Below are 113,586 nucleotides of genomic sequence, written 5' to 3'. Positions count from 1 at the left end.
ATGTCGTGACGTCATGCTCACGGTCGAGGTGCGGAGCTCGCCGTGTTCCCGAGCCGTAGCGTCGTCTCCCCGATGCAGGTGTCCTCGACGTAACGGAGGCCCGCGCCCTCGGCCGTCTCGCGAGCCTCGTCGGAGGTCAGCCCGAGCTGCAGCCACAGGGTGCTCGCACCGATATCGACCGACTGACGGGCGATGGCCGGCGCTTCGTGCGCGGGCCGGAACACGTCGACGATGTCGACCGGGACAGGTATGTCGGCCAGGGCCGGGTATGCCTTCCGCCCGAGGATCTGTGTGGCGGTCGGATGTACCGGGATCACGTCGTAGCCGGCGTCGAGCAATACTTTCGCCACCGCGACGGAGGGTTTCTCGGGATTGGTGGAGAGCCCGACGACGGCGACCGTCCGGGCCGTGTCGAGCAACGACTTGAGGTCCGTGTCGTCCATGGGCTTTCCTCCTGGTTTCGGATGTTCATCGAGGCGGCGGTACCTGATCGATCGCTGGTCAGGGAACCGACTTTCGATCTGTCAGCCAGTGACAACCATCGTGAGCTCCGTTCGCATCCCGCCTCCCACCGTGGATGAGGCTCACCGCGGAGCGGGAGATGCCTGCTTCGGTGTCCGGGCTTGGTTGCGGAACTTCGTGGGTGATGAGCCGACCACGCGACGGAACGCGGTGCTGAACGCACTCTCGGACTGGTAGCCCGTGGCTCGTGCGAGCTCGGAGATCGAGAGCGTGTCGCGGGCGAGGGCGTCGCGGGCGAGGGCCATGCGCCATTGGATCAGGTACTCCAGCGGCGGGACACCGACGTGGTCCTTGAAGGCCCGGGCGAACGCCGAGCGCGACATGTGGCTGATCTCGGCGAGCTCCTTGAGGCTCCAGGAGCGAGCCACGTCCGCGTGCACGGCCCGCAGGGCGGTACCGATGCCGTCCTCGTTCAGTGCGCCGAGCCAGCCGGTGGGCCGGTCTGTCTGGCCGGCGTGAGCGCGCAGCATGTGCACGAGCAGGACCTGCGCGAGGTGGTTCTGCACCAGCGGGCCGCCGGCGGCGTCGACCCCGACCTCGGTCGCCAGGAGTGCGATCAGCTGCCCGAGCTCCAGGCCACGAGGGTCAGCCGCCCGGACGATCACGAGCGGCGGGAGCAGGTCGGTCAGAAGGGCCGCGTTGCTGTCGTCGAACGCGATGTGCCCGACGCAGAGATAGAGGTCGTCCTCGGACTCCTGGCCGATCCGCACGAACCCGTCGTCGGCTCCCGTGAACACCCGCTCCGCGGGCCGCGGGCTGGCGTCGAGCGTGCTGGCCAGCACGTAGGGCGGGGGGTTGCCCAGCATGAAGGTGTCACCTTCATGCAGGAGCACCGGCTCGTGCCCTTCGAGGACCAACCAGCACGTGCCGCGCACGAGGCCGCCGATCCGCACGTGCAAGAACGTGTCGAAGCGCAACGCCCACTCGCCCACGGCCCGGAGGTTGGGCCCGACCACTGTGCGGGGCTTGAGCAGGCCGATCGCGTCCGCCACTGGATCGTTGAAACCGAGCAACGCTCTCCTGGACTATCAATAAGGAATTGTGGACTATCCGTTATGGAGGATACCTCGGCCCCTGTGCAGGATCGATGTCGTCGGATCGGCATCGAGAGAGCAACGGAGAGAGTCACATGGGACAGCTCGAGGGCAAGACGGCGGTCGTGACCGGCGGTAGCAGCGGGATCGGTCTGGCGGTCGCCGTGCGGCTGGCGCACGAGGGTGCATATGTGTTCGTCACAGGGCGACGTGAGGCCGAGCTGGAGAGCGCTGTCAAGACCATCGGGGTGGAGCAGGCCACGGGAGTGGCGGGTGACATCTCGAACCTGGAGGATCTGGACCGGCTCTATGACGTCGTCCGGGCGCGGGGCAAGGGGTTGGACGTGCTGGTGGCGAACGCGGCGATCGGTGCGTTCGTGACGCTGGAGCAGACCACCGAGGAGCACTTCGACCAGACCTTCGGGATCAACGTCCGGGGAACGCTGTTCACGGTGCAGAAGGCGCTGCCGCTGCTCAACGAGAGCGCATCGGTGGTCCTGACCGGGTCCACGGCCGCCGACCGTGGCATGGACGCGTTCGGCGCCTATTCCGCGTCGAAGGCGGCGGTGCGGTCGTTCGCGCGGACGTGGTCCACCGAGCTCAAGGGCCGGGGCATCCGCGTCAACGTGGTCTCGCCGGCGTGGATCGAGACCCCCGGAGGCACCGCCTCGTTCGGGGACGAGGAGACTGCCCGGGCCATGAAGGACCACGTCGCCGCGACGGTACCCAAGGGTCGCATGGGGCAGCCTGAGGAGGCTGCCGCAGCGGTGGCGTTCCTCGCCTCGGAACAGAGCAGCTATGTCGTCGGCTCGAACCTCTACGTCGACGGCGGCACCAACCAGATCTGAGCGAGGGCCCGGGTCGCGGTCGAAGAGGTGATGAGGTCGGGGCGTGGCGCCGCTCGCCTGGTGCGGCGACGGCGTGACACGCCCCCCTCAGGCCGACAACGCTTCCGCGTCAGGAGGTGACCTGCTGCAGCGGATCGGGCTCGCTCGGGTTCCGCCTCCGTTCCTTCACCAGGAGCACCACGGCTACGACAACGCCTGCGATCCCAAGGAACGGGGCAACAAGTCCGGCGTAGGGAAGGCTCGACGAGAACGTCGAGAAGTCCCACAGGCCGTGCAGGAGCATGGCCGGAACCAGCGACCCCGTCGAGCGGAATGCCAGGTAGTAGACGGATCCGAGCCCGAACTGGATGACGACCTGGAGGAACGCGAGCGCACCGATCCCGAAGAAGAAGTTGGGCAGGTGCAGCAGCGAGAACAATGTGGTGGAGAGGAGCCAGACTCCTACTTCGCCAAATCGACTGCGCAGCGCGACGAAGAGCTGGCCGCGCGCGACCACCTCTTCGTTGAACCCGACCAGGACGCTGCCGACGACGAGGAAGATCCACATCGTCATCGTCACCCGCGAGAACTCGCCGAACACCAGATTGAGGATTGCGACCGCGGCCATGATGGCCGGCACCACGGCGGCACCTCTCGGGAGCCGCCTCGTCTCCCGTAGCGATGGTCGCCACCATCCGAAGATCGAGATGACGATCAAAAGAACGACGAGACCACCGGCGAGAGGCGCCACGTACCAGCGCAGCAGCGTGTCCTCGCTCTCCCCGACACGCGCGTAGTCGATTCCGTTGACGATCCAGATGGCGTAGAAGACCGCCAGATAGGCGACAAATGCCGAGAGGCCCAGCCAGACCCGAGGGCGGACGCGCAAGGCCGTCGTGCCAGAGTTTGTGTGCATGATCGCAGTGAAAACCATGTTGTCTGCACACGGTCAAGCGAGAGGCCCGTACAGGGTTCGTGCGCTACACGCCGACGACGAAGGTCAGTGCGGCCCACATCGAAACTGTCGAGACAGTCGTCCAGAGGACGATCGCCACGCCCTGCCACAGCAGCACCCAGCCCCGTGGCGTTCCGCCGGCGACGAGCAGCGCGGACGTGAACTGGGTCGGAATCGCCAGCGGGCCGAGGATGCTCGCTCCGGGCACGCCGAATCGCACGAGCCACCTCTTGAACTTCCGCTGTCCCTTCGACTCGGGCTTGGCCGGGCCACGCGGACCCTTCCGATCCATCACCGCGGTACGTGCCCGGGAGCTGAGAAACACCACGAACAGCACGCAGATGAAGTTGTCCGATGCGGCAGCTATGGCCGTGATGACTGGATGAGCCCGCCAGAGACGCCGATCAGCGCCGCAACCTCCCCCTCGATGAACGGGACCGCGGCGGCGAGCATGATGACGAACGGTTGGAGGAGCTCAGGCACCTGAGACACAAGCTCCTGGAAGTTCCGTACAAGGTCCTCGATGGCGGTCATTGAAGCGTCCCTCTCTACGGTCGGCTCGGTTCGCCGACATCACCCGTAGTAGAGGCCGTGTTCCTGGAACAGGGTCAACCCCGCAGCTACCTCGTGCGTCGCCGCGGCCCGCGCTCCTTCGTGCCCACGACCGTAGTGCCGTAGTATCGACCATCTGGTCAGTTCGATCGATGACAGTCAGGTGGACTCCATGGCCGAGGTGCGGCAGACGCGCAACACGGAACGGACGCGTCGTGCGGTCCTGGACGCCGCGACTCAGCTGATTCTCGAAAGGGGCACGGCTGTCACGCTGGCCGAGGTCGCCTCGATCGCCGGTGTGTCCAAGAGCGGTCTGATCCACCACTTCGGCAACCGGGACCAGCTGGTGATCGCCGTCGTCGAGGACATGTTCGGACAGTTCCGAGCCGCGGTGTACGCCGGTCTCGACCTGTCGGAGAACTATCCCGGGAAGATGCTCCGCGCGTACGTGCGAGCGCTCTTCGCGGGCAGCGCCGAAGCCGTGGCCGCGCGGAACTTCACGGCCGCGTCGACCTGGAACGGCCTGCGTGCGATCCCCGGGGTCGCCGAGGTCGTCGACGAGCACAACGCATGGTGGAGCGAGCAGCTCGCCATGGACGGCCTCAGCCCCGAGCTGATCCAGATCGTTCGCCGGGCCGCTGAGGGTGTCGCCGCCGCAGCGCTGCAGGGGGAAGAGGACGAAGCGAGCATCGCGACGGCCCGTCGCCTCCTGCTCGACCTCGCCACCAACGGAACGTTCAGCGAGCCGCTCTGACCCCTCGGCAACCTCGCTGGCACGGCGTCGTGCCGGCCGGTCGGCACGGCGTCGTGCCGCCCGTGGGGGCACCGGGTCTCGGTGAGGCCGCGTACCGGCGCCGGTAGTACATCGACTGAGCGACTTCTTCTGCCGGCCGGCCGCCGGCCGCGTCCTGGTGGCCGTCCCCATGCCCACTCGTCGCCGTGGGCCGATGCGGCGTGCCCGCGAACGGCCCTGGTCAGAGCATCTGTGCGGCTATAACGACTGTCGGGGTTGCACTACCGACCAAATGGTCCGTACACTCAAGCTCCGGGTACAGATCTCTCTGATGGGAACCTCGTGAACAACTCATCCCCTCCTCAGGCCACAGCCAAGAGCTGGGCCGGTCTTGCCGTGCTGGTGCTGCCCTTGCTGCTGATCACGATCGACAGCACGGTTCTGATCCTTGGCCTGCCCGCCATCTCTGCCGAACTGCGCCCCACCGGCATCGAGCAGCTGTGGATGATCGACATCTACTCACTCGTCCTCGCCGGTCTGCTGGTGGCGATGAGCACCGTGGGTGACCGGTTCGGCCGACGGAGGAACCTGCTCATCGGAGCAGTCATCTTCGCGGCCGCCTCGATGGCCGGCGCCCTTGCCACGGCGCCATGGATGCTGATCGGCGCCCGTGCGCTGCTGGGCGTCGGCGGCGCGATCATGATGCCCTCGACGCTGTCGCTCGTGCGCAACATGTTCCTCGACCGGCAGCAGCGCCGGTACGCGATGGCCGTGTGGGCAGCGATGGCATCGGCCGGCGCGGCCGTAGGACCCATCCTCGGGGGCTGGGTCATCGAGACCTTCAGCTGGCAGGCCGCGTTCCTGCTGAACATCCCGGTCATGCTGCTCCTGCTCATCCTCGGCCCGATCCTCTTGCCCGAGAGCCGCAACCCAGCGCTGCGCAGGATCGATATCCCCAGCGTCGTCCTGTCCTTCGCCGGAATGGTCGGTGTGGTCTATGCCGTCAAGTCACTCACGGGCGGCAAGGACGTCGGACTCGCGATGGCAGCGCTTGTCATCGGCCTCACCGCCATCGTCCTGTTCGTGCGCAGGCAGCTGAGGCTCCCCACACCGCTGATGGACGTCCGGCTGTTCAAGGTGCGGTACTTCCGAGGCGCAGTCATCGCCGATCTCCTGTCGATCTTCGCCATGGTCGGTGCGCTGGTCGCTCTCGTCCAGCATCTCCAGCTCGTCCTGGGCCTCAACCCGCTCCAAGCGTCCGTCTGGCTGATCCCCCAGGCGATCTTCGCCACGATCGCAGCGTTCCTCGCGGCGGTGCTGGTCAAACGCATCCTGCCCGCCTACGTCATCACCGTCGGGCTCCTGATCGCAGCCGTCGGCTTCGGGCTGACCATCTTCCTGACGCCGACGTCCAGCCCTGTCCTGATCGCGACCGCGCTCGCGCTGGTCGCGCTCGGAGCGGGCATGGGACTGGCTCTGAGCAACGACATCATCATGAGCTCCGTCAGGCCCGAACGCGCCGGACAGGCCGCCGCCACGTCGGAGACGGCGTACGAGATCGGCACGACACTGGGTACGGCGGTGCTGGGCGGGGTCCTCGTCTCCTGGTACACCAGGGTCGTCGCCGCCGGAACCGACGCGCTCGCTCTGACGTCGGGTCATGCCGAGCGGGCGTCCTCGACGATGGCGGAGGCGCTGCTGGTGGCCACCGAGGTCGGCGGCAGCACGGGTGCAGCCGTGCTCGAGATCGCCAAGGCCGCCTTCACCGACGCGATCACGATCACCGGTGCCGCAGGCGCCGGGGTGATGGTACTTGCTGCGATCTGGGCTCTGGTCATGCTTCGGGGCGCCGCCGCGAACAAGGACCTCGCCGCGGAGCACGAGCACGAGCTCCGAACCGCGGTGCCATCCCGACGTCAGGCCGATCAGGGGTGACATAGCGGACATCCGACCTGATCGGATGTCCGCTCCCTTGACCCGGTGGCGACCACATAGCTTCTGCTGGCACAGACGGTCGACGCATGACTGTCCCGTTTCGAGGCGGAGTGGGGTCGTACGAGCGCTCCGTGAGCGCGGAGAGGACAAGATATGCCGTGGAGTACTCGCGAGCTAGCAGACCTGGCGGGAACAACGGTGAACACTGTTCGTCACTATCACCGTGTCGGGCTGCTCGACGAACCTGAGCGTCGCTCCAATGGATACAAGCTGTACGAGGTCGGGCACCTCGTGAGTCTCCTTCGGATTCGACGCCTCGCCGACCTGGGCGTGCCGCTCTCAGGGATCGGCGATGTCGGCGCAGGCGCCGAGCACGTACCGGACGCTCTCCGTGACCTCGACGCCGAGCTCCGGGCGAGCATCGAACGCTTGACGAAGGCCCGAGGGGAGATCGCCGCAATCCTCCGGGAAGAGTCTCCCGCGCACGCGCCGGCAGGGTTCGCTTCCGTGGCATCGCGGCTGTCCGAGGCGGACAGCTCGATGATCCACATCTACACGCAGCTGTACGACGAGGAAGCCCTCGCCGATGTGCAGAGGATGGCTGAGGCTGACTCCGACAATCTCAGCGCTGACATCGACCAGCTTCCCGCCGATGCGGACGAGGAGACACGGCGGGCGCTCGCCGAGCGGCTCGCGAGGACTCTCAGACAGAACTTCATCGACTATCCGTGGTTGACCGATCCTGCCGCACACCTCTCCAAGAACGTGCTCGTCACGGCCGAGACGTTCGCGGAGGCGGTGGCTGAGCTGTACAACCCGGCTCAGCTGGACGTCCTCAGTCGCGCCAACGCGCTCGCACGTGAACAGCTGCCCGGTGGGCAGGAAGAGGACCTGCCCGAGAACAACTGGAAGGGATCGAGCAATGACTGAGCAGCGACCCGCGCCTGCGACTGGCTCGAGCGGCCCTGGCACTCTCCGGCCCCGGATCTTGGCGGAGGACCTTCTCCTGCTTCTCTTCCAGCCAAGTTCTGGTCGGCAGGGGGGTGCCGGGAGCATCGCCGGCGAGGCCACGCTCTACTGGGTGCTCGCCGGCGCAGTGCTGGCAGACCTCGGCCTCGGCGGCCATGTTCGAACCGGCACCACGCGGATCGGCACGATGACCGTAAGGGCCGTCGCCGACAACCCTCCGTCCGACCCGCTGCTTCGTTCGAGCTGGGAGTACGTCGCCCGCAAGTCGCGAGGCGTGCAGACGGTCCTCGCCGCGACGGGACCCGCCTTGCGTGAACCGTTGCTGGACCGACTCGTCGAACGTGGAGACCTCCGCCGCCGCACACAGAAGGCACTCGGCCTGTTCGAGACCACAGTGCTCCAGGAGGGAGACCTCGGTCGCCGTGACGGCCTGCTTGCCGCGGTCCGCACCGTGCTCGTCGACGGTGCGGAGCCCACGGAACGCACCGCGGCGCTTGCAGCGCTCCTTTATGGCAGCGGGACTCTGCCTCAGTTCGACCGCGATATCCCATGGACGTCTCCGGTCATCGCTCGCGCCGAAGAACTCAAGAACGGCAACTGGGGAGCGGACGCTGCGGCACAGGCCGTGGCGCGCACCGTTACCGCAGCCATCGTGAACAACGTCATCGTCGCCGCCGCCGTCCTGCCGCGCGGATAGCCGCACCGTGCTGTGAACCGGTAAGTGCGGTATGGCGCACCCGGCTGCTCCGCATACCTGACCACGACGAAGCGCCCATCCGGAGATCGTGAGCCCTCCTCATCCCGCGCACGGGATGATGAAGAAGCAAGACAAGGAATACATCGTGGAAATGACTACGCAGGTGACCCCTCGCAGGCCCCGCTCCGGTCCCTCGCGACGCTCCGCCTGGTTCTGGGTGCCGCTCGTCCTCCTGGTCGCGCTCGTGCTGGTGCTCGGCTGGCTGAACAAGACACCGTGGTGGGGCTGGGGCCTGGTCGCGGTGCTCCTGGTCGCGCTGGCTGTCTCCGCCCCCTGGTGGCTGCGGCGTGGCGTCGCGCTCCGAGCAGGCGCGTGGCTGGTGGCAGGCGCCGTCGTGGCCGGAACGGTCGTGATCGCCCATCCGGGGCCGCAGCTGCGGGTCGCAGGAGGCGCGGAGCGGGAGGCGACGCAGCCGGTCGAGACGGTGGAAGGCCCGGTGACCGGCGTGCGCAACGATGCAGGCACGGTCGAGATCTTCGCAGGGGTGCCGTATGCCCAGCCTCCGGTCGGCGACCTGCGGTGGCACGCGCCGCGACCCCTCGAGCCGCGGTCCGGGGTGCTCGTCGCCGACCGCTTCTCGGCGGCGCCGGTGCAGGCCACGACGACCTTCGCCACCCGGGCGCTGTCCCAGACCCTCGACATCCCCCTGGAGGACACGTTCCTCAACCCCTACCCGGTCAGCGAAGACAGCCTCTACCTCAACATCTGGCGCGCCACGCGGCCCGCGTCCGCCGAGCTGCCCGTACTCGTCTACGTCCCGGGTGGCGGCTTCGCCACCGGATCGGGGGCCCTGTCCCTGTACGACGGCGAGGCGCTGGCTTCCACCGGAGAGGCGATCGTGATCACGATCAACTACCGGCTGGGTGTCATGGGGTTCCTCTCCCACCCGGAGCTGGCCGCCGAGTCGTCCTACGGCGCGTCGGGCAACTACGGGATCCTGGACCAGATAGCGGCTCTGGAGTGGGTCCGGCAGAACATCGCCGCTTTCGGTGGCGACCCGGACCGCGTCACGATCGCAGGTGAGTCCGCGGGCGGCGAGAGCGTGTGCATCCTGGGGGCGACACCCCTGGCCGAAGGGCTGGTCGACGGCATCATCGGCAGCAGCGGCGCCTGCATGGGCACAGAGGGGAACACCGAGGACGGCGACCAGAGCGACTCGCGTGCGGTCGCGGAGGACGCCGGCGAGCGTCTGGCCAAGGAGCTGGGCGTGGGCACCGTCGCGGAGATGCGGGAACTGCCCGTCGACCGGATCATCGAGGCCGCCGCGACCATCGGACCGCACTGGCGGCCTTCCGTCGACGGGTACGTCCTGGGCCGGAGCCCGGCGGACATCTACACGGCGGGCGACCAGCTCGACGTCCCGACGATGGTGGGCAGCAACGCTGACGAGGACTCCCTGATCAGGGCCTTCCCTCCGGAGCCGGTGACTCCCGCGGAGTACCGCGCGACGGCGCAGGAGGACCATGGCGAGGACCTGGCGGCGTTTCTCGACCTGTACCCCGGCGAGACCGAGGAGCAGGCACTCGACTCGATGCTGCAGGCCCAGACCGACCGTGCGTTCACTCGCGCTATGTACCGCTGGGCGCGGCTGCAGACGCAGAGCGGCCAGGCGCCCGCCTACCTGTACTTCTTCACGCACACCCCGCCGGGTGAGGGCCTGGAGGAGTACGGGGCGTACCACGGCGCGGAGCTCATGTACGCCTTCGACAACCTGGGCGCGGACGGCCCGGCGGACTACGGCGAGGCCGACCACCTGCTGCGTGACCACCTCAGCGGCTACTGGCTCAACTTCGTCCGGACCGGTGATCCCAACGGGGCGGGACTACCGGTGTGGTCCACCTTCGCCGACGCCCCGGAGCAGGTCATGCAGCTCGGCGTCCCCAGCGAGATGAGGGACCGTCCACTGCCTGATGCGATCGACTACTGGATGAGTCACGGGGGACCGATCTCGTGATCCCCGCGGGGTATCTCGTCCTCACGAGATGCGTCGGTCACGCGACCGTGTCGCCCGCCCGGGCATGCGCCAAGGACTGGATCATCCCGCCGGGTGCGGGTGACGCCTCTTTTCACCCTGGAACATTTGGGATATTGCCCAACGCTTCAGGCTCTTTGCAGGGTTGATTGTCGAACAGGCTTGCATTTGGTAACGGCAGGGTTACGGTCGCTGAGACCGCCGGATCGGCTGGCCGGGCCCGCGCCCAGCGCGGGAGGCACGTGAGACTCGTGTCGCCCCGGCCCCCGTGCCCGGAACTTGCCAGGACTGGACCCGCGTGACATCTCCCCACCCGGCTCAGGGTGCCCCCAGTGATCAGCCCACCAACCCTGAGGCCCACGACAGCGTCGGCAACAGCGATCTCGGCCCACCGCCCGCAGCGGTCGCCCCAGCGGCCGAACCCCCCTCACCTCCGCCGCCATCCGGTTCCACGACTCCCCGGCGTCACCGCAGGGCCGCCTTCCTTGCCGGGGCCGCTGTCGTCGCGGTGGTCGGTGCCGGCGGCATCACCGCATTTGCCTCTGCCCACAAGAGCGTCACGCTCGACGTGGACGGCAAGGTCACGACCGTCGAGACCCTCCAGGGCGACGTCGCCGATCTCCTGGTCGACGAGGGCGTCGAGGTCACCAACCGGGACGCCGTGACATCCGGCACCGACGGCGCCCTACGGGACGGCGGCATGGTCGTCGTCCGCTACGGCCATCAGGTCACCCTCCAGGCCGACGGCGAGCGTCGGACCGCCTGGGTCGCCGCGCTCGACGCCGACCAGGCGCTCGCCACGCTCTCCGAGCGTGCCGGCGACGTCGCCCTGGTCCCGTCCCGGTCCGGCGGCCGGGTGACGCTCCCGATGCGGCTCGACGCCGACAGCCCGGTGAACCTGGTGGTCGGTGGGAAGGCGCAGCAGGTGGCCTTCGGCGCCGCGGAGCTCGACGACCTGCTCGCCGAGAACGGCGTCACGGTCGACGCGGACGACAAGGTCACCGTCGAGCGCGGACTGCCGGCCGGCCCGGGCGCGCCGGCGATCAACCCGGGTGCGCCGACACTCACCGTCGTCGTCGAACAGGTCGAGACCTCGGTCGAACGGACCGTGACCCGGTTGCCGTTCGACAGGGTCACGGCTCAGGACCCGGACCGCTTCGAGGATCTCGACCCGTACCTGGCCACCGAGGGCGTGGCGGGCAAGCGCGTCACGGAGTGGGACGTCACCCGGGTCGATGGCAAGGTCGTGGACAGGGACAAGCTGTCCTCGACGGTCGAGCGCAAGCCGGTCGACGAGGTGACCGTGTACGGCACCAAGCCGCGCCCCGAGCCCGAGCCCGAACCGGAGCCGGAACCGGCAGCGGAACCAGCACCGGCACCGGAACCGGAGCCGGAACCGCGGGAGGCCGAGGAGCCCGCGCCGGAGCCGGATGCCCCAGCGGTCGCGACCAGCGGCGTCTGGGCCGCCCTCGCGGAATGCGAGTCGGGCGGTGACCCGACCACCAACACCGGCAACGGCTACTACGGGCTCTACCAGTTCTCCCTGCCCACCTGGGAGGCGATGGGCGGCTCCGGTCTTCCCTCTGATGCCTCTGCCGCCGAGCAGACGATGCGTGCCCAGGCACTCCAGCAGCAGTCCGGCTGGGGCCAGTGGCCCGCATGCGCCGCATCGCTCGGCCTGTACTGACCCGCCTCCGGTCGTCTCGGACGCTCAGGTCACCGGGGTGACCCGTGGGTTCAAGACGACCGGAGGCAGCCCGCGGGGCGGCAGAAGCGCGTGGTCGTGGCACAAGAACGGGCTTGACCTGGTCGAACGGCCACCACCCCAGAAGTCACACGGAGAAGTACTTCCCATCTGGGTAACGAGCCTCTGACTTGCAAGAACCCGTTCGTGACACCTTGGCGTGACGCGAATTGGACAAGTTTTCGCGAGTTCGTTGCCGGGTACAGCATGCCCGAAGCATCAGGGGGCATCCGGGCACGGGACGGTCTGTGCACCTGATGTGTATGAACCGCCCGCGCCGTTCCACCGCAGTCGCCGCTGCACACCAGCCTCCCGACGGCGGGCTACCTCACGCCCGGGCAGGCCGCGGAGCTGCTGGGGCTCTCGGTGCACACCTGGAGAAGTGGCGACGCTCCGGCTATGAGGGTGTCGGTCCTCCCTACCGTCTCCACGGAACCCAAGTATCTGTTGGGTCGATCTCCCACCCCGAAATCGGCTATTTGAACTGTGGCCGGCCCCGATCCAAGACTGTCTCGACCTCTCCGGTGCTGACCACGGCTGCGGAGCGGGGAACTTGACACAGCCAGGAACGGGAGGTCACATGCTGGAACAGGAGACCGAGGTGCTCGTCGTGGGCGCCGGTCAGGCCGGCGTGGCCATGAGCGAGCATCTGAGCCGGGACGGTGTTCCGCACGTCGTCGTGGAGCGTGATCGCGTCGCGGGACGCTGGCGGTCGGCGCGCTGGGACTCTCTCGTCGCGAACGGTCCGGCCTGGCACGATCGCTTCCCGGGAATGGCGTTCGACGACGTCGCCCCGGACGGATTCGCCACGAAGGATCAGGTCGCGGACTACTTCGTCACGTACGCGAAGATGATCGAGGCGCCGATCCGCTGCGGCGTCGAGGTGACGGCGGTGCGCAAGCAGAGCGGGAGAGCTGGATTCCTCGTCGAGACGTCCGCCGGAGACCTGACCGCACGCCATGTCGTCGCGGCCACCGGCCCCTTCCAGCGACCGATGATTCCGGACATCGTCCCGGACGGATGCGGCCTTCATCAGATCCACTCCAACGACTACCGCAACCCGGGCCAGCTGCCGCAGGGCGCCACCCTGGTGGTGGGCGCCGGCTCCTCCGGGGTGCAGATTGCCGAGGAGCTGCGCAGGTCCGGGCGAAAGGTCTACCTGTCAGTCGGCCCGCACGACCGTCCGCCGCGCAGCTACCGGGGTCGAGACTTCGTGTGGTGGCTGGGTGTCCTGAACAAGTGGGACGCGGCGACCCCACCGCAGGGCGCCGAGCACGTGACCATCGCGGTCAGCGGTGCCGGCGGCGGGAACACCGTCGACTTTCGCGCCCTCGCCGGGAGCGGCATCGGCCTGGTCGGGCGCACCGTCGCCTACGACGACGGAGTGCTGCGCTTCGAGGACGATCTGCGACAGAACATCGCCGGCGGCGATGCCGGCTACCTTCGGCTCCTCGACGAGGCCGATGCCTTCGCCGAGCGCAACGGACTGGACCTGCCGGAGGAGCCGGACGCCCGCCACTTGGGCCCCGACCCGGACTGCCTGAGCGACCCGGTCACGAGCCTCGACCTGGCGCAGGCCGGTCTGACGTCGATCGTCTGGGCCACGGGATTCTCGACCGACTACGGGTGGCTGCAGGTGGACGCGTTCGACGCCGATGGGCGGCCACGGCACCAGCGCGGGGTGTCGGCGGAGCCCGGCGTCTACTTCCTGGGCCTGCCTTGGCAGTCCCGCCGCGGCTCGAGCTTCATCTGGGGTGTCTGGCACGACGCCAGACACCTCGCGGACCACATCGCCATCCAGCGCGGGTACCAGGCCTACCGGCCCGGCTTCGACCCGCACCCGAACGAGAGCGCCGACGGCCACCGGAGGAACCACTGATGAACCACACCAGGATCCGTCCCTTCAACACACGAGAGACCTACCCCGATCAGAACATCGACAACGACCTGTGCCAGGCCGTTGTCGCCAACGGGGTCGTCTACCTGCGCGGGCAGATCGGACAGGACCTGGACACCCGCGAGTCGGTGGGCATCGGGGACGTCCAGGCGCAGACCGAGAAGGCCATGGGCAACATCGCCATGCTCATGCAAGAGGCCGGCGGCTCCATGCAGGACATCGTCAAAGTCGTGGTGTACCTCACCGACATCCGCTACCGCGAGACGGTCTACCGGACCATGGGAGCCTGGCTGAAGGGCGTGCACCCTGTGTCGACGGGCATCGTGGTCGACGCCCTCGCACGGCCCGAGTGGCTCGTCGAGATCGATGCCACCGCCGTGCTGACCGAGACGGGGAAGGCATGACGTTCAGCATCGTCGGGACCGACGGCAACGGCCGCCTTGGCATCGCGGTCTCCTCGTCGTCGCCGGCTGTCGGCGCGCGCTGCATCCACCTGCGCGACGGCGTCGGCGCGGTGAGCTCGCAGAACATCACCGACCCGAGGCTGGGGGACATCGTGCTGTCCCTGCTGGCGGACGGTGCGACGGCCGAGCAGGCCTTGCGGCAGACCCTCGCAGCGCGAGAGAACATGGAGTACCGACAGCTCGTCGTGCTCGACGCCCACGGCCGGTCGGCCGTGCACAGCGGTTCCCGGACGTTGGGCACGCACGGCGAGAGCGCCGGCCGGCACTGCGTCAGCGCGGGCAACATGCTGGCCGCCGACCGGGTGCCCGGAGCGGTCCGCGATGCCTTCGAGAGCAGCGACGGGGAGCTGGAGTCCCGCCTCGTCGTTGCTCTGCGGGCCGGCCTGGACGCCGGCGGTGAGGCCGGCCCCGTTCGCTCGGCCGCTGTCGCAGTGGTCTCCGGGCACGGCTGGCGAGACACCGATCTCCGCGTGGACTGGCACGACGACCCGGTCGGCGAGCTCGAGCGAGTCCTCGAGCTCTGGTTGCCGCAGCGGTGGGACTACGTCGTGCGCGGGCTGGACCCTGCCTCCTCGGTCGGATACGAGGTGCCGGGTGACGATCGCTGATGGTCTGGGTCGGTTCGACCGGGAGCGCGTGACCGCCGCCATCGCCGAGCATGCGGGAGAGCTCATCGAGCTCTCCGAGCGGATCCACGCCAGCCCCGAGCTCGGCTGGCAGGAGTATCGCGCCGCGCGGTGGACGGCGGACACGCTCGCTCGGCACGGGTTCGCGGTCACCGAGGCCTACCTCGGCCTGCCGACCGCGATCAGGGCCGTAGCAGGCACCGGGCGGCGACGGGTCGGCCTCATGGCCGAGTACGACGCTCTGCCGGGTCTTGGCCACGCATGCGGGCACAACATCATCACCGCCATCTCAGTGGGCGCGGCGATCGCCCTGGCACAGTTCGCCGAGGAGCGGGACCTGACGATCGAGTTGTACGGCACGCCGGCCGAGGAGGGCGGCGGGGGCAAGATCGAGCTGCTCGACCGAGGAGGCTTCGTCGGCCTTGACCTGGCGATGATGGCGCATCCGAGCCCGGTCGACTCGGCCGAGGCCCGGCCCTACGCGGTGTCGCACAGCCACATTGAGTTTCGTGGCAGGGCCGCGCACGCGGGCGCCTATCCCGAGCAGGGCGTCAACGCCAACGACGCCTTCGTGATCAGTCAGGTGGCGTTGGGCCTGCTGCGGCAGCAGCTGCCGGCCGGGACCAGGGTCCACGGAGTGCAGACGCGAGGAGGCGAGGCACCGAACGCGATCCCGGAGCGGACCGAGGGCCGCTGGTACGTGCGTACGGAGACCCTGGACGAGCTCGCGGCCCTTCAGGCGCGCGTCGAGCGGTGCTTCGAAGCCGGTGCGCTCGCCACGGGATGCGAGCTGACCATCACGCCGGAGTCGGCGCCGTACTCGCAGTTTCGTACCGAGCGCCGTGCACTGGAGCTCTACGTGAAGCACGCGGAGGCGCTCGGCCGACGATTCGACGCCCCCGCGGCGCACGCCACGATGAACCGGGCCTCGACAGACATGGGCAACGTGTCCCAGGTGGTCCCGGCCATCCACCCCTACATCGGGCTCGGCTGCTACCCGGTCGCCAACCACCAACCGGAGTTCGCGCAGCGGTGCGTCGGGGAAGTGGCGGACAAGGCGACCACGGACGGCGCTGTCGCACTCGCGCTGACGGCCCTGGAGTACTTCGCGGACCAGCGCGCCTGACCGGGCTCAGCCCTGGTCGGCCGCCTCGCCCCGAGACAGGACGGTGCGGCATGCCTCGACGAACTCGCTGCCCTTGCGCGACAGCTGTTCGCCCGCCCGGTAGGCCACGCCGACCTGGAGGTGCGACCGCACGCCGGTGATGGGCAGCCGGACGATCCGGTTGCCGTCGTTGGTCAGGTCGTGCACCGGTCGCTGGTTGAGGATCGTGTAACCATGTCCGCGACCGACCATGGCCCGGACGACCTCCAGGCTCTCGAACCGTTCATGGACCGTGGGCCGGAGGTGGGCGGTGTGGAACAGCGAGAGAAAGTAGCTCGTGCTCTTGGCCATGTTGAGCAGCACCAGCGGCTCGGTGGCGAGCTCCTCCAAGGAGACCGACTCTCGTCCGGCGAGATGGCTGTGCTCGGCCACGGCGGCGTAGAGCGGGGCCTCCGTCAGATGCTCGAAACCGATGCTGGGCCCGTAGTCGAAGCCGTAGGTGAGCACAGCCTCGAGGTCACGCTGGAGCAGCAGCTGCTCCACCTCTTCGCCCCGGACCTCCCTGATGCGCACCGTCATGTCGGGGAATGTCCCTGTCAGGTGCTCGTAGACCTCGGGCAGCCAGTACGGCGCAAGCGTCGTGAAGCAGCCGGCGACCAGTGGTCCCGAGACTCGTTCCGGGGTGAGCGAGTCGAGCGCCTCGTCCACGGCCCGCAGGATCTCCTGCGCGGTCGTGTAGAAGCTACGCCCCTGTTCCGTCAGCACGACCCCCCGGGAGCGCTGCCTGACGAACAGTCTGCAGCCGACGTTGTTCTCCAGGTTCGCGATGGACGTGGAGATTGCCGACTGGGCGACGAACAACTCTTCCGCGGTCTTGGTGATGGACCCCAGCTCGGCAACTCTCACGAAATACCTGACCTGGCTCAAGGTGAGGTTGGCCGATGTTCTTGACATTGATTTCTTCCGATCTTCTGATCGCTGTCGAATGCGACGGCCCCCGGCCCCGGGAGCTGGCCGCGACCGGCTCACCGGACCCGGTCGGGCCGGCCTCCCGGGCCCGACGGTGTATCACGCAACACGTCGATGACCTGGGCATATGTCCGTCTGGTTCGCTTTTGCTGATGTAGGTCATCGATAGATACTGCTAGCCAGGCGGCAGGTGGATCGGAACACTGTACCGACATCGGCCGGATCGATCGGCCGGTTCCAGATCCCTGGGGGTCTGTTCCTCAACCTGGTCGAGGAAACAGACCGGACATTCCCTGAGCGGTCGGACGAATGAGCGGTCGTGCGGGTCGTCACCGATATCTTCTCGGCGCGGAGAACGGGTGACCTGGGACAGGGAAGGAATATTCAACATGGAGAGAACTCTTCGTAGCGTGCCCGCGAGCGTGTGGGTGGTGGGGTCCTTGAACGTGGACAGCTCGATCTCGGTCGAGCAGCTCGTACGTCCGGGCGAGACCGTACGGGCGCTCGCCGTCGAGCGGCGGCCAGGCGGCAAGGGCATGAACCAGGCCGTGGCGGCCGCCTTCAAGGGCGCATCGGTCCGGCTGCTCGGTGCGGTCGGGACCGACGACGCGGGCGAACTCCTGCTCGGCGCCCTGGCGGGCACCACTGGCCTGGACGCGAGCCGCGTCCTGCGGGCTCCGGACGTCCGGACCAGCGAGGCGATGATCCAGGTCGACGGCGCGGGGGAGAACTCGATCGTCGTGCTGCCGGGCGCCAACGACGCGAACAGCCCGGCTTCCGTCCGGGACCGACTCGCCGGCATCACCCCCGACGACGTCCTCGTCTGTCAGCTGGAGATCCCGCACGAGTCGGTCGCCGCGGCGCTCTCGCTGGCCCACGAGCGAGGAGCGAGGACCATCCTGAACGCGGCCCCGGCGGCGCCCGTCGTCCACCTGCTCGGCGATCTCGACGTCCTGGTGGTCAACGAGGCGGAGGCCGCGATGCTGCTCGACGACGACGAGCCGCCCGTTGCCAGCAGGCTCCGGGAGCGGTTCGGCTGCGCTGTGGTCCTTACCCTTGGTCCGCGGGGCTGCCAGGTCGCCGACAGTTCGGCCGAAGCCGAGTTCGACGCGCCGGCCGTGCATGCTGTGGACACGACCGGAGCAGGGGATGCCTTCGTGGGGGCTCTGGCCGCGGCGCTCGCAGCTGGGCAGACGCTCGCCGAGGCCGGCGCGGCGGGCAACGCCCTGGCGTCGCACGTGTGCACCGTGCCCGGTGCACAGGGGTACACCACCGCTACCGCGACGGTGGCCTCCCCGGAGAAGTCGGAAAGGAACATGACGTGGAACGACTGATCATCGACTGCGACCCCGGAGTCGACGACGCTCTGGCCATCATGATGGCCCTGGCCAGTGACGAGGTGACGGTGGAGCGGGTCACGACCGTCGACGGGAACGTCGGCATCGACCGGACGACCCGTAACGCGGCCACCGTGCTCGACTTGTGCGGGCGCCGCGACATCCCGATCCACCGGGGCGCTGGTGCCCCCCTGACCCGGCTGGCCATGCCGGCGTCGAAAGCCCACGGCGGCGATGGTCTCGGTGACGTCGGCTACGCCGTCGCCGACCCGTGGGAGGACGAGCGGACAGCGGTCACGGCGCTCCTGGAGGAGACGGCCGCCGCGCCGGGCCAGATCACGGTCCTGGCACTCGGTCCGTTGACCAATGTCGCGCAGGCCGTCCGTGCCGACCCGGACTTCGCGTCTCGTGTCCGGCGGCTGGTGATGATGGGCGGCGCGGAGTTCACCGGCAACGTCACCCCGTCCGCGGAGTTCAACTTCCACCATGACCCCGAAGCGGCCCAGGTCGTCTTCGACGCAGGGTTCGCCGACGTGGTCATGGTCGGGCTCGACGTGACGAAGCACGTTTTCATGTCGCCGGCGATCAGGGAGCTCGTGCGCCAGATCGGAGGTCCGCGAGCACGGTTCATCCACGAGGTCACCCGCTCGTACGTGGACCACTACTGGCGCAGGTACCGCGAGGTCGGCGCCGAGCTGTGCGACCCGTTGGCCCTGGCCTACCTGGTGGACCCGCAGGTCCTTCAGCTCACGCCGGCGCGGGTCGAGATCGCCACGGAGGGCATCTGCGAGGGCCGGAGCGTCGTCTGGCGCACCAGCCGGTATCGGGAGCAGACCGCCAACGCCCAGGTGGCCACGGCGGTCGATCCGCGAAGGTTCTTCGAGTCGTTCCTGACTCGGGTGTTCCCCGAGGCCACCGCAGACATCGTGCGCATCCTCGACGAGCAGTATTCCCACGGGGAGGCAGCATGAGCATCGGATCCCACATGAAGAACGACTTCTCCCTCATGGCGATGCTGATCATCCCGATCGCGATCGCCGTGAACTTCGTGGGCGGCTCCGTCGCCCTGGCGCTGAAGCTGCCCCTTTATCTCGACTCCATCGGAACGTTCCTCGTGGCCATGCTCGCCGGCCCGGTCGTGGGAGCGCTCACCGGGTTCCTCAGCCTGGCGTTCGTCTCCGCCACGGACCCGACGTCCCTGCCCTGGGCGGTGCAGGCGGCACTCGTCGGCTCCGTCGTCGGCTGGCTGGCGCGGCGCGGGATGTTCGACCGGGTGTGGCGGATCGTGTGCTGCGTTGCGCTCGTGGTGGTGCTGTCCGTCGTGTGCGTGATCACCATCCGCATGGTCGTCTTCGGCGGCTTCACGACCAACGGGTCGTCTCTGATCGCCGCCGCGCTGGTGACCTCCGGAGTCGCCATGATCCCGGCCCAGTTCGTCTCGTCGTTCGTCTCGGAGCTGCCGGACAAGACCCTGTCGATCCTTCTGGCGGTATTCGTCATCCGGTCCATGTCCGACCGCTATCTGATCAAGTTCTCCAACGGGTTCCACTTCACCGCGGCTGCTCGTGCGGAGCGCAGGGGAAGGGTGCGGGAGGAACCGGATCTCGTGGGGGAGGCCGCGCAGGTCACGACCGTCACCGGGAGCGGCTCCTACGGGACCTACGACCGCTGGCGCGGCAGCCGCTCGACGGACGGCCGGTCCGCGCTGCCCGGTCCCGGCGTGGAACGAAGCCGGGACGTCTCGCACACCGTGGAGGAGGCGCGATGACGTCAACCACACCGCAGCCCGTCGATCCGGCCGTCCGCATCGACGCACCCCGGAACGTGGTCCTGGGACTGAACCCGATCACAGTCATGACCTTCCTGGTCGCAGCGTCGGCCGTGTCCTTCTTCTTCGAGTGGCGGTACGCCGTCGGCCTGGTGCTCGCCTGCCTCCTCATCGCCTCGCTGGCGGGGCGCGTCGCGCGCTTCCTGTCGATGTGGCTGAGGTCGGTGGTGGTGCTGTGCGTCGTGATCTTCGCCCTGCAGACCCTGCTCTACCCGGGCGAGACCGTCGTCCGGCAGCTCTGGGTCTTCAGCGTCACCGAGGAGGGGATCGCCCAGGGGACCCGGATCGCCACCATGGTCCTCGCCATCGGCAGCGCGATCATCCTGGGCTCCGTGGTCACGGACATCCGCCGGCTGACGCGCGCCCTGGAGCAACGGGGAACCTCGGCGGCCGCGAGCTATGTGATCCTGTCCACCGTCACGATGATCCCCCAGCTGCGCACCAAGATGACCACGATCATGGACGCCCAGCGCTCACGCGGGATCGAGACCGACGCGTCCCTGTGGATCAGGGCGAAGGCTTTCGTACCCACGATCGGCCCCCTCATCCTGAACTCGATCGTGGGCGTCGAGGAGCGTGCGCTCACCCTGGAGTCGCGCGGGTTCTCGGCCCCGGGAGCCAAGACGAGCCTGGTGTCGATCCCGGACACCTCCGTCGACAAGACCCTGCGCGTGCTCGTCTACCTCGGCCTGGCACTGGCCCTGATCGTGAGGATCTGGCTATGGATGCGGTAACCATCAAGAACTTGAGCTACCGGTACCCGGCCACGGGTGCCTACGCGCTGAAGGACGTGTCGCTGACCGCGGGGCCCGGGGAGCTCGTCTCGATCGTGGGAGCCAACGGCGCGGGCAAGACGACGCTCTGTGCCGCGATCCGCGGCTTCGTCCCGCATTTCTACCAGGGCGAGGTCACCGGCGAGGTGACCGTCGCGGGCAAGCGCGTGGCCGAGCACAGCATCGGCGAGCTGGCCGGTGACGTCGGGTTCGTCTTCCAGAACCCGTTCACGCAGATGAGCGGCGTCACGACGACGGTGTTCGACGAGATCGCCTACGGGCTGGGCAACATGGGCGTCTCCGCGACGGAGACGGTCGAGCGGGTCGAGCGGATCCTCGGGCTCTCCGGCCTGACGGAGATCCGGGACCGCGATCCGCTCAAGCTCTCGGGCGGTCAGCAGCAGCGCGTGGCCCTGGCCTCGGTCCTCGTCATGGACCAGCCGGTGCTGGTGCTCGACGAGCCCACCTCGCAGCTCGACCCCCGGACCACCGACGAGGTGTTCTCCCTGATCATGAAGACCCGCGCCGAGGGCCGCACGATCATCCTCGTCGAGCACAAGATGGAGCAGATCGCCGAGCTCTCGGACCGTGTCGTGCTGCTGGACCGCGGTGGGGTGGCGCTCGACGGGACCCCGTCGGAGGTGTTCGGTGATCCGCTGTGCGAGGAGCTCGGCACCCGGCTGCCGGAGAGTCTCTATCTGAAGCGCGCCCTGGCTACGAGCGGCCTCGATCTCCCGGAGACCCCGCTGACCACGGCCGAGATCATCACCTCCGTGACGGCCCAGATCGCTACAAGCTCGCCGCAGGAAGGAAACTGACATGGCCCTGGTCGAGGTCCACGATGTGTCGTACCAGTACCCGAACGGGTTCATCGCCGTCGACGGAGTGAGCTTCTCCGTGGAAGCGGGTGATTCGGTGGCCATCATCGGACAGAACGGTGCGGGCAAGACGACGACGGTCAAGATGATCAACGGCCTGACCAAGCCCACCAGGGGCGTCGTGAAGATCGGCGGGGCCGACACTGCGACGCGGACAGCGGCGCAGACCTCCAGCCGTGTGGGCTATGTGTTCCAGAACCCGGACGACCAGATCTTCAACGCGACTGTCGCGGAGGAGGTCGGCTATGCCCTCCGTCGCAGAAAGGTCGCACGTCAGGAACGCGACCTGCGTGTCGAACGGGCCTGTGAGATGACCGGCCTCGCGGGGGCGATGGAGGCCAACCCTTATGACCTCCCGCTGTCCACACGCAAGTTCGTGACCATCGCGGCCGTGATCGCGGCAGACCCGGACGTCGTGATCCTCGACGAGCCCACGGCGGGGCAGGACCTCAGAGGGCTGAACCTGCTCACGCAGATCGTCTGCCGGTTGCAAGACGCCGGGAAGGCGGTTCTCACCATCTCGCACGACATGGACTTCGTCGCACAGAACTTCGATCGGTTGATCGTCATGGCGAACAAGCGCGTCGTCCGGGACGCCCCGACCGACGAGATCTTCTATGACGACGGCGTCATGGCGGCCGCCAGCCTGAAGGCACCCGGGCTGGTCGACCTGGCGAAGGCTGTCGGCAGCCCGGAGGTCGGGCTGGACATCGACCGGCTGAACGCCGTCATCCGGGAGCGTTCGTCGGTCTGAGGCCGATGACCGCCCTGCACGGGCCCGGACCCGACCGGGTCCGGGCCCCGCGGCGTGCCCGTGGACTTTCACCAGGCGTCCAGCCGGTCGCTCCCGCGCGCTGGTCGTCAGGGGGCTCGAACCGGTCGGACGGCCACCACCCCAGAAGTCACGACGGCCACCACCCCGGAAGTCACACAGAGAAGTACTTCGCCTCCGGGTGATGAAAGACGAACGCGTCCGTCGACTGCTCCGGGTGCAGCTGCAGCTCGTCCGACAGCGTCACCCCCACCCGCTCCGGCCGCAGCAGCTCCACGACCTTGTGCCGGTCCTCCATGTCCGGGCACGCGGGATACCCGAGCGACATCCGCGCCCCGCGGTACTCCAGCTTGAACATCCCCTCGACGCCGGCGGGCTCCTCGGAGGCGAACCCGAGCTCGGAGCGCACCCGCGCGTGCCAGAACTCGGCCAGCGCCTCGGTGAGCTGCACCGACAGCCCGTGCAGCTCCATGTACTCGCGGTACTTGTTCGCCTCGAACAGTTTCGCTGTGTGCGCGGAAACGGTGTCCCCGACCGTCACCAGCTGCACGGGCAGCACGTCGAACCGCCCCGTCTCCTCGACCCACTCACGCGGGCGAACAAAGTCCGCAAGACACAGGTGCCGGTCCCGTCGCTGCCGCGGGAAGGTGAACCGCAGCCGCTCGGTCCCGACGGTGCCCCCGGACCCGCCGTCGGGCCCGTCGTGGTGTGCCACCACCAGGTCGTCGCCCTCCGACCACGCCGGGAAGTACCCGTAGACCACCGTCGGGTCCATGATCTGGTCGGTCAGGATGCGGTCCATCCACTCCGCGAGGCGCGGCCGGCCCTCGGTCTCGACCAGCTCCTCGTACGAAGCCCCGTCCTCTGACCGCCCGGGCTTGAGCCCCCACTGGCCCATGAAGGTGGCCCGCTCGTCCAGGAACGCGGCGTACTCGGAAAGCTGCACGCCCTTGACGATCCGCGTCCCCCAGAACGGCGGGTCGGGCACGGGGTTGTCGGCCGCGACATCAGAGCGCGCCGGGAGCGACTCCAGGGGAGTCTCGGTCACCTTCACCACCGAGTGCCGCCGCTTGCGCAGCGCCGGCAGGCCGACGTCGTCGGGGGAGGCCCCGCGCGCGACCCGCACCAGCGGCTCCATGAGGCGCAGCCCTTCGAACGCGTCCTTCGCGTACCGCACGACCCCGGGGAAGGCACCGGCCAGGTCGTCCTCCACGTAGGTCCGCGTCAGCGCGGCCCCGCCGAGCAGCACGGGCCACCGCTTGTCGTACCCGCGGGAGGCCAGCTCCTCCAGGTTCTCCTTCATCACGACCGTCGACTTCACGAGCAGGCCCGACATGCCGATGACGTCGGCGTCGTGCTCGAGCGCGGCGTCGATCATGGCGCTCACCGGCTGCTTGATGCCGATGTTCACCACCTTGTAGCCGTTGTTCGTCAGGATGATGTCCACGAGGTTCTTGCCGATGTCGTGCACGTCGCCGCGCACCGTCGCCAGCACGATCGTGCCCTTGGTCTGGTCGCCCTCGACCTTCTCCATGTGCGGCTCCAGCAGCGCGACGGCCGCCTTCATCACCTCGGCCGACTGCAGCACGAACGGCAGCTGCATCTCGCCCTTGCCGAACAGCTCGCCGACGACCTTCATGCCCTCCAGCAGGTGGTCGTTGACGATGTCCAGGGCCTTCATCCCGGCGCCCAGCGCCTCGTCGAGGTCCGGCTCCAGGCCCTTGCGGGCGCCGTCGATGATGCGGCGCGCCAGGCGCTCGCCCACGGGCAGCCCCGCCAGCTCGGCGGCCCGGGCATCCCGGATGGACGCCGCGTCCACGCCCTCGAACAGGTCCAGCAGCTTGGACAGCGGGTCGTAGGTCAGGTTGCCGTCGGCGTCCCACTCGCGCTTGTCCCACACCAGGTCGAGCGCCGTGGCCCGCTGCTCGTCCGGGATCGAGGCCAGCGGCAGGATCTTCGCCGCGTGCACGATCGCCGAGTCCAGCCCCGCCGCCGTCGCCTCGTGCAGGAACACCGAGTTCAGCACCGCACGCGCCGCCGGGTTGAGCCCGAACGACACGTTCGAGACGCCGAGGGTGGTGTGCACGCCGGGGTACCTGCGCGTGATCTCCCGGATCGCCTCGATGGTCTCGATGGCGTCGCGCCGCGTCTCCTCCTGGCCCGTGGCGATGGGGAAGGTCAGGGCGTCGACGATGATGTCGTCCACCCGCATGCCCCACTCGCCCACCAGGGTGTCGATCAGCCGCGAGGCGATGGCCACCTTGTGGTCCGCCGTGCGCGCCTGGCCCTCCTCGTCGATCGTGAGGGCGACGACGGCGGCGCCGTGCTCCATGACCGCCGGCATGATGCGCCCGAACCGCGACGTCGGCCCCTCGCCGTCCTCGAAGTTCACCGAGTTCACCACGCCGCGCCCGCCCAGCAGCTCCAGGCCCGCGCGGATCACCGCGGGCTCCGTGGAGTCGATCACGAGGGGGAGCGTGGAGGCGGACGCGAGCCGCGAGACCACCGCGCGCACGTCCTCGACGCCGTCGCGCCCCACGTAGTCGACGCACACGTCCAGCAGGTGCGCGCCGTCGCGGGTCTGCGCCCGGGCGATGTCCACGATGTCGTCCCAGCGGCCCCCCAGCAGCGCCTCGCGGAACGCCTTGGAACCGTTCGCGTTGGTGCGCTCGCCGATCGCCAGGAAGCTCGTCTCCTGGCGCAGGTCCGTCGCGGAGTACAGCGAGGCGACGGCGTTCTCACGCACCGGCTCACGCTGCCCGATCGGCGCGCCGCCCACCGCCTCGACCACGGCCCGCAGGTGCTCCGGCGTCGTGCCGCAGCAGCCGCCCACCAGGCCCAGCCCGAACTCGCGCGCGAACTGCGTGTGCGCCGCGGCCAGCTCCTGCGGGGTGAGCGGGTAGGAGGCGCCGTCCTTGCCCAGCACCGGCAGGCCCGCGTTCGGCATGCAGGTCACCGGGATCTCGGCGTGCTGCGACAGGTGCCGCAGGTGCTCGCTCATCTGCTCCGGGCCCGTGGCGCAGTTCATGCCGATCGCGTCGATGTTCATCGCCTGCAGCGCCACCAGCGCCGCGCCGATCTCCGAGCCCATCAGCATGGTCCCCGTGGTCTCCACGGTCACCTGCACGATGACGGCCACCCGCTGCCCGACGTCGGCCATCGCCTGCCGGCAGCCCGTCACCGCGGCCTTGGCCTGCAGCAGGTCCTGGCTCGTCTCGACCAGCAGCGCGTCCGCGCCACCCTCGATCAGGCCCGCCGCCTGCTGCGCGAACGTGTCGCGCAGGTGCGCGTACGTGGTGTGCCCCAGCGACGGCAGCTTGGTGCCCGGCCCCATCGAACCCAGCACCCAGCGCGGCTTGTCCGGCGTCGCGTACGCGTCGGCGCGCTCGCGGGCGATCCGGGCGCCCTCGCGGGCCAGCTCCTGGATCCGGTCGTCGATGCCGTAGTCCGACAGGTTCGACCAGTTGGCGCCGAACGTGTTCGACTCGATCGCGTCCACCCCGACCTCGAGGAACGCGTCGTGCACGCCCGCCACGATGTCGGGACGCGAGACCGTGAGGATCTCGTTGCACCCCTCCAGGTTCTGATAGTCCTCGAGGGTGGGGTTCGCCGCCTGGATCATGGTGCCCATGGCGCCGTCCGCCACGACCACGCGCGTGCGCATGGCCTCCAGCAGGGCGGCGGAGCGTTCGGCGAGTGCGGGAAGAGCGGTCACCCCGGCAGCGTACGTCGCGCCCGACGACAGCGCGGCGGGTGCCCGACGTGCGGGCAGCAGTGGGTGAGGTGGTGGCGCGGCTCGACCGCAAGGCGCCTGGATTCGTCGAGGCACACCCAAGCCTGGAGCTGCGCAACCTCAAGGACACCCGCAACGTCGTGGCGCACGGCGACGACGTCGTGGACTTCGAGATCATCTGGGAGATCCTCGCGGACAACGTCCCGGTGGTCGCGACCCGGGTGCGCGTGCTGCTCGGGTCGTGAGGGTCTAGGGCCGGGTACCGTCCGGGCATGACAACGCGCGACTACCTCGCTTCACTGTTCTCCCTGCAGGGCCGGACGGCTGTCGTGACCGGGGGCAGCTCCGGGATCGGACGAGCCATCGCCGAGGCGCTGGCACAGGCCGGCGCGCACACGGTCCTCGTCGCCCGCGGGGCAGGCCGGCTCGCCGAGGTCGCCGCCGGCCTGCGGGAACGAGGCTGCGCCGTCGACACCGTGGTCGCCGACCTCTCCACCCGCGACGGCATCCACGCCGCCGCCGACGGCATCGCCGCCGCGGGGCAGCCCGACATCGTGGTCAACAGCGCGGGCATCAACCTGCGGCCACACCTCGGGCAGGTGGACCAGGAGACCTGGGACGTCACCATGACCGTCAATCTCGAGGCGCCCTTCCTGCTCGGGCAGCGGTTCGCCCCCACCATGGCGGAGCGCGGCTTCGGCCGGCTCATCCACATCTCCTCCCAGCAGGCGCACCGCTCCTTCGTCGACAGCGGGGTCTACGGCGTCTCCAAGGGCGGCCTCGAGTCCCTCGCGCGCTCCCAGTCCGAGGCCTGGTCGCCACGCGGCGTCACCGCCAACACCCTCGTTCCCGGGTTCGTGCTCACGCCCCTGAACCAGCGCCTCCAGGACGACGCCGAGAAGGTCGAGGCGCTCGCGGCCCGCACCACGGTGGGCCGCAACGGCGTGCCCGAGGACTTCGCGGGCGCCGCCGTCTTCCTCGCGAGCGAGTCCTCCGCCTACGTCACAGGCCACTCGCTGTTCGTCGACGGCGGCTTCTCGGTCCACTGAGGTCCGGTGCCGGCCAGGGTTAGGCTCGCGCCGTGAACGTGGACTTCCCGGGGCTGGGCACTCTTGTCAACGTCGGGACGATCGTCGTCGGGTCGCTCCTCGGCATGGCCGTGGGCCACCGGCTGCCGCAGCGCACGCACGCGGTCGTGACCGACATCCTCGGCCTCGTCACCCTGCTCGTCGCGGCGCTGTCCGCGATGGCGGTCACCGACGCCGCCTTCGTCGCGGCGACAGGTAGCGGCGCCCCCGTGCTCATCGTGCTCGGGTCCCTGCTCATCGGCGGCATCGCCGGCTCGCTGCTGCGGATCGAGGCGCGCCTCGAAGGGCTGGCCGGCGTGATCCAGGGCTGGCTGGCCCGGCGCTCCGGCGGGACGCGCGCCGCTCGACGTTCCGTACTGATCGACGCGACGGAGACCGGCCAGGACCATGCGGCGCGCGAGCGGTTCATCGAGGGGTGGCTCACCGCGTCGCTGCTGTTCTGCGTCGGCCCGCTCGCCATCCTCGGGTCGCTGTCCGACGGGCTCGGCCGCGGCATCGACGAGCTCCTGCTGAAGTCGGTGCTCGACGGGTTCGCTGCGCTGGCCTTCGCGTCCTCGTTCGGCGTGGGGGTGCTGCTGTCCGCGGTGTCGGTCGGTGTGGTCCAGGGGCTGGTCACCCTGGCGGGCGTGCTGCTCGGGTCGGTCCTGCCGGACGCCCACATCGCCGCGCTGACGGCGACCGGCGGGCTGATGCTCGTGGGCATCGGCCTCCGGCTGCTGAACATCAAGCAGATCCCGGTCGGGGACCTGTTGCCGGCACTGGTCGTGTCGCCGCTGCTGACCCAACTGGTGATCGTGCTGCGCTGACCCCATCGGCTGAGCTCGACCGGAGGCTGACGCCGCTTGACGGGATGGTCAGCCGTTATGCCACTCAGGACGATTTCAACGGAAGGCTGGCCAAGTGATGGATGTTCGGGTAGACGGCGACCGGGTGGAGCTGGTGCTGACCGCCGATGAAGCACAGCGGGTCTGCGGCGCCATCGAGACGGGCTATATCGGTGTCTCGCGAGCCGAGTACTACATCCGGACAGGACTCTCCAAGCCCGCGATGGAAGAGATGGTGCACGCCGTGAGCGCGGCGGTGGACAAGGACGACGCGTCCCTGTCGGTCGCGGTGGAGCCCGGCGTCGAGTCCGTCGAGAATCCTCCTCGGCCAAGGCCTGCTCGCTGAAGCGGAAGCTGATCGGTGTCCAGCCTTGACCGATCGGTCTGCATCGCTGTCAGCACCGAGGGGTCCGACTTCTGGATCCTCGTGGCGCGCAGCGGGAACGCGGAGGACGCTCTGGACACCGAGATGTTCGGCCCGACCGTCGAGCACTGACGCCCGCCCGGGCGGACGTCAGCCCCGCACCGGCACCGCCAGCCGCACCTGCCGGCCGGGCTCGTCCTGCCCGTCGAGCTGGTGGGTCAGCAGGTCCATCGCGGTGCGGCCCAGCTCCTCGCCGTCGACGTCGATGGCGGGCGTGTGCTCCAGCCCGAGGGCCTCGATGACCGTCGGCTCGGTGCTCACCACCAGGTCGCGCGGCACCTCGACGCCCCGCGTGCCCAGGGCGAGCAGCAGGCCCAGGCCGATCGACGTCGCGTACGGGACGACGGCGGTCGCACCGGTCTCCAGCACGGAGGTCGTCACCTCGACGCCCGCGGCGAAGGTCGCCGGGCAGGGGCCGAGCACGGTGAGCTCCGCCCCTGCCCGGTGCGCGGCGTCCTGCACGGCGGCCGTGCGCTGCCGGTCCTGCCAGGATCCCTCCGGGCCGCCCACGTAGACGATCCGCTCGTGTCCCTGGGCGGCGAGCCAGGTGGTCAGGGTGCCGAAGGCGGCGGCGGTGTCGGCCACGACCGACGTCATGCCGTCGATCTCGCGGTCGACCAGGACGGCGGGCTTGGCCGCGCTCGTCCCCACGACCAGCGAGTCGCTGCCGCGCGGTGCGACGACGATGAACCCGTCGACCTGGCCGGCCAGCCGCGCGAACGCGCCGGGCGCGTCCAGGCCGTGCACGGCGACGGTCAGCTGGAGGCCCGCCTCCTCCGCGCGGGCCTGGGCGCCCGCGATGATCGGGGTGAAGAACGTGTTGTCCAGCGTCGGGACCACGATGGCGATGATGCCGCTGCGCCCCCGGGCCAGCTCCCGCGCCGCACGGTTGGGCACGAAGCCGAGCCGGGCGGCTGCCGCCAGGACGCGTCCCGCGGTCTCGGGGGCGACCAGACCGCGCCCGTTCAGGGCTCGTGACGCGGTCGCCTTGGAGACGCCGGCCACCGCCGCGACATCGGACAGTGTGGACAAACGTTCCTCCTTGGTCGGTGCGCCTACTTTAGACGTGCATGCAACCGTTTCCTCCCAGTTCCATGGACGGCGTAACAGAAAGTTAACGCGGGATTGCCAGTCGGAGCCCGGAGATGCCTTAGGGTCCCATGGAACCGGTTCCATTCACGAAAGACGGCTCGTGCGCGCACGCTCCACACTTCTCCTGCTCCTGCCAGGGCTGGCGTTCCTGCTCGTGGGCTTCCTGCTGCCCGCGGTGGCGATGCTGTTCGCGCCGCCCGGTGTGACGTTCCCCGAGGTGCTCGAGCGCATGGGGGCGATGCTCACCGACCCCTACGACCTGGACATCATCTGGCGCACCGTGCGCATCGGGCTGGTCGTCACCGCGCTGTGCGTGGTGCTCGGGTTCCCGATCGCCTCGCTGCTGGCCCGTTCGCAGTCCCGGTGGGCCGGTGTGCTGCTCGCGCTGGCGATCTTCCCGCTGCTGCTGAGCAACGTGGTGCGCACCTTCGGCTGGCTGGTGATCCTGGGGTCGAACGGCGTGATCGGGCAGATCCTGACCGGGCTCGGGATCGTGGACGACGCGCCCCAGCTCCTGTACACGGAGGTGGCGATCGTGCTCGGCCTGGTCCAGCTCTTCCTGCCGCTCGCCGTCATCACGTGCTACTCCGCCGTCGCGCAGGTCGACCCAGGGCTCGACGAGGCCGCGAGAGGCCTGGGCGCCAGCCGCACCCGCGCCTTCTGGACGGTCCTGGTCCCGCTGTCGCTGCCCGGCGTCGTCGTGGCGGCGACGCTCGTCTTCGCGGGCTCTGTCACCGCGTACACCACGCCGTACCTGCTCGGCGGGTCCAGCCAGCGCATGCTCTCCACCCAGCTCTTCTCCTACGCGAGCGTCACGGTCGACTGGGCGGCCGCCTCGGCCACGGCGATCGTCATGACGGTGCTCGTCTTCCTGGTCTCCGGGCTCTCGTCGCTGGCGGGCCGCAAGGGAGCCACCTCATGAGCCGGACCACCGACCACGCGGGCAAGCAGGGGCTCCGGCTGCGCCATCCCGTCGCCGGCACGCTCGCCGTCCTCGGTTACGTGGTGATGATCGTCCCGATCCTGTTCGTCGTGGCCACGGCGTTCACCGCGGGGTCAACGCTGCGCTTCCCGCCCGAGGGCTTCTCGCTGCGCTGGTTCGCCGAGGCCGCCGCGTACACCCCGTTCGTCGAGGCGCTGGTCTCCAGCCTCGAGCTCGCCGTCCTGGCCACCGCCCTGGCGCTGCTGCTCGGCGTGCCGGTCACGCTGGCGATCCACCGCGGGCGGATCCCGGGCAAGGAGCTGCTGGAGGGCCTCTTCCTGTCGCCGCTCGTGGTGCCGGAGCTGGTGGTGGGCCTCGCCCTCTACCAGCAGCTGATGATCGGCCTGGGGCTGGCCAACTTCACCACCCTGCTGCTCGGCCACACGGCCCTGCTGCTGCCCTACGCCGTGCGCGTCACGGGAGCCTCGCTGGCGCTGGCCGACCCGGCGCTGGAGGAGGCGGCCCGCGGTCTGGGCGCGTCGCCGCTCAAGGCGTTCGTCACCGTCACCCTGCCGATGCTGCGGCCGGGCCTCATCTCGGCGGGCCTGCTCGGCTTCGTCACCTCGTTCAACAACGTGCCGCTGTCGCTCCTGCTGCAGACGCGCGACTTCCGGACGCTGCCCGTCACGATGCTCGACTACGTCCAGCAGAGCTACGACCCGATGGTGGCCGCCGCCTCCACGATCGTGCTCGCCGGGACGGTCGTCGTCGCCGTCGTCGCGGAGCGCACGGTCGGCTTCGCCAAGATCTTCGGAGGAATCAACCGATGACCACCCCCGCCGCCGAGCTCATCGGCGTCTCGCAGCGGTTCGGCAGCTTCACCGCCGTCGACGCCATCGACCTGCGGATTCCCCGTGGCCGCCTGACCACGCTGCTGGGCCCCAGCGGCTGCGGCAAGACCACCACGCTGCGCATGCTCGCCGGGTACAGCGCGCCGACGTCGGGCCGGATCCTGATCGAGGGCGACGACGCGACCCGCACGCCGCCCGAGAAGCGTGACCTGGGCATGGTCTTCCAGTCCTACGCGCTGTTCCCGCACCTGACGGTCGCGGACAACGTGGCGTACGGCCCGAAGATGCGGCGGGTGCCCGCACCCGAACGGCGCCGCCGGGCGAACGACGCGCTCGAGCTCGTCGGGCTCGCGCACCTGGGCGACCGCAAGCCCAAGCAGCTCTCGGGCGGCCAGCAGCAGCGGGTCGCGCTCGCCCGCGCGATCGCCATCCGGCCGCGTCTGCTGCTGCTCGACGAGCCGCTGTCCAACCTGGACGCGCGGCTGCGCGTGCAGATGCGCGCCGAGATCCGCCGCATCCAGTCGGAGACCGGGCTGACCGTCGTGCTCGTCACGCACGACCAGGACGAGGCACTGGAGATGTCCGACGAGATGGTGGTGATGCGCGCGGGGAAGATCGTGCAGAGCGGCGCGCCGCGCGACGTCTTCCCCGCGCCCGCCGACCGGTTCGTCGCGGAGTTCCTCGGCTACGAGAACTTCCTGACCCTCGCGGACGGGCGCCAGGCCGCCGTCCGTCCGGAGCACCTGCGCGTCGCGCCCGAGGGCACGGCGGCGGACGGCGCGGTCGCGCTCGACGCCGTCGTGCGCGACGTCGCCTACCGCGGCGTCGACCTGCTCGTGACGCTCGACGCCACCGACCCCACCGGCGCCGCCGTGCGCCTGCTCGCCGACCACCGGGCCGACGCCGCCACCGGGCCGGTGCCCGCGGCGGGCGACCGCGTCCGGCTGCTGGCGCCCGAGACGCGCCTGGCCCTGCTCGACCCGACCCCGACCCCGGCATCCGCATCCACCGAAGGAATCTCATGATCCGCATCCTGACGGCGCGCCGCACCGCGGCGATCGCCTCCGGCCTCGCGGCCACCTCGCTGCTGGCCACCGGCTGTTCCGCCACCGACGACGCGGCGGCGGAGGACACGATCGTCGTCTCCGCGTTCCCGTTCGGCGTCGAGGAGTTCGAGGAGGCCGTCGTCGACCCGTTCACCGAGAAGACCGGCATCGAGGTCGAGCTGGAGACCGGTTCGAACTCCGACCGCCTCTCGCAGCTCCAGGTCGCCGGCGACGACTCCGGCATCGACGTCATGCTGATCTCGGACTACTACGCGGCGCTCGGCCAGGAGGACGACCTGTTCCAGCAGGTCGACGCCGCCCAGGTGCCGTCGCTGGAGCAGGTCGCCGACTTCGCGCTCGAGGACGCCTACCAGGGCCCGGCGTACAGCTACCAGCTCAACGGGACGCTCTACTCGACCGAGGCGCTGAGCGCGAAGGAGGCGGCGAGCTGGGACCTGTACGGCGACCCCGCGCACGCCGGTGAGCTCGCACTGCCGGACATCTCGGTGACCGCGGGCCAGCTCATGGTCTCGGGCGTGGGCGCGGAGTACGGCGACGGGCCCTACGACATCGACACGGCGCTGACGACCCTCGGGGACTGGGCGCCGGGGATCCTGCAGTTCTACGCGTCGTCCACCGAGGTGACCAACCTGCTGACGCAGGGCGAGATCGTCGCGGCCGACTCCCTGAGCGGGTTCGCCACCGACCTGGTCGCCTCGGGCGAGCCGTTCGCGTGGACGCCGCCGGCCACCGGCCGCTACATGGCCACGAACCGCGCGATGATCCCTGCGGGCGCCCCGAACGTCGACGGCGCGCACCAGTTCATCGACTACCTGCTCTCGGCCGAGGGCCAGACCAAGTCCGCCGAGCTGGTGGGCGACCTGCCCGTGAACACCGAGGCGACCGTGCCCGACTCGATCGAAGCCGTCGTCGGCGACATCGCGGCCGACCCCGTGGCCGAGGGCTACGAGACGCTCGACCCCGCGGAGCTCGTGCCCACGCGGGCCGAATGGGTGGACCGGTTCGCTCGTGAGGTGACGGCCGGCTGACCGGGCGCCCCATGAACACTCTCCCCACCTCTCTGCCCACCGACGTGCCCACCGACCCGATCACCCTCGTCGACCGCATGCCCAAGGTCGACCTGCACTGCCACCTCATCGGCAGCGTCCGGGCGAGCACCTTCGCGGAGCTCGCACGCCGTGAGAAGCTCGCGCTGCCCGCGGCGCCCGAGCGCATCTACGCCGACGTCAACTCGCTGCCGCCCGACCCGGACCTGTACCGCGACACCCGCATCCCGGTACCGCAGGGGCGCAGCGCCGACGAGCCGGAGGTCTCCTACTCGCTCTTCCAGGTCTCCGGCTGGGTGGGCCAGGTGCTGCGCTCCGCCGACGACCTGACCCGCATCACCTACGAGGCCTTCGAGGCGGCGCACCGCACCAGCGCGACGCGCCACCTCGAGCTGTTCTTCGACGCGGTGCCCGAGCACCTGGCCGCGCTCGGCTACCTGGGCTCCGTCGAGGCGTACGCGGAGGGCATCCGGATGGCCGAGCGGGACTTCGGCATGACCGGCCGGCTGATCGCCGGCATCGACCGCAGCGGCTCGGCGCAGGACGCGCTGGACCGGGTGCGCACCGTCGTGGACCACCCGCACGAGTACGTCGCGGGGATCGGCCTGGACAACCTCGAGACCGCCGGTCCGCCCGAGCGCTTCGAGGCCGCCTACCGGCTCGCGGGGGAGGCGGGCCTTGGCCGCACGGCGCACTCCTCCGAGCACGCCCCCGTGGCGGTCAACACCGTGACCTGCCTGGACGTGCTCGGCTGCGACCGCATCGACCACGGCTACTTCGTGCTGCAGGACGACGACGTCGTGGCCCGCGTGCGCGACCAGCAGGTGCCGTTCACCGTCATCTCCACGACGTCGCGGCGCTCGTGGCGGCCGTGGCGGCGGGCTTCCATCGCGGCGATGCTCGACGCGGGGCTCAACGTGATCCCGGCGTCCGACGACCCGGGCATGTTCCCCACGTCGCTGGGCGCCGAGTACCGCATCCTCGCCGACGACCTCGCGGTGCCGGCCGACCGCCTGCGAGAGATGGCGCTGGCCGGCGTCGAGGCGTGCTGGCTGCCGCCGGCGGAGAAGGACGCGCTGCGGGCGCGCTTCGTCGCGGAGCTGGACGAGCTGGGGGCGGAGCTGGAGACGGCGCCGGAGCGCTGAGCCTCGGTCCGGACCTGGTCATCACCCGCAAAATCCCGTGCCGACGCCGCAGGGGTCGCCTAGCGTGGCCGACATGTCCACGCCAGCGCCCCTGCGTTCCGTCCCGTCCGACCCGGACCCCGCGCCGGCCCCCGTCGCGGAGCGCGCCGCGGCGCCCGCGACCCCCCGGGTGCCGACCACGGGCGACCTGACCTGGCGTCCCTGGACGCGCGCGGACGTCCCCGCGCTGGCGGCGCTCCTGCGCACCGTCCAGGAGGCCGACGGCCGCGACTGGTTCACCCCGGCCGACGAGGTCGCCGAGACCTTCGACGCCCCGGTGTTCGACGCCGCCGCCGACACCCTGGTGGGCACCGACGCCGACGGCGTGATGCGCGCGTACGGGCAGGTCGAGCGGTTCCCGAGCGAAGGAGTCACCCGCCTGCGCGTCTCCGTGACCGGCGGGGTGCACCCCACGCACCGCGGCCGGGGGATCGGCACGGAGCTGCTGGCCTGGGCGACGGGACGGGCCCGCCAGGCCCTCGCCGCACTGGGCACGGACCCGCGGCTCGACACGCTGCCGGCGCGCATCACCGCGCACATCGAGGACGGCGCCCCCGCAGAACGGCGCGACCTGCTGCGCGCCGGCGGGTTCGAGCCCCTCCGGTACTACGCGAACCTGCTGCGGGACCTGAGCGCGCCGGCGCCCGCCGTCGGGCTGGAGGCGCCGCTGCGCCTCGTGCCGTGGTCGGAAGCGCTGGACGACGCCACGCGCCTGGCCCGCAACGACGCGTTCCGCGACCACTGGGGCAGCCAGCCGCGCACACCGCAGTCGTGGCGCGCGTACCGCAGCTCGTTCGCCCCCGAGTGGTCCTTCGTGGTCGTGGACGAGTCGGTGCGGTACGAGGGCTCGGAGCAGGAGCAGCCGGGCGACACGACCGTGCCGCCGGGTACGCCCTACGTCGTCGGGCTGCACATGGCCTCGCGGTACGAGCACGACTGGGAGTCGCAGGGGTACACGGCGGGGTACACCGACCTGCTGGGCGTGCGCCGCGACTACCGGGGCCGCCGCGTCGCGGTAGCGCTGCTGACGCACGCGATGCGCGTCTTCGCCGACGCGGGCATGCAGAAGGCGGAGCTCGACGTCGACACGGACAACCCGACGGGCGCGACCGGACTGTACGCACGGCTCGGCTACACCAAGAGCGACGGCTCGACCCTTTTCACCATCGAGCTCTGACCGCACCGACGAGCTCTGAAGCCGGAGAGACCATGACCGTGGACACCACATCCCTCGCCCCCATCGCCGAACGCGCGGCCGCGCCCGCGACCCTCACCCTGCCGACGGCGGGCGGGCTCACCTGGCGCGCCGCCACCCGCGAGGACGCACCGGTCTGGCTGGCGCTGCGCAACCACATCGCGCGGGCCGACGCCGAGCCGTACGCGGAGACCCTGGAGGAGATCGAGGAGATCTTCGAGGGGGCGTGGCGCGACATGGCCGCGGACTCCCTGCTCGGGTTCGACGCCGACGGCGCGCTCGTCGCCTGGGCCCAGGTCGAGTGCCCGCCCGGAGACGTGACGCAGGTCCGGGCCTTCTGCTGGGGCGGCGTGCATCCCGACCGGCGCGGCGAAGGCATCGGCCGCGAGCTGCTGGCCTGGGAGGACGGCCGCGCACGGCAGCTCCTCGCGGCGTCCGGCAAGGACGTCCCCGCACGGATCGGCGTGTTCGCCGAGGACGACGGCCCCGCCTCCAAGCACCGGCTGTACGAGCGGGCGGGGTTCCAGGTGCGCCGGTACTACTCCGACCTGGCGCGACCCCTCAGCGGGCCCGACGCAGGACCCGTGCCGGACGTCCCGCTGCCGGGAGGGCTGCAGCTCGTGCCGTGGTCGGCGGACCTCGACGAGGCGACCCGCCTCGCGCACAACGACGCCTTCCGCGACCACTGGGGTAGCCAGCCGCAGACCCGCGAGCAGTGGACGCAGCGCGCCTGCTTCGCACCGGAGTGGTCCTTCGTCGTGGTGGACCCGGAGCCCGACGTCGCCGCGCTCCTCGCCTCGCCCCACACCGACGCCGACACGGCGGCCGTCCTGCGTGCCGGCGAGCCGCTCGTGGTCGGCTACGAGATCGCGGCCCGGTACACCGAGGACTTCGCGGTGCGCGGGTACACGTTCGGCTACACCGACATCCTCGGCGCGCGCCGTGCCTACCGGGGCCGCAAGGCTGCCCTCGCGGCGCTCGCCGCCGGTCTGCGGGCGTTCGCGGCAGACGGCATGCAGTACGCGGCGCTCGACGTCGACACGGCGAACCCGAGCGGCGCGCACGGCCTCTACGCGAGCCTCGGCTACGTCAAGACCTCCGGCTCCCGGATGTACTCGATCGAGCTCTGAGCGGGGCGCCGCTCAGTGCGCGGCCAGGCGCTGCCGCCGGGCCTCGTAGAGCACGACGGTCGCGGCGTTGGCCGCGTTGAGCGAGCTCGCGGAACCGGTCATCGGGATGCTCAGCGTCACGTCGGCGGCGTCGCGCCAGGCCCTGGTCAGGCCGGTGGTCTCGCTGCCCACCAGGAGCAGGACCGGCTGGGTGAGGTCGAAGGCCGAGACGTCCGCGTCGCCGTCCTCGTCCGTCGCCACGACCACGACGGGGACGCCCGCCGCCCGGCGCGCCGTCACCCACTCCATGACCTCGGCGGGGGAGGGGGCCCGCACCACGGGCGTCGCGAAGAACGACCCCGTGGTGGCTCGCACGGCCTTGGGGTCGTAGGCGTCGGCGGCGTGCCCGGTGGTGATCACGCCGTGCGCCCCGAACGCGTCGGCCGACCGGACGACCGCGCCGATGTTGCCCGGCTGGGTGGGCCGGTCGAACACCACGCCGAGGAAGTCCCGCCCCGCGTCGATGCGCCCCAGGTCGTCGGGCCGCATCGCGACGACGGCGAGCAGCTCCGCCTCGTCCTTCTCGGCCAGCTCCGCGAGCAGGTCGGGCGACATCTTGACGTGCTCGACGTGCGGGTGCGCGGCCAGCAGGTCCCTGGCCCACTGCGAGAGCCGGCGTTCGGCGTCGAACAGCAGCGCGCGCACCTCCCAGCCGTGCTCGACCGCCATGCTGATGGGCCGCACGCCCTGGACCACGAACTCGCCTGCCCTGTGCCGCTTGTTGCGGTTGGTGAGCAGGGTCTGCAGCAGCTGGAAGCGGGTGTTTCGGGAGGAGACTCGGGTGACCACCCACCCATCCAACACCGTCCCGGCGTTCTGGCCGCATCGAGCCGGCCGCATCGAGGGGCTCAGCGGCGCAGCAGCCGCCCCATCGCCGCCCGTGCGCGCTCCGAGCCGAACAGCTCGGCGGACCCGGCCACCGCCTGGTCCACGCGGGCGTCGAAGCGGGCGAGCACGTCGGCGTTGAGCAGCTCCTTGGTCGCGCTCAGTCCCTGCGGGTCGGCGGCCGCCAGCTCGCCGAGCACGCCGTCGAGCCGCTCGTCGAGAACGTCCGGCGGGACGGCTTGCGTCACCAGACCCCACGCCGTGGCCTCGGCGGCCGTGAACGGCGCCCCGGTCAGGAAGGTGCGCGACGCCGAGCGCGGCGTCATCCGCGGCAGCACCGCGAGCGAGATGACGGCGGGCGCGAGCGCGAGGCGCGCCTCGGTGAACGCGTAGGTGATGTGGTCGGCGCTGATCGCGACGTCGCACGCCGCGACCAGCCCGATCCCGCCGGCCCGGACCGGCCCGTGGACGCGCGCCACGACCGGCTTGGGCAGGGCGAGGATCGCGCGCAGCACGTCGGCCAGCCGCCGCGCGGAGCGGCTCATCCCGTCGGCCAGCGCCTCGGTGAGGTCGGCCCCCGAGCAGAACGCCGGGCCGTTCGCGGCCAGGACCACGGAGCGCACGTCGTCGTGCGCCGCGCGGTCAAGTGCGGCCTCGAGCTGGTCGAGCACGGCGTACGAGAGCGCGTTGCGGCGCTCCGGGCTGTCGAGCGTGATCCGTGCGTACGGCACGGGCGGGGCGTCGGCCGGTGCGACCTCTACGACGTCGTAGGCGACCTGACTCTGGTGCGGCATGTGAAGTCCTCCGGGTGGGGCCTGGCGCGATGAGGTTAATGGTGGTTAACCTCAGTGACATGCCTAACATGCATACCTCACCAGAGAACCCGGAGCACACCAAGCTCCGGGACGCGGTCCGGGACTTTGCCGACCGCGAGATCGCGCCCCACATCGCCCGATGGGACAGGGAGAGTCGCCTGCCCGTCGAGGTGGTGCACCAGATGGGGGAGCTGGGCCTGTTCGGCCTGACCGCCCCGGAGGAATACGGTGGGTCCGACCTCGGGCTCACCGGGCTCAGCATCGCCGTCGAGGAGATCGGCCGTGTGGACCAGTCCGTCGGCATCACGCTCGGAGCCGGCGTCGGTCTCGGAGTGGGCACCCTGCTGGCCTACGGAACCGAGGAGCAGAAGCGGACCTGGCTGCCCGACCTCGTCGCGGGCCGCCGCCTCGGCGCGTTCGGCCTGACCGAACCCGGCGCGGGCAGCGACGCCAACGCCATGAGCACCACCGCGGAGCTCGTCGACGGCGAGTGGGTCATCAACGGCGCCAAGCAGTTCATCACCAACTCCGGGACCCCCATCACCAGCCTCTGCACCGTCGCGGCGCGCACGGGCACGCTGCCCGACGGGCGGCCCGAGCTCAGCGCCATCCTGGTGCCGACCGACACCCCCGGGTTCATCGTCGAGCCCCTGCACGACAAGATGAGCTGGCGCTCCTGCGACACCCACGCCCTGCGGTTCGAGAACGTCCGCGTCCCCGAGGCGAACCTGCTCGGCGTACGGGGCAACGGGTTCAAGCAGCTCATGATCTCCCTCAACACCGGCCGGGTGGCCGTGGCGGCCCTGGCCACCGGCTGCACCCAGGCGATGCTCGAGCTGAGCGTGGAGCACGCAGGCGTGCGCCCCACCTTCGGCGGGCCGATCGGCCGCAAGCAGGGCGTCGCCTTCCAGATCGCCGACCTCGAGGTGATGCTCCAGGCCAGCCGGGCGCTCACCTACCGGGCCGCCGCACTCAAGGACGACGGCGCACCGCTCGACGAGTTCCGCAGGGCCTCGTCCGTCGCCAAGCTCTACGCCACGGAGTCCGCTGTGACCGCCACGCGCATCGCCGCGCAGGTGTTCGGCGGCTACGGCGTGATGGAGGACGGCCCCATCGCCCGCTTCTACCGCGACGCGAAGGTGCTGGAGATCGGCGAGGGCACGTCGGAGCTCCAGCGCATGCTGATAGCGCGCGGCCTGGGCCTCCCGGTCGAGTAGCCCCGTTGAGTGCTGGGTATCTGTCCTCTCTAACCGTTTCGAAGGGGCAGATAGCCAGCACTCAACGGCCAGGGTGAGGTCAGGGGAGGAGGGCTGAGCGGGCCATGGTCGTCAGCAGGTCCCGCATGGCCGCGCGGCCGATGCGGGCGCTGTGCGGGGTCGAGTTGAGCAGGCCGAACGCCGCCTGTACCGCCGCGCGCGCCTGCTGCGCCGACAGGTCCGGGCGCAGCGGCAGCAGGGCGTCGCACCACACGTCGACGTAGGCGAGCTGGCGCTGCCGGACCTGTGTCCGCGCGTCGGCCCCGAGCGCGCCCCACTCCCGTTCCTGCACGACGATCAGCGCGGGGTTGTCGAGCGCGAAGTCGGAGTGCCGGGCGATCAGGGCCTCCAGGGCACCCTCGGGCGCTGCGTCCGGTGCGGACAGCAGCTCCCGCGCCCCGGCGAGGAGCTGGTCCGAGGCGTGGAGCAGGCACTGCCCGAGGATGTCGTCCTTGCTCGCGAAGTGCTTGTAGAGGGCGGGTCCCGAGACGCCGACGGCCGCGCCGATGTCCCCCATGGAGACGCCGTGGAAGCCACGGGCGGCGAACAGGTCGGCGGCCGTGCTCAGGATCTGCTGCCGGCGCGGGGTCACGGGAGCAGTCTAGAAGCGGGGGCGCCGTGCCGGTACGCGCAGGTCAGGCACCGGTGTGCCGGGCGGCCGCCGCCGCGACGTCGGCGTCCTCCCGGAACGGCTCGGCCCAGTAGACGAGCTCCTGCCCGTCGCGGAACGGCTCGACCACCTCGAAGTTCTCGTAGGACACGCCGCCGGGGATCGGGGCGGCGCTCGCCCAGTAGGCGGAACGCCCGTTGACGAGGACCTCGAGCGCGTCGCTCGGCTCGGGCACCCGCCAGCCCTGGACCGCCTTGGCCCCGGTGTACCGCCAGTGCGCCGCCGTGTCCGGATGGTGCGTCGCCTCGTGCGGCTCCGCCTCGTCCGGCGTCGCCCACACGCTGAGCGCGCCGTCGGACCGGGCGAGCAGCGTGCGCCCGAACCTGCCGTGGGCCGTGAAGCCGGTCCCCCCGAAGCCGGGCCACAGCTCGGCGGGCGTGACGACCCGCTCGCGCAGGTGCAGCCGGCGCAGCCGGGCGAAGTTGCCCATCGTGGCGGTGAGCACGCACGACTCGAGCGGTACCGACCCGTCCCGGAGCGAGGCCGCGAGGGACACCTCGCGCGGCCGGTCGGCGCGGAACCGCACCCGCACCACCACCTCGGCGCCGTTCTCGAAGCGCTCGCTGTGCACGTGGACGGTGAGGTGCTCGACGCCGCCGATCGTCTCGACGACGCCGCGAGCCGGCCGCAGGGGGTCGCGGGGTGTCGGGTCCTGCGGGTCGTCGGCGCTCCAGAAGCGCTTGCCGGGGGCGTCGTCGAGCGCGCTGTGCTCCAGCTCCGAGTAGCCGCGCTCGGTCGCGCCCAGCGCGATCGGCTCGACGGCGACGAAGTTGAGCAGCCGGTCGCGCGGGTGCCCCAGATAGGGGGCGTAGACGCGCAGCAGCCCGCGCGGCCCGCGCAGCGGGTGCAGACCCACCTGCAGCCCGTCGGTGAAGCCCCAGCGCGGCTCCGCGGGTGTCTCGCCGGCGGGGCGGAGCCAGCCGCCGTCGGTCTCGGGCAGGTTGATCCGGCCGTGGGGCGCGGGGGCGGGGTGCGTCATGTGGACCTTCCAGACCTGGACGTCGTCGTACGGGCGGGAGTGCGAGCGGCAGGCTAGTCTGATCCGAAACCGGTTTCAAGTAGGATGAGCCCGCCTCGACGATTTCCTGGCCGTCATACGGTGCAAAGAGTCCGGAACGTGGCTGTTTGCAGCGCGATCTGGCCGCTCGAGCAGGTACTTGACGGTGAAATCGGTTTCTGCCACCCTGGGCATATCGCCATCGATCGAGGAGGATTCATGGCACGCAGGCTCGGGCGCACCGCGTTCGTCGTCGCACCGGCAGTCGGTGCTCTGTCACTCGTCGCGAGCGTCGGCTCCGCCGCCGTCGCGGGCCCCGCCGACGGCGGCGAGGGCTTCGTGCTCGCCGCCGTCACCCAGGTCGAGCGCGTCGGACAGATCACCGGGGCGGAGGGTCCGGGGGACACGACGCGGTACGACGTGAACTTCACGGACCTCGGTTCGATGTTCGAGGCCGACGGCAAGATGTGGTTCGCGTTCGGCGACACCTTCGGTGAGCGCGACGACGGCATGACAGGGGGCGGAGGCTCCCACTGGCGGTCGAACACCCTGGGTTTCACCACCGACACCGACCCGTCCGACGGCGTGACGATCGAGGGGATGATCCTCGACGACGCCGGCGCGGCGAAGGAGGTGCTGAGCTCCAAGAAGGTCGACGGCGACGAGATGACGGTGATCCCCACCCACGGGTTCGCCACGGACGCCGGGATGTACCTGCACTACATGTCGGTGCGGCAGTGGGGGACCCCTGGCGAGTGGGAGGTCAACCACGCCGGCCTGGCGAGGTCGACCGACCAGGGGCAGACCTGGACCAAGCTGGACGCCCCCCGGTGGAGCGGGGACTCGGGCTTCGTGCAGATCAGCCCTGCCCACGTGACCGTCGACGGCCGCGACTGGCTCTACGTCTGGGGGATCACGCACGGCCGCTTCGGCGGCGTCTCGCTCGCCCGGGTCCCCGCCGCGCACGTGGAGGACCCGGATGCCTGGCAGTACTTCGCCGGGCTGAGGAACGGCCGGCCGGGCGCCGACGACCGGCCGCGGTGGGTCGCCGACCCCGCGAAGGCCGCCCTGGTCCTCGACGACACGGTCGGCGAGCTCTCCGTGGTCTGGAACGACCATCTCGACCGCTGGGTCATGACCTACCTCGCCGAGGGCCGCGGCGTCGTGCTCCGCGAGGGGCTGTCCCCGTGGGGGCCGTGGGGCGAGCCGATCGAGCTCGTCGGCGCCACGGAGGTGCCCGGCCCGTACGCCCCGTACATGCACCCGCGCTACACGCAGGACGGCGGGCGAACCATCTACTTCACGCTGTCGATCTGGGATCCGTACAACGTCTTCTGGTACCGGGCCGACCTGGTCAAGAGGTGACCCGGATGACTGCACGAACGAGCTCACGGACGAGCTCTCACACCGAGGAGAACACCATGTTCAGCAAGCGATCACGCCGGGCGGTCGGCATCGCGGCCGCCGTCGTGACGGCCTTCGGCCTCGCCGCGTGCGGGAGCGGCGGCGAGACCGCCGCCGACGGACGCGTGCACGTCACGTTCTGGCAGCAGAAGTTCGAGGACTACCAGCAGAAGTGGTTCAAGGAGAACGTCGAGGCGTTCAACGCCTCGCAGGACGAGGTCACCGTGGACCTCCAGGTGGTGCCCGCCGACACGTGGGAGCAGAAGCTGCAGGCGGCGCAGGCGGCAGGCAAGCAGCCGGACGTCGCCACGACGAGCTACGGGAACATCAAGTCGGGCGTCGCCGAGGGCAAGTTCGCCCCGCTGGACGAGTTCCTCCCCGCCGAGGCCTTCAGCGACCTCAAGGAGAACGTCGCCCCGTTCGTCACCGTCGACGACCAGCACTACGCCTACCCGATGCTCGTCGAGCCCTCCACCGTCCTGTACTACCGCTCCGACCTCGTCAAGGAGGCCGGGCTCGACCCCGACAGCCCGCCCGAGTCCTGGGACGAGCTGCTGGCGTGGTCGAAGGCCCTGACGAAGGACGACGTCAAGGGCATGACCGTCGCCTCGACCGCCGCGGACCTCAGCTGGTCGAGCTGGGGCCTCCAGCTCAACGCGTGCGGCCACCTGCCGATCGAGGACGACTGGTCGGCCGCGCGGGCGACGGAGCCGTGCTTCGCGGACCTCGCGAACTTCTACAAGGAGCTCTACCAGGAGAACCTCATGCCGCAGCAGCCCAAGGTGGGCTACGCGGACGGTCAGCCGTACGGCGAGGGCGAGGTGGCGATGATGCAGGGCGGGTCCTGGGTGGTGGGCCAGCTCAAGAACGACTTCCCCGACGTCGTCGACAAGACCATGGTGGCCCCCTTCCCGTCCGCCGACGGCGACGTGACGGCGACGACCGCGACCCTCGGCGGGTGGACGCTCACGCTCGACTCGAAGTCCGAGGCGCCCGAGGAGACCGCGCGGTTCATCGAGTACCTGCTCGCGGGGGACCCGGAGATCATGGCCGGCTTCTTCAAGGAGACGGGCTACTCGAAGTACACGGTCCGTGACTCGGTGGACGAGCTGCTCGCGGACGACCCCGAGGCCTCCGCCGACCCGTTCATGACGGTCATCTCCGAGCAGGTGGTACCGAACGGCCAGGCGGAGCCCGCGTACCCGTACGACATCGCGCTCGCCATGGGCACCGCGCTCGAGTCGGCGATGAAGGGCACCACCGACGTCGACGGCTCGCTCCAGGGCGCCGACGACGCCATCAACGACATCATCGAGAAGCAGAAGCTCTCGGGCACCGCGACGAGCTAGGAAGGACCGCACAGTGTCCGTCACCGCGACCCAGCAGCATCCCGCGGCGCCCGGCGCGACAGGGGGCCTCGCCGGCGGACGTCGTCCGGCCGGCGCGGCCCCCGCCCGCCCGCGCGACAACGTCACCGCCTACCTGATGATCGCGCCCATGGTGATCCTGCTCGGGATCTTCGTCATGTGGCCGCTCGCGTACGCGTTCTACCTCAGCGGGTTCGAGATCAGCTTCTACTCCGACCCGGAGTTCGTCGGCCTGCAGTTCTACCGGTACGTGCTCGAGGACGAGCGGTTCTGGGCGTCCCTCGGCGTCGGCCTCTACTACGCGGCGATGGTGGTCCCGACCGGGATGCTCATCTCGCTGCTGATCGCCAGCTTCATCAAGACGCTCAGCGTGCGCATGGCGAGCTTCCTGAAGACGACGATCTACGTGCCCGCCGTGGTCTCCACGGTGGTGGCGTCGGTGCTGTTCGTCTTCATCTACCAGGACCAGGGCCTCGCGAACTGGCTGCTCGGCGCGCTGAACGCCGGCCCCGTCGCGTGGCTCAACGACCCGGCGCTGGCGCTGCCCGCCATCGCGGTGCCGGGCATCTGGCTCGGCCTCGGGCTCACCACGCTCATCATGCTGGCCGGGCTCCTGGACATCCCGGAGAGCTACTACGAGTCGGCGCGGCTGGACGGCGCGACGTTCGTCCAGCGCACCTGGTACATCACCATCCCGCTGCTGAAGAACGTGCTCCTGTACCTGTTCGTCACGGGCACGGTGGCAGCGCTCCAGATGCTCGACCTGCCGCTCATCATGACGAACGGCGGGCCGGTCAACGCGACCACCACCCCCAACCTGTTCATCTTCAACACGTTCCGGGACGGGAGCGAGTACTCGGTGAGCTTCTCGCTCACCGCCGCCCTGCTGCTCTTCCTGGTGCTGGGCGGCATCTCGGCCCTCGTGTTCCGGCTCATCAGCTCCGAGAAGGCGATCGACGGATGACCAGATCTCTACGCGCCGCTGTCGTCAAGTGGGTGCTGCTCGTGCTCATCTCGTTGAGCGTGCTGTTCCCGCTCGCCTGGATGGCGATCGCCGGCTTCAAGGGCAAGACGGAGGTGCTCTCCAGCCCGTTCCAGTTCTTCCCCGAGGTCTGGCGGTTCCAGAACTACGCCGACATCCTCGCGGACCCGCAGTTCTCCCGGTCCATGGCGGTGACGCTGCTGGGCGCGATCATCTTCACGGCGGGGAGCCTCGCCGTGAACTCGATGGCCGCGTACGCGCTGGCCCGGCTCGACTTCGCGGGGAAGCGGTTCTGGTGGGTGTACTGCATCCTGCCGATGTTCGTGCCGATGATGGCCATCCTGCTGACGTCGTTCGTGGTCGTCACGGAGCTGGGCATGCTCGACACGCTGGCGGTGCTCATCATCCCGGGCATCGCGTCCTCGGTGCAGATGTTCTTCGTCCGCCAGTTCTACCTGGGCATGCCCATGGCCCTCGAGGAGGCGGCCCGGATCGACGGCTGCACGCGGTGGCAGATCTTCACGCGCATCTTCGTGCCCCAGTCGGGATCCGTGTTCGTCGTCGTGGGCATCGGGTCGTTCCTCGCCTACTGGAACGCCTACGTCTGGCCCATCCTCACGATCACCGACCCGAACCTCATGCAGATCATGCAGTTCCTCGGCACCTTCCGGTCCGAGCGCGGCAACGAGTGGGGCCTGCTCATGGCCGGCTCCACCCTCGCGGCCCTGCCCACGATCATCCTGCTGCTGTTCTTCCAGCGGTTCGTCGTGGCCGGCGTGCGCATCTCGGGCATGAAGTGACGGACGCGGCGCGCACACCGCTCTCGCGGGTGCGCGCCGCGGCGTGCTCAGTCGCGCGGAGCGCGCGGCGGCGTCGCCCCGATGTCGGGCACCGGGCCGGTGGCCAGGTGTACCTCCATGCCGTCGGCCGTCGGTGCGGCGGGGCGGTGGGTGGCCGGCCGGTCCAGGTAGAACAGCGCCGTCGACGCGATGTCGTCGCGCAGGGGGAGGTACCGCCACCCGCTGCGCCAGCCGAGGGCCTGGATGTCGACGCGCAGCCGCTCGGCGAAGTGGATCGGGTCCGTGACGTGCCAGCGGTACATGCCGAAGCGCTGCTGGCTCGCGTACAGGCCGTCGGGCCGGATCACCTGGGGCATGCCGAGGTACGGCGTCGAGAACTCCGTGTAGCCCTGGCCGGGCACGTCGAAGTTCCACGCGCCGCCGAAGTAGTCCTCGGTGCCGGTGCCGCAGATCGTCGGGTAGTCCTCGTCGGCGTCGAGGTAGAACTTGATCTCGCCCTCGCCCCACCAGCCGTTGGAGTTCACGCCCCACGCGATGTAGGTGCCGACGTAGTGCCCCGAACCCTCCACGCCCTCGACGATGGTGTGCGGCACGCGGTCCTCGAGCGGGTTGCTGCGGCGCCACTGGGCGTGGAAGTAGCCCTCGCCCGAGTAGTCGCCGCCCTGCTCGTAGGTGACCTGGTAGTAGACGCGGACGTCCACGTCGGACGTGTTCTCCAGCGTCAGCCGGGCGCCCGAGCGGAACGGCATGGGCCAGTAGGAGTTGAAGCCGCCGTGCGGGTTCGCGGCCACCATCTGCGAGTCGACCTGGGTGAACACGCCCCAGCCGCTGCAGAAGAAGTCGCCGTAGGGCACCTCGACGGCCGGCTCCGTCGCGCCGTCCCAGAAGGCGCGCAGCACGAGCGTGCGCCAGTTGTCGGTGTGCGTGGTGATCCAGATGTGCGTGATCTTGCCGGCGCCGTGGATGGTGGCCAGGTCGAACGTCTCGCCGGCCGGGATGTCGACGCTCGGCGAGATCTTCCATCCGGGGCCGAGGTCACGCGCCGACGCGGCGCCCGTGCCTTCCGTCGCGCGCCCACCACCGCCCTCCGAGCCGTCGAAGTTCTCGGGGCTGATCGATCGGGTGCGGACGTCGCGGAGGGTCGAGACGCCCCGCAGGCCAGGGTCGAGCATGTGGGACCACACTTCCTCGTGCGTAGGGGCCGCGGAGGGCCTTCTTGTGAAACCGATTTCACCAATGTATGGTCGACTCAGGCCCGTGTCAACCAGCTCGGGAGCGCACGGCCGCCGCCGTGTTTCACACCTGCCGGAGGGACGTCGATGGCCACGATCTACGAGGTCGCCGAGCTCGCCGGTGTCTCGCCGGCGACGGTGTCCCGCGTCTTCAACGGCACCCGGGTCTCGCCGGAGAACGCCGAGCGGGTCCGCCAGGCGGCGGCGAAGCTGAGCTTCACGCCCAACCGCACGGCGCGCACCCTGCGCAGGCAGCACTCCGAGGTGATCGCCCTGGTGATCCCGGACATCGAGAACCCGTACTTCACGGAGATGGCCAGGGGGGTCGAGGACGTGGCGCAGGAGGCCGGGTTCTCCGTGGTGCTGTGCAACACGGACTCGCAGCCTGCCAAGGAGGCCACCTACTTCCAGATCGCGCTGTCGGAGAGCATGGCGGGCATGATCGTGGCCCCCGCGTCGAGCCGCAGCGACCTGGCGGGCGTCATCGGGCGCGGCCGGCCGGTGGTCACCGTGGACCGCACCACCGACTTCGACGTGGACGCCGTGGTGATGTCCAACCGGCCCGCCGGGCGGGCGGCCACGGATGCCCTCTACCAGGCCGGATACCGCAGGATCGCCTGCATCACGGGGCCGGAGGACATCGACACCGCGAACGAGCGGGCACAGGGCTGGCGGGACGTCGTGACCCGGCACGAGATTTTCGCCGACCCCGACGAGTACCTCCGGTACTCGACCTTCCGGGTCGACGGCGGGGTCGAGGTGGTGGCCGAGCTGCTCGCGCTGCCCGAGCCCCCGGACGCGATAGTCGCCGCGAACAACCTGCTCGGCGTGGGCGCGCTGCAGGTGCTCACCGAGCGCGAGCTCACGCCGTCGCGCGTGGGCGTCGCCGTCATCGGCGGGCTGCCGTTCACGACGCTGCCACCGAGCGCGGTCACCGTGGTGCGGCTGCCCGCCCGGAACATGGGCGTCACGGCCGCGCGGATCCTGATCGACCGGATCAAGGGCGACACCCAGCCGGCCCGCACCATCGTGCTGCGCAACCAGCTCGTCCCGGGGCGTCACCGGGCGGCCGGCTGACCGACCGGGGCCCCGTCGGAGGGCCCCGGTGCCGGCTCTTCGGCACCTTGAACGTGAAATCGATTTCTGCCACAGTGGTCCCTGAGCGGACGATCAAGGAGGATCCAGATGGGCCTGCAGTGCACCCTGGGCGTCGACATCGGCACGTCGTCCAGCAAGGGCGTCCTCGTCAGCGAGGGCGGGGAGGTGCTGGGGACCGCGGTCCGGGAGCACCGCGTGGAGCGTCCGGCCCCCGGGCATGTCGAGGCGGACGCGCGCCTCTGGTGGCGTGAGCTCACCGAGCTGTCCCGCGAGCTGCTCGACGGCGCGGCGGCGGCAGGCCTGGACGTCACCGTCGGCGCCGTCGGTGTGAGCGGGATGGGCCCGTGCGTGGTGCTCGCCGACGAGCGCCTCGAACCCGTGCGCCCGGCGATCCTCTACGGCGTCGACACACGCGCCACCGAGCAGATCGCGCAGATGACGGACGAGCTCGGCGCCGACGCCGTCGTCGCACGCGGCGGTTCCGCGCTGACGACGCAGGCGGCCGGGCCCAAGATCCTGTGGGTGGCGCAGCACGAGCCGGAGGCGGCCGCTCGCGGCCGGCGGCTCTACATGATGCCGGCGTCCTACCTCGTCGCCCACCTCACCGGCGAGTACGTGCTGGACCACCACTCGGCGAGCCAGTGCAACCCGCTCTACGACCTCGAGGGCCGCCGGTGGTACGAGCCCTGGTGCGAGCGCTACGCACCGGGCATCGAGCTGCCGCGGCTCCTGTGGGCGGGCGAGGTGGCCGGCACCGTCACGGCCGAGGCGAGCCGGGCCACCGGCATCCCCACCGGGTGCCCGGTGATCGCCGGCACGATCGACGCCTGGTCGGAGGCCGTGAGCGTGGGCGCGCACGAGGTCGGCGACCTCATGGTCATGTACGGGACCACCATGTTCCTCGTCGCGACCACGCGGGACGTGGTCCGCACGCCGTCCATGTGGAGCACGGTGGGCGCGCTCGCGGACCGGACCTGCCTCGCGGGTGGCATGGCGACGTCGGGGGCCATCACGGCCTGGATCCGCGAACTGGTGAGCGCGGACGGTGCGGGTCCCGGCTACCCGGAGCTCCTGGCGGAGGCCCACGAGTCGGGACTCGGCGGGCGCGGCCTGCTGATGCTCCCGTACTTCGCGGGCGAGCGGACCCCGGTGCAGGACCCGCACGCCCGCGGCGTGGTCGCCGGGCTCACCCTGTCGCACGGCCGCGGCGACCTGTACCGCGCGGCGCTGGAGGCCACCGCCTTCGGGGTGCGGCACAACATCGAGACGCTGCGCTCGGCCGGCGCGCGCATCGACCGTGTGGTGGCAGTCGGCGGTGGCACGGCGGGAACGCTCTGGACGCAGATCGTCAGCGACGTCACGGGCCTGGTCCAGGAGGTGCCCGTCACGACGATCGGCGCGTCCTACGGCGCCGCCTTCCTCGCGGCCCGCGCGGTCGCGCCGCCCGGCGCCGAGCCGTCGATCACCGCCTGGAACCCGGTGGCCGAGCGCCGGGTCCCCGACGCCGCCGCGCACGCCCGCTACGACCTGCTCTACGCGCAGTACCGCGCCCTGTACGAGGCGAGCGCCGACGTGGTGCACGCGCTGGTCGAGCTCGAGGCGGGTGCAGCGTGACGGGACCGGGTCGCGTGCTGGACGCCGCCGCGTCGGCCGCCGCGTTCCCGCTGGGCGGGATCGGCACGGGCAACGTGTCGGTGGGCGCACGGGGCGAGCTGCGCGACTGGGAGCTCGCGAACCGGCCGGCGAAGGGCGCGAAGAACCCCTTCTCGTTCTTCGCCGTCCGGGTCGCGCCGGACGGCGCGGCGCCCGTCACGCGCGTGCTCGAGGCGCGGCACCGCCCGCCGCACGAGGCGGACCAGGGCTACTACGCGGGTGACGTCGCCGGGCTGCCCCGGCTCGCCGACACCCGCGTGCGGGGCCGGTACCCGGTGCTGGACCTCGACTTCGTCGACGAGGAGCTGCCCGTCGCGGTGTCGCTCACCGCGTTCACCCCGTTCGTGCCGCTGGACGAGGACGACTCGGGCATCCCGTGCGCCGTGCTGCGCTACCGGGTGCACAACCCCGGACCGGCCCCCGTGCGGGTGTCCGTGGCGGGGTCGCTCGCCAACCCCGTGGGGGCGGGTCCGGGGCGCGACGTCTTCCACTTCCCGCAGTACGCGGGGCGCCCGTGCAACGCGTGGCGGGCGGAGGACGGGATCAGCGGCCTGTTCCTGTCCTCCGACCTGCCCGGCGACCATCCGGGGTCGGGCACCGTCGCCCTGACGGCCGCCCCCTCGGCAGGTCGGGTCAGCACCAAGCCGACCTGGCTGTACGGGGCGTGGCAGGACGGCGTCCAGCGGTTCTGGGACGAGTTCCGGGACACCGGCGTCCTGACGCCGGAGCCCGTGGCGAGCCTCGACCCCGAGCCGCACCCGGCCTGGATGACGCGGCTGCGCGTGGGCTCCCTCGCGGTCGAGGCCGACCTCGCGCCGGGCGCGTCGCACGACTTCGAGTTCCGGCTCACGTGGCACTTCCCGAACCGGCCCCGCGGCTGGGCGGGCAACATCATCGGCGACGACCCGCACCTCGACGAGGTGGTGCGCAACGCCTACGCCCGGCGGTACGACGACGCGTGGGCCGTCGCCGTCGACCTGGACCGGCGCGGCGGCGCCCTGGAGTCGGCGACCCGCGCCTTCACCGGCGCGCTCTACGACAGCACGCTGCCGGAACCGGTGCTGGACGCCGTCGGGTCGAACCTGGCAGCCATCCGCAGCACCACCTGCTTCCGGCTCGAGGACGGCACGTTCGCCGCCTGGGAGGGCAGCTTCGACCAGGTGGGCAGCTGCGAGGGCACGTGCACGCACGTGTGGACCTACGCGCAGTCCCTCGCCTGGCTGTTCCCCGCCCTGGAGCGCAGCGCGCGCCGTACCGAGCTGCTGGTCGAGACGCGCGCCGACGGCCGCATGAACTTCCGCGCCAACCAGATCTTCGGCTCGCCCGCGTGGGACTTCCACCCCGTGGTGGACGGTCAGCTCGGCACGGTGCTGCGCGTGTACCGCGAGTGGCTGCTCAGCGGCGACGACGCGTTCGTCCGCGAGGTGTGGCCGAGCCTCGTACGGGCGGTCGAGTTCGCGTTCGCCCAGTGGGACGGCGACGGCGACCTCGTGCTCGACGGCACGCAGCACAACACGTACGACATCGAGTTCGTCGGCACCGACTCCCGCGCCGGCTCGATCTTCTACGCGGGGCTGCGCGCGGCCGCCGAGCTGGCCGACCGGATGGGCGACCGGGCGCTCGCGACCCGCTGGCGGGAGGCCGCCACCGTGGGCGCCGAGCGCATGGACCGGCTGCTCTTCAACGGCGAGTACTACCAGCAGCACCTGGACGACGTCGACGCGGTGCGCTACCAGTTCGGCACCGGCGTGCTCAGCGACCAGCTGCTCGGCCAGCTCCTCGCGCACGTCGTGGGCCTGGGCCACCTGTTCCCGCCCGAGCACGTGGGCTCGGCCATGCGAGCGGTGCACACGCACAACTTCCGGCCCTCGCTGCTGGCGCACGAGAGCGTGCAGCGCACGTACGCGCTCGGGGACGAGGCAGGGCTCGTCCTGTGCTCGTGGCCTCGCGGCGGCCGCCCGCGCATCCCGTTCGTGTACGCCGACGAGGTGTGGACCGGCGTCGAGCACCAGGTCGCCGCGCACCTGGCGGTCGAGGGGCTGGTCGACGAGTCGCTCCAGATAGTCGCCGCCACCCGGGCGCGGCACGACGGGTACCGGCGCAACCCGTGGAACGAGGTGGAGTGCGGCAACCACTACGCCCGCTCGCTGGCGTCCTGGGCCCTCCTGCTCGCCTACTCCGGCGTACGCACGAACGTCGCCGAGGCGCGGATCACCGTCGACCCGCCGCCCGGTACCGGCAGCGTCCGGTCCTTCTTCAGCACCGGCACGGCGTGGGGCCGGCTCGAGCTCGACGACGACGGCCTGCGGCTCCACGTCGACGGCGGAGAGCTGCGTCTCGACCACGCCGTGGTGCGCGGCGCCGTGCTCACCCGTACCGGGGCCGGCCCGGCACGGTCCGGACAGACCCTCGCCTTCACCCCATGAACCCGCACCCACTGAACCACAGCCACCTGAACCACAGCCACGCAGCACAGAAGGAGCTCCCCATGTCCTACACCCTTCCCGCCGTCACGTCGCGTCCCCAGGTGGCGCCGAAGACGGTGTACCTCGTCGCCAGCGGTGACCTGCGCGAGTCGGCGAACCAGGCCGGCTGGCCCACCCAGGCCGCGATGGAGGCCGACCTCACCGCCGCGCTGGCCGAGCTCGGCTGGACCGTCGTGCGCGCGAACGACGTGGACCCCGCCACGGGCCACGGATTCATCAGCTCGCAGCGCATGGGGCTCGAGGTCTTCCGGTCCATCCCGCCGGACGCGCCCCTCATCGTGGCCGAGGCGGTCTGGCAGTACAGCCACCACGTGCTGGCCGGCCTGCGCACCCACCAGGGCCCCATCCTCACCGCCGCGAACTTCGTGGGGGACTGGCCGGGCCTCGTGGGCCTGCTGGGCCTGAACGCCGGGCTGACCAAGATGGACAAGCCGTACTCGACGATCTGGAGCGTCGACTTCACCGACCAGTGGTTCAGGGACGGCCTGCGCGAGTGGCTCACGACGGGCGCGATCGAGCACGACGCGTCCCACGTGACCGACGCGCCGGCCCTGCCCGCGGGCCCGCAGGCCGAGCTCGGGCAGGCGCTCGCCGACCAGCTCCTGCGCGACAAGGCGATCATCGGCGTCTTCGACGAGGGCTGCATGGGGATGTACAACGCGATCATCGACGACGAGCTGCTCAACCAGATCGGCATCTACAAGGAGCGGCTGAGCCAGTCGGCGCTGTGGGCCGAGATGCAGCGGGTGCCGGACACCGAGGCGGACGCCGTCCAGGCGTGGCTCCAGGACGCCGGCATGACGTTCCGCCTCGGGCAGGACGAGGCCACCGAGCTCACGGCCGCGCAGCTGCGCTGGCAGCACAAGATGTACGTCGCGGCACTGCGCATCGCCGACGACTTCGGGCTGGACGCCGTCGGCATCCAGTACCAGCAGGGGCTGAAGGACCTCAGCCCCGCCTCCGACCTGGCCGAGGGCCTGCTGAACAACGTGGCCCGGCCCCCGGTCACCTCGCGCGACGGTGCGCGTGTGCTGTGGGACGGCCGCGCGCTGCCGCACTTCAACGAGGCGGACGAGGGCGTGGCGGTGGACGCGCTGGTGACCAACCGGCTGTGGACCGCCATGGGCCTCGACCCGGCCACCACGCTGCACGACGTGCGCTGGGGCGAGGAGTACGACGGGCAGTTCGTGTGGGTGTTCGAGATCTCGGGCTCCGTGCCGCCGTCGCACCTGGAGGGCGGCTACGCGGGAGCGCAGGGGTGGCGGCAGGACCCGGTGTACTTCCCGCTGGGCGGGTCCACCATCAAGGGCGTCTCCAAGGCCGGCGAGATCGTCTGGTCCCGTGTCTACATCGCGGGCGGGCGCCTGCACGTCGACCTGGGGCGCGCCTCCGCCGTCAGCCTGCCCCCGGAGGAGACCGAGCGCCGCTGGCAGGCCACCAACCCGGAGTGGCCGATCATGCACGCCGTGCTGCACGGCGTGAGCCGCGACCAGTTCATGGCGCGGCACAAGGCCAACCACCTCAACGTGGCCTACGCGCCGGACGCGGCGACCGCCGACGACGCGCTGGTCGCCAAGGCGGCGCTCTTCGCGGGGCTGGGCGTCGAGGTGCACGTCTGCGGAGAGGTGGCGGCACTCGCATGACCCCCAGGGGTTAACGATCATTAACCGGCGGACTATGCTGCGGCACATGGCCACCGACACCGGCGTTGGACCGGATCTACGCACTCTCACCGCGCAGCTGCGCGAGCGGCTGGCGCGCGTCCGCGAGGGCGGCTCGCCGGCCGCTCGCGAGAAACACACCGCGCGCGGCAAGCTGCTCGCCCGCGACCGCGTGGACCGGCTGCTCGACGCGGGCAGCCCGTTCCTCGAGATCGGCGCCCTGGCGGCCTACGGCATGTACGGGGGCGAGTGGGCGGTGCCCAGCGCGGGCATCGTCACGGGGATCGGCCGGATCGCGGGCCGGGAGTGCGTGATCGTCGCCAACGACGCCACCGTCAAGGGCGGCACCTACTACCCGGCGACGGTGAAGAAGCACCTGCGCGCGCAGCAGGTCGCCGCAGAGAACCACCTGCCGTGCGTCTACCTCGTGGACTCCGGCGGCGCCTACCTGCCGATGCAGGACGAGGTGTTCCCGGACCGGGAGCACTTCGGCCGCATCTTCTACAACCAGGCCAACCTGTCCGCACGGGGGATCCCGCAGATCGCCGCCGTCATGGGGTCCTGCACGGCGGGCGGCGCGTACGTGCCCGCGATGAGCGACGAGGCGGTCATCGTGCGCGACGAGGGCACCATCTTTCTCGGCGGCCCGCCCCTGGTGCAGGCCGCCACGGGCGAGGTCGTCACGGCCGAGGAGCTCGGCGGCGGCGTCGTGCACACCACGACGTCGGGCGTCGCCGACCACCTCGCCGACGACGACGCGCACGCCCTGCGCATCGTCCGCGAGATCATCGGCACCACCCCGGCGAGCGCGCCGAGCCTGGACCGAGAGCCGCCCGAGGAGCCCGAGCTCGACCCCGACGGCCTCTACGACGTCCCCGCCGACCCCCGCACGCCCTACGACGTGCGGGACGTGATCCGGCGGATCGTCGACGGCTCCCAGCTCACCGAGTTCAAGGCCCGGTACGGCGAGACCCTGGTGTGCGGCTTCGCCCGCATCGACGGGTACCAGGTGGGCATCGTGGCCAACAACGGCATCCTGTTCTCCGAGTCCGCGCTCAAGGGCGCGCACTTCGTGCAGCTCTGCGACCAGCGGCGCATCCCGCTCGTGTTCCTGCAGAACATCGCCGGGTTCATGGTCGGCAAGGAGTACGAGCACCGCGGCATCGCCAAGGACGGCGCCAAGCTCGTCACCGCGGTCGCCTGCACCTCGGTGCCGCGCTTCACCGTGGTGCTCGGCGGATCGTTCGGCGCCGGCAACTACGGCATGAGCGGCCGGGCCTACGACCCCCGCTTCCTCTGGATGTGGCCGGGCGCCCGCATCTCCGTCATGGGCGGCGAGCAGGCGGCCTCCGTCCTCGCGACCGTGCGCCGCGACCTGGCCCCCGAGGACGTCGAGGCGTTCAAGGACCCGATCCGCGCCCAGTACGAGACCCAGGGCAACCCCTACTACGCCACCGCCCGCCTCTGGGACGACGGCGTGATCGACCCCGCGGACACCCGCCGCGTCCTCGCGCTCGGCCTCGCCGCCGCCGCCAACGCCCCGATCCCCGAGCCGTCCTACGGCATCTTCCGGATGTGATGACGATGCCCATGACGCACACCCTCCTGATCGCCAACCGCGGCGAGATCGCGCTGCGGATCATCCGCACCGCGCGCCGCCTCGGCCTGCGCACCGTCGCCGTCTACTCCGACGCCGACGCCGGTGCTCCGCACACCCGCGCCGCCGACGTCGCCGTCCGGATCGGCCCGACGCCACCCGCCGAGTCCTACCTGTCGATCCCCGCACTCCTCGCCGCGGCCAAGGAGACCGGCGCCGACGCCGTCCACCCCGGCTACGGGTTCCTGTCCGAGCAGGCCGACCTCGCCCGCGCCGTCCTCGGCGCCGGCCTGACCTGGGTGGGGCCCCCGCCCGAGGCGATGGACGCCATGGGCCGCAAGGACACTGCGCGGAAGATCGCCGAGAAGGCCGCCGTCCCGGTGCTCAAGGAGATCCCGCTGCACCAGCCCACCGACGACCGGCCCACCGACGACCGGCTCGCGGTCGCCGGCGAGCTCACCTATCCGCTCCTGGTCAAGGCCGCGGCCGGCGGCGGCGGCAAGGGCATGCGCATCGTGCGCGAGCCGGCGGAGCTCGGACCCGCCGCCGCCGCCGCCCGCCGCGAGGCCGCCGCCGCGTTCGGCGACGACACCGTGCTGCTGGAGCGGTACGTCGAGCACGGCAGGCACGTCGAGGTGCAGGTCCTCGCCGACGAGCACGGGAACGTGCTGCACCTGCACGAACGGGACTGCTCCGCCCAGCGCCGGCACCAGAAGGTGCTGGAGGAGGCGCCCGCCCCCGACCTCGACCCGGCCCTGCGCGCGCACCTGCACGACTGGGCGGTGAGCCTCGCCCGCGAGGTCGGGTACACCGGCGTCGGCACCGCGGAGTTCCTGGTCGAGGCGGGGCCGGGCAACGGCGCCTGGTTCCTCGAGATGAACACCCGCCTCCAGGTCGAGCACCCCGTCACCGAGGAGGTCGTCCGCGTGCACGGGGAGCGCATCGACCTCGTCGAGCAGCAGCTCCGCGTCGCGGCCGGCGAACCGCTCGGCTTCGCGCAGGACGACGTCGCCGTCGTCGGCCACGCGATCGAGGCGCGGATCTACGCGGAGGACGCGTACGGCGGCTTCCTGCCGCAGGCCGGTACGGCGACCCGCGTGCGCTGGCCGGAGTCCACGGGGACCGTGCGGGTCGAGGCGGGCATCGAGGACGGCACCGTGGTCCCCGCCGCCTACGACCCGATGGTCGGCAAGGTCGTCGCCCACGGCGCCGACCGTGAGACCGCCCGGCGCGGGCTCGTCGACGCGCTCGACGCCACCGCGATCGGCGGCCTCGTCACCAACACCGGGTTCGTGCGGGCGCTCGCGGACTCGAGCGCGTTCCGCGACGGCGAGGTGCACACCGCCTGGCTGGACACCCACGAGCTGCCGCCGCCGGATCCCGGCCCCGCGCTCGTGGCGGCGGCGTGGACGGTCGCGGCGGCAGCGGTGCCGGACGGCGGTGACGGATGGCGCCTCGGCGGCCCGCCCGCCGACACGTGGGTCGAGCTGGACGACACGGTGCTCCGTGTGAGCACCGCGCGGGGCGAGGTGCGTCGCGCGGACGAGCCGCCGACGTCGTGCCGCGCCGTGGGCGACGGGCTGCTCGCGCTGGACGGTGCGACCGCGCGGTTCGCCGTCGACGTGGGCCCGCGGTCGGTCGAGGTGAGCACGCGCGGGCACACGTTCCGGTTCGTCCGGCCGAGCGCGTCGAGCGTCGCCGCGGCCGACCTGTCCGACGGCGTGGTGCTCGCCGCCATGCCCGGCGTGCTGACCGCCGTCGAGGTGCACGACGGCGACGCGGTGACCGCCGGGCAGCCGCTCGGCGTGCTGGAGGCGATGAAGATGGAGGTGACGCTGATGGCGCCCGGCGACGGTGTGGTGCGCGTGCGTGCGGTGGCGGGGGAGCAGGTCGCGGCGCGGCAGGTGCTCTTCGAGGTGCTGCCGGCGGACGCCCAGGAGGCGGCCGATGCCTGAGCTGCGCAGCCCCCAGGTGGTGCCCGACCCGAGCCTGCCGGAGCGGGTGACGATCTACGAGGTGGGCCCCCGCGACGGCCTGCAGAACGAGAAGGCGGTGGTGCCGGCGGCGGTCAAGGTGGGCCTGGTCGAGCGGCTGCTCGACGCGGGCCTGCCCTACGTCGAGGCCACCAGCCTGGTGCACCCGCGCTGGGTGCCCCAGCTCGCCGACGCCGAGGAGGTGCTCGCCGCGCTCGTGGACCGGCTCGGCGACCGGGCCCGTGACCTGCCGGTGCTCGTGCCGAACGAGCGCGGCCTGGACCGGGCCCAGGACCTGGGCCTGCGGCACGTCGCGATCTTCGCCAGCGCCACCGACACCTTCGCGCGCCGCAACCTGAACCGTTCCCTCGACGAGCAGTACGCCATGTTCGAGCCGGTCATGACGCGGGCTCGGGCGGCGGGGATGCGGGTGCGGGCCTACGTCTCGATGTGCTTCGGCGACCCGTGGGAGGGCGACGTGCCGATCGAGCAGGTGGTCGCGGCGGGCAAGCGGCTCCTGGACCTCGGCGCGGAGCAGCTCTCGCTCGGCGACACGATCGGCGTCGGCACGCCGGGGCACGTCGTCGCGCTCCTGGACGCCCTGAACGCCGCGGGCCTGCCCGACGACGTGCTGGCGCTGCACGCCCACGACACCTACGGGCAGGCGCTCGGCAACGTCGCTGCGGCGCTGCGGCACGGCGTGACAACGTTCGACACGTCGGCGGGCGGGCTCGGCGGCTGCCCGTACGCCGAGTCGGCCACCGGGAACCTCGCCACGGAGGACCTGCTCTGGATGCTGGACGGGCTCGGGATCAGCACGGGGGTGTCGATGCAGGGGCTGGTGGACACCAGCGGGTGGCTGGCGCCGCACCTGGACCACGAGCCGGTCAGCCGCGCCTACCAGGCGCTGCACGGATGACCTGACCTGGGCGGACGTGATGTGTGCGACGCCACGGCTCGCACGGCGGAGATCGAGCGTAGGGTCGCAGATGTGACTCTGAGAATCGGGTACAAGGCGTCCGCCGAGCAGTTCGGGCCGCGCGAGCTGGTTGAGCTCGCAGTACGCGCTGAGGAGGTGGGACTGGACAGTGCGATGGTCTCCGACCACTTCCTGCCGTGGCGGCACGAGGGGGGTCACGCGCCGTCCGCGCTCGCCTGGCTCGCCGCCGCGGGGGAGCGCACCTCCCGGATCCAGCTCGGCACGAGCGTGCTGACCCCCACGTTCCGCTACAACCCCGCCGTGATCGCGCAGACGTTCGCGAGCCTCGCGCTGCTGACCGAGAACCGGGTGATCCTCGGCGTCGGCACGGGCGAGGCACTGAACGAGACGGCGGTCTCCGGCCGCGAGTGGCCCGAGTTCAAGGAGCGGTTCGCGCGGCTGCGCGAGGCCGTGCAGCTCATGCGGGCGCTCTGGACCGAGGACTCCGTGGACTTCAAGGGCGACTACTACGAGCTGGTCGGCGCCAACATCTACGACCGGCCCGAGAACCCCGTGCCGGTCTACGTCGCAGCGGGCGGCCCGCTCGTGGCGAAGTACGCCGGGCGCGCGGGCGACGGCTTCATCTGCACCTCCGGCAAGGGCATGGACCTGTACACGGAGAAACTGCTGCCCGCGGTCGCCGAGGGTGCGGCGAAAGCCGAACGGTCATCGGAAGACGTCGACAAGATGATCGAGATCAAGATCTCCTACGACCGCGACGCCGCCACCGCGCTGGAGAACACGCGGTTCTGGGCGCCGCTGTCCCTGACGCCGGAGCAGAAGCACAGCGTCACCTCGGCCACGGAGATGGAGCAGCTGGCCGACGAGCTGCCCATCGAGCAGGTCGCCAAGCGCTGGATCGTCGCGTCCGACCCGGAGCAGGCGGTCGAGATGATCAAGCCGTACGTCGACGCCGGGCTGAACCACCTCGTGGTGCACGGCCCCGGCCACGACCAGGAGCGGTTCCTCACGCAGTTCAGCGAGGACGTGCTGCCGCGGCTCAGGGAGCTCTGACCAGGCCCGTCTCGTACGCGAGGATGACGAGCGCCGCGCGGTCCCGCGCGCCGAGCTTGGCGAGCAGCCTGCTCACGTAGGTGCGTGCGGTGGCCGGGCTGAGGTAGAGCTCGCGGGCGATCTCGTCGTTCGTGAGGCCCCGGCCCAGCTGCTGCAGCACCTCGCGCTCGCGCTCGGTGAGCGCGGCGAGCCGGTCGTCGCCCGACCGGGGCGCCGGGCTCGCGGCGACGGCACGCAGCACGGTGGCCGTCACGCCGGGGTCGAGCAGTGACTCGCCGGCCGCCACCACCCGGACGGCGCGGCGCAGCTCGGCCGGCGCGACGTCCTTGAGCAGGTAGCCGGCGGCGCCGGACCGGATGGCGTCGAACACGTGCTCGTCCTCGTCGAACGTGGTCAGGATGAGCACCCTGGTGCCCGCGAGCGCCGGGTCGGCGACGATCTCCCGGGTGGCGGCCAGCCCGTCCAGGCCCGGCATGCGGATGTCCATGAGCACGACGTCGGGCCGCAGCTCCCGCACGCGGGACACCCCGGCCCGCCCGTCGGCGGCCTCCCCGACGACGGAGATGTCGCCCTCGCTCTGGGCGAGGGCGCGCAGGCCCGCGCGCACGAGCTCCTGGTCGTCCACCAGCACTATCCGGATCACCGGTCGTCCCCGTCCAGCCGAAGGGGTAGGTCGGCGGCGACGAGGAACCCGCCGCCGGGTGCGTCGCCCGCGGTGAGGCCGCCGCCGAGCAGGGTCACCCGCTCGCGCATCCCGGAGAGCCCGGAACCGGGTACGAGGCCCGCGCCGGCGCCCCGGCCGTCGTCGGTGACACGGAGGGCGAGCCGGTCCTCGGCCACCCGCGCCGAGACCGTCACCCGGGTGGCCGACGCGTGCCGCAGCACGTTGGTGAGGGACTCCTGCACGACGCGGTAGGCGGTGGCGTCGATCGCGCCGTCGAGGGCGCCGTCCGGCACGTCGAGCGTGACGTCGACGACGAGCCCCGCCGCCCGTGCGGAACGGGCCAGGGTGTCGACGCCCGCCAGGCCGGTGGGGGCCGCGGCGCCGGACGGTTCCCGCAGCACCCGGACCGTCGACCGCAGCTCGTGCAGCGTGCCCGACGTCGCCTCCCGCACGTGCTCGAGCGCGCCGCGGGCCGCCGCGTCGTCGCGGCCCACCGCCTCGGCGGCCACCCCGGAGTGCAGCGCGATCACCGAGAGGTTGTGCCCCACGACGTCGTGCAGGTCGCGCGCGATGCGCAGGCGTTCCGCCTGCAGCCGCTGCTCGGCGGCCCGTGCCTCGTGCACGCGCGCCTCACGCGTGAGCCGGACCGCGACGCCGAGCGCGATGGCGGCAGCCCCGAGCGCCAGGTTCGTGACCAGGTCGTACGGCGCCAGCTCCTCCTCGGGGGTGTTGCCCACCGTCCGGTAGTACGTCGCGACGGCCATCAGGGTGGCCCCGCCCCCGACGGCCCAGGCGGTGTGCCGCAGCTCGGCCGCGGAGTACAGGGCGGCGATCGCGGGCAGCGTCATGCCGATGGGCGCGAACTCGAGGATGTAGTAGACGAACACGCCGAGCACCGTGAGCGCCAGCACGGTGCGCGGCGCCCGGCGCCGCAGCAGCACCAGAGCCCCGAAGGCCACCGCGAACAGGTACGCGCCGGGTCCGGCGTGCCGCGCGGTGTCGGGGTCGGCCGCGACGACCACCGCGACCACGAGGGCCATGGCGAGCCCCAGGACGACGTCCGTGACGCGCGGGTCGACCGTTCGCGGGACCGCGTTCTGCTCGGGCACACCGTCACCCTACGGACCCCGCGGCGCCGAGGCATCAGGGTCGGTGTCGCCCCCAGGCGACATCAGGAGACGATCCCGGGCCGATGTGCCGACCGGCGTCCCGCGGGCACCGTCGAGGCATGACCTCACCACACCTTCCTCCGCTGCCCGCCCCGGACCGGCCGGCGCGACCCACCATCCCTTGGGCCCTCGTCGGGGGCCTGGCCACACTGGCCCTGCTCTGGCCGCTGGCCGGCCTCACCGGGGCGCTCGGCACCGGCGCACCCCGGGCGCTGACCATCATCGGCATCACCGCCGTCGTCTGGATCGGGGTGGTCGGCCTGGGCCGCGTGCCCCGTCCGGTGCTCACGCTCACGCTCACAGGGGTGGCCTACGGGCTCGTCGCCCACGTCGTCGCGCTGCTGGTGCCCGTGCTCGGCGGCGCCGGTGGCCCGGGCGGCGGGCCGCTGTGGACCATCGTCCCCGCGCTGCTGTTCGACGCGATGTGGGGAGCGCTGGCGGGCCTGGCGGCCGCAGGGGTGCAGCGGCTGCTGGGGGTGGACCGGTGAAGCGCGTTGCCGGGCTCGTCGCCGGCGCGGCGACGGTCGTGCTCGCCGTCGCCGGGTGCGCGCTCGTGCCCGGCTCGGTCACCTCGGTCGACCGGACCGAGTTCACGAACGAGCTGGCCGTCCCGCCGCTGGCGCCGTCGGAGGTCGTGGACGGGACGCGCGTCTTCTCGCTCACGGCGCAGGAGGGCGAGACCGAGTTCCGGCCCGGTACCGCGACCCGGACGTGGGGCTTCGACGGCGCCTACCTCGGCCCCACCCTGCGCGCCGAACGCGGCGAGCGCGTGGCCGTCGAGGTGGCGAACGACCTCGACGAACCGACCAGCGTGCACTGGCACGGCATGCACCTGCCCCCCACGATGGACGGCGGGCCCCACCAGGCGGTCGAGCCCGGAGCCACCTGGCGCCCCACCTGGCGGATCGACCAGCCGGCCGCCACGCTCTGGTACCACCCGCACCCCCACGGCGCCACCGAGAAGCACGTCTACCGCGGTCTGGCCGGCCTGTTCCTCCTGGACGACGACGCCTCCCGCGCCGCCGACCTGCCGCACACCTACGGCGTCGACGACGTCCCGGTGATCGTGCAGGACAAGGTCCTCGACGAGAACGGGCAGCTCGAGCTCTCGGACGACGGCAGCGAACCCGGCACCCTCGGCGACGTCGTCATGACGAACGGCACCATCGGCGCGTACCACGAGGTGACCACCGAGCGCGTACGGCTGCGCCTGCTCAACGGGTCTACGGCCCGCACCTACCAGCTCGGCTTCGCCGACCGGGAGATGGACCTCGTCGCCACCGACGGCGGGCTGCTGGACGCCCCGGTCCGGCTCGACCACGTGCGGCTCGCACCCGGCGAGCGCGCCGAGGTGGTCGTGCGGCTGCAGCCCGGCGACACCACCCGCCTGCACTCGTTCGAGGCCGACCTGGGTGGCGTCGTCGTCCCGTTCGCGATGGGGGCCAACGACGCGTTCGACGTGCTCGAGCTGCGGGCCGCCGACGACCTCGCGCCGTCGCCGGAGCCCGCCTGGGACACCTCGGCCCACGCGCACCAGGACACACCCCACGAGGCGGACGCCGCCGTGACCCGCACCTTCGAGCTCGACGACCGCAGGATCAACGGCCGCCGCATGGACATGGGGCGCATCGACGAGGTCGTCACCGAGGGCAGCACCGAGATCTGGGAGGTGCGCAGCACCGTGCCCATGCCGCACAGCTTCCACGTGCACGACGTGCAGTTCCGCGTCCTGTCCGTCGACGGCGACGCCCCACCGCCCGAGCTCGCCGGGCCCAAGGACACCGTCTACCTCGAACCGCAGCGCACCTACCGGCTGCTCATGCGGTTCGACGACTACACCGACCCCGACGTGCCGTACATGTACCACTGCCACATGCTGCTCCACGAGGACGAGGGGATGATGGGCCAGTTCGTCGTCGTCGAACCGGGGCAGCAGGCGGGGACACCGCCGGACCACGGGCGCGACGCCGCCGCGGACACCCACGCGGGGCACCACTGAACGTGTGGCACGCTCGTCCGGTGACCCTCTCGCTCCCCACCCGCGCCACGCACGTCCTGCTCGACCTCGACGGCACCCTCACCGACTCCGCCCCCGGCATCATCGCGTCCCTGCGCGTCGGGTTCGCCGACGCGGGCTTCGCCGTCCCCGGCGACGAGGTGCTGCGCACCTTCGTGGGCCCGCCGCTCGGGGCGAGCATGACCGCCATCGGCCTGTCCGACGCCGACGCCGCCACCACGATCGCCGCCTACCGGCGCGACTTCGAGGTGCACGGCATGTTCGACAACTCCGTGGTCCCCGGATTTCCCGAGGCGCTCGCGGAGCTGCGCGAGGAGGGAGTGACCCTCCTGGTCGCCACGGCCAAGCCGGAGCACTACGCGCGGCAGATCGTGGAGCACTTCGGGCTCGACGTGTACCTGACCGGCGGGCTCGACGGCGTGCACGGCGCGGCGGGCGAGGCAGCGGGCCTGGTCGAGGGCAAGGAGGTGGTGGTCGAGCGAGCCCTGGCGCACGCCGTGGCTCTCGGCGCGGACCCCGGCCAGGTGGTCATGGTGGGCGACCGCGAGCACGACGTGCACGCCGCCGCCCACCACGACGTACCGACCATCGGCGTGACCTGGGGCTACGCGGCACCCGGCGAGCTGGAGGCCGCCGGCGCCGCCGCGCTCGCCACGACGCCGGCGGAGCTGCGCAAGCTGCTCACGAGCTGAGTCACCTGCGCCGGGACGTGCAGGTGCCGGTGCTCGACGGTATCGAGGCGCCGCGCCGCATCGTCCAGGACGACCGCCCGTCACCCGGCGTGCAGTGCCGTCTCGAAGATGTCCCGTGCCCGCTCGTCGAGGACCACGAACCGCACCTCGTCCGGGCTGGCCTCCGGGTGCTCGGCGAGCCAGCCGCGGCAGGTCGTGACGGCGATCCGGGCGACGTCCCGCACCGGCCAGCCGTAGGCGCCCGCGCTCACGGCAGGGAAGGCGACCGAGCGGACGTCGAGCTCAGCGGCCACGTCGAGCGACCGCGCGAAGCACGACGCGAGCAGGGCGGGATCGTCCTGGCCGCGGTGCAGGTTCGGTCCGACGGTGTGGATCACCCACGCCGCCGGCAGGTCGAACGCCGGGGTGGCGACGGCATCGCCGACGTCCAGGCCGTCCCGGTGAGAGGTCTTCCGCAGCCGCCGGCACGCTTCGAGCAGGCGCGGCCCCGCCGCCGCGTGGATGGCGCCGTCGACCCCGCCGCCGCCCAGGAGCAGGGAGTTCGCCGCGTTGACGACGGCGTCCGTCGCGACGTGGGTGAGGTCACCGACCTCGACGGAGATGCTCATGCGCTGACCTCCTTGGTGCTGGTGCTGGTGCTGGTGCTGGTGCTCGAGGGGCTCGACCCCCGGCGTTCCATCCACCGGTACGCCTCGTCGACCGGTTCCCAGCCGAACTGCTCGTAGAGCCCGTGGGCGTCGGCCGTCACGAGCACCGTACGGCGGAGGCCGAGCGGCTCGAGGTCGGCGACGATGCCCCCGACCAGCAGCTTGCCGATCCCGCGGCCGCGTAGCCGCGGGTCGACGATCACGTCGGCGAGCCAGGCGAACGTCGCGCCGTCCGTCACGACGCGCGCGAACGCCACCTGCTCGCCCGTGCCGCCGTGGAAGACGCCGTAGGGGCGGGAACCCGCGATGGCGGCGTCCATCACCTCGCGCGTGCGGCCCTCGGCCCAGTAGGTGTGCCGCGAGACGAGCTGGTGCACCCGAGCGGGGTCGATCCGGGCGGGGTCGGTGGAGAACTCGTAGGTCGAGTCGTCGTTCATGAGGTGGAGTAAACCACCGGACACCGACATCCCCGGGCGGCATGCGGGTGGGTGCCGAGCGCTGCCGAGCCTGGTCGGCGGTGCCGCGGGCAGCGCGGCCAGGGCTCCCGCGGCCATGGGGTCGACACGGCGGGCAGCAGCTCGGTGCGGCTTGTTTCTGCGGACAGCAGACGGCCGGGCGGATGTCAGTGGTGGAGGCTAGGGTCGAACAGACGTCCGCAGAGATGGTACGTCTACCGATCATCGGCCGAGGGGGTGGGCAGGCATGGGAACCAGGCAGAACACGGCCACGAGCGGCGCCACGGTGCCGCCCGGTGTCATGGTGCCGCCCGGCGGCCCGTTCGAGAACGAGCCGCCCGACGCCGTGCCGGTGCCGTTCTGGCCGGTCGACGTCCTGCGCCAGGCCCTGACCGGTGCACCGGGCTCGCGCCTGGCACGTGTCGTCGCCGAGGCGGTCGACGCGGACGACAACCTGGGAGCCGGCGCCGCGGGCGACGGTCCGCTGGCCGACCTGCCCGACGACGCCCTGGGCGACCTGGTCACCGCGTGCGCCCGACTGCAGTCGTGGGCCGCCGGTCTGCAGGCCCAGATCGTGGCGGAACGCGCCGCGAGGGAGTCGCACCCGCTCGCACACAACTCCCTGGTCGGCCAGGTCACCAGTGAGCTGGTGGTGACCGAGCCGGAGGCTACCGAGGTGGTCGTGCGTGCCGAGAGCGGTGCTCAGCATCCAGCAGTCATCAGTGCCCTGACCTCGGGGCGGATCGACGTGCGCAAGGCTCACACACTGCTGCGCAGCGCCTCCCAGCTGACGGTGGCCGAGCGGGCGGAGGCGATCGCCCGGTTCCTGCCCCACGCGCCGCGCCGCACGTGGCGGTGGCTGCGGGACCGGATGCTCGCGTTCGCCAAGTCCCGTCACGGCGCCGCGGAGACCGCCAGAGCGGCGGCCCAGCGACGCGGCGTGCAGCTGGACCGGGCGGAGAACGACATGGGCTGGCTGTCGGCCTACCTGCCGGCCGTGGACGCCGCCGCGGTCTGGAACGTCGTGGACGACATGGCCCACCAGCTGCGGCACGCCGTGGGTGAGGAACGCACGCTGGGCCAGCTCCGTGCCGACTCCTTGACCGGGATCGTCACCGGCCGTCTCCTGCCGGCCGACCGGTACGCGGACACGGACGCGGACACGAGCCCCGGGACGGACGCGGACACGAGCACGATCCACGGCACGGACACGGACACGAGCCCCGGGACAGGCACGGGTGCCTCCCCGCAGTCGGGCACGGACAGGCGACCGGACCCGAACGGTGCCGACAACCCGAACGGTGCCGACAACCCGAACGGCGCCGACAACCCGAACGGCGCCGACAACCAGGCCGGTGCCGACAGCGAGACCGGACCGGTGTGCTCCTGCGGAGGCCGGGCGCCGGTCGTACAGCACGTCGTGCAAGAAGTGGTGCGGCCTGTGCGGGTCACTCCGACCCGTCCCGTGGTGCGGGTCACCGTCTCGGCCGGCACGCTGCTCGGCCTGGACGACGCACCGGGCGAGCTGCGCGGGTTCGGTCCGATCCCCGCTGACGTCGCCCGCGCCGTCGCGACCGACGCGACCTGGCAGCGCCTTCTCACGGACCCGAGCACCGGGATCCTGACCGACTACTCCACGACCACCTACCGGCCCGGCAAGGTGCTGAGCGCCGCCGTGCAGGCACGGGACGAGACCTGCACGTTCCTCTTCGGCTGCGACAGGCCCGCCGTCTGGGACGACCTGGACCACATCATCCCGTTCGACCACGATCTCGACCCGGCCACGCTGCCACCCGGCACCCCAGGGCAGACCCGGGCGACGAACCTGCACGCCCTGTGCCGCAAGCACCACCTGCTGAAGACGCATGCGGGCTGGGGTGTCGTGCGCGACCCCGGCACGGGGGTCACGACCTGGACCACGCCCACCGGACGACGCCACGAAAGGCCGCCGACCGTACTGGACCCCCACGTCGATCTCGACCGGGTCGATCCCGACACCAGCGGTGACCTCGCTCTGCGCGCCCTCACCGGCCGACGGCTGCTGCCCCGCAGCTACACCACCTCCGCGCCGGCAGCGGCTCCCGGCGCGGACGTTGAGCGGAGCGACCCACCGTTCTGACTCGCGACCTCCGGGGCTATCCGGCATGCCGGCGGCAGAACTCGCGCAGCGGGCCGGCCGGAAGGACGTCCAGCAGCTCGCGGTACCGGGCCGCCGCGTCGTCGGTCCGACCGGTGCGGCGGGCCAGGTCCGCCAGGGCGAGGCTGGCGTCACGGGCGGCGTACGCCGGCCCGTCGGCGACCAGCTCCTCGAGCTCGCGCTCGACCGGCCCGAGGTCACCGCCGTCGCGCATCGCGAGCCGGCCCAGCACGACGAGTCGGGCCACGCGGGTCGCCGGCGACGGCCATGTCCGCAGGAGCGCGTCATAGAGCTGGGCGAGTCGCGCCCAGTCCGTGTCCTCCGCATCGATGGTGGTCGCGTGCACGCCGGAGATCGCGGCCTCCAGCGCGAACCGGCCCGGTGTACGCGGGGAGCGCGTGCGGGCGATCGCCGCCGTGGCGTCGGCCAGGCCGGCGGACAACAGACGCTGGTCCCATGCCGACCGGTCCACCTCGTCGAGGGGCAGCGCGACGCCGTCGCGCACGCGGCCGGGACGCCGGGCCAGGCCGAGGCGGCACACGGCACGCAGGCCGAGCGCCTCGGGATCGTCCGGGTACTGGGCGACAAGTGCCTCGGCGAGTGTGAGCGCGTCGCGGGCGGGGTCCTGCGTGACGTCGGTGGGCGCCGGAGCATCGCGCTGGCCCACCGTGAACAGGCCGGCGACGCAGGCCAGCACGACGGGCAGGCGGGCGTCCCGCGCCGCGCCGTCGGGCACCGCGAACTCGCCGCGGGCGCGGGCCAGCGAGGTCTTGGCCCGCGTGAGGCGTGCGGCGGCCGTAGCGTCAGCGATCCCGAGGTGTCCCGCGATCTGCCGGATCGTGAGGCCGCAGACCACCCGCATCGCCAGGACCAGCTGCGCGCCGGAGGCGAGGGCGTCGTCGCAGGCGACGAAGAGCAGCGCGAGACGGTCGTCGAGATCGTCGCCCGGCGCGGTCGGCGTGTCCGTTGCGACCACCTCCGGGCGCGCGAGCTGGGGCTGGATCCGCCTGAAGACCGCCTGGTGCCGTACCGCGTCGAGCCAGGTCCGGCGCCCGACCTGGACGCACCACCCGACCAGGTCCTCGATCACGCCGTCCGGCTGGGCCGCCGCCCGCGCGAACGCCTCCGCGGCGTACTCCTCACCGCTGTCCAGGCTGCGGGTGGCCACGGCGAGCGACCGCACCACCTGGGGCCAGGCGGTGCGGAACGCCGCTGGGTCGATCGGCACCGAGCGGTCCTGCTGCCTCTTAGGAACCGAAGCGCATGACCTTGCGCCACTCGACCACGTTCGTGCTGGGGACCAGTCCCGCGATCTTCCGTGCGGTGGCCTCGTCGCACTCGACCTCGTAGTAGCCGGTGATCACCTCGTTGGTGTCGGTGAACGGCGCGTCCGTGTAGACCGGTTCGCCACCACCCTCGCCAGGCGTGACCCATCCGCCGTACCTGCTGTTCTGCAGGGCGTTGCTGCCGGTGATCTTCGCCCCGAGCTCGGCCACCGCCTCGGCGAAGCGTTGGTGCGCCGCCATGTCCTCGGAGAACTGCTGCTCGTTGGCCTTCTGGTTCTCCGGTAGGTAGGCGTCGGAGTCCCAGTCGGTCTCGCGGATCAGGAACATCCAGGTGTCGGTCATGTCCAGCTCCTCTTTCGGGGAATGTTGACACGCCTTGGACGGGCGAGCCACGCCGGAATCGACACCACGGCCGGAACGGGTCAGCCGATCACCGCGACCGGCACCGAGATCGGGGTCCCGGACCCGTCGCGCCGCTCGTCCACGTCGGGCAGGTCGACAGGCTGGCCACCGGCACCGAGCGCACGCGGGGGAGCGGCACCCACCCAGGCCAGGATGAGACCGTCCTCGCCCTTCAGCAGCCGCTGCGACCGCACACCGCCCGTCGCGCGGCCCTTGCCCGGGTACAGCGCGAACGGGGTCACCTTGCCCGCGCCCGCCTCGATCCCCGGCAGCGCGTCGCCCGCCCCGGCGATGGTCACGACCGTGGCGTCGACCCCGGCCGGGACCGCGCCGAAGAACACCACCCGGCGGTCGGCCGCGAGCTTGATGCCCGTCATGCCGCCCGCCGCGCGGCCCTGCGGCCGTACCGCGGAGGCCGGGAAGTGCAGCAGCGACGAGTCATCGGCCAGGAAGACCAGCTCGTCGTCGTCGGACACGACGGCGGCGCCCACCACGGTGTCCCCCTCCTTGAGGGCGATCACCGGCCACTCGTCGCCCTTGGCCGGGGCGTCCGACGGCGCGACACGCTTGACGACGCCCTGGGCGGTGCCGACGGCGATGGTCGGCGCGTCCGGGCCGAGCGCGGTGACGGTCCGCACCACCTCGCCGTGCTCCAGCTCCACGAGCTCGCTCACGGGGATGCCGCCCGACAGGGACGGCGCGCCGTCGGTGGGGGGCAGCGAGGGCAGGTCCAGCACGGAGACCCGCAGCATGCGGCCGGCCGACGTCACGAGCCCGACCTGGCCACGGGTCGTGGCCGCGGCGTCGCCCCGCATGGCGTCGTGTGCGGCACGGTTGCCGGTACGGACGACCGGGGCGTCGTCCGGCAGCCGGGCCAGCAGGCCCGTCGCCGACAGCAGCACGCGCGTGGGGAGGTCCTTGATCTGCAGGTCGATGGGCTCGACGGTCTTCTTGCGCCCGTTCGCCGGGGCGACGGCGACGGAACCGACCGACCCGCCCGCCGCGTCCAGCAGCACGGTGCGGCGCGGCGTGCCGTAGGTCTTGGCCACCTCGCCCATCTCGGTGCTGACGACACGGCGCAGGAGCTTCTCGTCACCGAGGATCTGCTCCAGCTCGGCGATCTCGCGGCGGAGCTCCTCCGCCTCCTTCTCGAGCTCGACGCGCGAGAACCTCGTCAGGCGCCGCAGCTGCAGGTCCAGGATGTAGGTGGCCTGGGGCTCGGACAGGTCGAAGATCTCACGCAGCCGGTCCCTGGCGATGGCGGCGTCGTCGGACGACCGGATCACCTGGATGACCTCGTCGATGTCGAGGATCGCGACGAGCAGGCCGTCCACCAGGTGCAGCCGCTCGAGGCGCTTGTCCAGGCGGTGCTGCGACCGGCGCCGAACCACGGAGATGCGGTGGTCCACCCAGACCCGCAGCATCTCGAGCAGGCCGAGGGTGCGCGGCTGGCCGTCCACGAGGGCCACGTTGTTGATGCCGAACGAGTCCTCGAGCGGCGTCACGCGGTACAGCTGCTCCAGCACGGCGTCCGGGTCGAACCCCGTCTTGACCTCGATGACCAGGCGCATCCCGTGCGTGCGGTCAGTGAGGTCCTGCACGTTGGTGATGCCCTGGATGCGCTTCGCCTTGACGCCGTCGGCGATCTTCTCGATCACCTTCTCCGGCCCCACGAGGTACGGCAGCTCCGTGACGACGATGCCCTTGCGGCGCGGGGTCACGTTCTCGATCCGCGCCGTGGCACGGGTGCGGAAGCTGCCCCGGCCGGTGCGGTACGCGTCCCGTACGCCCTCGAGCCCGACGATCTTGCCACCCGTGGGCAGGTCCGGACCCGGCACGAACCGCTGCAGGTCCTCGAGCGTTGCCTCGGGGTTCTTGATCAGGTGCTGTGCGGCGGAGACGACCTCGACGAGGTTGTGCGGCGCCATGTTCGTGGCCATGCCGACCGCGATGCCGGACGCCCCGTTGACCAGCAGGTTCGGGATCGCGGCAGGGAGCACCTCCGGCTGGGTGAGCTTGTTGTCGTAGTTCGGCACGAAGTTCACGACGTTCTCGTCGAGACCCGTGGTCATCGCCATCGACGGAGCGGCCAGGCGGGCCTCGGTGTACCGCGGCGCCGCGGGGCCGTCGTCGAGCGAGCCGAAGTTGCCGTGCCCGTCCACGAGCGGCAGCCGCAGCGAGAAGCTCTGCGCCAGGCGCACCAGCGCGTCGTAGATGGGCGCGTCACCGTGCGGGTGGAGCTTTCCCATCACCTCGCCCACCACGCGCGAGGACTTCACGTGCGCACGGTCGGGGCGCAGCCCCATGTCCGACATCATGTACAGGATGCGGCGCTGGACCGGCTTGAGGCCGTCGCGCGCGTCGGGGAGAGCTCGCGAGTAGATGACGGAGTAGGCGTACTCGAGGAACGAGGCCTCCATCTCCGAGGCGACGTCGATGTCCACGACCTTCTCGTGGATCTCGCTCTCGTCGAGCGGCTGCGACGGCTTGCGCGCCATGGTTCGTGGGGCTCCTGGAATCTGGGGTGGTCTCGGACAGGCAAACCGTACCGCGCGCCACCCACACCCCGGTGGCACCTCGCTGACGTCGCGCGAGGTCACGGGGGAGAGGCATGTGCCTTTTCGTGGCGCACCTGGCACTATTCGGGTATGCCCGAAATGCCACTGGCCAGCAGGTCGACCACCCTGCCGGGCTGGCTGGTCCGCGTCGGGCTCGCCTACGGCGTCGTCGGGCTCAGCGTGGTGCCCGTCCTGGTGCTCGGCGCCCTCGTGACCTGGTGGATGCAGTCCTGGCAGTGCGCCCAGCAGGAGTGGGGCTGCCTGGAGGAGGGCATCACCATGTGGGCCGGTCTGTCGGTGTTCGCGGCGGTGCTCCACATCGTCGTCTCCATGCGGCTCGGGCTCGGTGTGGTGCACGGTCTCGTGGTCGTGGCGGTCGCCGCGGTGTCCGCGAACGTGGCCCCTGCGCTCGGCGCCTGGCTCCTGCTCGCGGTCGGTCCCGCCGTGGCCGCCATCCTCACCGCGTCCGGCCCGAACCGCCGCCAGCGCCTCGTCCTCGTCGGCTTCGCCGTCATGCTCCTGGCCGGCATGGTGCTGGTGCGCTGACGCCGCAGGACCCGCGTCTCGATAGCCTTGTCCCCGTGGACGAGCCAGAACGGGTCGGCAGCGTGCGCCTGCCCTACTCGACCGAGTACCCCGTCGAGTGGGAGGCGGACGTCGTGCTGCGCGACGGCTCCACGACGCACGTGCGCCCCATCCGGCCCGAGGACGCCGACGCGATCCAGCGCTTCCAGATGGCCCAGTCGGAGCGCTCCACCTACCTCAGGTTCTTCGCCGCGCTGCAGCGCATCCCCGACCGCATGCTCACCCAGCTCGTCACGGTCGACCACGTCCGCAGGACGGCGCTCGTCGCCGTACGGCCGGGCACCGCGGACGGCACCGGGGACGGTGCCGAGGACGTCATCGGGGTAGCCCGCTACGACGTGACCGACGACCTGCCCGGGCGCCGCACCGCGGAGGTCGCCTTCAACGTCGCCGACGCCCTCCAGGGTCAGGGCCTCGGGTCGGTGCTGCTCGAGCACATCGCCGCCGCGGCGCGCGAGCGGGGCGTGCACCGCTTCATCGCCGAGGTGCTGCCCCAGAACCGCGCCATGCTCGGCGTGTTCCGGGAGGCCGGCTACGCCGTCGAGCAGCACCTGGACGACGGTGTCGTCACCGTCTCCGTCGACCTCGACCCCACCGACCGCTCCCGCGAGGTCATGGCCGACCGCGAGCACCGCACCGAGGCCAGGTCCATGCAGGGGCTGCTCTCGGCCCGCCGGGTGCTGCTGGTCGGCCCCGCCCAGGGCGGCACCGTCGACGAGCTGCTCGCCGCCCGCGTCCGCGAGGCACACGCCACCGATCCCGGCGACACCGAGCTCATGGTGCTCGGCGACGACGTGGCCTGGGCGGACCTGGGCCGCACCGGGACGGGCACCGGGACCGGCACCGTGGACCTGGCGGTCGTCGCCGCGCCACCGGACGAGGTGCTCGACGCCGTCCGGCGCCTGCGCGGCACGGGCGCGCGCGGCGTCGTCGTGCTGTCCGCGGGCTGGGCCGAGGCGGGGCCCGACGGCGTCGCCCGCCGCCGCGAGCTGCTGCGCACCGCGCACACCGAGGGCATGCGGGTCGTCGGCCCGGCCAGCTACGGTCTGCTCACCAACGTGCCCGGCGCGAGCCTGCGCGCGAGCCTCGCGCCCACGGCCCCGCGGCCCGGCCGGGTCGGCCTGTTCAGCCAGAGCGCGCCGGTCGCCGTCACCGCCGCCGAGACGGTCAAGCGCCGCGGCCTCGGGCTGTCCACGCTGGTCTCCGCAGGGCACCGGGCGGACGTGTCCGGCAACGACCTCATGCAGTACTGGCAGGACGACCCCCACACCGACGTCGTCTGCCTGTACCTCGAGACGCTCGGCAACCCCCGCAAGTTCTCCCGGATCGCGCGCCGACTCGCGCTGGTGAAGCCGGTGGTCGTGGTCGTCGCGGGCAGGCACGGCAGCGTGGTCCCGCCCGGGCACACGGTGCGCGCCACGCGCGCGCCCCGGCGCATGCTCGACGAGGTGCTGCGGCAGTCCGGCGTCATCCGCGCGGAGAACACCCACCAGCTCATGGACGTCGCGCAGGTCCTGGCGCACCAGCCCCTCCCCGCCGGCGGGCGGGTCGGCATCCTCGCGAGCTCGCCGTCGCTTGCGGCGCTCGTCGCCGACGCCGTCGCCGCGGCGGGCCTGACCGTCGCCGGACCGCTGGAGCCGCTGTCCGCCGGCGCGCCCGACGACGAGATCGCCGCCGCCGTCGACGCCCTCTACGCGCCCGGTGCGTGCGACGCCGTCGTCGTGGTCTCGGTACCTGTCGTGCTGCCCCGGACCGACGCGCTCGCCCGTGCCGTGGCCGACGCCGCCGCACGCACGGGCCGCACCACCGTCGTCAGCGCGCTCGGCCTGCACGGCATGCCCGACGAGCTCGCCTCCGGCGACGTACGGGTCCCGGCGTTCTCCACTCCCGAGGACGCGGTCTGGGCCCTCGGCGAGGTCGTGCGCTACGCGCAGTGGCGCACCCAGGACCACGGCTCACCGGTCCGCCCCGCGCTGCGGGAGGGCGTGTCGGACGGCGTCGCGCGCGCCGAGGCGCGGACGCTCGTGGAGTCCCTGCTGCGCAGCGCCGGGTGGCCCGACGGCGGCCTGGTCCTCGACCACGACGCGGCCACCGAGCTGCTGGCCTGCTACGGCCTGCGCCTGTGGCGCTCGCGGAGCGTGCGTACCGCCGACGACGCCGTGGCGGCCGCCGAGGAGCTCGGCTGGCCGGTGGCGCTCAAGATCGCGGCGCCCGCGCTGCGCCACCGGGCCGACCTGGGCGGGGTACGTCTCGACATCGCCGACGCGGAGGACCTCCGGGAGGACGCGGAGCGGATGCTCGCGGCGGCCGCTTCCCTGCTGCCGGCGCCCGACCCGGTGCTGGAGGTGCAGGCGATGGCGCCGACGGGTGTCGCGTGCGTGGTGCGCTCGGTCGAGGACGAGCTGTTCGGCCCCGTGGTGTCGTTCGGACTGGCCGGCGACGCCGTCGACCTGCTCGACGACGTGACGCACGGCGTGCCCCCGCTGACCGACGCCGACGTCGCGCGCATGGTGCGCGGTGTGCGCGCGGCGCCCCGGCTGTTCGGGTACCAGGGCGCGCCCGCTGCCGACGTCGCGGCGCTCGAGGACGTGCTGGCGCGGGTCTCGGTCATGGCCGAGGACCTGCCCGAGCTCGCCTCGCTGGAGCTGTACCCCGTCGCGGTCGCGGAGCGCGGCGCGGCGGTGCTGCACGCGACGATCCGGCTGCGACCCGCCGAACGTCGCACGGACGCGTTGCGCAGAGCCCTTCCGGGCTAACGGCGAAGGCACCTCTCGTGGGATGATGCGGACTGTGCCCCATGCCCCTACCGATGCCCGTGCTGACCTGACCGCCCACCTGCACCGGGCCGGCTACTACCCGGAGCTCGTCGCGGACGTGCTCTCCGTCGCCCTCGCCGACGAGGAGGTCGTGGCCCACCTCGTGCAGGCGGAGACCACCTTCGACTCGGAGGTGCGCCGGCACCTCACGGTCCTGGTGCTGACACCGACCCGCCTGGTCACCGCGCACGTGGACGACCACACCGGTGAGGACCCGGCCCGGCCGGGCTCCGCGTCGGCGACCACCGAGGTGGTGCCGGTGCGGGAGATCCGCTCCGTGGCGCTCACCCACGTGATCGCGGACCCGGAGCGCTACCCGCGGCGGGCGGCGACGCGTGAGGTCACCCTGGCGATCGGCTGGGGCGCCGTGTCGCGGGTCGACCTGGAGCCCGCCACGTGCGTCGACCCGAACTGCACGGCCGACCACGGCCTGACCGGCCAGGTCACCCCGGACGACGTGGTGGTACGGGTCTCCAGCGAGGCCGAGGGCGACGCGGCGGTCCGCGCCGCGGTGAGCTTCGCCGGCGCACTGTCCAGGGCCACGTCTGCGTGACGGCACCGAACCTCCCCGACGGCCTCGTGGCGCCGTCGTACGACGTCACGAGCCTGGCCGCGGTGATGCCCGCCGTCGCGGGCGCCCTCGGCCATGACCTCACCACGGCGACGGGCCTCACCGCCGCGGGCTGCCGCGCGGCACTCGGGCTGCCCGGTGCCGACCGGGTGGTGGTCGTGCTGGTGGACGGGCTCGGCATCCGCAACCTCGCCGAGCGCGGCGGCCACGCGCCGTTCCTGCGGGGGCTCCTGCGCGAGGTGGACGACGGCGCTGCGACGCTCACGTCGAGCTTTCCCTCCACCACCGCGGCGGGCCTGAGCATCTTCGGCACGGGCACCGCCCCCGGCCGCACGGGCATGCTCGGCTACACCCAGCGCAACCCCGGGACGGGGCGGCTGGCGTCCCTCGTGCAGTGGCGCGAGCTCGGCGACCCCGCCGACCTGCAGCGGGAGCCCACCGTGTTCGAGCAGCTCGCCGCGGCGGGCGTGCGGGTCGCGGCTCCCGGGCCCGGCAAGTTCGCCGGTTCGGGCATGACCCAGGCCGCGCTGCGCGGCCCGGCCTACGTGGCCGCCGAGACGTTCGAGCAGCGCGTGGACGCGAGCGTCACGGCGCTGCGGCAGCCGGGGGACGCGCAGCGGTTGGTCTACCTGTACCAGGGCGACGTCGACAAGACGGGCCACGGTCACGGCTGGGACTCGTGGCAGTGGGGCGACGCGCTGGAGTCCACCGACCGTGAGCTGCGCCGTCTGCTGCGGAGCGTCCCGCGCGGCACCCTCGTGGTGATCACGGCGGACCACGGCCAGATCACCGCCGACCTCGCCACCCAGTGGGACGTCGCGGCCGACCCGGAGCTCCGGCGCGGCGTCGCGATGGTCGGGGGAGAACCCCGCGCCCTGCACGTCTACACGGACCCGGCCGCCGACCCGGCCGACGTCGCGCACCGGTGGGCCGAGCGGCTGGGCGAGCACGCCGTGGTCCTGCGCCGTGAGCGGGCGGTGGCCGACGGCTGGTTCGGCCCGGTGGCCGAGCACGTGCGCTCCGCCATCGGGGACGTGGTGGTCGCGATGACCGGCGCCGCGACCGTCGTCGACTCGCGTGTGCACTCCGCGGCCGCGCGCGGCCTGCCCGGTGTGCACGGCTCGCTCACCCCGCACGAGATGCTCGTACCTCTTCTCACGGCCGTCGCATAGGGGGACCCGTGGCCGAGCTCGTCTTCTTCTCCGGCACCATGGACTCCGGAAAGTCCACCCTCGCCCTGCAGACCGACCACAACTACCGTGCGCGCGGTCGCGAGGGGCTCATCTTCAGCCGTGGCGACCGGGCCGGCCAGGCTCGCGTCTCCAGCCGGCTCGGGCTCGACGTGGCCGCCCGGGAGGTGACGGACGACACCGACTTCTGGGCGGAGATCAGCGGCAGGCGCTCCGGCGGCGAGGCCGTCGACTACCTCGTGTGCGACGAGGCGCAGTTCTACTCCCCCGAGCAGGTGGAGCAGCTCGCCCGGCTGGTGGACGAGATGGAGATCGACATCTTCGCGTTCGGCATCACCACGGACTTCCGCACCCGGCTCTTCCCCGGTTCGGCCCGCCTGATCGAGCTCGCCGACCGCATCGAGGTGCTCCAGGTGCAGTCGCTGTGCTGGTGCGGCGCACGCGCCACGCTCAACGCGCGCACCGTCGACGGCGTCATGGTCACCGAGGGCGAGCAGGTGGTGATCGGCGACGTCGGCAGGGGCGAGGTCGCCTACGAGGTGCTGTGCCGCAGGCACCACATGCGCCGCATGACGGCGCTCACCGCCCGCCGCCGCGCGGCGGACGAGTCGCTCTGGGGCTAGGCCTCAGGGCGCGAGCCGAACACGATCTCGTCCCAGCTCGGCACCTGAGCGCGTGACTTGCGGCCCCGCTTCGCAGCCGGACGCTTGGGCGGCGCGGGGTCGGCCGGCGGCTTCTCCGGCACTTTCTCCGGCACCTTCTCGGGGACCGGCTCCGGAGCCTCGTCGGTCGCCTGCCCGGTCGCCTGCTCTGCTACCTGGTCCTGCTCGGCGGCCGCGGCCGGGGCGGCGATCTCCCACTGGCTCGGCCCCTCCCACTCGATGCCGGCGGGGGAGTCGGGCACCGTGACGGACGGCATCGTCGGACGGGACCCGCCGCGCCGCGCACCGATGTCGACGACGGCGGCGGAGGGCTCCGGATCGTCCTCGGGCGGCGCGTCGGGCGCGTCCAGGTCGAGCTCCATCATGTCGGGCAGCTCGGTGTCGGGGCTCTGCCGCCGCGCGGGCCGCTGCCCGCGGCGCTCCGAGAGGTTGTCGAGCAGGAGGTCCGTGTCGTCCGGCTCCCGGTGCGGGGGCAGGGCCGACACCCCGGCGAGGGCCGGTCCCTCGTCGTCCTCCGGGAGGCCGAGCCAGCGCGCCTCGTCGTCGAGCGCCGTCACGAAGCCGCCCCGCGGCTCCAGCGACCAGCGTGCCACCCGGGGGCGCTCCGCGGCCACGAACTCGACCTGCACCAGCCACGGGTGGTTGCCCTCCCTGGTGGCGCTCCAGCGGGCGTCGTCGGGCCGCACCCCGCGCGAACGGAGCCGCTCGTCGGCGACCTCGCCGAGCGTGGTGGCGCCGTCGTCGTCCGTGAGGACCGCCTTGGCCCGCACCCGCGAGATCGAGTGCTCCCGCTCCGAGATCACCGGGTACTCGAACCGCCGGACGTGCTCGATCGGCAGCCCCGACGCCTCGGCGAGCGCCTCGCACGTCTCGCCCGCGCGCAGGCGCGCCTGGATCTCGCGGGGGCGCAGCGTCGACTCCTCCTGGGCACGGATCGACTCCATGCGGGGACGGTCGCCCCGGATGGCGGCACGCAGGGCATCGGTGATGGGCAGGGTGCTCTGGGCGCCGTCGCGCGCAGCAAGGACGAGTCGTTCACCGTCCTCGTGCAGCCGTACCAGCTCCAGCTCGTCCATGCCAGTCCTCCCGGGGTAGTCCTGTGGGCCGAGCCTGCCACCGCGAGGCGATCATGCGGCGCAGGCTCGTCGGTGTGCCGCCGGATAGTCGCTGGCACACGCGTGCGGCAGGATGGGTGCGTGATCTCACCCGCGCTGCCCGAGCTGCCCGACGGCGTCACCGTCACCGCCCTCCGCGACCTCACCGTCCGCCTCGCGACAGCCGCCGGAGCTCTGGTGCGCGAGGGCCGGCCCGAGCGGGTGGTCGTCGCGGCCACGAAGTCGAGCGACGTCGACCCCGTCACGGTCATGGACCGCGCCTCGGAGGACCTGCTGCGCGAGATGATCGCGGCGGAGCGCCCCGACGACGGGATCCTGGGCGAGGAGGGCGACGACGTCGTCGGCACGAGCGGCCTGACCTGGGTGCTCGACCCGATCGACGGCACGGTCAACTACCTGTACGGGGTGGCGTCCTGGGCCGTGTCCGTCGCGGTGGTGGCCGGCCCGCCGGACCCCGCCACGTGGACCGTCCTCGCCGGGTGCGTGCACAGCGTGGCCGACGGCCGCACCTGGTCCGCGGGGCTCGGCGAGGGCGCCACGCGCGACGGCGCACCCGTCCGCGTGGGCGGTGCGACGTCCCTCGGCTCGTCGCTGGTGGGCACGGGCTTCGCCTACGACGCCGGACGGCGGGCCGACCAGGCGCGCGTGCTGTCCCAGGTGCTGCCGAGGATCCGGGACATCCGCCGGCTCGGCTCGGCCGCGATCGACCTGTGCCTGCTCGCGGACGGCTCGATCGACCTCTACTACGAGCGTGGGCTCAACCCCTGGGACATGGCCGCGGGCGCGGTGGTGGCCACGGAGGCGGGTGCGGCGGTGACGGGCCTGCGCGGTGGCCGGGCCGGCACGGTGATGACGGTGGCGGGTGCCCCCGGCCTCGTCGCGGAGCTCACCGAGATCCTCGAGGCGGCGGACGCGGACGGGCCCGGAACCCCCGCGAGCTGGTGATTATTTTTCTGACACCGTCCTGCGAGAGCCGTCACTGCCGAACCCGCTCCACAGGCGCTTGAGGAACCGTTGGTGCAGGTCAGAGCCTAGGTGACCGGGGTTACACCGACAGATGTAGCGCGCCTGACAGAAATGGTGCACAATCCGTGGGCCGAGTCGGGAACAAATCCGGGGCCGCGTGCATTATCTGCGCGTACACCCGCTGGCGGCCGCAGTTCGACGGCGCTCGCGGTGACCCGGCCCGGGGCGGCGTCGAATCCCGGACGTCCCGAACCCTTCCGGCGCGACCACCTACCGACGGAGAGAACACCACATGGCAACTGACTACGACGCCCCACGCAAGACCGATGAGGATGTCGAGCAGGACTCGATCCAGGAGCTGCAGGCACGTCGATCTGACAAGTCCTCGGGCGTTGTGGACGAGGACGAGACCGAGGCGGCCGAGGGCTTCGAGCTCCCGGGTGCCGACCTGTCCGGCGAGGAGCTCGCGGTGCGCGTGCTGCCCCGACAGGCGGACGAGTTCACGTGCTCCAGCTGCTTCCTCGTGCACCACCGCAGCCAGCTGGCCTACGAGAAGGCCGGCCAGATGATCTGCACGGAGTGCGCCGCCTGATCCACCAGGCGTTCGAGCACTGACGACACGACCGGGCTGTCATGCATCGCGTGGCAGCCTTCGTCGTGTCCGGGGAGAGCTCCTCCGGCTCAGCCCCCCAGCGCCTGCACCAGCAGCTGAGGCCGACGGGTGGAGATGAGCCAGTAGGGGGTGGGGTCGGCCGGGTCGTCGAGGGCGACCCGCACGCCGGTCCGGGCCCACGCGCGCAGGCAGACGTAGGCGCGCGCGTCGAGGCCGGGGCCCAGCTCGTGCCGCATGGCGGCGACGTCGAGGTCCTGCGCGGGGCCGAGCAGCGTGACCGGCACCCGGGCCCGCCCGGCGCGCAGGACGCCGTCGGACACCTCGACGACGGGGGAGGTCGCCGCGAGGGCGACCGCCGACCCGACACAGACCAGCAGCCCGACGACGATCGCGGCCGTCACGTGCACGGGCCACAGCGCGATCGCCGCGATGGCGCCCAGACCGACCGTGCCGAGCCAACCCCCTGGTCCAGGCAGGAGACGCTCGTGGAAGGTGAGGGTGGTCGCCGTCATGGGGACATCATTCCAGGCCGACGCACCCGTCCGGGCACTGTTGCGGCGGCGCGCGCCCAGGTGGCGTACTCTTCCGGCGTGCCCACCCCCGCGCCACAGGACGACGGCAGCACGGTCGACGTGCTCATCCGCCTCCTCGACGACGTCCCCGCCCCCTCCTACGCGCACCCCGGCGACGCCGGCGCCGACCTGGTGACCACGGTCGACGTCGAGCTACCGCCGCAGGGGCGGGTGACGGTGCCGACGGGGGTGTCGATCGCCCTCCCCGACGGCTACGCGGCGTTCGTGCACCCGCGGTCCGGGCTCGCGGCGAAGCACGGCGTCACCATCGTGAACGCCCCCGGGACGGTCGACGCGGGCTACCGCGGCGAGATCAAGGTCACGCTGCTCAACACCGATCCCACCGAGGCGGTCAAGCTGGTCCGCGGCGACCGCGTGGCACAGCTCGTGATCCAGCGGGTCGAGCGGGCGCGGTTCCTGCCGGCCGAGACCCTGCCGGGCTCGCACCGGGGTGACGGCGGCTTCGGCTCCAGCGGCGGTTTCGCCGGACGCTGAACGCCGGGTGAGGAGCCGGGCCGACGGTCCCACCGGGGCCCCGGACGGGTCTAGTCTGTAAGTAACGAGTGGATAACGCTGTCGTGCGTGGCCATCGCGCGCGCACGCGGCACTGACGAACGACGTAAGGAGCGTGGCTGTGGGTCTGTTCAGCCGACGAGGCACGGCGAATGAGCCCGCACCGGTCGAGTGGGCGTCGGTGGAGGCCGAGCAGCAGAAGCGGCCGCACGGACCCTTCGACCGGTCGCAGGTGGGGGAGATGGGGCCCCGCGTCGACCTCGGTGCGATCTGGCTGCCGGTGATGCCGGGCCTCGAGCTCCGCATGGAGATCGACAAGAAGACGCAGAAGGTGACGGGGGTGACGGCCGCGCTGGAGGGGTCGAACCTCCAGATCCAGGCCTTCGCCGCGCCCCGGACCGAGGGCATCTGGGACGAGATCCGGCACGAGATCGCGCAGTCCGTCGGCGGGCAGGGCGGGATCGTCGACGACGTTCCCGGAGTCTTCGGCCGCGAGCTCCTGGTCCGGATGCCCGTGACGGGTCCCGACGGGCAGGCGGGCCAGCGGCCGGCGCGGTTCGTCGGGGTGGACGGCCCGCGCTGGTTCATCCGCGGCGTGCTCGCGGGCAAGGCAGCCCTCGACGCCGAGGCGGCCAAGCCCCTGGAGTCCGTGTTCGCGAACATCGTCGTGGTGCGCGACCAGAGCCCGCGCCCGCCCCGTGACCTCCTGCCCCTGGCGCTGCCGAAGTCGGCGCGCAAGGATGGTGCACAGCAGCCCGCCGCGCCGGCCGGCCCGGAGGGCGCCGTGCCGCAGATGTCCGACATCGACCCGCTGCGGCGCGGACCCGAGATCACCCAGATCGGCTGACGAGGTGAACCACTGATGTCGCTGCGCTCGAGCCTCGCGTCCCGCATCGCGGAGTCCCTGGCCTCCAACGAGCAGGTCCAGGACACCGAGGAGCGTGCTGACGCCTCCCGGAACGTGGGCTGCCAGGCCGTGACATCGGTGCCGGTGCGCAGCAGGGGCAAGATCGCGGGCGTGCTGCGCTCGGTGGTGCTGCGCCCCCGCGAGGGCGTGCCCGCCCTGGAGGCGGAGCTGTTCGACGGCTCCGGCGCCCTGGACCTCGTGTGGCTCGGGCGGCGGACCATCGACGGCGTCGAACCCGGTCGCCGGATCCGCGTCGAGGGCATGGTGTGCGAGGTCGACGGGCGCCGCACCATGTTCAACCCGCGCTACGAGCTCCGGCCGCGGCCGGGTGAATGACCAGCCCGCCGGGCACGGCACAATGAACCCTATGAGCGAACCCGCACGTCCCGACGTGCCCCCGGAGCCCGCAGAAGCCCCCGCGCGCGGGGTGCGCGCCCTCGCCGGCGAGGAGTTCTCCGCCGCCCAGGCGATCGGTGGTGTCCGCGGCCTGGTGGAGGCGGTGCTGCCCGGCCTGGTGTTCGTGGTCGCGTTCGTGATCTTCACGCCCGACCTGGTGGTGCCGCTCGTGGCGTCGGTCGTGGCGGCGCTGGTGCTCGTCGTGGCCCGCCTGGTGCAGCGCACGCCCGTCACGCAGGCGCTGGGCGGCCTGCTCGGCATCGCGATCGGCGTGGTGTGGGCCTGGACGTCCGGCGAGGCGGAGAACTACTACGCGGGCGGCCTGCTGGTCAACGCCGCCTACCTCGTGGTGCTGCTGGTCTCGATCGTCGCGCGCCGGCCCGTCGTCGGCTACGTCGTGGAGGCGCTGCGCGCCGGCCTGACGCCGGAGGCCGTGAAGGCCGAGGCGAACCGGAACGCCGAGCGAGCCGGCGACGCGGCGGACGACGACGCGCCGTCCCCGTTCGCCGCCCTCACCGCCTGGCGGGACGACCCGGCCAAGATGCGCACCTACGCCATCGCCACCTGGCTCTGGGTCGGGCTGTTCGGCCTGCGCCTCGCCGTGAAGACGCCGCTGTACTTCGCGGGCGACATCGCGTGGCTCGGCACCTTCCACCTGCTGCTCGGCGTGCCGCTCTGGGCGCTCGTGCTGTACCTGACCTGGTACGTCGTGCGTCGGCCGAAGGCGGCAGCGGCGAGCTAGCCCTTCGGCACCAGGAGCTGCTGCAGGGCGGCGGTGTCGGCGTCCGCGCCGGCCACCAGGAGCAGCTCGTCGCCGGCCTCCAGGGTGTCGTCGGGGCTCGGCACCAGCGGCCTGCCGTCGCGCACGATCGTCGCGAGCGTGACGTCGGCAGGCCACACCACCCGGCCGAGGCGCGTCCCGGCGACCCGGGAGTCGGCGGGCAGCGTGAGCTCCAGCAGGTCGGTCCGCGACTGGCGAAAGCTGAAGATGCGCACGAGGTCACCCACCGCGACGGCCTCCTCGACCATCGCCGTCATGATGCGCGGCGTCGAGACGGCCACGTCCACGCCCCACGACTGGTCGAACATCCACTCGTTCTTCGGGTTGTTCACCCGTGCGACGGTGCGCGGCACCCCGAACTCCGTCTTGCCCAGCAGCGAGAACACGAGGTTCACCTTGTCGTCGCCGGTGGCGCCCACCACGACGTCGGCCTGCTCCAGCTCGGAGGCCTCGAGCGCGGGCAGCTCGCACGCGTCGGCGAGCACCCACTCCGCCTCGGGCACCTGCGAGACCCGCATGGCCGAGGCGTTCTTGTCGATCAGGGTGACCTCGTGCTCGTGGCTCAGCAGCTCCCTGGCGATCGAGCGGCCCACGGACCCCGCCCCCGCGATGACGACGCGCATCAGTCCTCCTCGGTGGTGGGGGCAGCGGTGAGGATCCGCTCGACGTCGGCGGAGGCGTCCGTCGTCATGAGGAGGTGCAGCACGTCGTTCTCCTGGAGCACGATGTCGGGCGTGGGCAGCACCGCCGAGGTGTACCGGGTCACGAAGGCGACCCGCGCGCCGGTCGCGGCCTCGACGTGGAGCACGGGCCGGCCGACCCAGCGCCGGTGGTAGTCGATCTGCGCCAGCCGGACGGTGCCCGACGGGTCGAGGTACTCGTCGGTGGAGCCCATCGGCAGCATGCGGCGCAGCACCTGGTCGGCGGTCCAGCGCACGGTGGCGACCGTCGGGATGCCCAGGCGCTGGTAGATCTCCGCGCGGTGCGGGTCGTAGATGCGGGCCACCACGTTGTCGACGCCGTAGGTCTCACGGACCACCCGGGCGGACAGGATGTTCGAGTTGTCGCCGTCGGACACCGCGGCGAACGCGTACGTGTCCTCGATCCCCGCCTGGACGAGCGTGTCGCGGTCGAAACCCACGCCGGTCACCTTCTTGCCCGAGAAGTCCGCGGGCAGGCGCCGGAACGCGTCCGGGTTCTGATCGATGATGGCGACGGAATGTCCGCGGCCCTCGATCTCCTGGGCGAGGCTGGAGCCCACACGGCCGCAGCCCATGATCACGAAGTGCACGAACGGAACGCTACCGCGCCGCGGCCCTACGGTGCGCTCCGGGCCATCGGCAGGCATAGAGTGTTCCAACGTGTCGGACATCGTCGATGCGGCCAAACGACTACTGGTCGGCCGCCCCAAACGTAGCGAGAGCCTGGGCCGCACGCTGCTGCCCAAACGGATCGCCCTGCCCGTGTTCGCCTCGGACGCCCTGTCGTCCGTCGCGTACGCGCCGGACGAGATCCTGCTGACCCTCTCGCTGGCCGGCATCGCTGCCGTCGCCTTCTCCCCGTGGGTGGGGCTCGCCGTCGTCGTCGTGCTGCTGATCGTCGTGGCCTCCTACCGGCAGAACGTGCGCGCGTACCCCTCCGGCGGTGGCGACTACGAGGTCGCCACCACCAACCTGGGCCCGACGGCGGGCGTCGGCGTCGCGTCGGCCCTGCTCGTCGACTACGTCCTCACCGTCGCCGTGTCCGTCTCGGCGGCGGCGCAGTACGCGTCCGCGGCCGTCCCCGGGCTGCGCGGGCACGAGACGCTCGCCGCCGTGGTCGTCGTCGTGCTGCTCACCCTGATCAACCTGCGCGGCGTCAAGGAGTCCGGCACGGCGTTCGCGGTGCCGGTCTACTGCTACATGGCCGTCATCGGAGCCCTGGTGCTCACCGGCGCGTTCCGCTTCTTCTCCGGAACCCTGCCGCAGGCCGAGAGCGCGGACTTCGAGCTCACCGGCGAGGCCGCGTTCGACCAGGGCCTGGTCGGCGTCGCCGGGGCGTTCCTGCTGGCCCGCGCGTTCGCCTCCGGGTGCGCCGCCCTGACCGGCGTCGAGGCCATCAGCAACGGGGTGCCGTCGTTCCGCAAGCCCAAGTCGCGCAACGCGGCGACCACCCTGCTGCTCCTCGGCGCCATCTCCTCGACCATGATCATCTCGATCCTGATGCTCGCGCAGGCGACGGGGGTCCGGTTCGCGGAGGACCCGCACTCCCAGCTCACCCAGGACGGCCAGCCGGTCTCGTCCCACTACGTCCAGATCCCCGTGATCGGACAGCTCGCCGAGGCGGTGTTCTCCGGCTTCCCGCCCGCCTTCTACGCCGTGTCCGCCGTCACGGGCCTCATCCTGGTGCTGGCCGCGAACACCGCCTTCAACGGGTTCCCGGTGCTCGGCTCCATCCTCGCGCGCGACGGCTACCTGCCGCGCCAGCTGCACACCCGTGGCGACCGCCTCGCGTTCTCCAACGGGATCGTGGCGCTCGCGGTCGCCGCGATCGTGCTGATCGTCGCCTTCGACGCCCAGCCCACGCGCCTCATCCAGCTCTACATCGTGGGCGTGTTCGTGTCGTTCACGCTGTCGCAGCTCGGCATGCTGCGGCACTGGACGCGGGAGCTGCGCACGGAGCCCAACCCCGCCGTGCGCGGCCGCATGAAGCGCTCGCGGGTGGTCAACGGCGTCGGCTTCGGGCTCACCGGCACGGTCCTGGTCATCGTGCTGGTGACCAAGTTCACGCACGGCGCCTGGATCACGATCCTGGCGATGGGCGTGCTGTTCGTCTTCATGCGCGGGATCCGCTCGCACTACGACCGGGTGCGCGACGAGCTCGCGCTCGACGACGTCTCCGCCGCCCGCGCGCTGCCGAGCCGGGTGCACGCGGTCGTGCTGGTCTCCAAGGTGCACAAGCCGACGATGCGGGCGCTGGCGTACGCGCGCGCCGCGCGGCCCAGCGTGATCGAGGCCGTCACCGTCGGTGTGGACCGGGAGGACATCGAGGGGCTCGTCGCCGAGTGGGAGGCCCTTGACCTGCCCGTTCCCCTGCGCATCCTCGACTCCCCGTACCGCGAGATCACACGGCCCGTGCTCAAGTACGTGCGGTCCGTGCGCCGCGAGTCACCGCGCGACCTCGTGATCGTCTACATCCCCGAGTACGTGGTGGGCCACTGGTGGGAGCAGCTGCTGCACAACCAGTCGGCGCTGCGCCTCAAGGGCAGCCTGCTGTTCACGCCGGGGGTGGTCGTGGCGTCCGTCCCGTGGCAGCTCGCCTCCTCGCGCGGCCAGACCGGCCTCGAGGAGGACGCCTTCCTGCGCGGCAGGCGGCTCTAGGCGGGGGATACTTGGCGTATGCCCCGCAACCCCGACCGTCGCTCCGCGCCCGCCGACCCCTCTTCGGGCAGCCGCCCGCGCCGTCGTCCGCAGCGCTCCCCGCGGCCGGACCGCGGCCGCCGCGTCAGCGACGTGCCCGCCCCCGAGGTGGGTCTCGAGGTCGAGCTCGAGATCGGCCCCGTCGCGCACGGCGGGCACTGCGTGGCCCGGCTGGACGGCCGCGTCGTGTTCGTGCGGCACACGCTGCCGGGCGAGCGCGTCCGCGCCCGGGTCACCGAGGGCGGCCAGAGCTTCTGGCGGGCCGACGCCGTCGAGGTGCTGCAGGCCTCGCCCGACCGGGTCGAGCCGGCCTGGCCCGCCGCAGGGCCCGACGGTGTGGGTGGTGGCGAGCTCTCGCACGTCGCCCTGCCCGCGCAGCGACGCTGGAAGGCCGATGTGCTCGTCGAGCAGCTGCAGCGTCTGGCCCGGATCGACCCGGAGTGGCTGGCCCGCGAGGTCACCGTCGAGGGCGCCCCCGGCGACGACGAGCGCCGTGGCCTGCACTACCGCACCCGGATCGACCTGGTGGCCGGCGCCGACGGGCATGCGGGCATGCGCAAGCACCGCTCGCACGACGTCGTGGCGCTGAAGAAGATGCCGCTCGGCACCGCCGAGATCGCGGCGTTCGCCGTGGCGGAGGACGTGTTCACGCGCACCTGGAAGCCGGGCGCCCAGCTGACGCTGGTGGCGCCGTCCGACGGGGAGCCGGTGCTGCTGGTCGACGGTGAGCCGTGGCGCCGCGGGAAGCCCGACACCCGGCCCAACGCCCGCCGTGCCGTGAACGAGTTCGTGGCCGGGCCGTGGGGCACGCACCGCTACCGCGTGGCCGCGGGCGGGTTCTGGCAGGTGCACCGTGAGGCGCCGTCCGTGCTGACGGGCGCCGTGCTGGATGCGGCCGGCGCCGGCGAGCTGGCCGGCGCGACCGTGCTGGACCTGTACTCCGGCGCGGGGCTGTTCACGCTCCCGCTGGCGGAGGCCGTCGGGCCGGGCGGTCGTGTGGTGGCCGTCGAGGGCGACGAGCAGGCGGCGAAGGACGCCCGCCGCAACGCGCACGCGTTCGAGCAGGTGACGCTCGAGGTGGGCGCGGTGGAGCGTGTGCTGGCGGGCGGGCAGGCTGAGCCCGCCGACGTCGTGGTGCTGGACCCGCCGCGGACGGGGGCCGGGCGGGCCGTGGTCGACGCGATCGCGGCACGTGCCCCGCGCCGCATCGTGTACGTGGCGTGCGACCCGGCGGCCCTGGCCCGGGACGTGGGCTACCTCGCGGCGCACGGCTACGCGCTCTCGCGGGTCCGCGCGTTCGATCTCTTCCCGCACACCCACCACCTCGAGGCAGTAGCGGTGCTGGACCGGCAGAGCTGAGGGACGCGATGGACAAAAGGGGCTGTTCCGGGCGCATAGGATGCGCCTCGTGAAGCGGTGGCTGGTGGGCGGCGGGATCGTCGTGGGTGTGGCGGTGGCGATGGTCCTCGCCGTCGCGGCGGGCATGCTGGTCGGTGCGGGTGGCATCTCGGTCGGTGGTGTCTCCGTCGGGGGCGGCCCGGCGGCGGTCTCGTCGTCGGCGGTGCCGGAGCCCACGTTGTCGGCGGGCGGACGGGCGGCGACCAGGGCGACCCGTCCCGTCGCGCTGTTCGTCGGGGACTCGTACACCGTCGGCCAGGGCGCGTCGTCGCCCGCCGAGCGGTGGAGCACCCTCGTGGCCCGGGAGATGGGCTGGGTCGAGCAGAACGTCGCCGACGGCGGCACGGGGTTCGTGAGCAGGCACCCCACGAAGGGTCTGCTGTCGTACGAGGAGCAGCTGCGGTCGGTGCGGTTCCCCGAACGGATCGACATCGTGGTGATCGCGGGCGGTCAGAACGACTTCCCGGAGCTGCGCACGACCCCCACGCAGGTGTTCGGCGCGGTCGCGGAGACGTACGCGCTGGCCGCTCGCCGGTTCCCCGACGCGAGGATCGTCGCCGTCGGTCCGTCGACGCCGTGGATGGTGGGGCTGGAGGCGCGTGCCCTGGACGACGCGGTGCGCGTGGCCGCCCAGGAGCACGGGGCGAGGTACGTCTCGCTGATCGACCCCGACGTGGTGCGGGACCGCGACGTGCACCCCGACGGGATCCACGTGGGCGACCGCGGCTACGCGGCCATCGCGCGCCAGGTGGTCTCCCAGATATCTTGACGTCAAGATATATGCGTTATGCTGGCCTGAGCAGCCCGGCCTAGGCTGGGTGAAGCCCCCTGGAACCCATGCGAAGGCTCCATCGCGCGATGACAGCGCCTGTGAGAGCCGACGCACCGTCAGCCCCGCAGAAGGAGCCACAGTGAGCACCGTGGACACGTTCGGATCGAAGGGAACGCTGGAGGTCTCAGGCAAGTCCTACGAGATCTTCCGGCTCAACGCGGTCGAGGGAGTCGAGCGCCTCCCGTACTCCCTGAAGATCCTCGCCGAGAACCTCCTGCGTACGGAGGACGGCGCCAACATCACCGCCGACCACGTGCGCGCCCTCGCGTCCTGGGACCCGGACGCACAGCCCGACACCGAGATCCAGTTCACGCCGGCGCGCGTGATCATGCAGGACTTCACCGGTGTGCCCTGCGTCGTGGACCTCGCCACCATGCGTGAGGCGGTCGCCGCGCTCGGCGGCGACGCGACCAGGATCAACCCGCTGGCCCCGGCCGAGATGGTCATCGACCACTCCGTGCAGATCGACGTGGCCGGCCGTACCGACGCGTTCGCGCGCAACGTCGAGTTCGAGTACCAGCGCAACCACGAGCGCTACCAGTTCCTGCGCTGGGGCCAGACGGCGTTCGACGACTTCAAGGTCGTCCCCCCGGGCACCGGCATCGTGCACCAGGTCAACATCGAGTACCTGGCCCGCACGGTGATGACCCGCGAGGTGGACGGCGCGCTGCGGGCGTACCCCGACACGTGCGTCGGCACCGACTCGCACACCACGATGGTCAACGGCCTCGGCGTGCTGGGCTGGGGCGTCGGCGGCATCGAGGCGGAGGCCGCGATGCTCGGTCAGCCGGTCTCGATGCTCATCCCGCGCGTCGTCGGCTTCAAGCTGAACGGCTCCATCCCGGCCGGCGTGACCGCGACCGACGTCGTGCTCACGATCACCCAGATGCTGCGCCAGCACGGCGTGGTCGGCAAGTTCGTCGAGTTCTACGGCGAGGGCGTGGCCCAGGTGCCGCTCGCGAACCGCGCCACCATCGGCAACATGTCGCCGGAGTTCGGCTCCACCGCCGCGATCTTCCCGATCGACTCGGTCACCGTCGACTACCTGCGCCTGACGGGCCGCTCCGAGGAGCAGCTCGCGCTGGTCGAGGCGTACGCCAAGGAGCAGGGCCTCTGGCTCGACGCCGACACGCCGGAGCCGGTGTACTCCGAGTACCTCGAACTGGACCTCTCGACGGTCGTCCCGTCGATCGCCGGCCCGAAGCGCCCGCAGGACCGCATCGAGCTGACCAACGCGAAGAGCGCGTTCATGCGGGACCTGCCCACCTACGCCCCCGAGGTCATGGACCGGGTGGACGAGGCGGAGAAGGAGTCGTTCCCCGCGTCCGACTCGCCGGCCATCACGCCGAACGGTCGCAAGCACGTCCACGTCACGAACAGCGAGGGCAAGGAGTTCGAGCTGTTCCACGGCGCGGTCGCGATCGCCTCGATCACGTCCTGCACGAACACCTCGAACCCGTCGGTCATGATGGCCGCCGCGCTGCTCGCGAAGAACGCGGTGGAGAAGGGTCTGGTCTCCAAGCCCTGGGTCAAGACGTCCATGGCGCCCGGCTCGCAGGTCGTGACCAACTACTACGAGAAGGCCGGCCTCTGGCCGTACCTCGAGAAGCTGGGCTTCCACCTGGTGGGCTACGGCTGCGCCACGTGCATCGGTAACTCCGGCCCGCTCGACGAGAAGGTCTCGGAGGCCGTCAACGAGCACGACCTGTCCGTCGTCTCCGTGCTGTCGGGAAACCGCAACTTCGAGGGCCGCATCAACCCCGACGTCAAGATGAACTACCTGGCCTCCCCGCCGCTGGTCATCGCCTACGCCCTGGCCGGCACCATGGAGTTCGACTTCGAGCACGACCCGCTGGGCCGTGACGAGGCGGGCGCCCCGGTGTTCCTGCGCGACCTCTGGCCCACGCCGGAGGAGGTCGAGCAGACGATCGCGTCCTCGATCGACCGCAAGATGTTCGAGTCGGACTACGCCGACGTGTTCAAGGGCGACGAGCGCTGGGCCGCCCTGGAGACCCCCGAGGGCGACACCTTCGCCTGGGACCCCGAGTCCACGTACGTGCGCAAGCCTCCGTACTTCGACGGCATGGGCATGACGCCGGAGCCCGTCACCGACTTCTCGGGCGCCCGCGTGCTCGCCAAGCTCGGCGACTCGGTCACCACCGACCACATCAGCCCGGCCGGCTCCATCAAGGCGGACAGCCCGGCGGGCAAGTACCTCGCCGAGCACGGCGTGGGGCGTCGTGACTTCAACAGCTACGGCTCGCGTCGCGGCAACCACGAGGTCATGATCCGCGGCACGTTCGCGAACATCCGGCTGCGCAACCAGCTCCTGGCCGCGGAGAACGAGGGCGCGGGCGTCGAGGGCGGCTTCACGTACAACTTCGTGAAGAACGCGCAGGACACGATCTACGACGCCGCGCAGGACTACGCCGCGGCGGGCACCCCGCTCGTGGTGCTCGGCGGCAAGGAGTACGGCTCCGGCTCGTCGCGCGACTGGGCCGCCAAGGGCACCGCGCTGCTGGGCGTCAAGGCCGTCATCACCGAGAGCTTCGAGCGCATCCACCGCTCGAACCTCATCGGCATGGGTGTGCTGCCCCTGCAGTACCCGGCCGGCCAGAACGCCGACTCGCTGGGCCTGGACGGCACGGAGACGTTCGACGTCACCGGTGTCACCGCGCTCAACGAGGGCACCACGCCCGAGACGGTCAAGGTCACCGCGACCAAGGCCGACGGCTCGCAGGTCGAGTTCGACGCCGTGGTCCGCATCGACACCCCTGGTGAGGCGGACTACTACCGCAACGGCGGCATCCTGCAGTACGTGCTGCGGTCGCTGGTCGCGTAGCGCGCGGGGCGCCTCGCGCCTCATGTGGTCGGCAGAACGTCAGGAGATCGGCAGCCCGAGCTGCCGATCTCCTGACGTTCTGCCGACCATCCAGGTTTTCGGGCGGACTCGGCGGGGAGTGCACCGTGACCATCGGCGTGGTCGCCGCCGTCGGGCAGCGTCACCCGGAGGCGGCGCTCGTGTACGTGGACGGTGGACAGGACCTCCAGCTACCTCCCGACCACCCCGACGAACCCATCCTCGACTCGATGGGTGTCGCGCACCTGCTGGACCTGCCCGGCACCTGGGAGCCGCTCGCCGCGCTCGGGCACCGACGTCCGATGCTGGACGTCGACCGGCTCGTCTTCTTCGGGTACTCCGATGGCGAGGAGGACACCCACGGCTACGTCCCCGCTGCGGTGCGCATCCCGGTCGACGAGGTGCTCGCCGCTCCAGAAGAGGCCGCACGCAGTGCTCTTGCCGCCGTCGGCGACGCCCGTTCGTGCTGCACCTCGACGTCGACGTCCTCGACTACCTGACCCTGCCCGTGGCCGACATCCCGACGTACGGTCGCGGGCTGGACCCGGCGACACTGGAGCGCGCGCTGCGGGCGCTCGGCGCGGGGCCGGGGTTCCTGAACCGGCTCTCGATAGGTTCCGTGATCGGCAGAAGGCCAGGAGATCGGTAACTCGAACTACCGATCTCCTGACCTTCTGCCGATCATCCGGACCCTCGGGTCGACTACTTGCCGACGTCGGACTTCCTGGCGGTGTTGATCAGCGTCCTGCGCTCCTTGGCGTCGATCGTCCCGTCCGCCTCGAGCCGGTCGGCGATCTGCGTCACGTGGCTCACGAAGGCCTTGTTGCTGACCCACGCGCCGTCGGCGTCGACGAGGTCGGCGATCGTGCACCCGTTACCGGTGTCCACGTTCGCCACCCCGCTGTCCACGCCGCCGATGATCACCGTCGGGCGCTCGTCGGAGACCGGGCACGCGTCGGTCGCGGCGCGCGAGACGGAGAACCGCAGGGTTCCCGTCCGGGTGACGTTCCCGGCGTTGTCGGTGGCCCGGTACTGCAGCGCGTGCGCGCCCGGGTCGGTGACGTCGAACGAGCCCGTGTACGCCCGGAAGATGAAGTCGTCGAGCGCGTACTCGATGAACGCCACCCCCGACTCGCCGTCGCGGGCGTTGATGGTCACCGTCGCCGCGTCGATGTAGGCGCCGGTGTCGTCCTGGTCACCGTCCACCTGCGCGGACGCGATCGGGGCCGTCGTGTCCGGCGGGTCGCCCCCGCCCACGATGACCAGGCTCACCGTGCCCGGTTCCGAGACGTTGCCGTCGTTGTCGGTGGCCCGGTAGGTCACCGTGTGCGAACCCGTGATGTCGACGACCACGGGGTCCGTGTAGGGCGTGTAGCCGGCGCCGTCCAGGTCGTACTCGACGCTCGCCACGCCCGAGCCGGCGTCCTCGGCCAGGATCTGCACCGTGGCCGAGGCGATGTAGGCGCCGTCGGCGTCCTGCTCGCCCGTGACCTCGGCGGTGACCGTCGGGGGAGTGGTGTCTTCGACGGGCGCCTCGACGACGGTGAACGTCGCCGAGCCGGGTTCGGAGACGTTGCCGGCGTTGTCGGTGGCCCGGTAGGTCACCGTGTGCTCACCCGGCGTGTCGACGACCACGGGGTCCGTGTAGGGCGTGTAGCCGGCGCCGTCCAGGTCGTACTCGACGCTCGCCACACCCGTACCGGCGTCCACCGCCGCGAGGTTCACGGTGGCGGACCCGACATAGGCGCCGTTCTCGTCGAGGTCACCCGTGACCTCCGGGGTGACGACCGGGGCCGTCGTGTCCTCCCCGTCGGCGGACACCACCACGACCTGCACCGTCTCCGGTGCCGAGGTGTTGCCCGCCACGTCGGTCGCCCGGTGCTCCAGCGTGTATGTGCCGGGCGTGTCGAGCACGACCGGCTCGGTGTACGGCACGTACTCGCCGCCGTCGAGCGCGTACTCGATGCTCTCGACGCCCGAGCTGTCGTCCTCCGCGCTGAGGTTCACGGTGGCCGAGCCGATGTAGGCGCCGTCGGCGTCCTGCTGGCCGGTGACCTGAGCCGTGCTGACCGGGGCGGTGGTGTCGCCGCCCCCGCCCTCCTCCGTGACCACGAGCTCGCCCGCCATGGTGCTGTGGCCGGGGATCGCGCAGAAGTAGCGGTAGGTGCCCGGGGTCAGGACGACCTCGGCCTCGTACCGTCCGCCGTTGTTGTCGTACGGGTTGGCCAGGATGTCCAGGTCGACGTCGTGGTTGTACCCCGGCGTGCTGGTGTCGAACGTCAGGGTGTGCGACATGCCGATGTTGTTGCCGGTGGCCGCGCTGTTCTCGAACACGATCGTCGTGGCCCCGGCGGTCGCCGTGGCGGGCGCCGAGGCGTACTCCGAGACGCTGGCGTCCGCGGTCCAGGTCAGCACCTGCTCGGCTGCCTGCTCGGCGGCCTGGGTGGCCGCCTGCTCTGTGGTGTCGCCGCGGTACTCCACCGCGGCGGCCCCCGCCGGGGCCAGCGGCAGTGCCACGAGGGCACTGACCGCGGCCCCGGCGAGAAGCCGGGAGAGTCTCTGTCGGAACATGGGGGTGCCTCTCATCTTCTCGAACGTGGTCACAGGTCCCGCACCCGGATGTTGCGGAACTCCATGGCGTCCGCGTCGCTGTGGTTCTGCAGACCGATGAAGCCGCTGAGGAACTGCCGCATGTCGGTGGGCGGGTCACCGGCGCGCGAGGACTCCTTGCCCGGCGAGTTCTCGAACTCGTTGATCACCTCGCCGTTGCGGATGATCGTGTACTGCTGGCCGACCACCTGGATCTCGTACTCGTTCCACTCGCCCTTGGGGGTCACCCCGGCGTCCGCCAGGCTGTTCGAGTCGAAGTTGTACACCGAGCCCGTCTTCTGCGGCTCGCCGCTCTCGCCGTCGTAGAGCTGGATCTCGTGGCCGCAGTAGATGGCCACCCACGCCTCGGCGTCGGTCAGCTGACCGCACTCCGGGCGCTCGTCCTTGGCGACCCGCGGGTCGGGGAACCGGGTGAAGACACCGCTGTTGGCGTGTCCGTCACCCGGGGCGACGTCCTTGAACTCCAGCTTCAGCGAGAAGTCCTCGAACTCCTCCCCGGGGTACCAGAGCATGCCCAGGCCGCCCTGCGCCTTGATGGACCCGCTCGGCAGGTGGTCGAAGTTGCCGCCCGGCGCCTGCCGCCAGTCGGCGAGCGACTCGGCGGTGCCGTCGAAGAGCCACCGGTACCCGGTGGTGCCGTCGGCGCCGATGCCGGACTGCGAGGCCGCGCGGAGCAGCTTCTTGTGCTCCGTGCGGGTGATGACCCCGTCGGCGAGGAGCTGGTCCGCCACGTCGGTCACGTGGTTGACGAAGCGGCCGTTGGTGTCCCACTCGCGCTCGTCGTTGATCAGGTCGTTGATCGTGCAGCCGCCCAGGTCGTCGTTCTGGACCCGGGTGTCGGTCTCCCCGAACCAGACGGTGTCGCGGTCGTCCGGGATGGTGCACGTGGTCTCGACCGGGACGTCGACCGTCGTGGTCTCGCCGTCGGCGTAGGTCACGGTGAGCTTCGCCTCGTAGGCGCCGACCCGGTCGTAGGTGTGCCGCGGGTTGGCCTCGGTCGACGTGGATCCGTCCCCGAAGTCCCAGGCGTAGGAGACGCCGCCCGACGTGTCGCCCGTGAAGGCGACGGTGAGCGGGTCGCTCTGCACGCTGGCTCCGGCAGCGGCCGGCACCGGCGTGGCCGGTCCGCCCTTGTAGCTGATCCGGACCAGCTTCTGGTTGTCGTGCAGCGAGAAGAAGCCGCCCGCGTAGTCCAGGAGGTACAGGGCACCGTCCGGGCCGAACTTGGCGTCCATCCAGCTCTGCACCTGGTTGTTGCCGCCGCCGCCCTGGATGATCTGGCGCAGGTCCTCGGCGAAGACCGGGGGACCGGCCTCGTCGACCGTGTCCGGGTTCACCGTGACGGCGATCCGGTTGCTGGAGTTGGACTGGTCACCGATGAACCACTTGTTGTCCCAGTAGGCGGGCCAGGCGGAACCGCTGTCGGTGTCCACCTCGGAGCGCTGGTAGGTGGGACCGTTCATCACGGCCTGACCGCCACCTCGCAGGTAGGGCTGCGTGTAGGTCGCCTCGGAGTCCACGTAGGACGGGATGCCGTTCTCACCCTCCGGGAAGACCGGTCCGCCACCGCTGGGCGAGTACCAGATCATGTTGTCGCGCACGGGCGGCAGGTCGACCAGGCCGGTGTTGCGCGGCGAGTTGTTCTTCGGGTTGTCGCAGTCGTACCAGCCGGTCAGGACCGACGCGTCCTCGTTGCTGCGGTCACGGTACGGCTGCCCGTTGCCCATGCAGTAGGGCCAGCCCTGGTTGCCCGCCGACGTGATGATCGTGGCGGTCTCGTACTTCGCCGGCCCGAGCTCCGGGCTCGGCTGCCCGGCGTCCGGTCCGACCCATGCCGCGGTCAGCCAGTCGTTCTTCTTGTCGTAGGCCAGGCGCGAGATGTTGCGGACGCCCATGACGTAGATCTCCGGGCGCGTCTTGTCGCCCGGGTCGTCGGCCTCGGGGAACAGGTTCCCCTCGGGGATGGTGAACGTGCCGTCCGGCTCGGGGTGGATGCGCAGGATCTTGCCGTTCAGGCTGTTCGTGTTGCCCGCGGTACGACGCGCGTCCTGGAACGAGATGCCCGCGTACTCCTGCGTCCAGTTGTTGCCGGAGTAGCCGTCGGAACCGCCGGAGGAGTTCGCGTCGCCGGAACCGATGTACAGGTTGCCGTCGTTGTCGAAGTCCATGCCGCCGCCCGCGTGGCAGCAGCTGTGGATCTGCGTCTCCCAGGCGAGGAGGTCCTTGCGGGTGGACTGGTCGATGGTGTTCGCCTCGGCGTCGTACGTGAAGCGCGACACCGTCCGCTCACCGACGCGCCGCTCGGTGTCGATCGACTCGTGCGGCATCCAGTACAGGTAGATCCAGCCGTTCTCGTCGAACTTCGGGTCGAGGGTGATGCCGAGCAGGCCCTCCTCGTTCTTGACCAGCTCGCTGCCGCTGCCGCGGTTACCCATGACGTCCAGGGTGGTCAGCAGCTTCGTGCTCTTGGACTCCGGGTCCCACCGGTGGACGGTGCCACAGCCGAGGCCCACGTTCGGGTCGTCCCAGGACGCGATCGGCCCGGACGGGCAGGCGGCCTTGCCGATGTAGAAGACACCGCCGTCGGACGCCACGGTGAGGCCGTGCGGCTCGCCGATCTGGTCGAGCGTGCCCGCGGTGTTCTTCACCGTCAGGCGCTCGGTCTCGTAGTTCTCCGCGATGGTCGCCTGGCAGTCGCCACGCGACATCCCGGTCGACCAGAGCAGGCCGCCCAGGATGTGGCTGCGGAACTCGTCCTCGGCGTAGCTGGCGGTGGTGCCGCCCATGCCGGTGTAGAACGAGCGGCCACCGTCGTAGTCACGGCACCACGAGATGGGGTGGAAGGCGCCGTTCGCGCCCTCGCCCGGCTCGTAGTCCCACTCCTGCACCTGCGCGACGGTGTGCACGTCGCCGATCGGGTTCGGCGACCAGTTGAGCCACCGGTCCGAACGGGTCCAGTTGAGGGGGAGGCCGTCGTTGGCCGGGTGCGCGCGGTCGACGACGTTGACCGTCGCCTCCTGCACGGGGACCTCCGGGTTCGGCTCCTCCTCACCGGTGCCGTCGAAGAGCTGGATCTCGGCGAGCTGGGTGAGGCCGTCACCCGCGTTCTCCGTGATGTCGAGGCGGTAGTGCTGGTAGGCGACGTCGTTCTCGAAGCGGTAGTCCTGCGCCGAGAAGCGGTCCGGGAAGTCCTCGTCCGTCCGCGTGTCGAGGTCGGTCCAGGTCGTGCCGTCGGTGGAGCCCTGCAGCGTCCAGTTCTTCGGGTCGCGCCCGGCTGCGTCGTTGGCCGAGGTGAGCGCGTACCGGGTGGCCGCGACGGGCTCCGCCATCTCGAGCTCGATCCACGCCGTCGGCTCGAAGGCGAGCCACTTGGTGTTCGAGTCGCCGTCTATCAGGTTCGGGGCGTCCTCGTTCGGCGGGTTCTCGGCGCTCGCCGTGACGCTCGCGACCGCGAGCGGGTCCGGCAGGTTGCCGGCCGGGCGGGTGCCGATCAGGCCGGTGAACCACTGCGAGCGGTCCTGCGCCCGCGCGGCGTCACGGATGCCGAGGAAGCCGCCACCGCCCTGCACGTAGGCCTTGAGTGCGTCCTCCTGCCCGGTGGAGAGCTCCGCGCCCTCGGCGGAGAGGAACACCACGCCGCGGTAGTCCGCGAGGTTCTTCGCGGTGAACGCCCGCGGGTCGCTGGCCGTGTGCACGGTGAACCCGTGCTCGGCGCCCAGCTCCTTGATGGTCCGCGTGGCCAGCGTCACCGGGTCGTTCTGCTGGTCCGGGGCTCCGTGGAACACCAGCACGTTGACGTCGGCGGCGTCCGCGGTCACGTCGAGCGCCGCGGGCGCGGCGGCCACCGGGGCCGTGCCGCTGGTGGTGGTGCCGCGCTGCGCCTGTGCCGGCACCGCTGCCAGCGAGACGACGAGGGCCGCGCCGGCGACTGCCGCGAGGGTCCCCCGTACCGTTCTGCCCGGGGCCGCTGCCCCGTGGATCCTGCGTCTTCCTGTCCGTTCCATCACTGCTCCTTTGCGCGTGGTCGTGCTTCCGTCCGGCGGTCAGTGGCCTGCGTGGCCCGCGTCGCCCGAGGTGGCGGGCTCCGTGCTGCTGCTGCTGGTCATGTGGCCGCCGTGCTCGTGGAACCGGTCGATGGCCTCCTGTGCTCCCTCAGGCATGGACCCGTCGGCGTTGCGGACCAGGAAGACCCCGGCCATCCCGCCGTCCGAGTGGAACTGCACGTGGCAGTGGTACATCCAGGCGCCCGCGCCGACCTTCTGCCCGGCCTTGACCTGGAACCCGAAGGAGGAGCCCGGGTTGAGGTCCGCGTTGTCCACGATCTGGCTGGGGTCGTCCGGGCCGTTCAGGTATCCGGTCCGGTTGTCCGCCCAGCGGTGGGCGTGCACGTGGAAGGTGTGGAGCTGGTCCCCGTGCCCGATCGCGAGGAACTCGACGGTCTCGCCGAGGTTCGCCTCGAACATGGGGGTGTCGGGCGCCGACTTGTTGTTGATGGTCATGTCGTTGAACACGACCGTGAACGTGCGGTCGGGCAGGATGTCGCCCTTGCGGCGCACGATGAGCCCGCCGTACAGGCCCGCGCGCAGCCCGGCGGTGCCGTGCTCGCCGCCCAGCGCGTGGTCGTGGTAGTGCCAGTAGCCGGCGGAGCCGGGCAGCCAGTGGCCGTCGTCGAGCTGCTGCGGCGCGTGCGTGCCCCACGTGTAGGTGCGGGTCTCGCCGGGCTCGTTGAAGGAGTCGTTGAACGGGCTGCCGTCCGACTCGGTCTTGTAGTCGACACCGTGCGGGTGGATCGACAGGCGCTTGTCGGTGTTGTTCACCAGCTCGATCTGGAGGGTGTCGCCCTCCCACATCTCGATCAGCGGGCCGGGGATGCTGGCCTTGCCGGGGGTGAGCCCGTAGCCGTACTGGCCGTCGGGCAGGGGCTCCGCGTAGATGGTGATGTGCCGGGTGGTGCCCAGCGGCCGGATGGATCCCGGCCCGGCGGCGGTGGCGGTGTCGGCGCCGAGCGCCAGGGCTGCGGTGGGGGCGACGAGTCCGGCGAGCGTGCCGGTCAGGATGGAGCGGCGCGACACGCCGTTCCGCGTGGATCGATCGTCGGTGGTGTTCTCAGACATGCGTCTCCGTTCGACACCGTCGGGCAGGCCTGCGGGCCCGTCCCGGCGAGGCTGGGATCAGGAGGGACTGGGGGGTGTGGCGTGCGAGGCCGTCGGGTGCGACGCCGCTTGTGACAGCGGTGTCACGGATGTCACGAAGGTGGACCACATCGTCGTTCCCTCCAAGGACGTCGGCTCGTGACCGTCAACGGCGGCGGACACGCCCTCATGACCGATGCGACCGTCCGGCGGTACGGCCCGGATGGCTCACATGCGTGTTGTGCACCACAAGGTGGCTTTGTGAACCTATGGCGACTTCTGTCGAGTGTCAAGCAAAAGATGACGAAAGAGCGTCATACTTCCTCTAGCCGTCCAGGTAAAGATGCGGGGCCCCGCACCCGGGCGCGGGACGGGGCGCCGGTCGGGACCAGGCGCGGCAGCGGCTAGGGCGGCGGCTACGGCGGCGGCAGGAGGACCCACACCGCGGTGGCGAGCAGCACCGCTCCGGTGAGCAGCCCGGTCAGCGGGTGCGCGAGCGCCGCCGTCGACCGGTGGCCGCGTGGGCGGGTGGCGAGGCGGAGCGCCCCGCCGAGCGGCCAGGCCAGGACGGCGGCGAGGAGCCCGGCGGCCGCGCCGAGGTAGAGGCCGGGCACGTCGAGGGTGTTGGCGATGATCGCCACCTGGATCGCCGTGGACACGGCGACGACCGTCGGGATCAGGTGGATGCGCGGCTTGCCGGTGGTGACGCCGGCCTTGGCGTCGTCCTTGGCCGCGGCCACCGCGCGGCGGTACTTGCTCGCGACGAGGCCCGTGCACCAGCGCGTCAGGACGCCGTGGGCGAGGAGCGCGGCGGCGTAGATGCTCACGACCCGCCCGGTCACCACGGTGCCGTCGGGCCAGGCCCGCACGGCGGCCAGGGCGCCCAGGACCACGAAGGCGACCGAGAGTGCCACGCCGACGTAGGGGACGAGCCGTGTCCAGGGGCCGGAGTGCCGGACCGTCCAGGCGAACCACAGGGCGGCGAGCACGGCGGTGGCCGTCGCCGCCAGGGCATGGTCGCTCGCGTGTTCCATCGTCTTCCCCTCCGCGGGCCGGACCGGACCGAACCGGACGCAAGAATAGGGCGTTTTTGCAGGTCAGGGAAGGGTCCATGCATCTGGCTCGGGACGGGCGGACGCCGGCGCGGCCAGCTGGTCCGCGTGAGCAGGATGTGCAAAACGCGCAAACCTGCATACACCTGATCGTTACTCTCTGTTCATGGTGATGTGGCACGAGGGTCCCGACGGTGCGTCCGAGCCGCCCGCTCCCGTCGTGCTCGCCACGACCCGCTGGGGCGTCGGCCCGGGCCGGGCCCTGCTGCTGCACGGCATCGCGTCGGCGGGCGCCACCTGGTGGCGGCTCGCCGAGACCCTCGCCGAGGACGGCTACGAGGTGGTCGCCCCCGACCTGCGCGGCCACGGGACCAGCCCCCGCGCCGACTCCTACCTGCTCGCCGACCATGTCGCCGACGCCCGCGCCCTCGCCCCGGGCTGGGACGTCGTGGTGGGACACGGCCTCGGCGGCCTGCTCGGTGCTCTGGCCGCCGACGCCGACCGCCGGTTCACCCGCCGCCTCGTGCTGCTCGACCCGCCGCTCGACCTCCCGGACGACCAGTTCGAGAGCGTCGCCGTCCAGGAGGCCGCCGAGGCGCACACGGCCTGGGACCGGCGTGACGTCACGGCGGTGGCCGCCGCCACGAAGGCCGCCGACGCGGCAGCGGTGGCCCGCACCCTGCGGGACAACGCGCCCTGGCGGCACACCGACGTCATCACCCGCCTCGTGGTCCCCACGCTCGTGCTGGGCGCCGACCCCGCCCACGGCGGGTTGTTCCGCCCTCGCACCGGGGTCGAGCTCATGATCCGCAACCCGAGCGTGCGCGTGCGCGTCGTGGTCGGCGCAGGGCACGCGGTGCACCGCGACCGGCCCGCCGCGGTGGCCACGGCGGTCCGGTCGTTCCTCTGGTGAGCCGGGCTACCGCGTAACCTGCCCCCATGGACCCGACGCCGGGGACGCCGAGACCCGCCAGACCGACGATCTACGACGTCGCCGAGGCCTGCGGTGTGGCACCTTCGACCGTATCGCGCGCCTTCTCCCGACCCGGCAGGGTCAACGCGGAGACCGCCGAGCGGATCCGCAAGGTCGCCGCGGAGCTCGGCTATCGCACCAACCCGCTGGCCAGAGGGCTACCGACGGGCAAGACGTCGCTGCTCGCCCTGGTCGTCGCCGACGTCACCAACCCCTTCTTCTTCGAGATCATCCGCGGCGCGGAGGGAGTGGCCCGCAAGGCCGGCTACACGATGCTCGTCGCAGACGTCGAGGAGTCCATGGAGACGGAACGGGAGACGCTCGACCGGGTCATCCCGCTGGTCGAGGGCATCGTCCTGGCGACGTCACGCCTCTCGGACTCGTCCATCCGCGTCGCCGCCAAGCAGCGTCCCACCGTGGTCCTGAACCGCGTCATGACCGACATCCCCAGCGTGGTCACCGACAACGCCCGGGGCATGCGCAGGGCGGTCGAGCACCTGGCCGACCTGGGGCACACCACGATCACGTACGTGGCGGGTCCCGAGGCGTCCTGGGTCGACGGGATGCGCTGGCGCTCGCTGCGGGACACCACCGACGAGCTCGCGCTGCGCGCGCGCCGCGTGGGCCCGTTCCCGCCCACCGTCGACGGCGGGCTCGCTGCCGCCCGCGTCTTCGGGGAGAGCCCCACGAGCGCCGTCATCGTCTACAACGACCTCATGGCGATCGGCATGATGCGTGGGCTGACCGAGATGGGCACGCGGATCCCCGAGGACGTCAGCGTGGTCGGGTTCGACAACATCTTCGGGTCCGACTTCTGCACCCCGCCCCTGACCACGGTCGCCGCGCCGCTGCGCAACCTCGGAGCCTTCGCGATCAAGACCATGCTCGGCCAGCTCTCCGTCAACGCGCAGCGCGGACTGCGCCCCGCCCTGCTCCCGTCCCAGCTCCTCGTCCGCGGTTCGACCGGCCGCAGGGAATGACGCGCGATCCACGCCGTGCGACCGGAGTTAAGGTCGGGCAGTGAGTTCTTCCGCATCCGCACGCAAGCAGCTGGTCGCACTCGCCGAACGAGGCTTCGAGGGGCCGTGGCGGCACGCGCGGGGTGACTTCTCCGGCGACGCGCGCCCCGCATCGGTCCTCGTGCTGTTCGGTGTCCTGGACGACCTCGCGGCCGACCGGGCGGACCAGGACCTCGCGGTGAGCGCCGACCTCGACGTCCTGCTGCTCGCGCGCGCGGCCACGCTGCGCAGCCACGCCGGCCAGGTCGCCTTCCCCGGCGGCCGCGCCGACGACGGGGAGGACGCCGTCACCGCCGCCCTGCGCGAGGCCGTCGAGGAGACCGGGCTGGACCCGGTGGGGATCGAGGTGCTCGGCGCCTTCGACGAGCTGCCCATGCCGGTCAGCAACCACGTCGTCACCCCGGTGCTCGGCTGGTGGGCACGCCCCACACCCGTGCGCGTGGTCGACGTCGCCGAGTCGGCCCACGTCTTCCGCGCCCCCGTGGCAGACCTGCTCGACCCCGCCAACCGGTTCACCGTCGTCGCGCGCCGCGGCAACCAGACCTGGCGTGGCCCCGGATTCCACGTGCACGACGGCGCCGTCACCCACCTCGTGTGGGGGTTCACGGCGGGGGTCCTCGACGCGATGTTCGACCAGCTCGGCTGGACCGAGGAGTGGGACCGGAGCACAGAGCTGGAGATCTCGTGACGCACACCGCCGACGCCCGAAGGAGTACCCGATGACCGAGGTGACCCGCGACGCCATCCGCACCGCAGAGACCCTGATCCGCCCCCACGTGCGGCACACCCCGGTGCTGGAGGTGGACCTGGCGGACTTCGGCCGGCCCGCGCACCCCGTGGCGCTCAAGCTCGAGTCGCTGCAGCACTCCGGGTCGTTCAAGGCACGCGGCGCGTTCACGAACCTCCTGACCCGCGACGTGCCCGACTCCGGCGTGGTGGCCGCCTCGGGCGGCAACCACGGGGCGGCGGTCGCCTACGCGGCGGCCCGCCTCGGCATCCCCGCCACGATCTTCGTACCGAGCGTGACGTCCCCCGCCAAGGCCGACCGCATCCGCGGGTACGGCGCCAAGCTGGTGGTCGGCGGCGAGCGGTACGCCGACGCGCTCGCCGCGAGCGAGGAGCACGTCGCCGAGACCGGCGCCCTGACCGTGCACGCGTACGACCAGCCCGAGACGCTGATCGGGCAGGGCACGCTCGGGCTGGAGATCGGCCAGGACCTGCCCGACGTCGACACGCTGCTCGTCGCCGTCGGCGGCGGCGGGCTCATCGGCGGCATCGCCGCCTGGTTCCGCGGTGACGTCGAGGTCGTCGCCGTGGAGCCGGAGGGCGCGCCCACCCTGCACCGGGCGCTGGCGGCCGGCGAGCCGGTCGACGCGCCCACCGAGGGCATCGCCGCCGACTCGCTGGCGCCGAAGCAGGTGGGGCGGCTCATGTTCCCCCTCGCCCAGCGGTTCGTGGCCCGGTCGGTGCTGGTCACCGACGACGCGATCGCCTCCACCCAGCTCGCGCTCTGGGACACGACGCGCACCGTGGCCGAGCCCGGCGGGGCGACGGCGCTCGCCGCCGTGCTGTCGGGCGCCTACGTGCCGCAGCCGGGGGAGCGGGTCGCGGTGCTCGTCTGCGGGGCGAACACGACCGCCGTGCGGTTCTGACCGGGTCAGGAGCGGGGTCAGGAGGCCCCGGCGACGAGCAGGTCGATGTGCACGCCCAGCAGCGACCCGTCGGCCGCGTGCGTGGTGACCACCGGGTAGAAGCCGTCGCCCCAGCCGGAGTGGCTCAGCACCACGTTCTCGCCCGCCGTCGCCAGCGGCATCACGATGTTGGCGCACCCCGCCACGTAGTGGTCGGCGCTGTCCATGAGGTTGAACCAGGACCCGGGTTCCCCGTTGTCGAAGATGTCGTCGTACCACTCGACGTCACCGTCGGCCGGAGGCATGGCGGTGGCGACCGCCGCGGCGTCCGCGAACCCGACGGTGCCCGCGTCGACCCCTACGCCGTAGTACTCGTCGCCCTCCAGCGGCTCGGCGTCCCTCGGCGCGGCGGGCCGCACCTCGGCCACCGCGGCGTCGGACAGCACGAGCGAGAGGTACGCCTCGCGTGAGTGGCTCCCGTCCCGGGCCTCGGAGACGTCCGCGACCGTGACGTACGCCGGGTAGCTGCCCGGCGGGACCTCGACGACCAGGCCGTCGCCCAGGTTCACGTACGGGTCGGACGCCTCGAGGCGTCCGGAGGGGACGTGCAGCACGCCGAGGGCGTGCACCGTCTGGGGGTGCGCCGTGCCGTCGGGCGTGCCGGTCAGGAGGGCGAAGAAGGGCCTGGTGTAGGACATGCGAGGAACCTAGCCGGTGCCACCGACAGTCAGTCGAAGAGCTGCCCGATCGCGTGCTCGCCGACCCCGACCATGATCGGGTGCGTGTCCGGGTACGAGAAGCAGATGGTCGTGTACAGCAGCGCCCAGCCGCGGGCCCTGCGCCACATGCCGGCGTCCCACCCGCGCCCGTCCCGCGCCTGCGCGTCGATCACGCGACGGAAGCGGTCCCGACCCTCCGCGTCGAACACGAGCCATGACGCGCCGAGGTCCGACGCGGGGTCGCCGCTGGTCACGTCGCCGAAGTCGATCACGGCCGACAGGCGGTCGCCGTCGGCCACGAGGTTGGCCGGGTGCGGGTCGCCGTGCAGCCACACCGGGACGCCGTCGTACCCGGGGGCGTCCGCCGCGTCGGCCCACAGGGCCCTGGCACGGGCGTGCAGCCGCTCCGGGAGCAGGGCGAGACGGTCGTCGAAGGTCGCCGACCGCTCGGCGACCGGGATGCCACGGAACCTGTTCCCCGGTGCGTCCTCGGGGGCAGGCTGGTGCAGCGCGACGAACACCCGCGCCAGGTGCTCGGCCCAGGGCGTGCGCCCGGCTGCCGGGACGGTGGCGGCGGGCACGCCCTCGGCCCACCGCACGACGCCCCAGGGCCAGGGATAGCCCAGCGCCGGGCTGGGCGCGCCGACGCGGACCGGCACGGGGACGGGGACCGGCAGGCGCGGGGCGAGCAGCGGGAGCACACGGTGCTCGTTGTGCATGAGCTGGGCCCCGAGCTCGCGCCGGGGGAGGCGCAGCGCGAGGTCGTCCCCCAGCCGGACCATCACGTTGTCCCAGCCGTTCGCCACCAGCTCGAGCGGCAGGTCGGCGAGATCGGGGTGCTGCTCCTTCAGGAGGGATCGGGTGAGGTCGACGGTGACGTCGAGGTCGGCGGCGACCACGGCGGCCTCCTTTGTCCTGGTTCTTCGCGCGGGTGCGCTGCGGCGGTGCGCTGGGCGGGCGGTCAACGGTACCGGTATGCCCATACTGGGACCATGGTGACCACCTGGACCGACGGCGACCCCGCCGACCACATCGACGCCGTACCGTCCGCCGTCCGGCGGCGTGACGCGCGGACCCTGTGCGACCTCATGGAGCGGGTCACGGGCGTGGCACCGCGCATGTTCGGCACCTCGATGATCGGCTTCGGCGAGTACCGCTACGAGTACGAGAGCGGCCACTCGGGACACGCCCCCGCGGCGGCGTTCGCGCCGCGCAAGGCGGCGAGCACCGTGTACCTGCCGGACGGCGTGGACGCGCACGCGGACCTGCTGGCGCGGCTCGGTCCGCACACCACCGGCGTCGGGTGCCTGTACCTGAAGGACCTCGAGCAGGTGGATCTCGCCGTGCTCGAGGAGCTGGTGCGCAGGTCGTGGGCCACGGTCACGGCCGGCACGTTCGGGCGGCGTGCCGCCGGTTCCTGAGCCACGGAACAGGGCCGCGCGCCACTCCCGAGCGCGGTGCGAACCCGGGAACGTTCTGCGAACCGTCCGCGTTGACACCAGGCCCGACAACGAGGAGACCCGGTGCAGCAACGCCAGACCGAGCAGTCCGCCGAGCAGGAGTACGTCGACGCCCTGTACGCACGGCTTGACAGAGAGGTGGCCCGAGTCAGTGCCGACCTCCACGAGGCCGTCCGCGCCTCCTCGACCGACCCGGAGGAGGCGTTCACGCGCGAGGTGCGTGTCAGCATGCTGGGCCGCCGGGCCCGCACGCTGGGAGCGGCGGAGCACCACCTCTGCTTCGGCCGGATCGACCACGCCGACGGCCGCTCGCTGCGCATCGGCCGCACCGGCCTGAGCGACGGCGACGACCAGCTGCTCGTCGACTGGCGCGCCGACGCCGCCCGCCCGTTCTACGCCGCGACCGCCGCGCACCCCATGGGGCTGCACCGCCGCAGGCACCTGCGCCTGGAGGGCCGCACGGTCACCCGGGTGAGCGACGAGCTCCTCGACGGCGCGGAGCCGGGCCCCCAGGACGTCGTCGGCGACGGGCCGCTGCTGGAGGCCATCGGCGCCCGGCGCACCGGCCGGATGCGCGACGTCGTCTCGACGCTGCAGGCCGAGCAGGACGCGATCATCCGCTCGGCGCACCGTGGCGTCACGGTCGTGGAGGGCGGTCCGGGCACCGGCAAGACGGTGGTCGCCCTGCACCGCGCCGCCTATGTGCTCGCGGGCTTCGAGGAGGCGCGGGCCGACGGCGTCCTCGTCCTCGGCCCCAACCCCAGGTTCCTCGACTACATCGCCGAGGTCCTGCCGTCCCTGGGCGAGAACGACGTCGCGATGACCACCGCGGACCGCCTGACCGCCGACGCCCTCGGCCTGGACCGTGACCTCGACGCAGCCCCCGAGGTAGGCCACGACGTGCGCCGCGCCGCCGGCGACGTCCGCCTGGCCGACGAGCTGGCCGAGACGGTGCGGCGCTACCAGGCGCCTGACGGCACGCTGACGGTGCTGGTCGACGGCGACGCGATCACCATGGACGAGCATGCGCTCGCCGAGGCGCGGGCGACCGCCGGCGGCGCCGGCCTGCCGCACAACCCGGCCCGGTCGCTGTTCAAGGACCTCGTCGTGGACTTCGTGTCCGACGAGGTACAGGCACGTGCCCGGATCATGCTCGCCAAGCTGGACGAGGACATCGAGGTGCTGACCGGTGGCGTGGACGTCGACCGGGCGGCGGCGAAGGACCTCGAGCGGCTCGGGTTCGGCCCGGACGAGGGCGGCGCCTTCGGGCACGCCGCCGCTGTGGCCGAGCTCGACCCCGGCGCCCTGCGGGCCGAGCTCGCCGCGGACCCGTCCCTGGAGCGGGCGGTCGAGGCCGCGTGGCCCCGGCTCGGCGCGGCCGACGTGGTGCTGGACCTGCTGGACGCGCACCCGGAGCTGACCGGCGGCACCCCCGACGGCGGAGCCGGCACCTGGACCGCCGCGCACCTGCCGCTGCTCGACGAGGCGGAGCACCTGCTGAACGGCCCGCCCGCCCGGACCTACGGGCACGTGGTGGTGGACGAGGCGCAGGAGCTGACGCCCATGCAGTGGCGCTCGGTGCTGCGCCGCTGCCCCGGCCGCTCCATGACCGTGGTCGGCGACCTCGCCCAGGCCGGCCCGGCGACCGGCGCGGCGTCCTGGGCCGACGCGCTGGGCAGCGACCTGGCCAGGCGTGCCGACGTACGTACCCTGACGGTCTGCTACCGCACCACCGCCGAGGTCCTGGCCGAGGCGGCACCGCTGCTGGCCCGGATCGCCCCGCAGCAGGCGCCGAGCCGCGCCGTGCGGCACGGGGACGAGCCCCGCCGCCGGGCGTCCGGCGGTGACCTCACCGGGTCCGTGGCCGAGGAGGTGGCCCGGGAGCTGGAGCACGGTGACCTCGTCGCCGTGGTGGCCGCCGACGACGAGGCGCCCGCGCTGGCCGACGCCCTCGACGGCACGGTGCGCGTCGTCCCCGTCTCGCAGGTGCGCGGGCTGGAGTTCGACGCGGTGGTGCTGGCCGACCCGGAGGGCATCCGGCACGCTCGGCCGGGCGGCGAGCGCGACCTCTACGTGGCCCTGACCCGCCCGACGCGGCGTCTGGTCATCGTCGAGTAGCCAGCTCGGTCGGGCAGCTCACCAGCTCGTGGGGACCGGCATGCCCTCCTGGTAGCCCGCCGCCGACTGGATGCCGACGACCGCGCGCTCCGAGAACTCCGCGAGCGAGCGGGCGCCCGCGTAGGTGCAGGAGGACCGCAGGCCCGACGTGATCTCGTCCAGCAGGTCCTCGACGCCGGGCCGCGCCGGGTCGAGGTACATCTTGCCGGTGGAGATGCCCTCCTCGTACAGGGCCTTGCGGGCGCGCGCGAACGCGGTCCCCGCACCGGAGTTGCGGGCCGCGACCGCGCGCGCCGACGCCATGCCGAACGAGTCCTTGTAGAGGCGGCCCGAGCCGTCCGACTTCAGGTCGCCGGGCGACTCGTGCGTGCCCGCGAACCAGGAGCCGACCATCACCTGCGACGCGCCCGCGGCCAGCGCCAGGGCGACGTCGCGGGGGTGGCGCACCCCGCCGTCGGCCCAGACGTGCTTGCCGAGCTCGCGCGCGGCCGCGGCGCACTCCAGCACGGCGGAGAACTGCGGCCGGCCCACGCCGGTCTGCATGCGCGTGGTGCACATCGCGCCGGGGCCCACGCCGACCTTGAGGATGTCGGCGCCCGCGGCCACCAGGTCGCGCACGCCTTCCGCGGTGACGACGTTCCCGGCCACCACCGGCACCGCCGGGTCGAGGGACCGGACCGCCTCCAGGGCGGCGAGCATCTTGGTCTGGTGGCCGTGCGCGGTGTCGACCACGAGCACGTCCACGCCCGCGGCGAGCAGGTCCTTGGCCTTCGCGGCGACGTCGCCGTTGATGCCCACGGCGGCGCCGATCCGCAGCGACCCCGAGGCGTCCAGCGCGGGCGAGTAGATGGACGAGCGCAGCGCGCCCTTGCGGGTCAGTATCCCGGCCAGGCGGCCGTCGCGGACCACCGGGGCCAGGTCGAGGCGCGCGGAGTGCAGCACGTCGAACGCGGCCTCCAGCCCGCCGGGGCCGTCCAGGAGGGCGGCGTCCAGGAGGCGGGGCTCCGCCGACATCACCTCGTCGACCCGGGTGAACCGGTCCACGTCGGCGCAGTCGGACTCCGTCACGACACCGACCGGACGGTCGTCCTCCACGACGACGGCGGCCCCGTGCGAGCGCTTGCCGAGCAGGTTCAGCACGCTGTGCACGGTGTCGTGCGGCGAGACGATCACCGGGGTCTCGATGACGGGGTCCTTGGCCTTGACGTCCGCGACCACGCCCGCGACCACGTCGGCGGGGACGTCCTGCGGAATGATCGCCAGACCCCCGCGGCGGGCGACGGTCTCGGCCATGCGGCGGCCCGCCACGGCCGTCATGTTGGCGACGACCACGGGGATCGTGGTGCCGGTCCCGTCGTCGGACGCGAGGTCCACGTCGAACCGCGACGTGACGTCCGAGCGGGACGGGACCAGGAAGACGTCGCCGTAGGTGAGGTCGGTGGACGGGCTCTGCTCGGGGAGGAAGCGCACGTTCACCAAGGGTAAAGAGTTCTTCTCCCCGTGCCTATGAGTATGACCACATCGGTGTGAAGGATCGTTGTGCAGGTATCGGAGACAGCCTCAGGAGGCGGTCGCTCGTGGCACAGTGGGGAGGTCGGTGCCCCTTAGGGTAGGGCTCCGATTCGCCCCTGGACGGGGCATGACGAAAGGGACGCGCATGGGTCTGCTGAGCGACATCCGTTCGCCCAAGGACGTCCGGGCGATGACGCCCGGCCAGATGCCGGAGCTCGCCGAGGAGATCCGCAGATTCCTCGTGGAGAGCGTTTCGCGCACGGGCGGCCACCTCGGCCCCAACCTGGGCGTCGTCGAGCTGACGATCGCCATGCACCGCGTCTTCGACTCCCCGCGCGACTCCATCGTGTTCGACACCGGCCACCAGGCCTACGTGCACAAGCTGCTCACGGGCCGGCAGGACTTCTCCGAGCTGCGGAAGCGTGGCGGCATGTCGGGCTACCCGAGCCGCGTCGAGTCCGCGCACGACATCGTCGAGAACTCGCACGCCTCCACCGCCCTGTCCTGGGCGGACGGCATCGCCAAGGCCAACCAGGTGCGCGGCAAGGACGACCACGTGGTCGCCGTCATCGGCGACGGCGCGCTCACCGGCGGCATGGCCTGGGAGGCGCTGAACAACATCGCCGAGAGCCGCGACCGCAAGCTCGTCGTCGTCGTCAACGACAACGGACGGTCCTACTCGCCGACGATCGGCGGGCTCGCCAACCACCTCGACACGCTGCGCACCACCAGCGGCTACGAGGCCTTCCTGAGCTGGGGCACGCGCGCCCTGCACCGCTCCGGCCCGCCCGGGCGGTTCGCGTGGCGCTGGCTGCACGGCCTGAAGAAGGGCCTCAAGGACGTCGTGGCGCCCCAGGGGCTCTTCGAGGACCTGGGCATCAAGTACATCGGCCCCGTCGACGGCCACGACACCGAGGCGCTCGAACGCGCCCTCGGCCGCGCCAAGGCGTTCGGCCGCCCCGTGATCGTCCACGCGATCACCGAGAAGGGCCGCGGCTACACCCCCGCAGAGGAGGACATCGCGGACCGGTTCCACTCGGTCGGCGCGATCCACCCCGAGACCGGGCTGCCGGTCGCGCCCAGCCGGTTCGGCTGGACCAAGGTCTTCGCGGACGAGATCGTGCAGATCGGCCGCCGGCGTCCCGACGTCGTCGGCATCACCGCCGCCATGCTGCACCCCGTCGGCCTGGCGCCGTTCAAGGAGCAGTTCCCCGACCGCACGTTCGACGTCGGCATCGCCGAGCAGCACGCCGCGACGTCGGCCGCCGGCATGGCCTTCGCCGGGCTGCACCCCGTCGTCGCCGTCTACGCGACGTTCCTGAACCGGGCGTTCGACCAGGTACTCATGGACGTGGCCCTGCACAAGGCCGGCGTCACCTTCGTGCTGGACCGGGCCGGCATCACCGGCGACGACGGCGCCAGCCACAACGGCATGTGGGACATGGCCATGCTGCGGATCGTGCCCGGTCTGCGCCTGGCCGCACCCCGCGACGAGCCGACCCTGCGGGCCGCCCTGCGCGCGGCGGTCGACGTCGACGACGCGCCCACCGTGGTCCGGTACCCCAAGGGCGCGCTCGGCGACGACATCCCCGCGCTCGAGGAGCTCGACGGCGTGGACGTCGTCGGCCGGTTCGAGGCGTCGAGCCGCGGGGCGGGCGCAGCGACGCGACGCGTGCTCGTCGTCGGCGTGGGCGCCATGGCCGGCTGCGCCATGGAGACCGGCGCGGCGCTCGCGGCGCACGGCGTCGAGGTCACCGTCACGTCGCCGACCTGGGTGCTGCCTGTCCCCGAGAACCTGGTCAAGCTCTGTGGCGAGCACGACCTGGTGGTCACGCTGGAGGACGGCGTGGTCGACGGCGGTGTGGGCGACATGCTCGCGCAGCGCGCGGGGGAGCAGGGGATCGGTGTGCCGCAGGTGCACGTGGGGCTGCCCGTGGCCTTCCTCGACCACGCGAGCCGTGACCACATCGTCACGGCGCAGCGCATGACGGCGGCGGACGCCACGCGCGACGCGCTGGCCGCGCTGGCACTGCTGTGACCCGGGAGGCACGCTCGGTCGGCGTCGAGGAGGAGCTGATGCTGGTCGGGCGGGACGGGACCCCGGTCCCGCGGGCCCGGGCGGTGCTCGGCAGCGCCGAGCCTGCCGACGGTCCGCTCGAGCACGAGCTCATGGAGGAGCAGCTCGAGACCGCCACGCCGCCGCGGACCGCGCTCGAGGACATCGCCGCGGCGATCCGGGAGGGCCGGGCCGGCGCGCAGGCCGCCGCGGACCGGCACGGTGCCCGGGTCGCTGCGCTCGCCACCTCGCCGCTGGCGCTCGACGGCACGACCGTGGACAAGCTGCGCTATCTCTCCGCCCGCGCGGCGTTCGGGCTGACCGCCCGCGAACAGCTCACCAGCGGTTGCCACGTGCACGTCGCGGTCTCCGACGACGCCGAGGGCGTCGCGGTCCTCGACCGCATCGGGCCGTGGCTCGCGCCCCTGCTGGCCCTGTCCGTGAACTCGCCGTACTGGATGGGCGTCGACTCCGGGTACGCGAGCTTTCGCTCCCAGGTCTGGTCCCGCTGGCACACGGCGGGCCCGACGCGGCACTTCGGCACCCCCGAGGCGTACCACGCGGCGGTCGAGAGCCTGGTCGCGACCGGGACCATCCTCGACGAGGGGATGGTCTACTTCGACGCCCGACTGTCGGCGCGGTATCCCACGGTGGAGATCCGGGTCGCGGACGTGTGCCTCTCCGCGGACACCGCGACCCTGCTGGCCGCCCTGGCCCGCGGGCTCGTGGAGACGGCGGCGCGGGCCGTGGACGACCCGGCGCCCGAGGTGCCCGTCGAGATCCTGCGCACCGCGCTGTGGCGGGCCGGCCGGTCGGGCCTCAGCGGCGACCTCGTGGACCCGCGGACCTGGCGGCCGGCACCGGCGCACGACGTCGTCGGCGCGCTCGTGGAGCACGTCCGCGAGGCGCTGGTGGACCAGGGCGATCTCGACGCCGTCACCGACCTGCTGGGCGCTCTCTGGTCCGGTGGCGACGCGGCGTCGCGCCAGCGCTCCTGGGCGGCCGAGGCCGACGGCGACCTCGCGGCGGTGGCGCGGCGCGCGGCGGAC

The 113,586-nt window shown here is 71.8% G+C and carries 102 protein-coding genes (1 of these 102 only partly in view); 71 read left to right on the top strand and 31 right to left on the bottom strand.

Features of this window, described 5'->3' with window-relative positions; translation table 11 throughout:
- Positions 1-17: 17 nt before the first annotated feature.
- Both ACYVK7_RS11140 and ACYVK7_RS11135 read right to left on the bottom strand, forming a co-directional pair.
- Positions 18-443: a CoA-binding protein gene (locus ACYVK7_RS11140; protein ID WP_460887743.1), complete on the bottom strand. Its 426-nt coding sequence runs from the start codon at positions 441-443 to the stop codon at positions 18-20.
- Positions 444-584: 141 nt separating this feature from the next.
- On the bottom strand, positions 585-1,514 hold the full coding sequence (locus ACYVK7_RS11135) for an AraC family transcriptional regulator (RefSeq protein WP_460887742.1): 930 nt from the start codon (positions 1,512-1,514) through the stop codon (positions 585-587).
- A gap of 137 nt (positions 1,515-1,651) precedes the next feature.
- Between ACYVK7_RS11135 and ACYVK7_RS11130 the strand changes: the two genes are divergently transcribed.
- Entirely contained in the window at positions 1,652-2,404 is a 753-nt protein-coding gene (locus tag ACYVK7_RS11130) for an SDR family NAD(P)-dependent oxidoreductase (RefSeq protein WP_460887741.1), read from the top strand.
- Positions 2,405-2,513: 109 nt separating this feature from the next.
- Here ACYVK7_RS11130 and ACYVK7_RS11125 read toward each other — a convergent pair whose 3' ends face one another.
- The 3 genes from ACYVK7_RS11125 to ACYVK7_RS11115 all read right to left on the bottom strand — a co-directional run bounded on the left by ACYVK7_RS11125 (position 2,514) and on the right by ACYVK7_RS11115 (position 3,872).
- On the bottom strand, positions 2,514-3,299 hold the full coding sequence (locus ACYVK7_RS11125) for a CPBP family intramembrane glutamic endopeptidase (protein ID WP_460887740.1): 786 nt from the start codon (positions 3,297-3,299) through the stop codon (positions 2,514-2,516).
- A 64-nt stretch (positions 3,300-3,363) separates the two neighbouring features.
- Positions 3,364-3,675 (bottom strand): hypothetical protein, encoded by a 312-nt coding sequence (locus ACYVK7_RS11120; RefSeq protein WP_460887739.1) that lies wholly within the window; start codon positions 3,673-3,675, stop codon positions 3,364-3,366.
- 26 nt (positions 3,676-3,701) lie between these two features.
- Positions 3,702-3,872 (bottom strand): hypothetical protein, encoded by a 171-nt coding sequence (locus ACYVK7_RS11115; RefSeq protein WP_460887738.1) that lies wholly within the window; start codon positions 3,870-3,872, stop codon positions 3,702-3,704.
- Between the two features lie 190 nt (positions 3,873-4,062).
- Here ACYVK7_RS11115 and ACYVK7_RS11110 point away from each other — a divergent pair, with 190 nt between their 5' ends.
- The 10 genes from ACYVK7_RS11110 to ACYVK7_RS11065 all read left to right on the top strand — a co-directional run bounded on the left by ACYVK7_RS11110 (position 4,063) and on the right by ACYVK7_RS11065 (position 16,113).
- The gene (locus ACYVK7_RS11110) at positions 4,063-4,644 is read left to right on the top strand and encodes a TetR/AcrR family transcriptional regulator (protein WP_460887737.1); all 582 of its coding nucleotides are present in this window, start codon (positions 4,063-4,065) and stop codon (positions 4,642-4,644) included.
- Between the two features lie 321 nt (positions 4,645-4,965).
- On the top strand, positions 4,966-6,558 hold the full coding sequence (locus tag ACYVK7_RS11105) for an MFS transporter (RefSeq protein ID WP_460887736.1): 1,593 nt from the start codon (positions 4,966-4,968) through the stop codon (positions 6,556-6,558).
- Positions 6,559-6,711: 153 nt separating this feature from the next.
- The gene (locus ACYVK7_RS11100; RefSeq protein WP_460887735.1) at positions 6,712-7,488 is read left to right on the top strand and encodes a helix-turn-helix domain-containing protein; all 777 of its coding nucleotides are present in this window, start codon (positions 6,712-6,714) and stop codon (positions 7,486-7,488) included.
- A complete protein-coding gene (locus ACYVK7_RS11095) occupies positions 7,481-8,224 on the top strand; it encodes a GOLPH3/VPS74 family protein (RefSeq protein ID WP_460887734.1) in 744 nt (247 codons plus the stop codon). The genes ACYVK7_RS11100 and ACYVK7_RS11095 overlap by 8 nt, the downstream gene beginning before the upstream one ends.
- 151 nt (positions 8,225-8,375) lie before the next feature.
- The gene (locus ACYVK7_RS11090) at positions 8,376-10,238 is read left to right on the top strand and encodes a carboxylesterase/lipase family protein (protein ID WP_460887931.1); all 1,863 of its coding nucleotides are present in this window, start codon (positions 8,376-8,378) and stop codon (positions 10,236-10,238) included.
- A 526-nt stretch (positions 10,239-10,764) separates the two neighbouring features.
- Entirely contained in the window at positions 10,765-11,943 is a 1,179-nt protein-coding gene (locus ACYVK7_RS11085) for a transglycosylase family protein (RefSeq protein WP_460887733.1), read from the top strand.
- A 637-nt stretch (positions 11,944-12,580) separates the two neighbouring features.
- Positions 12,581-13,879 carry a flavin-containing monooxygenase gene (locus ACYVK7_RS11080; protein ID WP_460887732.1) on the top strand — a complete coding sequence of 433 codons (1,299 nt, stop codon included), beginning with the start codon at positions 12,581-12,583 and terminating at the stop codon, positions 13,877-13,879.
- Positions 13,879-14,301 carry a RidA family protein gene (locus ACYVK7_RS11075; protein WP_460887731.1) on the top strand — a complete coding sequence of 141 codons (423 nt, stop codon included), beginning with the start codon at positions 13,879-13,881 and terminating at the stop codon, positions 14,299-14,301. Before ACYVK7_RS11080 ends, ACYVK7_RS11075 begins: the two co-directional genes overlap by 1 nt.
- A complete protein-coding gene (locus ACYVK7_RS11070; protein ID WP_460887730.1) occupies positions 14,298-14,969 on the top strand; it encodes a DUF1028 domain-containing protein in 672 nt (223 codons plus the stop codon). Before ACYVK7_RS11075 ends, ACYVK7_RS11070 begins: the two co-directional genes overlap by 4 nt.
- A 4-nt stretch (positions 14,970-14,973) precedes the next feature.
- The gene (locus tag ACYVK7_RS11065) at positions 14,974-16,113 is read left to right on the top strand and encodes a M20 family metallopeptidase (RefSeq protein ID WP_460887930.1); all 1,140 of its coding nucleotides are present in this window, start codon (positions 14,974-14,976) and stop codon (positions 16,111-16,113) included.
- Positions 16,114-16,119: 6 nt separating this feature from the next.
- Here the strand turns inward: ACYVK7_RS11065 and ACYVK7_RS11060 are convergent, their stop codons facing one another.
- On the bottom strand, positions 16,120-17,046 hold the full coding sequence (locus ACYVK7_RS11060; RefSeq protein WP_460887729.1) for a LysR family transcriptional regulator: 927 nt from the start codon (positions 17,044-17,046) through the stop codon (positions 16,120-16,122).
- Positions 17,047-17,450: 404 nt separating this feature from the next.
- Here ACYVK7_RS11060 and ACYVK7_RS11055 point away from each other — a divergent pair, with 404 nt between their 5' ends.
- The 6 genes from ACYVK7_RS11055 to ACYVK7_RS11030 are packed head-to-tail and all read left to right on the top strand — an operon-like array spanning position 17,451 to position 22,631.
- Positions 17,451-18,395: a ribokinase gene (locus tag ACYVK7_RS11055; RefSeq protein WP_460887728.1), complete on the top strand. Its 945-nt coding sequence runs from the start codon at positions 17,451-17,453 to the stop codon at positions 18,393-18,395.
- Positions 18,383-19,369, top strand: a complete 987-nt coding sequence (locus tag ACYVK7_RS11050) for a nucleoside hydrolase (RefSeq protein ID WP_460887727.1) — start codon at positions 18,383-18,385, stop codon at positions 19,367-19,369. The genes ACYVK7_RS11055 and ACYVK7_RS11050 overlap by 13 nt, the downstream gene beginning before the upstream one ends.
- On the top strand, positions 19,366-20,166 hold the full coding sequence (locus ACYVK7_RS11045) for a hypothetical protein (RefSeq protein WP_460887726.1): 801 nt from the start codon (positions 19,366-19,368) through the stop codon (positions 20,164-20,166). The genes ACYVK7_RS11050 and ACYVK7_RS11045 overlap by 4 nt, the downstream gene beginning before the upstream one ends.
- Complete coding sequence (locus ACYVK7_RS11040; protein WP_460887725.1) at positions 20,163-20,960, top strand: energy-coupling factor transporter transmembrane component T; 798 nt, start codon at positions 20,163-20,165, stop codon at positions 20,958-20,960. The genes ACYVK7_RS11045 and ACYVK7_RS11040 overlap by 4 nt, the downstream gene beginning before the upstream one ends.
- The gene (locus ACYVK7_RS11035; RefSeq protein ID WP_460887724.1) at positions 20,948-21,817 is read left to right on the top strand and encodes an energy-coupling factor ABC transporter ATP-binding protein; all 870 of its coding nucleotides are present in this window, start codon (positions 20,948-20,950) and stop codon (positions 21,815-21,817) included. Before ACYVK7_RS11040 ends, ACYVK7_RS11035 begins: the two co-directional genes overlap by 13 nt.
- 1 nt (position 21,818) lies before the next feature.
- On the top strand, positions 21,819-22,631 hold the full coding sequence (locus ACYVK7_RS11030) for an energy-coupling factor ABC transporter ATP-binding protein (protein ID WP_460887723.1): 813 nt from the start codon (positions 21,819-21,821) through the stop codon (positions 22,629-22,631).
- 172 nt (positions 22,632-22,803) lie between these two features.
- Here ACYVK7_RS11030 and metH read toward each other — a convergent pair whose 3' ends face one another.
- The gene (metH, locus tag ACYVK7_RS11025; RefSeq protein WP_460887929.1) at positions 22,804-26,313 is read right to left on the bottom strand and encodes a methionine synthase; all 3,510 of its coding nucleotides are present in this window, start codon (positions 26,311-26,313) and stop codon (positions 22,804-22,806) included.
- Between the two features lie 98 nt (positions 26,314-26,411).
- Between metH and ACYVK7_RS11020 the strand changes: the two genes are divergently transcribed.
- The 5 genes from ACYVK7_RS11020 (at position 26,412) to ACYVK7_RS11000 (ending at position 28,790) form a co-directional block, all read left to right on the top strand.
- Complete coding sequence (locus ACYVK7_RS11020; RefSeq protein WP_460887722.1) at positions 26,412-26,627, top strand: HepT-like ribonuclease domain-containing protein; 216 nt, start codon at positions 26,412-26,414, stop codon at positions 26,625-26,627.
- 27 nt (positions 26,628-26,654) lie between these two features.
- A complete protein-coding gene (locus ACYVK7_RS11015; protein ID WP_460887721.1) occupies positions 26,655-27,431 on the top strand; it encodes an SDR family NAD(P)-dependent oxidoreductase in 777 nt (258 codons plus the stop codon).
- A 32-nt stretch (positions 27,432-27,463) separates the two neighbouring features.
- Positions 27,464-28,276, top strand: a complete 813-nt coding sequence (locus ACYVK7_RS11010) for a DUF554 domain-containing protein (protein WP_460887720.1) — start codon at positions 27,464-27,466, stop codon at positions 28,274-28,276.
- A 97-nt stretch (positions 28,277-28,373) separates the two neighbouring features.
- Positions 28,374-28,640 carry a hypothetical protein gene (locus ACYVK7_RS11005; RefSeq protein WP_460887719.1) on the top strand — a complete coding sequence of 89 codons (267 nt, stop codon included), beginning with the start codon at positions 28,374-28,376 and terminating at the stop codon, positions 28,638-28,640.
- A gap of 15 nt (positions 28,641-28,655) precedes the next feature.
- A complete protein-coding gene (locus ACYVK7_RS11000; protein WP_460887718.1) occupies positions 28,656-28,790 on the top strand; it encodes a hypothetical protein in 135 nt (44 codons plus the stop codon).
- Positions 28,791-28,808: 18 nt separating this feature from the next.
- Here ACYVK7_RS11000 and ACYVK7_RS10995 read toward each other — a convergent pair whose 3' ends face one another.
- Positions 28,809-29,750 (bottom strand): LacI family DNA-binding transcriptional regulator, encoded by a 942-nt coding sequence (locus ACYVK7_RS10995; protein ID WP_460887717.1) that lies wholly within the window; start codon positions 29,748-29,750, stop codon positions 28,809-28,811.
- 160 nt (positions 29,751-29,910) lie between these two features.
- Between ACYVK7_RS10995 and ACYVK7_RS10990 the strand changes: the two genes are divergently transcribed.
- The 7 genes from ACYVK7_RS10990 (at position 29,911) to ACYVK7_RS10960 (ending at position 37,205) form a co-directional block, all read left to right on the top strand.
- On the top strand, positions 29,911-30,732 hold the full coding sequence (locus tag ACYVK7_RS10990) for an ABC transporter permease (protein ID WP_460887716.1): 822 nt from the start codon (positions 29,911-29,913) through the stop codon (positions 30,730-30,732).
- Entirely contained in the window at positions 30,729-31,562 is an 834-nt protein-coding gene (locus tag ACYVK7_RS10985) for an ABC transporter permease (RefSeq protein ID WP_460887715.1), read from the top strand. The genes ACYVK7_RS10990 and ACYVK7_RS10985 overlap by 4 nt, the downstream gene beginning before the upstream one ends.
- Entirely contained in the window at positions 31,559-32,608 is a 1,050-nt protein-coding gene (locus tag ACYVK7_RS10980) for an ABC transporter ATP-binding protein (protein ID WP_460887714.1), read from the top strand. Before ACYVK7_RS10985 ends, ACYVK7_RS10980 begins: the two co-directional genes overlap by 4 nt.
- Entirely contained in the window at positions 32,605-33,678 is a 1,074-nt protein-coding gene (locus ACYVK7_RS10975; protein ID WP_460887713.1) for an ABC transporter substrate-binding protein, read from the top strand. The genes ACYVK7_RS10980 and ACYVK7_RS10975 overlap by 4 nt, the downstream gene beginning before the upstream one ends.
- A gap of 11 nt (positions 33,679-33,689) precedes the next feature.
- Positions 33,690-34,841 (top strand): adenosine deaminase family protein, encoded by a 1,152-nt coding sequence (locus ACYVK7_RS10970; RefSeq protein WP_460887712.1) that lies wholly within the window; start codon positions 33,690-33,692, stop codon positions 34,839-34,841.
- 73 nt (positions 34,842-34,914) lie between these two features.
- A complete protein-coding gene (locus ACYVK7_RS10965; RefSeq protein WP_460887711.1) occupies positions 34,915-36,057 on the top strand; it encodes a GNAT family N-acetyltransferase in 1,143 nt (380 codons plus the stop codon).
- Between the two features lie 32 nt (positions 36,058-36,089).
- Positions 36,090-37,205, top strand: a complete 1,116-nt coding sequence (locus ACYVK7_RS10960) for a GNAT family N-acetyltransferase (RefSeq protein WP_460887710.1) — start codon at positions 36,090-36,092, stop codon at positions 37,203-37,205.
- Between the two features lie 12 nt (positions 37,206-37,217).
- Here ACYVK7_RS10960 and ACYVK7_RS10955 read toward each other — a convergent pair whose 3' ends face one another.
- Positions 37,218-38,033, bottom strand: coding sequence for a TrmH family RNA methyltransferase (locus tag ACYVK7_RS10955; RefSeq protein WP_460887709.1), 816 nt, complete (start codon positions 38,031-38,033; stop codon positions 37,218-37,220).
- A 59-nt stretch (positions 38,034-38,092) separates the two neighbouring features.
- Entirely contained in the window at positions 38,093-38,863 is a 771-nt protein-coding gene (locus tag ACYVK7_RS10950) for an enoyl-CoA hydratase-related protein (RefSeq protein ID WP_460887708.1), read from the bottom strand.
- A gap of 68 nt (positions 38,864-38,931) precedes the next feature.
- On the opposite strand from ACYVK7_RS10950, the gene ACYVK7_RS10945 reads away from it, so the two are divergent.
- Positions 38,932-40,101, top strand: a complete 1,170-nt coding sequence (locus ACYVK7_RS10945) for an acyl-CoA dehydrogenase family protein (protein ID WP_460887928.1) — start codon at positions 38,932-38,934, stop codon at positions 40,099-40,101.
- Positions 40,102-40,180: 79 nt separating this feature from the next.
- Here the strand turns inward: ACYVK7_RS10945 and ACYVK7_RS10940 are convergent, their stop codons facing one another.
- Both ACYVK7_RS10940 and ACYVK7_RS10935 read right to left on the bottom strand, forming a co-directional pair.
- Complete coding sequence (locus tag ACYVK7_RS10940) at positions 40,181-40,732, bottom strand: TetR/AcrR family transcriptional regulator (RefSeq protein ID WP_460887707.1); 552 nt, start codon at positions 40,730-40,732, stop codon at positions 40,181-40,183.
- A gap of 43 nt (positions 40,733-40,775) precedes the next feature.
- Positions 40,776-41,789 (bottom strand): hypothetical protein, encoded by a 1,014-nt coding sequence (locus tag ACYVK7_RS10935; protein ID WP_460887706.1) that lies wholly within the window; start codon positions 41,787-41,789, stop codon positions 40,776-40,778.
- Between the two features lie 237 nt (positions 41,790-42,026).
- Between ACYVK7_RS10935 and ACYVK7_RS10930 the strand changes: the two genes are divergently transcribed.
- Genes ACYVK7_RS10930 through ACYVK7_RS10915 form a run of 4 tightly spaced genes read left to right on the top strand, consistent with a single transcriptional unit; the run spans position 42,027 to position 46,360 of the window.
- Positions 42,027-43,172 (top strand): DUF4185 domain-containing protein, encoded by a 1,146-nt coding sequence (locus tag ACYVK7_RS10930; RefSeq protein ID WP_460887705.1) that lies wholly within the window; start codon positions 42,027-42,029, stop codon positions 43,170-43,172.
- Between the two features lie 56 nt (positions 43,173-43,228).
- Positions 43,229-44,560 (top strand): ABC transporter substrate-binding protein, encoded by a 1,332-nt coding sequence (locus ACYVK7_RS10925; protein WP_460887704.1) that lies wholly within the window; start codon positions 43,229-43,231, stop codon positions 44,558-44,560.
- 13 nt (positions 44,561-44,573) lie between these two features.
- Positions 44,574-45,542: a carbohydrate ABC transporter permease gene (locus ACYVK7_RS10920; protein ID WP_460887703.1), complete on the top strand. Its 969-nt coding sequence runs from the start codon at positions 44,574-44,576 to the stop codon at positions 45,540-45,542.
- Positions 45,539-46,360: a carbohydrate ABC transporter permease gene (locus ACYVK7_RS10915; RefSeq protein WP_460887702.1), complete on the top strand. Its 822-nt coding sequence runs from the start codon at positions 45,539-45,541 to the stop codon at positions 46,358-46,360. The genes ACYVK7_RS10920 and ACYVK7_RS10915 overlap by 4 nt, the downstream gene beginning before the upstream one ends.
- A gap of 47 nt (positions 46,361-46,407) precedes the next feature.
- On the opposite strand, the gene ACYVK7_RS10910 is transcribed toward ACYVK7_RS10915, so the two are convergent.
- Positions 46,408-47,532 (bottom strand): glycoside hydrolase family 172 protein, encoded by a 1,125-nt coding sequence (locus ACYVK7_RS10910; RefSeq protein WP_460887701.1) that lies wholly within the window; start codon positions 47,530-47,532, stop codon positions 46,408-46,410.
- A gap of 147 nt (positions 47,533-47,679) precedes the next feature.
- On the opposite strand from ACYVK7_RS10910, the gene ACYVK7_RS10905 reads away from it, so the two are divergent.
- The 8 genes from ACYVK7_RS10905 to fgd all read left to right on the top strand — a co-directional run bounded on the left by ACYVK7_RS10905 (position 47,680) and on the right by fgd (position 60,053).
- A complete protein-coding gene (locus tag ACYVK7_RS10905; RefSeq protein WP_460887700.1) occupies positions 47,680-48,669 on the top strand; it encodes a LacI family DNA-binding transcriptional regulator in 990 nt (329 codons plus the stop codon).
- A 108-nt stretch (positions 48,670-48,777) separates the two neighbouring features.
- Positions 48,778-50,304, top strand: coding sequence for an FGGY-family carbohydrate kinase (locus ACYVK7_RS10900; RefSeq protein WP_460887699.1), 1,527 nt, complete (start codon positions 48,778-48,780; stop codon positions 50,302-50,304).
- The gene (locus tag ACYVK7_RS10895) at positions 50,301-52,769 is read left to right on the top strand and encodes a GH116 family glycosyl-hydrolase (RefSeq protein WP_460887698.1); all 2,469 of its coding nucleotides are present in this window, start codon (positions 50,301-50,303) and stop codon (positions 52,767-52,769) included. Before ACYVK7_RS10900 ends, ACYVK7_RS10895 begins: the two co-directional genes overlap by 4 nt.
- A 62-nt stretch (positions 52,770-52,831) precedes the next feature.
- Positions 52,832-54,472 (top strand): fucose isomerase, encoded by a 1,641-nt coding sequence (locus tag ACYVK7_RS10890; protein WP_460887697.1) that lies wholly within the window; start codon positions 52,832-52,834, stop codon positions 54,470-54,472.
- Positions 54,473-54,518: 46 nt separating this feature from the next.
- A complete protein-coding gene (locus ACYVK7_RS10885) occupies positions 54,519-56,069 on the top strand; it encodes a carboxyl transferase domain-containing protein (protein WP_460887696.1) in 1,551 nt (516 codons plus the stop codon).
- Positions 56,070-56,080: 11 nt separating this feature from the next.
- The gene (locus tag ACYVK7_RS10880) at positions 56,081-58,042 is read left to right on the top strand and encodes an acetyl/propionyl/methylcrotonyl-CoA carboxylase subunit alpha (protein ID WP_460887695.1); all 1,962 of its coding nucleotides are present in this window, start codon (positions 56,081-56,083) and stop codon (positions 58,040-58,042) included.
- Positions 58,035-58,979: a hydroxymethylglutaryl-CoA lyase gene (locus ACYVK7_RS10875; protein ID WP_460887694.1), complete on the top strand. Its 945-nt coding sequence runs from the start codon at positions 58,035-58,037 to the stop codon at positions 58,977-58,979. Before ACYVK7_RS10880 ends, ACYVK7_RS10875 begins: the two co-directional genes overlap by 8 nt.
- A gap of 72 nt (positions 58,980-59,051) precedes the next feature.
- Positions 59,052-60,053, top strand: a complete 1,002-nt coding sequence (fgd, locus tag ACYVK7_RS10870) for a glucose-6-phosphate dehydrogenase (coenzyme-F420) (protein ID WP_460887693.1) — start codon at positions 59,052-59,054, stop codon at positions 60,051-60,053.
- On the opposite strand, the gene ACYVK7_RS10865 is transcribed toward fgd, so the two are convergent.
- Both ACYVK7_RS10865 and ACYVK7_RS10860 read right to left on the bottom strand, forming a co-directional pair.
- Positions 60,040-60,696 carry a response regulator gene (locus ACYVK7_RS10865; RefSeq protein ID WP_460887692.1) on the bottom strand — a complete coding sequence of 219 codons (657 nt, stop codon included), beginning with the start codon at positions 60,694-60,696 and terminating at the stop codon, positions 60,040-60,042. The two genes, fgd and ACYVK7_RS10865, sit on opposite strands and share 14 nt — an antisense overlap.
- A complete protein-coding gene (locus tag ACYVK7_RS10860) occupies positions 60,693-61,826 on the bottom strand; it encodes a sensor histidine kinase (protein ID WP_460887691.1) in 1,134 nt (377 codons plus the stop codon). Before ACYVK7_RS10860 ends, ACYVK7_RS10865 begins: the two co-directional genes overlap by 4 nt.
- Before the next feature lie 119 nt (positions 61,827-61,945).
- Between ACYVK7_RS10860 and ACYVK7_RS10855 the strand changes: the two genes are divergently transcribed.
- Genes ACYVK7_RS10855 through ACYVK7_RS10845 form a run of 3 tightly spaced genes read left to right on the top strand, consistent with a single transcriptional unit; the run spans position 61,946 to position 64,595 of the window.
- Positions 61,946-62,374: a hypothetical protein gene (locus ACYVK7_RS10855; RefSeq protein ID WP_460887690.1), complete on the top strand. Its 429-nt coding sequence runs from the start codon at positions 61,946-61,948 to the stop codon at positions 62,372-62,374.
- Complete coding sequence (locus ACYVK7_RS10850; protein WP_460887689.1) at positions 62,371-63,885, top strand: multicopper oxidase family protein; 1,515 nt, start codon at positions 62,371-62,373, stop codon at positions 63,883-63,885. Before ACYVK7_RS10855 ends, ACYVK7_RS10850 begins: the two co-directional genes overlap by 4 nt.
- 20 nt (positions 63,886-63,905) lie before the next feature.
- Complete coding sequence (locus ACYVK7_RS10845) at positions 63,906-64,595, top strand: HAD hydrolase-like protein (protein WP_460887688.1); 690 nt, start codon at positions 63,906-63,908, stop codon at positions 64,593-64,595.
- 80 nt (positions 64,596-64,675) lie between these two features.
- On the opposite strand, the gene ACYVK7_RS10840 is transcribed toward ACYVK7_RS10845, so the two are convergent.
- The gene (locus ACYVK7_RS10840; RefSeq protein WP_460887687.1) at positions 64,676-65,203 is read right to left on the bottom strand and encodes an O-acetyl-ADP-ribose deacetylase; all 528 of its coding nucleotides are present in this window, start codon (positions 65,201-65,203) and stop codon (positions 64,676-64,678) included.
- Positions 65,200-65,679, bottom strand: a complete 480-nt coding sequence (locus ACYVK7_RS10835) for a GNAT family N-acetyltransferase (RefSeq protein WP_460887686.1) — start codon at positions 65,677-65,679, stop codon at positions 65,200-65,202. Before ACYVK7_RS10835 ends, ACYVK7_RS10840 begins: the two co-directional genes overlap by 4 nt.
- A gap of 265 nt (positions 65,680-65,944) precedes the next feature.
- On the opposite strand from ACYVK7_RS10835, the gene ACYVK7_RS10830 reads away from it, so the two are divergent.
- A complete protein-coding gene (locus ACYVK7_RS10830; RefSeq protein WP_460887685.1) occupies positions 65,945-67,816 on the top strand; it encodes an HNH endonuclease signature motif containing protein in 1,872 nt (623 codons plus the stop codon).
- 16 nt (positions 67,817-67,832) lie between these two features.
- On the opposite strand, the gene ACYVK7_RS10825 is transcribed toward ACYVK7_RS10830, so the two are convergent.
- The 3 genes from ACYVK7_RS10825 to ACYVK7_RS10815 form a co-directional block, all read right to left on the bottom strand.
- Positions 67,833-69,062 carry a DUF6596 domain-containing protein gene (locus ACYVK7_RS10825; protein ID WP_460887684.1) on the bottom strand — a complete coding sequence of 410 codons (1,230 nt, stop codon included), beginning with the start codon at positions 69,060-69,062 and terminating at the stop codon, positions 67,833-67,835.
- A 19-nt stretch (positions 69,063-69,081) separates the two neighbouring features.
- Positions 69,082-69,462 carry a YciI family protein gene (locus ACYVK7_RS10820; RefSeq protein ID WP_460887683.1) on the bottom strand — a complete coding sequence of 127 codons (381 nt, stop codon included), beginning with the start codon at positions 69,460-69,462 and terminating at the stop codon, positions 69,082-69,084.
- Between the two features lie 80 nt (positions 69,463-69,542).
- A complete protein-coding gene (locus ACYVK7_RS10815; RefSeq protein WP_460887682.1) occupies positions 69,543-72,020 on the bottom strand; it encodes a DNA gyrase/topoisomerase IV subunit A in 2,478 nt (825 codons plus the stop codon).
- Positions 72,021-72,170: 150 nt separating this feature from the next.
- Here ACYVK7_RS10815 and ACYVK7_RS10810 point away from each other — a divergent pair, with 150 nt between their 5' ends.
- Genes ACYVK7_RS10810 through ACYVK7_RS10790 form a run of 5 tightly spaced genes read left to right on the top strand, consistent with a single transcriptional unit; the run spans position 72,171 to position 77,865 of the window.
- A complete protein-coding gene (locus ACYVK7_RS10810; protein WP_460887681.1) occupies positions 72,171-72,626 on the top strand; it encodes a hypothetical protein in 456 nt (151 codons plus the stop codon).
- Positions 72,627-72,661: 35 nt separating this feature from the next.
- Positions 72,662-75,421, top strand: coding sequence for a GNAT family N-acetyltransferase (locus tag ACYVK7_RS10805; protein ID WP_460887680.1), 2,760 nt, complete (start codon positions 72,662-72,664; stop codon positions 75,419-75,421).
- 25 nt (positions 75,422-75,446) lie between these two features.
- The gene (locus tag ACYVK7_RS10800) at positions 75,447-76,034 is read left to right on the top strand and encodes a DUF5998 family protein (protein ID WP_460887679.1); all 588 of its coding nucleotides are present in this window, start codon (positions 75,447-75,449) and stop codon (positions 76,032-76,034) included.
- Entirely contained in the window at positions 76,031-77,224 is a 1,194-nt protein-coding gene (locus ACYVK7_RS10795; protein ID WP_460887678.1) for an alkaline phosphatase family protein, read from the top strand. Before ACYVK7_RS10800 ends, ACYVK7_RS10795 begins: the two co-directional genes overlap by 4 nt.
- A gap of 8 nt (positions 77,225-77,232) precedes the next feature.
- The gene (locus ACYVK7_RS10790) at positions 77,233-77,865 is read left to right on the top strand and encodes a thymidine kinase (RefSeq protein WP_460887677.1); all 633 of its coding nucleotides are present in this window, start codon (positions 77,233-77,235) and stop codon (positions 77,863-77,865) included.
- Here ACYVK7_RS10790 and sepH read toward each other — a convergent pair.
- The gene (gene sepH, locus ACYVK7_RS10785) at positions 77,862-78,980 is read right to left on the bottom strand and encodes a septation protein SepH (RefSeq protein ID WP_460887676.1); all 1,119 of its coding nucleotides are present in this window, start codon (positions 78,978-78,980) and stop codon (positions 77,862-77,864) included. The genes ACYVK7_RS10790 and sepH overlap by 4 nt on opposite strands.
- 120 nt (positions 78,981-79,100) lie before the next feature.
- On the opposite strand from sepH, the gene ACYVK7_RS10780 reads away from it, so the two are divergent.
- Both ACYVK7_RS10780 and ACYVK7_RS10775 read left to right on the top strand, forming a co-directional pair.
- Entirely contained in the window at positions 79,101-79,964 is an 864-nt protein-coding gene (locus tag ACYVK7_RS10780) for an inositol monophosphatase family protein (protein WP_460887675.1), read from the top strand.
- Positions 79,965-80,277: 313 nt separating this feature from the next.
- Positions 80,278-80,577, top strand: coding sequence for a DUF4193 domain-containing protein (locus ACYVK7_RS10775; RefSeq protein ID WP_116675819.1), 300 nt, complete (start codon positions 80,278-80,280; stop codon positions 80,575-80,577).
- Positions 80,578-80,666: 89 nt separating this feature from the next.
- Here ACYVK7_RS10775 and ACYVK7_RS10770 read toward each other — a convergent pair whose 3' ends face one another.
- Positions 80,667-81,110 carry a DUF3093 domain-containing protein gene (locus tag ACYVK7_RS10770; protein WP_460887674.1) on the bottom strand — a complete coding sequence of 148 codons (444 nt, stop codon included), beginning with the start codon at positions 81,108-81,110 and terminating at the stop codon, positions 80,667-80,669.
- A gap of 78 nt (positions 81,111-81,188) precedes the next feature.
- Between ACYVK7_RS10770 and dut the strand changes: the two genes are divergently transcribed.
- The 4 genes from dut (at position 81,189) to ACYVK7_RS10750 (ending at position 83,728) form a co-directional block, all read left to right on the top strand.
- Positions 81,189-81,665: a dUTP diphosphatase gene (gene dut, locus ACYVK7_RS10765; RefSeq protein WP_460887673.1), complete on the top strand. Its 477-nt coding sequence runs from the start codon at positions 81,189-81,191 to the stop codon at positions 81,663-81,665.
- Positions 81,666-81,804: 139 nt separating this feature from the next.
- Entirely contained in the window at positions 81,805-82,530 is a 726-nt protein-coding gene (locus tag ACYVK7_RS10760; protein ID WP_460887672.1) for a DUF3710 domain-containing protein, read from the top strand.
- 15 nt (positions 82,531-82,545) lie between these two features.
- Complete coding sequence (locus tag ACYVK7_RS10755; protein ID WP_460887671.1) at positions 82,546-82,926, top strand: OB-fold nucleic acid binding domain-containing protein; 381 nt, start codon at positions 82,546-82,548, stop codon at positions 82,924-82,926.
- 31 nt (positions 82,927-82,957) lie between these two features.
- Entirely contained in the window at positions 82,958-83,728 is a 771-nt protein-coding gene (locus tag ACYVK7_RS10750) for a DUF3159 domain-containing protein (RefSeq protein ID WP_460887670.1), read from the top strand.
- Here the strand turns inward: ACYVK7_RS10750 and ACYVK7_RS10745 are convergent.
- Positions 83,725-84,390: a potassium channel family protein gene (locus ACYVK7_RS10745; protein WP_460887669.1), complete on the bottom strand. Its 666-nt coding sequence runs from the start codon at positions 84,388-84,390 to the stop codon at positions 83,725-83,727. The two genes, ACYVK7_RS10750 and ACYVK7_RS10745, sit on opposite strands and share 4 nt — an antisense overlap.
- Positions 84,390-85,043: a potassium channel family protein gene (locus ACYVK7_RS10740; RefSeq protein ID WP_460887927.1), complete on the bottom strand. Its 654-nt coding sequence runs from the start codon at positions 85,041-85,043 to the stop codon at positions 84,390-84,392. Before ACYVK7_RS10740 ends, ACYVK7_RS10745 begins: the two co-directional genes overlap by 1 nt.
- 85 nt (positions 85,044-85,128) lie before the next feature.
- On the opposite strand from ACYVK7_RS10740, the gene ACYVK7_RS10735 reads away from it, so the two are divergent.
- From ACYVK7_RS10735 to ACYVK7_RS10710, 6 genes are all read left to right on the top strand, one after another.
- Entirely contained in the window at positions 85,129-87,126 is a 1,998-nt protein-coding gene (locus ACYVK7_RS10735) for an APC family permease (protein ID WP_460887668.1), read from the top strand.
- Positions 87,127-87,144: 18 nt separating this feature from the next.
- Positions 87,145-88,524 carry a class I SAM-dependent RNA methyltransferase gene (locus ACYVK7_RS10730; RefSeq protein WP_460887667.1) on the top strand — a complete coding sequence of 460 codons (1,380 nt, stop codon included), beginning with the start codon at positions 87,145-87,147 and terminating at the stop codon, positions 88,522-88,524.
- Positions 88,525-88,573: 49 nt separating this feature from the next.
- Complete coding sequence (locus tag ACYVK7_RS10725) at positions 88,574-89,332, top strand: SGNH/GDSL hydrolase family protein (protein WP_460887666.1); 759 nt, start codon at positions 88,574-88,576, stop codon at positions 89,330-89,332.
- 142 nt (positions 89,333-89,474) lie between these two features.
- Entirely contained in the window at positions 89,475-92,237 is a 2,763-nt protein-coding gene (gene acnA / locus ACYVK7_RS10720; protein WP_460887665.1) for an aconitate hydratase AcnA, read from the top strand.
- Positions 92,238-92,362: 125 nt separating this feature from the next.
- On the top strand, positions 92,363-92,755 hold the full coding sequence (locus ACYVK7_RS10715) for a hypothetical protein (protein WP_460887664.1): 393 nt from the start codon (positions 92,363-92,365) through the stop codon (positions 92,753-92,755).
- A complete protein-coding gene (locus ACYVK7_RS10710; RefSeq protein WP_460887663.1) occupies positions 92,719-92,904 on the top strand; it encodes a hypothetical protein in 186 nt (61 codons plus the stop codon). The genes ACYVK7_RS10715 and ACYVK7_RS10710 overlap by 37 nt, the downstream gene beginning before the upstream one ends.
- A 53-nt stretch (positions 92,905-92,957) precedes the next feature.
- On the opposite strand, the gene ACYVK7_RS10705 is transcribed toward ACYVK7_RS10710, so the two are convergent.
- From ACYVK7_RS10705 to ACYVK7_RS10690, 4 genes are all read right to left on the bottom strand, one after another.
- Positions 92,958-94,826: an OmpL47-type beta-barrel domain-containing protein gene (locus ACYVK7_RS10705; RefSeq protein ID WP_460887662.1), complete on the bottom strand. Its 1,869-nt coding sequence runs from the start codon at positions 94,824-94,826 to the stop codon at positions 92,958-92,960.
- A 29-nt stretch (positions 94,827-94,855) separates the two neighbouring features.
- Positions 94,856-98,869: a ThuA domain-containing protein gene (locus ACYVK7_RS10700; protein WP_460887661.1), complete on the bottom strand. Its 4,014-nt coding sequence runs from the start codon at positions 98,867-98,869 to the stop codon at positions 94,856-94,858.
- Between the two features lie 39 nt (positions 98,870-98,908).
- The gene (locus tag ACYVK7_RS10695) at positions 98,909-99,979 is read right to left on the bottom strand and encodes a multicopper oxidase domain-containing protein (protein WP_460887660.1); all 1,071 of its coding nucleotides are present in this window, start codon (positions 99,977-99,979) and stop codon (positions 98,909-98,911) included.
- A 434-nt stretch (positions 99,980-100,413) separates the two neighbouring features.
- Complete coding sequence (locus ACYVK7_RS10690) at positions 100,414-101,031, bottom strand: hypothetical protein (protein WP_460887659.1); 618 nt, start codon at positions 101,029-101,031, stop codon at positions 100,414-100,416.
- Between the two features lie 184 nt (positions 101,032-101,215).
- On the opposite strand from ACYVK7_RS10690, the gene ACYVK7_RS10685 reads away from it, so the two are divergent.
- From ACYVK7_RS10685 to ACYVK7_RS10670, 4 genes are read left to right on the top strand one after another with little or no spacing between them, the layout of a single operon-like run.
- The gene (locus tag ACYVK7_RS10685) at positions 101,216-101,962 is read left to right on the top strand and encodes an alpha/beta fold hydrolase (RefSeq protein WP_460887658.1); all 747 of its coding nucleotides are present in this window, start codon (positions 101,216-101,218) and stop codon (positions 101,960-101,962) included.
- A 26-nt stretch (positions 101,963-101,988) separates the two neighbouring features.
- The gene (locus ACYVK7_RS10680; protein WP_460887657.1) at positions 101,989-103,002 is read left to right on the top strand and encodes a LacI family DNA-binding transcriptional regulator; all 1,014 of its coding nucleotides are present in this window, start codon (positions 101,989-101,991) and stop codon (positions 103,000-103,002) included.
- 40 nt (positions 103,003-103,042) lie between these two features.
- The gene (locus ACYVK7_RS10675; protein ID WP_460887656.1) at positions 103,043-103,729 is read left to right on the top strand and encodes an NUDIX hydrolase; all 687 of its coding nucleotides are present in this window, start codon (positions 103,043-103,045) and stop codon (positions 103,727-103,729) included.
- 31 nt (positions 103,730-103,760) lie between these two features.
- Positions 103,761-104,693 carry a threonine/serine dehydratase gene (locus ACYVK7_RS10670; protein ID WP_460887655.1) on the top strand — a complete coding sequence of 311 codons (933 nt, stop codon included), beginning with the start codon at positions 103,761-103,763 and terminating at the stop codon, positions 104,691-104,693.
- Between the two features lie 17 nt (positions 104,694-104,710).
- Here ACYVK7_RS10670 and ACYVK7_RS10665 read toward each other — a convergent pair whose 3' ends face one another.
- The gene (locus ACYVK7_RS10665) at positions 104,711-105,370 is read right to left on the bottom strand and encodes a DUF4241 domain-containing protein (RefSeq protein WP_460887654.1); all 660 of its coding nucleotides are present in this window, start codon (positions 105,368-105,370) and stop codon (positions 104,711-104,713) included.
- A gap of 29 nt (positions 105,371-105,399) precedes the next feature.
- On the bottom strand, positions 105,400-106,290 hold the full coding sequence (locus ACYVK7_RS10660) for an aminoglycoside phosphotransferase family protein (RefSeq protein WP_460887653.1): 891 nt from the start codon (positions 106,288-106,290) through the stop codon (positions 105,400-105,402).
- A 93-nt stretch (positions 106,291-106,383) separates the two neighbouring features.
- Between ACYVK7_RS10660 and ACYVK7_RS10655 the strand changes: the two genes are divergently transcribed.
- Together ACYVK7_RS10655 and ACYVK7_RS10650 are read left to right on the top strand one after the other, a co-directional pair.
- Positions 106,384-106,812 (top strand): DUF1801 domain-containing protein, encoded by a 429-nt coding sequence (locus ACYVK7_RS10655; RefSeq protein ID WP_460887652.1) that lies wholly within the window; start codon positions 106,384-106,386, stop codon positions 106,810-106,812.
- Between the two features lie 102 nt (positions 106,813-106,914).
- On the top strand, positions 106,915-108,969 hold the full coding sequence (locus ACYVK7_RS10650; RefSeq protein WP_460887651.1) for a HelD family protein: 2,055 nt from the start codon (positions 106,915-106,917) through the stop codon (positions 108,967-108,969).
- Between the two features lie 18 nt (positions 108,970-108,987).
- On the opposite strand, the gene ACYVK7_RS10645 is transcribed toward ACYVK7_RS10650, so the two are convergent.
- Entirely contained in the window at positions 108,988-110,439 is a 1,452-nt protein-coding gene (locus tag ACYVK7_RS10645; protein WP_460887650.1) for a GuaB1 family IMP dehydrogenase-related protein, read from the bottom strand.
- A 187-nt stretch (positions 110,440-110,626) separates the two neighbouring features.
- Between ACYVK7_RS10645 and dxs the strand changes: the two genes are divergently transcribed.
- Both dxs and ACYVK7_RS10635 read left to right on the top strand, forming a co-directional pair.
- The gene (gene dxs / locus ACYVK7_RS10640) at positions 110,627-112,519 is read left to right on the top strand and encodes a 1-deoxy-D-xylulose-5-phosphate synthase (protein ID WP_460887926.1); all 1,893 of its coding nucleotides are present in this window, start codon (positions 110,627-110,629) and stop codon (positions 112,517-112,519) included.
- Positions 112,516-113,586, top strand: partial view of a carboxylate-amine ligase gene (locus tag ACYVK7_RS10635; protein WP_460887649.1) — the 5' portion only. The gene runs 15 nt beyond the window's last position; 1,071 of the gene's 1,086 nt are visible here — the first part of the coding sequence; its start codon is at positions 112,516-112,518; its stop codon lies beyond the right edge, outside the window. Before dxs ends, ACYVK7_RS10635 begins: the two co-directional genes overlap by 4 nt.

The organism is Promicromonospora xylanilytica, assembly GCF_054782895.1.
This window is presented reverse-complemented; position numbering and strand designations above follow the sequence as displayed.

Bases quoted from the DNA above. Each gene is read 5' to 3' on its own strand.
- ACYVK7_RS11140 (WP_460887743.1), bottom strand. From the start codon at position 443: ATGGACGACACGGACCTCAAGTCGTTGCTCGACACGGCCCGGACGGTC.
- ACYVK7_RS11130 (WP_460887741.1), top strand. From the start codon at position 1,652: ATGGGACAGCTCGAGGGCAAGACGGCGGTCGTGACCGGCGGTAGCAGC.
- ACYVK7_RS11125 (WP_460887740.1), bottom strand. From the start codon at position 3,299: ATGCACACAAACTCTGGCACGACGGCCTTGCGCGTCCGCCCTCGGGTC.
- ACYVK7_RS11115 (WP_460887738.1), bottom strand. From the start codon at position 3,872: ATGACCGCCATCGAGGACCTTGTACGGAACTTCCAGGAGCTTGTGTCT.
- ACYVK7_RS11110 (WP_460887737.1), top strand. From the start codon at position 4,063: ATGGCCGAGGTGCGGCAGACGCGCAACACGGAACGGACGCGTCGTGCG.
- ACYVK7_RS11100 (WP_460887735.1), top strand. From the start codon at position 6,712: ATGCCGTGGAGTACTCGCGAGCTAGCAGACCTGGCGGGAACAACGGTG.
- ACYVK7_RS11095 (WP_460887734.1), top strand. From the start codon at position 7,481: ATGACTGAGCAGCGACCCGCGCCTGCGACTGGCTCGAGCGGCCCTGGC.
- ACYVK7_RS11090 (WP_460887931.1), top strand. From the start codon at position 8,376: ATGACTACGCAGGTGACCCCTCGCAGGCCCCGCTCCGGTCCCTCGCGA.
- ACYVK7_RS11080 (WP_460887732.1), top strand. From the start codon at position 12,581: ATGCTGGAACAGGAGACCGAGGTGCTCGTCGTGGGCGCCGGTCAGGCC.
- ACYVK7_RS11075 (WP_460887731.1), top strand. From the start codon at position 13,879: ATGAACCACACCAGGATCCGTCCCTTCAACACACGAGAGACCTACCCC.
- ACYVK7_RS11070 (WP_460887730.1), top strand. From the start codon at position 14,298: ATGACGTTCAGCATCGTCGGGACCGACGGCAACGGCCGCCTTGGCATC.
- ACYVK7_RS11060 (WP_460887729.1), bottom strand. From the start codon at position 17,046: ATGTCAAGAACATCGGCCAACCTCACCTTGAGCCAGGTCAGGTATTTC.
- ACYVK7_RS11055 (WP_460887728.1), top strand. From the start codon at position 17,451: ATGGAGAGAACTCTTCGTAGCGTGCCCGCGAGCGTGTGGGTGGTGGGG.
- ACYVK7_RS11045 (WP_460887726.1), top strand. From the start codon at position 19,366: ATGAGCATCGGATCCCACATGAAGAACGACTTCTCCCTCATGGCGATG.
- ACYVK7_RS11040 (WP_460887725.1), top strand. From the start codon at position 20,163: ATGACGTCAACCACACCGCAGCCCGTCGATCCGGCCGTCCGCATCGAC.
- ACYVK7_RS11035 (WP_460887724.1), top strand. From the start codon at position 20,948: ATGGATGCGGTAACCATCAAGAACTTGAGCTACCGGTACCCGGCCACG.
- ACYVK7_RS11030 (WP_460887723.1), top strand. From the start codon at position 21,819: ATGGCCCTGGTCGAGGTCCACGATGTGTCGTACCAGTACCCGAACGGG.
- metH (WP_460887929.1), bottom strand. From the start codon at position 26,313: ATGCGCACGCGCGTGGTCGTGGCGGACGGCGCCATGGGCACCATGATC.
- ACYVK7_RS11015 (WP_460887721.1), top strand. From the start codon at position 26,655: ATGACAACGCGCGACTACCTCGCTTCACTGTTCTCCCTGCAGGGCCGG.
- ACYVK7_RS11005 (WP_460887719.1), top strand. From the start codon at position 28,374: ATGGATGTTCGGGTAGACGGCGACCGGGTGGAGCTGGTGCTGACCGCC.
- ACYVK7_RS10985 (WP_460887715.1), top strand. From the start codon at position 30,729: ATGAGCCGGACCACCGACCACGCGGGCAAGCAGGGGCTCCGGCTGCGC.
- ACYVK7_RS10980 (WP_460887714.1), top strand. From the start codon at position 31,559: ATGACCACCCCCGCCGCCGAGCTCATCGGCGTCTCGCAGCGGTTCGGC.
- ACYVK7_RS10975 (WP_460887713.1), top strand. From the start codon at position 32,605: ATGATCCGCATCCTGACGGCGCGCCGCACCGCGGCGATCGCCTCCGGC.
- ACYVK7_RS10970 (WP_460887712.1), top strand. From the start codon at position 33,690: ATGAACACTCTCCCCACCTCTCTGCCCACCGACGTGCCCACCGACCCG.
- ACYVK7_RS10965 (WP_460887711.1), top strand. From the start codon at position 34,915: ATGTCCACGCCAGCGCCCCTGCGTTCCGTCCCGTCCGACCCGGACCCC.
- ACYVK7_RS10960 (WP_460887710.1), top strand. From the start codon at position 36,090: ATGACCGTGGACACCACATCCCTCGCCCCCATCGCCGAACGCGCGGCC.
- ACYVK7_RS10950 (WP_460887708.1), bottom strand. From the start codon at position 38,863: ATGCCGCACCAGAGTCAGGTCGCCTACGACGTCGTAGAGGTCGCACCG.
- ACYVK7_RS10945 (WP_460887928.1), top strand. From the start codon at position 38,932: ATGCATACCTCACCAGAGAACCCGGAGCACACCAAGCTCCGGGACGCG.
- ACYVK7_RS10935 (WP_460887706.1), bottom strand. From the start codon at position 41,789: ATGACGCACCCCGCCCCCGCGCCCCACGGCCGGATCAACCTGCCCGAG.
- ACYVK7_RS10930 (WP_460887705.1), top strand. From the start codon at position 42,027: ATGGCACGCAGGCTCGGGCGCACCGCGTTCGTCGTCGCACCGGCAGTC.
- ACYVK7_RS10925 (WP_460887704.1), top strand. From the start codon at position 43,229: ATGTTCAGCAAGCGATCACGCCGGGCGGTCGGCATCGCGGCCGCCGTC.
- ACYVK7_RS10915 (WP_460887702.1), top strand. From the start codon at position 45,539: ATGACCAGATCTCTACGCGCCGCTGTCGTCAAGTGGGTGCTGCTCGTG.
- ACYVK7_RS10910 (WP_460887701.1), bottom strand. From the start codon at position 47,532: ATGCTCGACCCTGGCCTGCGGGGCGTCTCGACCCTCCGCGACGTCCGC.
- ACYVK7_RS10905 (WP_460887700.1), top strand. From the start codon at position 47,680: ATGGCCACGATCTACGAGGTCGCCGAGCTCGCCGGTGTCTCGCCGGCG.
- ACYVK7_RS10900 (WP_460887699.1), top strand. From the start codon at position 48,778: ATGGGCCTGCAGTGCACCCTGGGCGTCGACATCGGCACGTCGTCCAGC.
- ACYVK7_RS10890 (WP_460887697.1), top strand. From the start codon at position 52,832: ATGTCCTACACCCTTCCCGCCGTCACGTCGCGTCCCCAGGTGGCGCCG.
- ACYVK7_RS10885 (WP_460887696.1), top strand. From the start codon at position 54,519: ATGGCCACCGACACCGGCGTTGGACCGGATCTACGCACTCTCACCGCG.
- ACYVK7_RS10880 (WP_460887695.1), top strand. From the start codon at position 56,081: ATGACGCACACCCTCCTGATCGCCAACCGCGGCGAGATCGCGCTGCGG.
- ACYVK7_RS10875 (WP_460887694.1), top strand. From the start codon at position 58,035: ATGCCTGAGCTGCGCAGCCCCCAGGTGGTGCCCGACCCGAGCCTGCCG.
- ACYVK7_RS10855 (WP_460887690.1), top strand. From the start codon at position 61,946: ATGACCTCACCACACCTTCCTCCGCTGCCCGCCCCGGACCGGCCGGCG.
- ACYVK7_RS10840 (WP_460887687.1), bottom strand. From the start codon at position 65,203: ATGAGCATCTCCGTCGAGGTCGGTGACCTCACCCACGTCGCGACGGAC.
- ACYVK7_RS10835 (WP_460887686.1), bottom strand. From the start codon at position 65,679: ATGAACGACGACTCGACCTACGAGTTCTCCACCGACCCCGCCCGGATC.
- ACYVK7_RS10830 (WP_460887685.1), top strand. From the start codon at position 65,945: ATGGGAACCAGGCAGAACACGGCCACGAGCGGCGCCACGGTGCCGCCC.
- ACYVK7_RS10820 (WP_460887683.1), bottom strand. From the start codon at position 69,462: ATGACCGACACCTGGATGTTCCTGATCCGCGAGACCGACTGGGACTCC.
- ACYVK7_RS10815 (WP_460887682.1), bottom strand. From the start codon at position 72,020: ATGGCGCGCAAGCCGTCGCAGCCGCTCGACGAGAGCGAGATCCACGAG.
- ACYVK7_RS10810 (WP_460887681.1), top strand. From the start codon at position 72,171: ATGCCCGAAATGCCACTGGCCAGCAGGTCGACCACCCTGCCGGGCTGG.
- ACYVK7_RS10800 (WP_460887679.1), top strand. From the start codon at position 75,447: ATGCGGACTGTGCCCCATGCCCCTACCGATGCCCGTGCTGACCTGACC.
- sepH (WP_460887676.1), bottom strand. From the start codon at position 78,980: ATGGACGAGCTGGAGCTGGTACGGCTGCACGAGGACGGTGAACGACTC.
- ACYVK7_RS10775 (WP_116675819.1), top strand. From the start codon at position 80,278: ATGGCAACTGACTACGACGCCCCACGCAAGACCGATGAGGATGTCGAG.
- ACYVK7_RS10770 (WP_460887674.1), bottom strand. From the start codon at position 81,110: ATGACGGCGACCACCCTCACCTTCCACGAGCGTCTCCTGCCTGGACCA.
- ACYVK7_RS10755 (WP_460887671.1), top strand. From the start codon at position 82,546: ATGTCGCTGCGCTCGAGCCTCGCGTCCCGCATCGCGGAGTCCCTGGCC.
- ACYVK7_RS10750 (WP_460887670.1), top strand. From the start codon at position 82,958: ATGAGCGAACCCGCACGTCCCGACGTGCCCCCGGAGCCCGCAGAAGCC.
- ACYVK7_RS10745 (WP_460887669.1), bottom strand. From the start codon at position 84,390: ATGCGCGTCGTCATCGCGGGGGCGGGGTCCGTGGGCCGCTCGATCGCC.
- ACYVK7_RS10740 (WP_460887927.1), bottom strand. From the start codon at position 85,043: ATGGGCTGCGGCCGTGTGGGCTCCAGCCTCGCCCAGGAGATCGAGGGC.
- ACYVK7_RS10730 (WP_460887667.1), top strand. From the start codon at position 87,145: ATGCCCCGCAACCCCGACCGTCGCTCCGCGCCCGCCGACCCCTCTTCG.
- ACYVK7_RS10705 (WP_460887662.1), bottom strand. From the start codon at position 94,826: ATGTTCCGACAGAGACTCTCCCGGCTTCTCGCCGGGGCCGCGGTCAGT.
- ACYVK7_RS10700 (WP_460887661.1), bottom strand. From the start codon at position 98,869: ATGGAACGGACAGGAAGACGCAGGATCCACGGGGCAGCGGCCCCGGGC.
- ACYVK7_RS10695 (WP_460887660.1), bottom strand. From the start codon at position 99,979: ATGTCTGAGAACACCACCGACGATCGATCCACGCGGAACGGCGTGTCG.
- ACYVK7_RS10690 (WP_460887659.1), bottom strand. From the start codon at position 101,031: ATGGAACACGCGAGCGACCATGCCCTGGCGGCGACGGCCACCGCCGTG.
- ACYVK7_RS10685 (WP_460887658.1), top strand. From the start codon at position 101,216: ATGGTGATGTGGCACGAGGGTCCCGACGGTGCGTCCGAGCCGCCCGCT.
- ACYVK7_RS10680 (WP_460887657.1), top strand. From the start codon at position 101,989: ATGGACCCGACGCCGGGGACGCCGAGACCCGCCAGACCGACGATCTAC.
- ACYVK7_RS10670 (WP_460887655.1), top strand. From the start codon at position 103,761: ATGACCGAGGTGACCCGCGACGCCATCCGCACCGCAGAGACCCTGATC.
- ACYVK7_RS10665 (WP_460887654.1), bottom strand. From the start codon at position 105,370: ATGTCCTACACCAGGCCCTTCTTCGCCCTCCTGACCGGCACGCCCGAC.
- ACYVK7_RS10655 (WP_460887652.1), top strand. From the start codon at position 106,384: ATGGTGACCACCTGGACCGACGGCGACCCCGCCGACCACATCGACGCC.
- dxs (WP_460887926.1), top strand. From the start codon at position 110,627: ATGGGTCTGCTGAGCGACATCCGTTCGCCCAAGGACGTCCGGGCGATG.